Raw genomic sequence first — 115,343 nt, 5'->3', positions numbered from 1 at the left:
AAACAAGGCATCATCAGCGCCGAGGCCGCGCAGGAGATCGACGCCGGCCTGCAAACCATCATCGGTGAGATCGAAGCCGGTAACTTCCCCTTCCGCGCCGAATACGAAGACATCCATATGAATGTCGAGGCGCGATTGCGTGAGCTGATCGGGGCGACGGCGGGTCGTCTACACACGGCGCGCTCACGCAATGATCAGGTGGCGACCGACTTCCGCCTGTGGGTGCGTGACCGCGTGGACTATACGATTGCGCAATTGCGTGACCTGCAAAAGGCGCTGGTGACGCGGGCCGAAGACTATGCCGACGCCCTGATGCCGGGCTTCACCCACTTGCAACCGGCGCAGCCCGTGACCTTTGGCCACCACCTGATGGCCTATGTCGAAATGTTCGGCCGCGACGCCACGCGCTTTGAAGACGCGCGCAAGCGCATGAATGAGAATCCGCTGGGCTCCGCTGCTCTGGCCGGGTCGCCCTTCCCCATCGACCGCCACATGACCGCCGAAGCCCTGGGTTTTGACGGTCCGACCGCCAACAGCCTGGACGGCGTCTCCGACCGGGATTTCGCGCTGGAGTCTTTGAGCCACGCCGCCATCTGCGCCGGGCACCTGTCGCGTCTGGCCGAAGAAATCGTCATCTGGACGACGCCGCAGTTCGGCTTCGTCCGCCTTTCGGACGCCTTCTCAACCGGCTCTTCCATCATGCCGCAAAAGCGCAACCCCGATGCGGCCGAGCTGGTGCGCGCCAAGACGGGTCGCATCAACGGGGCGCTGATCGCACTGACCACGGTGATGAAGGGCCTGCCTCTGGCCTATTCCAAGGACATGCAGGAGGACAAGCCGCCCGTGTTTGAGGCCTTTGAATCGCTCGATCTGGCTTTGGCGGCCATGACCGGCATGGTGCGTGATCTGAGCGCCAATCGGGAGCGCATGAAGGCTGCGGCCTCATCGGGCTTTTCGACAGCGACGGACCTGGCCGATTGGCTGGTTCGCACCCTCAACATGCCGTTCCGGGACGCTCACCATGTTACCGGTGCGGCGGTCAAGCTGGCCGAAGGACAGGGTGTGGACCTTTCGCAACTGTCGCTCGCTGATCTGCAAAAACTGGAGGCGGGGATTACCGAAGACGTATATAGTGTTCTGACGCCCGAAGCCTCAGCGGCTTCGCGCCTGTCCTATGGTGGCACCTCACCTGTGCGGGTGCGCGAACAGATCCAGCGTTGGAAGGAAATTTTGGTATGACCGCTACCGTATCGCGTTCGTTTGTGAAGGCCGCTCTCGTGCTGGCCGCGATCTCTGGTCTGGGTCTGACCGCCTGTGCCAAGCAGGGTGATCTGGAACGCGCGCCGCCTCTGTGGGGCAAGCGCGCGCAGGAAGAGGTGGCCGCCAAGAAGAAGGCGCAGGCCGAAGGCAAGGCCACCGAGCGCGCCCTGCCGCGCAAGGAATTCAAGAACGAGATGCCGGACCCTTATCAGCAAAACAGCAAGGTCGCCGACGCCCCGCTCGAAGGCACGGGCAACGCCCAACGCCAGTAATCGTTTATACCTCCCCGGTTTACTGGGGTACGATGTGGCGAACGTCTAGCATTCGAAAGTGTCGGGACCATCGCGCGTAGCGGCGATGATGGTGGGGGTTCTTTCCGCCTCACAGGAACCTGTTTGTAAATGAATCATTTTGACATCCGTGACGGCGAGATGCACGCCGAGGGCGTATCGGTCCGCGAATTGGCTGAACGCGTCGGCACCCCGCTCTACGTTTATTCGTCCGCCACGTTCGAGCGGCATTTTCAGGTCTTCTCTCAGGCACTGTGGGCCCAGGACGCCCTGCAAAGCCCCAAGAACGAAGCGCCGCTGATCGCCTATGCCACCAAAGCCAACTCCAATCTGGCGGTGCTGCAAACGCTCGCCGAACAGGGGGCCGGGGCCGATACGGTGTCCGAGGGCGAAATCCGTAAGGCGCTGACCGCCGGTATTCCGCCGGAGCGTATCGTCTTTTCGGGCGTGGGCAAGACCGACGCCGAAATGGCCTTCGCGCTGAAGACCGGCATCTATCAGCTCAATGTCGAATCAAAGCCCGAACTGGAACGCCTCAGCCACGTGGCGGCGTCTCTGGGCGTCGTGGCCCCCATCGTCATCCGCATTAATCCGGGCGTCGGCGCCGGCGGTCATGCCAAGATTACTACCGGCGGGGCCAAGGACAAGTTCGGCGTATCGGCCCGCGAAGCCATCTCCCTCTATGGTCAGGCCGCCGCCGATCCCAATATCGCCCCCATGGGCATTGCCTGCCATATCGGCAGCCAGATCACGGACCTCGCCCCCATGCAGGCCGCCTTTTCCAAAATGAAGGGCTGGGTGCAGGAGTTGCGCGCCAGTGGCCTGAGCGTTGAGCGCCTCGATCTGGGCGGCGGGCTGGGCGTGCCCTATTTCAACATGCCAGAACCGCCCTCGCCCAACGATTTCGCCCAGATGGTGGCGCTAACCGTCGGAAATCTCGGGGTGCGCTATGCCTTTGAGCCGGGTCGTTTGATCGCTGCCAATGCGGGTATTCTGGTGTCGCGCGTCATCCACATTCATGAACGCGAAGACTCTGGTCAGAAGTTTCTCGTCGTCGATGCGGCAATGAACGACCTGATCCGCCCCGCCATGTACGACGCCTATCACGACATCCGCCCGGTGACGGCGGTTCAGACCAACGAAACCGCCATCTATGATGTGGTCGGCCCGGTCTGCGAAACCGGCGACACCTTTACGCGCGGCCGCGACATGCCGGCACTGAAAGCCGGTGATCTGGTCGCCTTCATGTCGGCCGGGGCCTATGGGGCGGTGATGGGCAGCGAGTATAATTCGCGCCCCCTCGCTCCTGAGGTGTTGGTGCGTGACACAAACTGGGCGGTGGTGCGTCCTCGTCCCGCCTATGAGGAGATGATGAACCGCGAGGTCTTGCCGGAATGGTTAAGACCGCATAGGGTACGGGCGGACTAAACTCGCACGTCTTTGGGGGACGGCATGAAGCTTCAACGGACAAAACCCTTATCAAAGCTGAGCCGGGCGCTGTTCTGGACGCATGTGGTGATGATCTGGGAACAGATTTTGCCCGCTGTGACGCCGTTTCTGCTACTGGCCGGGGCCATTGCTGTAGCCGCCCAATGGGGGCTGTTCGCGGGGTTAAGCCCGATGGTCCATCTGGCGGTTCTGACGGCGGGCGCAGTCGTGGCCGCCATTGCCGCCGTTCTCAACCTGCGCGGGTTTAAACAGCCAAGTTTTACCGAAATCAACACACGACTCGCCCTCGACAATGGCGTCAAGCCCGACGTGCTGATCGGTATGCGCCACAAGGTGAAGCAGCCGTCATTGAAGATCGGCAAGGCTAAGGCCGGTATGGCCAAGGGTGACCCGCTGGCCCTGCGCTATCTGATGCTCATCCTGTTTGGCTTCGGCTATCTGCTGCAAGGCCCCGTGCCCTTAAGCCAGATCGCTTCGGCCTATATGCCCCTGCACAAGGGCGCGACGGTGGTGCTGGCGCAACTGGAGGCTTCACGCTGAGGCGTTGAGCCTGTCTCAGGACATTGGCTGGACTGGCGGCTTGTTAACCCGCGCCGCCCCCATCGCCCCCCCCTCCCCGCCAGACCGGAAACCATCGCCCTCAGTGGTGAAGCGGAAGCTTTAGACGGCGACTTCCTGCGCTAGGAAAGTCTGAAGGTGCGCTTTGAAGGGGTCGATACCTTTGAATAGGATCAGTGTTGAGGGACTATTGCCCGCGGCGAAGCGGCCAGTCGTCAGCTTAAAAGGCTGGTAGCTGGGGCCGAGGTCGTTTGTGACCTACAGGGCAGAGAAGTATGGACGCATACTGGCCGATTGCGCCGTCGAAGGCCGTGTTCTGGGTGAGGCGCAGATGCAGGCGGGGCTGGCTCTGGCCTATCGCCGCTATTCTGATCTTTGTCGCTGCCCAAAAGACCTCCAAACGCACCCGCACCGGAGCCTGGGCCAATGACTTCAAGTCCCCGCAGGATTTCCGGCACAGTCAATAATCTGACCCCGAATAGGAAATAGAGCCGTCAGAGCTGTGCTTTGCGGGGAAGAAAGCGGTCTCTGGGTGCCTTATGGTTTAGGCGCCACAGATTCAACATATGAGCTCAGCGCGCTGTCGCGGATATGATCGCGATGATGTGATGCTTGAAACATCTTAATCTGTGAAATCTGTGTAGTCTGTGGTTTGACCTAAAAAGCCAACGCTGCCTTTCGCGACACCTCTGCCCGCCTAAGGCCGAAGACAATTATTTCAACTCCGGGAACCCGTGCTCACGCAAAAAGGCCTTGGTTGTTTCGGCATCCGGTCCAGTGATCAAGCCCAGTTGCATGGCCCCAAGCAGGAGCACCAGCGCCGTCAAAACCGCCGTAGCGAACTGCCACGGGCGCGCAGGATGGAAGCGCGTCGCCTTGCGAATCGACACGGGATTAACACCGTACGACCCGGTTTCCAGCGTAAAGGCCATTTCAAACCCGTCCTGAAAGCGCTCGTCCGGATTGGGAGCCAGGGCCTGAAGGATGATACTTTCCAGCCAGCCCGGCGCATCGTGGCGTTTATGGGTCAGAAGGTCCGGGCGCTTCAGGTTCGGCTTGGTGAAGGGTTCGCTTTCGCCATAGGGGAAGGTGCCGCCGGTGAACATGCGATGCAGGGTGACCCCCAGTGCGAAGATGTCCGACCGCTCATCCCCCCACTGACCGTCGAACAACTCGGGGGCCATATAATTATTAGTGCCGGGGGGCAGCACGCCGGTCTTTTCGTCGAGCGCGGGCAGGCGCGCAAAGCCCAGATCGACCAGTTTCAGCCCGCCGTCCTTGAGCAGGATCACATTATCCGGCTTGACGTCACGATGGATGACGCCCGCCCGGTGCAGCGAGCCCAGCGCCTTGGCCAGTTTTGTGGCGATGTCGATGCCTTCGCTCAGTCCGATGGCAGGCTTGCGCGACAGGCGTTTTTCGAGCGTTTCGCCCTCATAGAAGGGTTGCGCCACATAGAGGCAGGTCTGGCGCTTAGGCGGCAGTTGCAGGACCGAGCCGATCCACATGTGCTGGACGCGGCTCGCCACCCAGGTCTCGCGCACAAAAGCCTGCCGGGCCAGGGTTTCGGCCCCCAGATTGTGCGGCTTGGGGAATTTGAGCACGACGGTCGAAAGCGGTCCGGTGGCCGACAGGTCGCGGGCCTTGAACACGCGGCTGTACATACCGTCGGCCAGCAGGGTTTCCAGCTTGAAATCGTCGATAATTGCGCCCATTTCCGGCGGATCACGCATGGGCAGGCGCGAAATGGCCGCGTCCAGGTCTTTAACGGTGGCGGGCGGCAGTTCGAAGATGTCTATGATCAGCACGGTGGCGTTGTCATCGCCGCCATTACTAATGGCCATATCGACCAGCTTTTGTGCCGTATCATCTGCCGACAGGCGTTCGGACAGGATGGCGTTGATCTGGGCTTCCGGCACCTTGGCGTGCATGCCGTCCGAGCACAGCAACAGACGGTCGTGCGGGAAGATGTCGTGTATGCGATAGTCGATGCGCACCACCTCTTCGAAGCCGATAGCGCGGGTGAGATAGGGCGAATCCTCGCCGCCTTCGGGCTTGTGATCTTGGGTCATCTGCCCCAGATAGCCCTCGCGCCAGCGATAGAGACGCGTGTCGCCGACGTGGAAGGAGTGCAAGCGGTTGCCCTTGATCACCACGCCGGTGAAGGCGCAACTCATGCCGCGGACGTTTTCATCCTTCTGTCCTTGCCGGTGGAGCCAATAGTTGATGCTTTCCAGCGCCCGCCCAGCGGTTTTTTGCGGTGACAGGGCCTCGGTCTGGCTGAGATAGTCGTCGATGAAAGAACGCACGCTCAGCTCGGCCGCGACACGACCGCCCCTGCGCCCGCCGACGCCATCCGCCAGTGCCGCCACCAGCCCGTGATGCGATCCGTCATCCGCCAGACACGAGGCCGCAAAGTCCTGATTGTCATCGCGCCGGCCGATATGGCTGGCAAAGCCGACTGCGGCCTTAAGGCGGGTGGCGGTAGGCAGGGTAGCCATGCAGTGTCCTGTGCTTAGGGCGCCCTTTGCTCCCACTCACCTGCGGGCAGGCATGCCAGGCGTCCATGCTTCTGTGACAGAACGATAAAACGAAAGAACGCTGGAACGCAAAGCCAAAGCGCAGAACCGCGGCGGACAGCCCGTTGCTGTGATATTTAAACCTAATTCAGCGTCCGCTTAGACAGGGTGGCATCGAGCGAGAACAGGGGCACCTGTATGGCCAGCCACTCGCCCTCATCTGTCACGCACATATAATGCCCGCCCATGGTGCCGGAATCCGTATCGAGCGGGCAGCCTGAGGCGTAACTGTAGCTGTCGCCGGGGGCAATGCGCGGGGTTTCGCCCACCACGCCCTCGCCATCGACCGTCTGCACGCGACCCAGGGCATCGGTAATGCGCCAGTGGCGCGTTTTGAGCTGAACGGCGCGGCTGGACGCATTGGCGATGGTGATGTGATAGGTCCACAGCCATTTGTGGGCGCGGATGGCATCGTCATTACGGGGTACGAACTGCACGCGGACGCTGACAGTCACACCGTCGGTGGTTGCGGTATAGATCATGGACGCAAAATAGAGCGCTTCGCTTCCAGTGTCAGTTTTTCTTTGCGCATTGCGCATTCGCCGCTTAAATGCGCCTCCCCTGCTTTAAGAAAGTTGCGATTCCTGATGACCGTTTCCGGTATCCTGCCGCTGCAATCCATTCGTGAACTGGTTGATCAGAGCGCTATCATGAGCGCTTCCAAACTGGATGCCGATCAGATTCAGCCGGCGTCGATCGATCTGCGTCTGGGGGCGCGGGCCTGGCGTGTGCGCGCCTCCTATCTGCCGCGCGGCAAGCGGGTAATGGACCGCCTGCCCGACGTGATGATGCACGAGATGGACCTGACGCGCGGCGCGGTCTTTGAGTCGGGCTGCGTCTATATTGCCGAATTGCAGGAGTTTTTAAGCCTACCGGACGGGGTTTCGGCGCGCGCCAATCCCAAAAGCTCGACCGGTCGGGTCGATGTCTTCGTGCGCCTTTTGTCGGATTTCGGTGACCTGTTTGACGATGTGCGCGAAGGCTACAAGGGCCCTATCTATGTCGAGATCGCGCCGCAGACCTTTTCGGTGCTGGCGCGCACCGGCACGCGTCTGAACCAGTTGCGTCTCAAGACCGGCGAGGTACCCAAGCTCTATACGGCTGACTGTGGCGTGGACCTGATGACCGGCGATCTGGTCGGCTATCGCGCGCGCCGTCACGCCGGGATCATCGACCTCGATCACGTCGATGGCCACAATCCGCGCGACTTCTGGGAGCCGCTTTACCAGAACAAGGGACAGTTGCTGCTCGATCCGGGCGAATTCTACATCCTCGCGTCGCAAACCGATGTGGTCATTCCGGTGACCGAGGCTGCCGAAATGCTACCCATCGACCCCAGTGTCGGTGAATTCCGCGTCCACTATGCCGGTTTCTTCGATCCGGGCTTTGGCACCGAAGAGGCGGGCGGCATCGGTTCCAAAGGCGTGCTGGAAGTGCGCTGCCACGAGACGCCGTTCCTGCTGGAACACGGGCAAACCGTGGCGCGTCTGGTCTATGAGCCGCTGGTGGCCAAGCCGGAACAGCTCTATGGACAGGGCGGCTCGCATTATCAGAAACAGGGGTTGAAGCTCTCCAAACACTTCAAACCGTGGTAAAAGTCTTGAATTTGGCGATATAGGGCGTCGGCGTCGCTTGCCCGTATCTATATATGGGCGGCGCTAGCCTTCTGCCGTCTCATCCAAATTGAAGACTTTTACAGGCGGTGCGCGCGGCGTATCGCTTTTTTGTGCAGCGGCAGGCCTGATGGTCCTTCAGACTATGGAGGACAGTATGGGCTATATGATTGGCGATACGGTGCAGCTCAAATCCGGCGGCCCGGCGATGACCGTCAACAATGTCGATCTCGATAACTACGTCTATTGTGACTGGTTCGACGAACACGGAGACCGTCATTCAGACAAGTTCAAGGCCGACCTGCTGATTGTCGCCACGCCTGAAGCCGCACCGAACGAACCCACACCGGTGGCGTCGCCAAGCCTCTAATCCTTATACCTCCCTGCCTTTGGTGGAGAAGTATAGAGATCAGGCCGCTCGGTTTGACGGCATCGGGACTTCGACACCCTCATCGAAGTGCAGGACTTCGGGGCGGGTGTCATCCAGCGTAAAGCGCGGCTTGAGCGGCGACTTATTGCCATTATAGCCACCCGCCATCTTAACCAGACGCGCAAACACCACCTTGAACGGCTCCAGCCATCTGGGTGACGTCGCCAGAGTTGGTTTCAGGCCCAGCCAGCGCCGCAGGCAACCATTGGCGTAGATGACATTGGCGCGCCAGATGGCGGCCGGGGTCATGAACTCGATCGACAAGGACACGTTCACCGAGTCCTGATTAACGATGCGGTGCGGGGCGTTCTGTGTCCAGGTCAGCATCTGCCCAGGCACGAACTCGACTTTCATCGCCTCGGCATCCCATGCCGGATCGAACCGCAACTGTTCATCCGATTCGCGCAAGGCCACGCCTTCGAGATCATGATCGGAGACATAGGGGTCTTTGGGCGGATAGACATAGACGTGCTTGACGCCGCGTATCTGCCACAGGGTCACGAGCGGGATATCGAGGTGGTAGAAGACGTGGGCATTGGGCGAGGAGATCAGCAGGCCCAGATCTTCCTTCAGCGTGCGGACACCCGTCTGGGCGCGAATCTCGGCAAACATGGCCTCACAAAGGGCACCGATATCGGCATCCGAATGATTGACCTTGCGCAGGTTGAGCCATAACCGCCCGGCCTTCACGCCTTCCATAAGGGCCCGCCCGTCGTGCGCGCCGCGCCGGCCGAGGAACCACTGCCCCCAGTTGGTCGGGTCATAGCCCATGGTAAACACTTCCAGCTTATCGCGCGGATAGCGGTCGATAAGGGCGATCAGCGCTTCATCCGTAAACAGCGGGCTGTTGTGCAGGTTGTGGGTAAACTTGAGGTTTTCGCGGCCAAAGCCCGCCTTGTGCGCGGCGGCCCAGGTGAGAATGTCTTTCATCAGCGCCCTGCCGGATTGGGTTTCAATAAGGCCGTGCCGTAAAAGCCGATCTTGTGAAACCAGATGAGTTTGCCAAGGCCACGGGCGGCCTTGTCGAGGATACGCGCAGCGGCCTTTGAGCCCGCCGCATAAAGCACCAGCCCAGCCCCGCCAAACAGCAACGCTTGCACCAGCCCATTGAGCATCCAGTAGGCACAGGTCAGCGGCTTTTTCGGCGTGCCGGCCATGGCCGAGGTCGAAGGGCCCTGACCATAGGCAAAGGCGCGCGGGAGGGTATAGCGTAGCGTGGCGCGGCTTTCTGGCACGTCTTCCCACACAAAGGCATCGGAAGCCCACACCATGCGCGCACCCTCCTGTTTGAGAGCGTAGAACAGCTTGTCATCCTCACCTCCGCATGAGTTGCGGTTAGTGTCGAAGGGCTGCTCACCGCTCAGCAGGGCGCGGCGGATCAGCGAATTGCCACAGCCGTAATAGTCGGGGATCGGGCCGCTGTGGGCCGGTCCGAAGCGCGAAAAAAAGGCTTCGAAATAGGGCCGGAATTGGGGGGCTGCGGTTTTGAGCCGCGCCGTGACAGGGCCAAACACCACATCGGCGCCAAAGGCCTGTTGCGCGCTAAGCATCTTCGCTACCCAGTCGGACGGGGCTTCTTCATCGTCATCAAGGAAGAGGATAAAGGGATCGTGGGCGGCCTTTACCGCCGTATTGCGGGCATTGGCAACGCCGGGATTGGGTTCATGCAGATAGATCAGAGTCTGCCCCGCGCCGGGCGTCAGGCTCTCGACCATCGCACGGGCCGAGCCCTCCGGGGAATTATCGCAGACGATAATGTTCACCGCGACCTCAACGCCCGTCTGCGCAAAGACTGAGTGCAGCGCGGTCTTTAAAGCCTCCGGGCGGCGAAAGGTGGGTATGATCAGGCTGACCGGCATCTTACTAGCTCAACCGCTTGCGGGCATTGGCGAAGGCGTAGATCGTGCCGTTGACGCGCCCGCCGAGGTCGAGTTCGAGGCTGGCCAGATGGTCGAGGCGACGCCCCAAACGCCGCGTCAGATGCGACACGCCCAGCACCTTGCCGCCCCTGTCGATCAGGCGCGACAGGGATTCCGCCGTGCGGCCTTCGCCCGAAGCGGCGTAAAGGCGGCCATGATGAACAACCGAGTGGGTGTTGCAAAAGGCGTTCTTATAATGCTGCTGCCCGGTTGAGAGATCGTAATAGTTGACCCCCAGCTCACGCAGCGGCGACTGGCATCCCTGCAGGAAAATCTGCCCCGGCGAATAGGCGCTGTAGGCCGGGTCGAAGGCCGAGACCCACGGATGGACGCGATCACCCAGACGCGGACCGAAATGCCAGATGATCGGCTTTCCGCCCGCGGTGACGGTCGTCAGATGACCATAAAGCTCCATCTCGGTGTCGGCCGGGCGGGTAAACAGGTTGCGCATAAGGGCCTGCACCCACGGTGCCGACAGGAAGTCATGAATACCGGTCTGCGCCGTCTGGGCGCGTTTGATGGCCAGCATGGCCTCAAAGTGTTCAGGCGTGAAATCCGGCAGTTCAAAGCGCACCTCGCCATGTTCCTCTTCGAGGCGGCGGCGCAGGCGGTTGATGTTTTTCAGGTGCTTCTTATCGACATTATTGACCGTTTCGCCCGTCTCACCCTTTTTGGGGGTGAGGTCAATGCCGTAAGCATCTTCGGCCTCGCCCTCAAAACCGGCGAACGCGCCATAGGGGTCGATCAGGCCCGACACCTGAAAGGCGCGAATTCCGGCCAAAGCCAACATCTCACGCGCCGAAAACGCCGTGTCGGGGAAGCTGATCAGGGCCGTATAGTCGTTGAACGGCGCACCGACTGGCCTTGCAAACTGCCCCGGGCGGCGGTGATGGGGCAGGAAGGCGATGGCCTTACCTTCGCGGCGAAACACGGCCACCTTCACGTCATCGCGCACCTGCGCCACGGCGGCACAGAAGTCCCACGACAGGACAGGCGAGCCGAACGCAAAGGTCTGTTTCGCCATGTCACGCCAGGCCGCGATGTCGATTTCGCTAAGGTCGCGCGCAGAAATGAGATCGCAGGTCGTCATGCCGGTTCCGGGTAGGGCCTGTGGTGGCCCTTGTTTTTACAGGGTCTTCCTGACAGCAAAACCCTAAAGGGTCTGTATTTCAGGATAGTTACTTTTTTCAACGCGCTCAAACCTTAACGGGTTTTTTTGCGCGTGCGAAGCGGTGTTTGCAAAGGTCGGGCCATGGCAACCCCAGGCCTCACATCGGGACGGTCATGACAAGTTTCATATTCTTTTTGACAAGGACGCTTGACACGCTTCAAAAAGACAGTGTAAAGGATGCTTGTCTTTAAACGGGGAGATAAACGTGAAAAATCTGCGTTCCACCGCCAGATGGATGATGGGGGCCTTTGTCGCGATGACCCTCATCCTGGGGGGCATCATGGGATATGACATGGCTTCGGGTACGGGGCTCATTCGCAACAATCCCGGCGTGACCTACGCCATTGTCGGGTGCCTTTTGATCGCGACCATGGGCGTCAGCATATTGTGGTGGCTGTCGATAGATGAAGCGCAACGCGAGGCCCATAAGTGGGCATGGTACTGGGGCGGCTCTTTCGGGCTTCTTTTATCGGTTCTGGCCTTCGTCGTCGCGTTTGCCGGAGGTGACGAGTTGATGAGTGGCTACACGCACTTCATGGGCAGCGAGGGCCGTCTGCTGGCCCTCGGTATCATCACTGCGCAGGCCCCGGCTATGCTCGGTTATGGCATCGCCTGGGGTATCTGGTGGCTGCGGCATCGTTGATGTTTGAAGGGAAAATATCGTGTCCAAGGAAAAAAAGCTCTCGTTCGCCGGAACTCTGGCGCGTGTCATGGGGTTCAGTCTGATCGGCAGTCTGGCAGCGCTCACCTTGGTTATGGTGGTTATGCTGATCCAGCCTCAGAGCGACAAGACGCAGGTTTTGACCATTGCTGGGCTGATCTCCGGTGTACTGATTATGGGGGCCGCCATGTTGTACAGTATCCGCTGGTGGCGCGGCGTGGATGAGGCCGTCCGTCAGGCGCATAGCTGGGCCTGGTACTGGGGCGGTTCCTCCGGGTTGGCTTTCGTCGGTATATTTTACGTCGTTTCCGTTTTTACCCAAGGTGCCGCCCCGCAACGTCTGGTCGAGATATTAAACGTTGCCGGCCGCGAAGTCGAACTGGGTGTGGGAATTGCTACAATCCCCATGCTGCTCGGTTACGGCATCGCCTGGGGTATCTGGTGGCTGCGGCACCGGTAAACTCCAGATAAAGCCATGAAAAACCGTCTGAAAGTCCTGCGTGCGGAACTGAACCTGTCTCAGGCCGAGCTGGCCCAGAGGCTCGATGTTTCGCGCCAGACCGTGAACGCCATCGAAACGGAGAAGTACGATCCCTCCCTGCCGCTGGCCTTCAAGATCGCCGACGTCTTCGCCCTTAAAATCGAAGACATCTTCCAACCTTAATCTATTTGTCTCACCTTCAAAGGGGGTATCCCATGATCAATCTGAAACACACCCGTCGTGCCTTGATGGCCGGCTTTGTCTGCGTCGCCGCCCTGCTGCCGCTGGGGGCGGCTCAGGCCAGAGAGGCTGCGCCCGCCCCGAAAATGTGGGTCATCAAGGACGCTGACTCCACCATCTATCTCTATGGCTCCTTCCACCTGCTGAAGGCCGACACCCAATGGAAGACGCCCGCTTTCGACAAGGTGTTCAATAGTGCCGACACCCTCTATCTGGAGGTTGCCAATCTTGACGATCAGGCGGCGGCGGCCGCTCTGGTGCAAAAATACGGCATCGACCCGACGGGCAGCCTTTTGAAACCCTACACGCCCGAAGAACAGAAGCTCATCCGCGACACCTATGCCAAGTACGGTCTCAATATCGACCAGTTGGTCATGCTGAAGCCGTGGCTGGCCAGCCTGATGCTGGTCATGAAGCAAATGCAGACCGAAGGCTTCGATCCGAACGCCGGGGTAGACAAGACCCTGCTGACGGCGGCGCGCGCCAAGAACCTTCCGGTCAAGGGCATGGAAACGCTGGAAGATCAGATGAAGGTCATCTCCAGCGATGTGTTCGGGGAAGAGTCGAAGGCGCTGCTCGATACGGTCAAGGAAGACGCCAACGTCAAGGCCACGTTCGAAAAGATGCTGACGGCATGGAAGACCGGAGACATCAAGGGCCTTGAGGCGCTGCTGGTCGATGAAATGAAGGTCAAGACGCCGAAGATGTACGAGTCGGTCATGGTCAACCGTAACCGCAACTGGGTTCAGCCGATCAAGGACGTGCTGGCCGGTTCCGGCACGCAACTGATCGTCGTCGGCGCCGGACACCTCGCCGGTCCGGACAGCGTGCAGGCCCTGCTGAAAAAAGAAGGCATCAAGGTCGAACTGTACGACTATCAGTCGGCGAAATAATAACTGATGATCTGGCCCCCGTGTGTTCACACACGGGGGTTCTTGTTGACATCAGGCCCGTTTTTATACACAAGGCGCGCCTAAGCCCCTTAAAGCTTAGAATTACCGATCCCCCTGGTCATTTACGACTTTGGGGATGCTTCTTTTTTAAGGGATTCACAAAGATGAACACCACGCCTGAGACTGCCCCCGACGATCACCTGTTCGGCGTTTACAACCGCGCCGCCATGGAGGTTGAACGCGGCGAAGGCGTGCGACTTTACGCCCGTGACGGGCGCGTGTTCATCGACCTGGTACAGGGCGTGGCGACCAATGGCCTCGGCCACTGCGCCCCGAAGCTGATCGAAGCGGTCAAGGCTCAGTCCGAAAAGTTGTGGCACGTGTCCAACATCTTCCGCATCCCGGACCAGCAGACGCTGGCGACCCGGCTGTGCGAAGATTCGTTTGCCGATCAGGTCTTCTTCACCAATTCGGGCACCGAGGCCGTCGAATGTGCGCTGAAGCTGGCGCGTAAATATCACGACGCCAAGGGACATCCTGAGCGCATCGACATCATTACCTTCACCGGGGCCTTCCACGGCCGTTCCTATGGCGCGGTCAATGCCGGGGGCAATGACGCCTATCTGGCCGGGTTCGGCCCGAAGCTGCCGGGCTATGTCCACCTGCCCTTCGGCGACCATGAGGCGCTGAAAGCCGCCGCGGCCGCCCCCACGGCAGCGGCCATTCTGGTCGAGCCGGTGCAGGGCGAAGGCGGCACCCGTCAGGTGCCGGAACAGTGCCTGCGGGGCTTACGTGATCTGTGCGATCAGTACGGCCTGCTTTTGATGTTTGACGAAATCCAGTGCGGCATGGGCCGTTCGGGCAAGCTGTGGGCGCACCAGTGGTCGGGCGTCGAACCCGATGTCATGATGACGGCCAAGGCGCTGGGAGGCGGCTTCCCCATCGGCGCCTGTCTGGCCACCAAAGAGGCGGCGTCTGGCATGGTCTTCGGCAGCCACGGCTCGACCTTCGGCGGCAATCCGCTGGCCATGGCGGTCGGTCTGGTCGCCTATAGCGAGCTGTCGAGCCCCGAAATGCTCGATCACGTCAATCAGGTGTCGGGCTTCCTGCGTCAGCAGCTTCAGGGCCTGAAGGCCGCCTATCCGGACGTGATCGACGAAATCCGCGGCAAGGGCCTGCTGATCGGCATCAAGGTCAGACCGTCCAACCGCGACGTGATGGGGCTGGCGCGCGACAACGGTCTGCTGATCGCCGGAGGGTCGGACAACTGCATCCGTCTGCTGCCCCCGCTCAACCTGACCATCGACGAAGCGCGTGAGGCGCTGGCCCTGTTCGAAAAGACCTGTCAGGCGGCGCGGGAGACCCTGCTCGTTGAGGAGAAGGCGTAATGGTGAAGCATTTTCTGGATATTTCCGACCTGAGTGCCGCCGAACTGCGCGCCATCCTCGATGACGCTCATGCGCGCAAGAAAGCGCGTCTGGGCTGGCCCAAGGGGCGCGTCGATGCCGATGCCCCGGCTCAGGACCGCGTACTGGCCATGATCTTCGAAAAGAACTCGACGCGCACGCGATTCTCGTTCGATGCGGCCATTCGGCAACTGGGCGGCGATGCCATCATCTCGACGGCGACCGACATGCAGCTCGGTCGCGGCGAGACCATCGAAGACACGGCCAAGGTCCTGTCGCGCATGGTCGATGCCATCATGATCCGTGCCAACCGCCATGAGGATGTCGAGCGTCTGGCGCGCGCCGCCAGCGTGCCGGTGATCAATGGCCTGACCAACAAGAGCCACCCGTGCCAGATCCTCGCCGATCTTCAGACGATCGAAGAACATCGCGGCGACATCAAGGGCAAGACCCTGGCCTGGGTCGGTGACGGCAACAATGTTTGCGCCTCGTTCATTCACGCGGCGGCGCGCTTCGACTTCACGCTGAATATCGCCTGCCCGGCCAAGTACAAACCGTCGAACGCCGACATGGTGTTTGCGGCGGAATCGCGCGCCCGTGTGACGGTGACGCAGGACCCGGAAGCCGCCGTGCGTGGCGCCGATGTCGTGATGGCCGATACCTGGGTGTCGATGGGCGACCTCGATCACGAGGAACGCCTTGAAGCCTTTGAACCCTATCAGGTCAATGAGGCGCTGATGAAGCTGGCCAAACCGGACGCCCTGTTCCTGCACTGCCTGCCTGCCCACCGCGGTGAAGAGGTGACGGACGGCGTTATCGACGGCCCGCAATCGCAGGTCTGGGACGAGGCGGAAAACCGCATCCACGCCCAGAAGGCCGTGCTGGCCTGGTGCTTCAGCTAGAGCGATATGTCGAAGCGCAACGGTTTTCGACAAAAATATTGTGATAACAAAAATTTAGAACGCAATCCGATGCGACACCACGCATCGCAAACCGTTTCCCAAGCAAAAACTCAAGGCATCAGGCCTCCCTGTCCTGCGACCGGGAGGCCTTCCTGTATCAGCCCGCGAACTCACCCAAAGCCGCGAGGACGCCTTCGTTTTCGTGATCCTTGCCAATGGTCACGCGCAGGCAGTGCGGCAGACCGTAATTGGCGACATGACGCACGATAAAGCCCTTACGCATCAAGTGCTCATTGGCGCGCACGGCCTGCGCTTCATCGGCAAAATGGATCAGGACGAAGTTGCCCTGACTGACGTCGATGCGATAACCCATCGCCCGCACGGCCTGATAAAAGCGCGGCCGCCATTGCAACACCTGCGCGCGCGAGGCATCCAGATGCGCCTGATCGGCCAGAGAGGCGACGGCGGCGTACTGCGCCGGCAGATTGATATTGAACGGCATCCGAATGCGATCCAGTGCTTCGATCACCCGCACCGGGGCGTAGCCGAAGCCGACGCGCAACCCGGCCAGTCCGTGAATCTTCGAGAAGGTGCGCGTCACGATCATGTTGTCGCAATTGCGCGCCAGCCCAAAGGCGCTCTGATAGGTCGGCTCATCGGCAAATTCCGCATAGGCTTCGTCGATGACCAGCAGGATGTGCGGGGCCAGACGGCTGCGCAGATCGGCGATCTCTTCCGGCGTGTTCCAGGTGCCGGTCGGATTGGCCGGGTTGGAGATATAGACGATCTTGGTGCGCGCATCGACCAACTCCAGCAGACGCTCGATGTGTACGCGCTGGGCCGGTTCGGGGGCCAGACGCACCTCGGCCTGACAGGCCTCGGCGCTGATACGATAGGCGAGGAAGCCGTGTTCGCCAGTGACAATATTGTCCCCGGCCTCCAGCCAGGCCTGATTGAGCACACCGAACACCTCGTCCGAGCCATTGCCAAAGATCAGGCGGTCCGGCTCAAGGCCGTGATAGGCCGCCACAGCCTCCCGCAGCGGAGCGGCATGGCCATCGGGATAGCGGAACAGCTTGGCGCGCGCGGCTTCGAAGGCTTCGATGGCCTTCAGCGAACTGCCCAGCGCGTTTTCATTGGACGACAGCTTGATCGGTTCGGCCACGCCCTCAATCTTCGACTTGCCCCCGACATAGGCGGCAATCTCCCAGATACCGGATTTTGGTTCAGGCTGGGAAGCGGGAGGCGAAACGGTATCCATCGGGGATGTTCCTGCGCGTGCGAATTTTTACTGGGTGCTGGTTAGCACCACGGGGCAGCCGGTTCAATGCGAGGAATCAAATCCGCGGGGAGGTTCCAATCACGCCGGATAGCGACCCCAGCGCCTTTTCGGCCTTGGGGTCGAGGCGGCTGTCGTCTTCCTGCACAAAACCGGACAGGCCAAACAGCTTCATCCCGCCGGTCGAGCCCAGCCATTCGGCGGCCAGCCCGCACTGCCCCAGAAGCTCGGTCAGGGCGGCTTCGGACAGGCGGCTGTCCGTGACCCAGTAGCTGACGTCATCGCCCGTCGGTTCGGGTTTCAGGGCGGCAATGGCAAAGCCCTTCGGGCGCTCCGGTGTGCGCTCCGGCAGGGCGCAGATGACCCGCACCTGTGGCTCGGCCAGCAGGCGCGCCCACCACGCCCCGGCGCGCGGATCAAGGCTCAGGATACCGATATGGCGGGGGTCGCGGGCGGCGGCGATGACCTGCACCGGCTCGGCCAGACCGGCCTCAGAGGGCGCGGCCCCGAAGCGTTCGCGGCTCCATTTGACCAGTTGCCCCGACGCGTCACCCGCCCAAAAATCAAGGTGAAGACCGCCCTGATCTTCACCTTGAATGCGCAGCGATTCCGAGATCAGTTCGCGCCAGATAGCGACCACGGCCGCATCCGAAGCGGCCACGCGCGGCTTACCCGTCAGCTTGCGTAGCAGCATGGCCTCGCGGTCAGGGCGCAGCAGGCAGGCGTTGGCGTCACCACCTTCGCGCGCCTTGGCCGCCGCAATGTCGCGCGCCAGTGATGAGCGCTCATCGACCAGACGCAGAAGCTCGGCGTCAATCGCGTCAATCCGCAGTCGCAATTCAGTCAGCGACAGGGGTGACGGTGGGGTCTGCGCGCGGGCATTGAGGGCCAAGCTCGGTCTCCGTGACCCGGTGACGGCATTGCCGGTGGGGTCTTTTCAAAACTATACACAGCCGTCCCTTTGGTTTCCAAAGATACCAAAGTGTAGCTCTGCCAATTACAGTACAAAATGACGGGTTTTACAATATAGATAACTTATCTAGCGAATAACCGGTGCTGACGCCACGCGCAGCGGCCCGACATAGGCCCCGCCCTCACGGAAGACGAAATCGAGCTTCACCGGCTTGTCAGCCGTCATTTTTGTGCCGACAAAGGCGCGCGCCAGCGGTTCGTATTCTGCCGAAATCAACCCCGCCCCCAGCAGGAAGGCAAACGGGTCGCCCGTGCCCTTGACCTCCAGCCCCAAAGGCCCATTGAGCGCCAGATTGGGGTCAAGCAACAGGGCCTCAGAGCGGCCAAACACCTCAAGCTCCCCCACATGCAGAGAGGCCTGTACCTGACGCACGGCCCCGCCGGCCTCGCGCCAGCCGTTCAGATCGCCACGGAATTTGGAGGCCTGTGCCATCTGACCCTGGAAGGCCATATCGAAATTCTGACCCTGCCCCAGCCGCCCCAGCAGGCTTTGCGGGTGGGCCTGAGCCCCCGACGCGCGCCAGATGAAATCGACCGTATCCACCCCGTCCCTGGTCGGCGTCACGCGGCCCTCGAGGCGCTGGGCGCTTTGCAGGACGAAGGGGTGTTCGGGCTTCGACGGCGTGAAGGTGGCGTTCAGCCCTTCGAGGCCGATGGTCTGTAAGGGTTGCGTCCAGCCGGAGACGCTGACGCGCAGGGCGTCACCGGTGACGGCTACCTGCCCCAGATCGCTCTGGTCTGAGCCCTTGCCGCGATAGAGCGTCAGGCCTTTGGTGGCGACAAACATCCATTTGTCGAGCGCGAAGGCCGAGGCCTCGGCCTCCAGCGCGGGAACGGCCAGCCCCTTGCCGTTGGGCGCGATCAGCCGCACGTCTTTTAACTCAATAAACATGCGGAAGGGATAGCCCTGCACCCGAAATGGGGCGTGGGCGACCTGATAGCCTTTTGACGTCAGGGTCTTCGCCTGCTCGGCCAGCCGGGTTTCAATCTGGTGCGCCGTATAAAACCAGTAGCCGCTCCACAGCAGCGCCGCGATCAGGAACAACCCGATGGGCAGGAACAGACCCAGCCGCGAATGTGTCTTTTTGGGGGTCGTGAGCGCGGGGACGTCGGTCATTCAGGGCTCCGTTCCCCCCTCCCCCAACAGGGGAGAGGGCGGGGTAAGGGGTAGTTAACCCACCCTACAACGCATTCGCCGCCGATAAAATAGCCTTGACCGAGGCCGTGGCGCTATCGACATCCATACCGACACCAAACACCTTGCGATCATCGGCGGTGCGGCATTCGACATAGGCCACAGCCCTGGCGTCCGTCCCCCGGCTCAGCGCGTGTTCGTGATAGTCGAGCACCTCGATCCCCAGCGCATAGGCGGCATTCAGCGCATCGACGGCGGCGGCCATCAGGCCATTGCCGCGCCCGGTAACCGGGGTTTCGATGCCATCATGGATGATGCGCCCGGCAAACAGGCGATCGACGCCCGCCCGGCGCGCCCCGGAATCTATATATTCGACCAGCTCGTATTTCGGCGTGCCCTTGAGGTAATAGGCGTCCTCAAAGGCGTGCCAGATGTCGGCGGCCTGCATCTCCTTGCCCGTCGCATCGGCGATTTCCTGCACCTTGCGCGAAAAATCGACCTGAAGGCGACGCGGCAGTTTCAGCCCCTTGTCCTGCTCCAGAATCCAGGCGATGCCGCCCTTGCCCGACTGTGAGTTGACGCGGATGACCGCCTCATAGCTTTCGCCCAGATCGGCCGGGTCGATGGGCAGATAGGGCATTTCCCACACGCCGTCATTGCGCGTCTCATGCACCGCAAAGCCCTTCTTGATGGCGTCCTGATGCGAGCCGGAAAAGGCGGTGAAGACCAGTTCGCCCGCATAGGGATGGCGCGGGTGCACGGGGATATTGTTGCAGTGGATGACCGTATTGACCACCGACCGGATGTCCGAAAAATCAAGCTCCGGGCTCACCCCTTGCGTATAGAGATTGAGCGCCAGCGTCACCAGATCGACATTGCCCGTGCGCTCGCCATTGCCGAACAGGCAACCTTCGATGCGGTCGGCCCCGGCCAGAATCCCCAGCTCCGCCGCCGCAATGCCCGTGCCCCGGTCATTGTGCGGGTGCAGCGAGATGATGGCCGACGAGCGGCGGGTCAACTGACGGCAGAACCATTCGATCTGATCGGCATAGATGTTGGGCGACGACACTTCGACCGTGGCCGGCAGGTTGAGGATGACCGGCTTTTCGGGCGAGGCGTCCCACACATCCATCACCCGCTCACACACCTCGACCGCAAAGTCGGGCTCGGTGGCCGAGAAGGTTTCCGGCGAATATTCAAACGACCATTCGGTGTCTGGCTGTTTCGCCGCGCAGTCCTTGATCAGTTGCGCCGCCTTGACGGCCAGAGCCAGCACATCGGACTTTTCCAGCCCGAACACCACGCGGCGGAACAAGGGCGAGGTGGCGTTATAGAAGTGGATACAGGCCTTTTTGGCGCCTTTCAGCGACTCAAAGGTGCGCAGGATCAGGTCTTCGCGCGCCTGCACCAGCACCTGAATGGTCACATCGTCGGGGACGTGATCTTCCTCGATCAGCTTGCGCACAAAGTCGAATTCGATCTGCGACGCCGACGGGAAGCCGACCTCGACCTCCTTGACGCCGATCTGCATAAGCGTCTTCCAGAAGCGCATCTTCTTTTCGACGTCCATCGGATCGGCCAGCGCCTGATTGCCGTCGCGCAGATCGGTCGATAGCCAGCGCGGCGCCTTTTCGATGGTCTTCGACGGCCAGGTCCGGTCGGACATGTCGAAGGGGAAGACGAAGGGGCGATACTTGCTGGCGGGATTTTTGAGCATCATGTCAGGTTACTCTGCACGGCGATTTTGCGCGCACTCTTAGGCCGTGCGGGACGGGGGGTCAATGACTAACCCCCCTCTCCCCCATTGGGGAGAGGGTTGGGGTGAGGGGGCGAAACACCGAGCTTATTACTTCCCCCTCACCCGGTCCTTCGGACCACCCTCTCCCCAGAGGGGCGAGGGAGATTTCACTCCCTCGGCAGGAAGCCCTCAATCGCCGTGACGGCTTCGGCCAAGGTACAGCGCTGCACAACCACCCCGTCGGGCAAGGACGCAAATAACCGCGTGGGGGCCGCCGAATCGAGCATCACAAACACGCCCCGATCATCGGCGCGGCGGATCAGCCGCCCGAAGGCCTGCGCCAACTTGGCGCGCACCAGCGCGTCGTCATAGAGTTTGGCCCCGAAATGCGCCCGCCGCGCCTTGTGCAGGGCGTCCGGGCGCGGCCACGGAATGCGGTCAAAGGCGATCAGGCGCAGGGCCTGACCCGGCACATCGACCCCGTCGCGCACCGCATCGGTCCCCAACAGGCACGAATGGCGTTCGGAGCGAAACACGCTGATCAGGTCAGAGACATCCAGTGGATCGACGTGCTGGGCATAGAGCGAAATCCCCGCCTCACCCAACGGCCGGAACAATTGCTCATAGACGGCCTTGAGGCGGCGAATGGCGGTAAACAGGCCAAGCCCCCCGCCCCCGGCCGCCAGAAACAGTGCCTTCATGGCGGTGGCCACGGCGCGCGGATCATCACGCGGCACGTCGGTGACGACGAACAGTCGCGCCTGCGCCTCGTAATCAAACGGCGAGGCGATGCGCAACGACTTGGCCCCCATTGACAGGTGCGCCGCGCCGGTGCGTTGCCGCGCCAGAGCGAAGGGGTCTTCGTCGGGCTGCTCCGCCAAAGCCTTGTCCGCCAAACCTTTATCTGAAAGGGTGGCCGAGGCCATCAACACCCCGTGCGCCGGTTTCAGCACATAGTCAGCCAGCGGCACGGACGGATCGACAAAGTGGCGGTGCAGCCCCACATCGACCAGCCGTCCGCCGTGCGTGATGGTGGCGAACCAATCGACATAGGGTGAGGGTTGCGTCGGGTCTTCGTCTTCGGCATAGGCCAGTTTCTGCAACAGGCTGCGCCACGCCGGCAGCGTCATGCGCGCCCGCCGCTCCAGCCCACGCAGGGCCCCATCAAGCCGCGTGCGTTCGGCCAGATCAATCTCTTCCTCGCCGGTCAGAATGTCCTCAATGGCGCGCACCAGAGCCAGCAACGGCGCTTCGATGGCTTGCAACGCCTTGGCCGCCGCCGAGGCCGCCTCGGACACTTCGGGCAGGCAGGGATGGGCTTCACATTCGGCATTATCGGCTTCGGGGCGATAGCGGCTCTTGCTAGCGCTTTCCTGCCCCCTCACCTCGATCTGTTTCAGGGCGGCGGCCAGCAGGGTCTCGATCGGGCCAAGCGGGGCCATCATCTCCCCCGACTGGGTGCGCGTGGTCAGGCGCTGCGACCAGCCTTCGGAGGGCAGCAGGTGCGCGGCGCGGATCAGGTCTTTCAGAGCATTTTGCGCCACTTCGCGCGTCGCCAGAAGGTCGCCCAGCCTTTGTTCCAGCCCGCGTGAGCGCCGCCCGCGCCCCTCATTGCCGCGTATCCAGCGGCGCAGCTCATAGGCCTCAAAGCCCGATAGCTCCGACGAAAAGGCCCCGTCGGCGGCTTCGAACACATGGTGGCCTTCGTCGAAGACCAGCCGCGACAGGCCGGGCGCTTCGGGCTCTACCGTCACCTCGCCCTGTTCGGCTTTGGCGGCCTCGCGCACATCATAAGCCGCCTGCGCCATGACCAGCGCGTGATTGGCGATGATGATCTGCGCCGACTTGGCCTTGCGGATCGACTTTTCGACGAAACAGGTGCGGTAGTGGGCGCAGGCGCTGTAGATACATTCGCCGCGCCGATCGACCAGATTGGCCGGGTTCAACGCCCCGAACATGGCCGCGGCCGAGCCTGCGGGCAGAAGCGACGGCAGCCAGGTGGGAAAGTCGCCGCCGACAATATCGCCATCGCGGCTATAGACGATCCAGCGCGCCACCAGAGCGGCGACAATCGCCTCGCCCGGCCCTTGCGTCAGCGGGGCCAGCCGCTCCTGCCAGTTCAGCAGGCACAGATAGTTTTCGCGCCCCTTGCGGATGGCGACCTTGTTTTCGCGCTCACCCTCAGTGTCGAACAGGGCGCGGGTGTCATTATATATCTGCTTTTGCAGGGCCTTGGTATAGGTCGAAACCCACACCCGCCCCTGCGCCTTTTCCGCCCACAGCCGCGCGGGCGACAGGTAGCCGAGCGTCTTGCCCGTACCCGTCCCGGCCTCCAGCAGCAGCATGTTGGGCTGTTCTGAGGCCCACTTCGGCGCAAACATCTCGCGCGTTTTCAGCGCAAAGGCCTGCTGTTCGGGACGGCCTTCCTGAAGACCGGCGCGGTGCAGATTGTCCTTCAGGCCTCTCAGCACCTCGTCTTCGCCGAGGTTGACCTGACGCGCGTCACCGGCAGGGGCCTGCTCCTCCCATTCTTCGAGCAGCGACCACACCTCCAGCGGTGGCGGCGCGACATAGCCCTCCGGCACCGGCTTCTGGCTGAGTGCCGCGTCCACAAACGGGGCCCAGACCCAGCCCTGACGCTGCATGAACTCCAACGACGAGCGCGCCATCAGTCGAAAGGCCAGAGGCGCGTCGGACAGCTCCCGCGCCAACGCCAGCGCCACCTGATAGACGACAGCGGCCTGCGCCTCGGCCCCTTCCGGCTCGCCATAGCCCATGGCCAGCGCCAGCCCGGCCACGGACGGGGCGGCAAAACGTGCCGGACGCACAAAGGCAAACAGTTCCAGAAGGTCGAAATGCCTGGCTTCGCGGAAGGAACGCTGTCCGAACAGGCGCTGCCGCATCAGCGGTGCATTGACGATCAGCAGGGGTTCGCGCCCCCAGGCTTCGCGGGCTTCCGGGGCCCCGATGCGCCGCGACACGTGCCCGTCGCTGAACGCCCCGCTGGAGGGCAAAAGCGCAAAGCCCTGCTGCGGTAAATGCGCGCGCAGGGGTGCCTCCGTGTCGGCGGACGGCGTCTGATCGGCGATGTCGGGAAACTCGGGACTCACCGGCGCAATGTAGTCGTTAAAGGCGGCAATCCCAAGACCTAAATGCCACCCTACCCCCGCCGGAACAGGCGCGACGCCAGCGCGCCCATGCCCATGCTCATAAAGACGCAGGCCAGCCCATAAAGCCCGGCATGACGGTGTGCGACCGTATAGACGAAGCGCTCAAACCCGACCTTTTCCACCGTCAGCTTTTTCTCGCTATAGCCCACTGGCTGACCGTCACGGAACAGCCAGACCTCGGCCGTATAGTCGCCAATCGGTGCTTCCGAGGGCAAGGTCACTTCGGCACGAAACAGGTTCTTATCGACAAAGCGCACGCCCAGAGGATTGTCATTATAAAGCCCGGCCTTGGATTTCAGCCGGATGACCGCGCGCCGCCAGTCGAGATAGTCGTCTTCTATGCCGTTGACGACCACGTCCTTGACGCCATAGCGGGTCACCACCTTGTTTTCGCGGGACGTGTCCATGGCAATATAGTCAAGCCCCAGCCCCAGAAGCCGCCGGTGAGAAAAATCGGTAATACGATCAAGCGGCTGTGACGAGGCCGCCATGTAATAACCGGGCGCGCCTTCGAACACGACAGGCCGCGAATTGAGCCACACCGCTCCGGCCTTGACCTTACGGATCAGGCGCATTGAGGCCTGCGGCCCGCGGATGATGACCACCACGTCCGAGGGCTGGTCTTCGGGCTGAAACACGGCGCCGTAGAGAATGACCTTGGCGCCCTGAAACGAGGAAGAGACTTCGATACGGTTCTGAGTCAGGTCGGTTGACAGGAGGTCGGCCGACACGCCAGCCGCCTGTTGCGTCTCGATATAGGGCACCGGGGGTGCGGGGGCGGTGATGTCGGGGGGCAGGGAAGCGGCGACCATATCCCGCCCCTATCCGTTGGTGGGGGCAAGAATGAAAGGGTCTTCCGGCGGGACAAACAAGGTGAAGCCCATTTGCAAACCAGCCATCAGGATGATGATGGCCAGCACCACCCGCATCTGTTCGGCCCGAAAGCGCGTTGCGGCACGAATCCCCAGTTGCCCGCCGATCACCCCGCCGATCAGCAGGATAAACGCCAATACGGCATCGACGGTATGGTTGCGCACCGCCTGAAGGATCATGGTAACCAGCGTCGTAATGACGATCTGAAACAGGCTGGTGCCCACTACCGCCGAAGCCTTCATACGTAGCAGATAGATCATGGCCGGCACAATTAGGAAACCGCCGCCCACCCCCATCAACGCCGCCAGCAGACCAACGACAAAACCAATGGCTATGGGTGGGATCACCGAAATATAGAGGCCCGACACGGGAAATCGCATCTTGTAGGGCAGAGCGTAGAGCCAGCCGGGGCGTTTAACCTTTGGGCGTTCGGCAGGCAGACCATCGCGCGCCCGCAGCAAGGCTCGCAGGCTTTCATTGAGCATCATGCCGCCGATTGTGCCGAGTAGCAGCAGGTAGAGAATGGCCACCATTAGGTCGGCCTGCCCCAAAAGGCGCAGCAGGCGGAAGAGTTCGACGCCCGCAATCGCCCCGGCGATACCGCCGCCCGCCATGACCCCGCCCATGCGGTAATCCACGCTGGCCTCGCGGCCATAGCTCAGAACCGATGAGGTCGAGGTGGCCAGCACGTGCCCGGCCTGTGACGCAACGGCAATCGAAGGCGGAATGCCCAGCGCCACCAGCACGGGGGCCATCAGGAAACCGCCCCCCACGCCAAAAAGACCCGACAAAAACCCCACAATCACCCCCAGCCCAGCCATCAGCCAGACATTCACCGACATCTCGGCGATGGGCAGGTAGATTTCCACGTGACAGCCTCTTTGGTAGCCACCCTGCCCGACGGCGAACAGTCTGTCACACCGCATGGGAGGGGGCCATATCTTATTGGCCCCGCAGGGTTAACGCGTCGCTAAGCTGGTGTCGTCTGTTTTCGGTTTCAGCGGCGTGTAGGCCTGCGCTGCGGCTTGCGCCGCCGCCAATTGCTCAGGCTTCAGACGCCCGCGCAGATCCTTGAGCATGGATTCGGCCTCTCGGTCGCCATTGCGCGCAGCAATCGACAACCACTTATAGGCTTCGGGAGCGTTCTCAGGAATAGCCGTGCCCTGCATGTACATGACACCAATACCGAACTGGCCGTCGCGAACGCCATATTCGGCCGATTTGCGCAGCCAGGAGGCCGCCGCATTGTAATCGACCGGGCCGCCCTGACCATTATAGTTCATCAGGCCGAAATTATACATGGCCGACGGATGACCGCCCTGCGCGGCGCGTTCGGCCCAACGACGAGCCTGCGCCTTATCCGTTACGACCAAGCCGTCACGGCCTTCGTCGTACAGGACGCTCATCTCGTACTGCGCCGCCGGATAGCCCAAATCAGCCACTGTACGCATGGCATCAACCGCCTTCGGGTCGTTCGATTTCAGCGCCAGAGCGGCGGAATCGTACATAGCCTTGAGGCGGCCCATATCCTGCGTGGTCAGCGGCTTGGCCGCAGGCGAGGCAACGGCCGTCGCCGCCAGAACCGGCTTCTGCGGTGCCGGGGCTTCCTTTTCGCGGAACGCATAGTAGCCACCGACCGCCCCCGCCGTCACAACAACGGCGATAGAGGAAGCCTTGAAAGCGTTAAGCAAGGTCTTTCCCTTGCCTTTTTCGGTCTTGGGCAGCGCGTCACGGGTGCGCGACACACCCAGTTTCAGGCCCAGTGGCTTCCTGGTGTCTGCACCTTCGATCGAGGCGCGCACCGCCGCACGGGCCGCGGCGAGTGCATCGCGCGTGGACAGCGGCGTGGCGTCTTCATAGGCCGGAACGTCCGTCAGCGTGGCCGGTGCGACCTTGCGCGAAGCTTCGACCTCGGCAAACGGATCAAGATCAAACTCGTCTGTAAACGGATCGACCATCGGCGCAGTCTGGCGCTCGGCACGCGGCTTAAGCGGGGCCTGCATTGCCAGACCATCATCTTCAGTCAGGGCATCCTGAGCGAGAGTCTCCGCAATCAGGGCTTCGGCAAAGGGATCGGAATCCGCGGGACGGGCCGGCTCTACTAGATCCGTAAAGGGATCATCTTCGAACGGGTCAGCACCGAACTGCGTCACCGGTTCCAGCAGGCGACCGGTAATGTCGGAATCCGTAATGTCGCGCACCACCTCGGCTCGGATGGCCGTCTCTGGGGCCTTCGCAGGCGCGACAGGCGTTTGAGCAACCTCATCGTCAAAGCCATGCTCAAAGGCCGAAAACGGCTTTTGCTGTAATTCCGTCGGGGCATAAATCGGAGCCTGCGGGGCCTCGAGCTCGGCCTCGCGCAGCAGGCTCTGGGTCTGGGCCTGCCCCAGACGGCTGTCGATCTTGCTGCGCGCTTCCTCGAGCAGCTTCTGGGTGCGCTCCTCGCTCTGACGGATGCGCTCAGCGATGTCGGAATGGACGCGCTGATGGCGGGTATCCATCTCTTCGCCGACGCCTTCCAGCGCCTGCGCCGTGCGCTTTTCCGTTTCGACGATCTTGCGCGTCAGACTTTCGGAGATACGCGCGATTTCGCCGCTCAGGCGCTCCAGAGCGCGGGCATGGGTAGTGTCCGCCTCCTCAAAACGTGCATCAACGCGATCGCTGAGACGCTTCATATCCGCCGCCACATGCGCAACGGCGTCATTACCCGACCTCTGCACGGCCGCCACCTTACGGTTGAGGTTATCGGCAATCTTCAAGACGTCCTGCCCAAGCGTTTCGATGGCGCGGGCCTGACGGGACTCGGCTGCCGCCAGTCGCGCCTCAACTGCGGCAAGCGTGTCTTCGGCGGACTTTTGCTGGCTGTCTTCGAGCAGTCGAATCACTTCATAACGCGATTCTTCCACGCGACGGGTAAGGTCCGCCGTCAGACGACCCAGGGAGTGTACGGAGTCCGGATCGGTAACATCACCCTGCGCTTCGGCACGGTTCAGACGCTCATCCAGCGCCATGAAGGCCCGTTCCAGTCCGCGCATAGCGGTGGCGGTGCGCGCTTCAGCCGCCTCTAGACGCTGCGACAACTGTGTCGCGACGCGATCGACTGCAGCCTGTGCTGCGGCATCAGGATCGCGCAATTCAAGCTGGCTCAGGCGGTGGGAGAGACCAACCAGATCGCCGCGCACATCCTTAAGCGCATCGCGCGAGCGGACATCATTTTCATAAAGCTGATTGGCCAGCCGTCCCACAGCCGCTTCGACGTTTTCGAACGCGGCCTGTGGCGGATTAGCCTTCAATTCGCTTTCAAGTCGGGCGACGCGCTCGCGCTCCTCGCGCAGATGGCCGGACAGACCTTCAAGGCGCTCCGCCTGCGCATCGACCAGACGCTCAGCGGTTTCCAGACGCTCAGACAAGGCGGACCGGTCAGCCTCGCCGCGCGCCAGCCACTCACGCGAGTCGGCCACGGTATCGAGCACTTCGCGCGCCTTGTCGCTCATACGCGCTTCGGTTTCCGCCACCGTGTCCGCCAGAGCGCTTTCTGAACGCTCCAGACGATTGAGCAGGGCCTCGACCGCCTGAGATACGCCACGAACCGCCGAAGCCGAACGCATTTCGGAGTTTTCGATGCGCGAGCCGAGCGTTTCCAGCACTCTCGTCACCTTGCCAATATCCCCACCCAGACCTTGCGCAGGGGCGCCGTCATCGTAATAGGCAGGCGCCACCGGGGCGCGCCGCTGACGCTCGGCAGCCATGGAGTAGGGCGCCGGACGACGAGGAGGCGCCGCCTGAGGCGCGGGATCGCGCAACTCATAGACATCTTCCTCGAAATCATCTTCGGCATAGACGGGCTCGGAGGCACGACGGGTACGCGGCGCTGTTGAGCGAGCCGTGCGCTGGCGCTCGCGCCGGATGGCGGCATCTACGTCTTCGCCCTTGAGAATCATCTGGTTGAGCCACTCACCAAGCGTCATGCCAGAACGATGCGCCAGCTCCTTGGCCACCTCCCTTGCCTTGGCGTCGATGCCCTTTACGCTCCAAGGCGTGCCGCTCATCCGAATCCCCTATCAACCTTTGCGAAAAAGGCTAATACGCATCATCTGGGGTGTAAACCTTTTGTTAACCCCAATATCTTGGAGAACGCCATTCTTCTGTGGAAGACGCGCCGAAACGAATCGCTTTTCTGGCGAAGCCAGCCCTTGCATACCGCTTATCCACAAAAAAACGCAACACCTCTTGCGCTTCCATCGTCAACAGGCCCCATATGCCAGGCATGGAACTGTCCTTACCCCTGACCCTCACCTTGTTGACCCTGTTTGCCGCCCTGACGGTTGCTTCCGGCTGGCTGGGCGCGCAGCCGCCCGATCTGCGTAAGGAAAACCCGCGGTTAATTCCGTGGCGCTTCATCATGCTCCTGACAGCGACGGTGACCATCTTCTTGATTATCCACGCCCTTACCGTACTTGGCTTGAAGACTGAAACCCAAGCCAGATATTAATGCAAAAAGCCCCGGCTCTGACGAACCGGGGCTTTGAAGATTTCAGTCGCTTTTCCGGGTTTACAACCGATTTGGTCTTTCCTGCCGTTTATTGGACAAATCCGCCGACACCGCCATCAAACACCATCGTCGAAGAATACAAAGCCGAGGACTGCTTTGCGACTTCGCGTTGCGCCATATAGTTTTCGGTGGTGGTGAGCATCAGTATCTTGATACCGGCTCCGAACTTGCGCAGCAAGGAGCGTTCATTGCAGTCGCGGGCAGCGAGTTGCACCTTGCAGCGCACTTGGCCGCCTTCGTGCCATAGGGCTTCGCCCTTGCGGCAGTCATAGGACTTGCCTTCGCCGCCTTCCTTGTCGCGCAGCGTGTAACGCATCTTAGTCCCAGCTATGCAGCGATAGACCTCACCGGCATAGGCACCGGCGACGTCCTTGCCGCCGAAGACCTGAGAGGCCGGGTGCGGAACGCCCTTATCGTCGATACACGCCGCCTCAATGATCATGACGCGGGTCGAGCTGCGCGACGCCTGATAGGACTCCATGGCGCGCATTTCGCCACCTTCGACGTTCAGCCCCATGGTCGAAGGAATGCCCTGAGCCTGCGACCAGTTGCCATAGCCGCCTCCATAATAGGCCGCCCCCGAGCCCGCACCGTTGAAGGCACCGGGGCCCCAGGCGCGCGCATTAGCATTGGCGCTAGCATTCACGTTCACATTGACGTTGACATTACCACCGCCACCGCAATAACCGCCACCGCAGGGCATGTTAGGCTTGCCGGGATGGGTCGGGGGGCTTGGTGGCGGGGGCGGCGCGCAGCCGCTGTTGCAGCCCGCGCCGGCCAGGGCCGCGCTGGCCGTCATCATCATGCCGAGCCCAAGCAGGGCGGCAAAGGTTTTTGCAAAGCTAACGCGCATATCACGCTCCTGAATATCTGGGGCAGGCTGCCCGTTCAGGGCTGCCGCTCGATGATCTGTGGTCCGCAAGGATTTCCGGTATTGCGCCACTCTGGCACAAGGAAAACCCGTTCTGTCAGACCTAAAGCAAATTCCGTACCGTCTGGGTCAGGCCACGGATCACCAAAGTCCCTGGTATCGCAAAATCGAAGGTCGCTTCAGTCTAATACCCGGAGCCGGGCGACCTTCAAATCTAAAAACGATACGAGATACAATAGGTTCCTGGTGTCCTAGCACAACCACCTTGCCCTAATATTAAGCGTAGCCCCATCTCTGGGAACCTCTTTCCCCCTTAAGGCGGCGTGTCATCGGCTTTTTTCCAAAAAAGGTGCCTATTGCCGGGCCAAAGGCGTCCAAAGGCCGACTTTTTGCTGCGAAAGCCGCAAAGGAGGCCCCGATGGCTCACAATGACACAGGGATGTTTCTTTCCTACTGGCAGGCGCTGCGTCGCAAGGCCGGTCAAACGCCGCTGCGCAAGGCCTTCGATCCGGTGCAACTGACCTCGCTCCTGCCTTCAGTCTTCCTGCTCACGGCGCGCGACGGGTTTCGTTTTCGTCTGGTCGGTGAGCGCGTCGAACGATTACACGGTACACACCTGAAGGGCCTCCCTATTAGCCATCTGTTCGGCGAATCGCACAAGGCCCTGACCGTGGCCGCCCTGACCCTGGCGCGCCAGCGTGAGGGGGCCCTGCGTCTGAAAGTTGGCGTGCCACTCGACATGAGCGACCTTACCGCCGAACTTATACTGGTCCCGCTGCGTGGAAGCGACGGTCTAGTGGATCGCTTCGCGGGTATCTATGGCCTGCACGGCGGCTGGCCAACCCACTTCGCCGAAACCCACCCGCTCGATATCAAGGCCCCGCTGGCGGGCCCGCTAAGCCTTCACGCGGCCCAAATCGAGGACTCGCAGACCGAGGTGCTCAGCGCCCATACGCGCCTGATCGTGCTCAATGACCGCCGCGTAGCCTGAGCCCGGAGCGATAGCGACAAACTTAGTTTCAGAGTGGGATGATTTCGTTTGGAAGCATTCCGCTGAAGCGCGTCTTTTCGTCTATTGAATTTTTAGTCGTCTCAGGCGACGCTTTGTGCTTTACGCAGAGGCGCGCATGACCGACGACGAATACGAAGCCGAGCTAGCCCGCTTACAGGTGGCTCTGGTCGATGCCCAGATCTGGGCCCAGGCCGAAGGCAAGAAGATCTGCATCGTCTTTGAAGGCCGCGACAGCGCCGGTAAAGACGGCGCCATCAAGCGCATTACTGAGCATCTGTCGGTACGTCAGACGCGTATCATCGCCCTGCCTAAGCCTTCTGACCGCGAAAAGAGCCAATGGTGGTTTCAGCGCTATGCCGAACACCTGCCGGCCGCGGGGGAGTGGGTGATCTTCAATCGCTCCTGGTACAATCGCGCGGGGGTCGAAAAGGTAATGGGCTTTTCCACGCCACAGGAGCAGGAGATATTCCTGCGCGATGTGACGCCGTTCGAAACCATGCTCGATGACGCCGGTATCATACTGATCAAGCTGTGGCTGGATATCTCGAAGAAAGAACAGAAGGCCCGGTTGGACGACCGTCGCGCCGACCCGCTGAAACGCCTGAAGGTGTCACCACTCGATGCGGTGGCTCAGGAAAAGTGGGACGCCTATTCCGCTGCGCGTGACGAGATGCTGCGCCGTTCACACCATGCGGGCGGTCCCTGGACCTGCGTCAAAACCGATAAGAAGAAGGATGCCCGCCTTAACACGATCCGCCACATTCTTCACAGCCTCGGCTGTCCCGCCTACTCCCTCGACGTGCCCGCTCCCGACGCCGACATCGTGTTTGGCTATGACAAGGTCATCGCAGGGGAACGAGAGTTGTTTAAATAGACGAGTGGGTCCCCCCACCACCAATAAAAAAACGCTCCATTGAAAACCCATGGAGCGCTTTAAACATATGGGGTTTGGGGCCTGTGGCCCCAAATCTTTATCCCTTACACATTCACACCGCGGGTGGCTTCCGAGCGCTTTTTGAGCAGGGTATCAAAGGCGTCCCAAACGCCTTCGCCGCCGGTCCACGAGCCCTTGGTCGCGGCCTTGGAGTATTCGGTGGCGCGGGCTTCGAAGAAGTTGGCGTGCTCGACGCCTGACAGCAGAACCTGGAGCCACGGCAGCGGGTTTTCCTGCACGCCGAACACTTCGGGCAGTTCCAGCTGGCGCAGACGCCAGTCGGCAATGTAGCGGATATACTGCTTGATATCGTCCGGCGTCATACCCTCAACCGGGCCCATTTCGAACGACAGATCGATGAACTTGTCTTCGAGGCCGACCACGGTCTTGCAGCAATCGACGATGTCGTCGGCCACGGATTTGGTCACCGCGCCGGTTTCCTTGTTAAAGGCATGGTAGAGCTTGATGATGCCTTCGCAGTGCAGGCTTTCGTCGCGCACCGACCACGAGACGATCTGCCCCATCCCCTTCATCTTATTGAAGCGCGGGAAGTTCATCAGCATGGCGAAGGAGGCAAACAGTTGCAGGCCTTCGGTAAAGCCGCCGAACATGGCGAGCGTGCGGCAGATATCGGCATCCGTATCGACGCCAAACTTCTGCATGAAGTTGTGCTTGTCGCGCATGGCCTCGTATTCCATGAACGCGCCAAATTCGGCTTCGGGCATGCCAATGGTTTCAAGCAGCAGGGCGTAGGCGGCGATGTGCACAGTCTCCATATTGGCGAAGGCCGACAGCATCATCTTGATTTCGGTCGGCTTGAACACCCGACCGTATTTTTCCATGTAGTTGTCCTGAACCTCGATGTCCGACTGCGTGAAGAAGCGAAAGATCTGGGTCAGCAGGTTGCGCTCATTGTCGTTGAGCTTCGAGGCCCAGTCCTTGACGTCCTCACCCAGCGGCACTTCTTCGGGAAGCCAGTGCACCTGCTGCTGCTTTTGCCAGAAGTCGAAGGCCCACGGATAGCGAAAGGGCTTATAGGCAATAGAGGGGGTAAGCAGGCCCGCCTTGGGCTGGGCACCGGGGATGATGAGGCTCATGGCATGACTTCCGAATCGACACTGAACTGAGGGCCATATCACCACACTTTGTAGTTAACACCAGATGAATATCTACATCTTGTGTGGGCACAATGTCGCGTCTGGGGATAATTGGCCGCGCGGGTGAGTCGCCCAACGCGCGTGTACCATAACACAGGCGAGAGGGGACGCAGGAGTCCCATTCTGGGATTTTAACCCGCAATCCCTCTTACGGGCGCCGCGGTTTGACAGATCATCCGCCTTTAAGGCTGTTCCAGTCGCGGGCCGGGGGGGCGGAACCGGCGGGTTTCAGCGAGGCCTGAAGCCAGGCGAGGTTTTTATCCGCCACATCCGGCGGCAGGTCCTGCCGCAGCAGTTTTTCCGCCTCGGCCAGCTTGCCCTGCATGCCCAGCACCAGCGCCAGGTTCTGACGCACCTGAACGGAGGCACCGGGCAGGGTGACGGCGCGGCGCAGGATCGTTTCTGCCTGCGCCAGATCACCGTTGCCCGCCTTGTACATGGCCTGATTGGTGAGGACGGCCGGATTGTCCGGCGACAGGCTAAGCGCCTTGTCCCACATGGTCAGGGCCTCTTCGCCGCGCTTGGTCTGATCATAGGCTACCCCCAGCAGCGACCAGGCGCGCCAGTCATTGGGTTTGAGCGTTGTGGCGGTTTGCAGCGGGTCGATAGCGTAGAAGGCGTCGTTGTTAGCAATGTGGCCACGCGCCGCGGCCAGCAGGGCGTCGTAGTTTTGCGGCGCGAACAGCAGGACGCGGTGCGCCGTATCGGCGGCTTCCTTGGGGTTGCCCAGCGCGCGCTGGGCATCCGACAGGGCCAGTCCAGCCTCGACGTCGGTCGGGTCGTTGGCAAATTCCCGGTTGAAGAAGGCGGCCCGCCCCAGCGGGTCCATACGCATGGCGGCTTCGCGGTCGGCCTTGCTGGCCCTGACCGGTTTTGGCGCTGCCGGTGTGTCCACCACCTTCACCGATTTCAGGCCCGGCTTGTCCGCCGGCTTGGTGTCTTCGCCAGCGAGCGCGGGAAAGGCCAGCAAACCGCCGGCAAGCAACAGAACGGCGAGACGTGTCATGGCACACCCTGAGACGGCCGGAGGCGTTCTGGCCTCGCATAAACAAATAAGACTTTAAGCTTTGATTCAGACCCCTAAATATATGGTTAAACCTAATCTGTACTGACGAGATTATCGCGATGCCCAAACCCCTGCCCAACCCGCCCGCCGCCAAGTCTCAAAACGTTATTTTTGGCCTGTTTGAGGACGAGGTTGAGGCGGCGCTGGCGGCGCTTGAGGTCACGCAGGCAGCCTTCCTTCGAGCGCGCGGCTTTACGGGCAAGGCGGGCGCGCTGGTCGTGCTGCCGGTAACGGGCGGTCTGGCGGCGTGGTTCGGTCTGGGTGTGCGCAAGACCTATAATCCCCTGTGCTTCCGCGCTTTGCCCGGACAGTTGCCGTCCGGCGTGTGGCGGCTGAAGGCCGATGCGGGGCTGGATCGCAAGTCCATCCATGTGGCGTTTCAACTGGGTGCTTACGTCTTTGACCGCTACAAGGCGGCCAAGGCCTTACGCGACGAGGTGCGGCTGGATGCCGGCGACCTCGACGCTGAGGCGCGCGACGCCATAGCGCTGGAGGTTTCAGCACACGATCTGGTGCGCGATCTGGTCAACACGCCCGCCAATGATATGGGCCCCGCGGAGATTGAAGCGGCGGCGAGGTCGCTGGCCTTAGAGTTCAACGCGCAGATCAGCGTCATTACCGGTGATGCATTACTGCGCGAAAACTTCCCGGCGGTGCACGCTGTGGGCCGAGCGGCGGTCGAGGCCCGCGCCCCGCGCTTTATCGAAATCGACTGGACCCCGCAGGTCGAGGATATTTCCGATGTCCGCAAGCCGGTCATCGTGCTGGTGGGCAAGGGCGTGGTATTTGACACCGGCGGTCTGAACATCAAGGGCGGAGCCGGCATGGCCCTGATGAAAAAGGATATGGGCGGGGCGGCTCACGTGCTTGGTCTGGCCCGCCTGATCATGGGGGCCAATCTACGCGTGCGGTTGCATGTTTTGATCAGCGCCGTCGAAAACGCCATCTCCGGCGACGCCTTCCGGCCGGGCGACATTATTGCTTCGCGCGCGGGGCTGTCGATTGAGGTCGGAAATACCGATGCCGAAGGGCGGTTGATTCTGGCCGACGCCCTGACGCGGGCGGCGGAACTGTCGCCCGATCTGACGCTTGATTTCGCCACCCTGACCGGAGCCGCACGCGTAGCGCTGGGGCCTGAAGTCATCCCCTTTTACACCGATGACGAAGAGATAGCGCGTCGGCTGGAGGTAGCAGCCATTGCCGAACACGACCCGCTGTGGCGGATGCCGCTTTGGGCCGGGTATCGCGACTCGCTGGACTCAGACATCGCCGATCTGCGCAATGATCCGCAGGGCTGGGCGCAGGCCGGTTCGGTCACAGCCGCCCTTTTTCTGCAAAAATTCGCGCCTATGGCCGGAGCGTGGGTGCACTTCGACCTCTATGCCTGGAACCCGCGCGGGCGTCCGGGCTTCCCCGTCGGGGCCGAGGCCCAGACCCTGCGCGCTGTCTTCCGCCTGATCAGGGGGCTTTGATAATCTCCGCCCTGACGCACGTGCCATTAACTCCACATTCGCATCTTTGCGCTATGGTGTTGCTCTAAGCCTTTCTCTGTTAAGACTTTTTTACGAAGGTTAAGCAGGTGAAGAGGCATGATGGTGAGTTAGAGGCAGCAGAATGGCCCACGACGATTTCGACCCGCGCATGACGCCGTTCAAGGACGGCAAGGCCGATCAGCGCCTTCAGGGGCTGATGCGCGCCGAAACCTTTGTCGTTGGCGAAACTCTAGCCTGCGCCGCACCCGTCAGCGCCATCCGCGCCGCTCCCAGCGACAGCGCCGAGCAACTGGATCAAATTCTGTTCGGTGAGCGCTTCCGCGTCATCGAACGTTCCCGCGACTATGTGTGGGGTCAGGCCCTGCGTGACGGCTATTGCGGCTATGTGCGCGAAGCCGATCTGTCGCGCGACTGGTACGTCCCCACCCATTACGTTTCGACCCTGCGCAGCTATGTGTTTGCCGAGCCGAACCTCAAATCACCTATCGTCTGCGCGCTTAGCCGCAACGCGCTGGTGAGCGTGATCGGCGAAGACGGCAATTACGCTCAGGTCAATGATCTGGGCTGGATCTACCGCGCCCACCTCTCCGACTTTACGGACTTCGGCCACGACTATGTCAGCGTCGCCGAAACCTATCTCAATGCGCCCTATCAGTGGGGTGGCCGTGAAAGCGAAGGCCTCGACTGCTCCGGTCTGGTGCAGCAGGCGCTGTACGCGATCGGTCAGGCCTGCCCGCGCGATTCGGATATGCAGTCGCAAATGGGCGAGGCACTGGAGATCGGAAGCGACCTGAAAGGGCTCTATCGCGGCGACCTGGTGTTCTGGAAGGGCCACGTCGCCATTATGCGCGACGAAGACCACATCATCCACGCCAACGGCCACCATATGAAGACGGTCATCGAGCCGCTGCGTGAAGCGGTTGATCGTATCGAAGCGGCGGGCGTCGGACGGCCGATCGCCTTCCGCCGTCTGTAAGAAATCAAAAGTCTGATGCAAAAAAACCCGCCGTCTCCGGCGGGTTTTTCTATGTTCAGATTACTTCGCCGGGGCGGCTGCCGCAGAGGCCGAAGCCGGCCCTGTGGGCAACGGCCCCCCGGCAGTCGAACCGCTTGGCGGCGTCGCCACCGCGCCTTCTTTGGGCGCGGGCTGAGTCGGAGCGGTACCGGCGGCCGGGGCCGCGCCCGGCTGACGCGACGGATCGGGGGCGGGGATCGCCAGGGTCGAACCCTTGGAATGCAGATAGGCGATCAGGGCAATGCGTTCTTCCGGCTTCTTGATACCGGCAAAGCCCATCTTGGTACCCTTGACCCACTTCGCCGGGTTGGCGAGGAAGTGATAAAGCTGATCGTAGGTCCAGGTCGGCGCTTCGGCGGCGTGCGCCTTCATGCCATCAGAATAGGCAAAGCCCGGATGCGAGGCCGTCGCACGGCCCACGACGCCCCACAGGCCCGGCCCCGTCATATTGGCATTGGCCGGCTCGACATTGTGGCACGATACGCACTTGCCGAAGACCTTTTCACCGGCGGCCACATCGGCGGTCGGCAGCACTGTGCCCCAGTCCGGATCGACTTCAACTGCAGCAGCCCCGCCACCGGCCGGCGCTTCGGCCACTTCGACGGCGTAGCCAGGCTTTGCCGGCGGCTCGGTGTGGTAAAGCGCATCGACCCCGACGCGCGCGACAACGATAACCAGCGCGGCCGTAAGGCCCGCTGCCATGATCTTGTTAAACTGAAGATTACCGCTCATGCCGCCTCTGACGTCCCGACTCTATATCCCAGCGTTCAGCCGCCTATTTGACCGGAGGACCCAGTGGGGTCAATGCCGGGTAGCAGCCCTTTATACCTGTTCTCTGACACGAAAAGGCCTCATTAGGCAAGCCGCCTTTCGCGCGGCAAAGCGTCCTCAGGGCTTCTGTGTCAAATCGTCGCAGAGCGACCAAAGCCGCCTGCGCACCCGTTTGCCTCTAAGCCAAATCGCGCCCTATTTCCAGCGCTAGATGGAAATGACTTCAAGGTGAAGGGATATTTCGCTCTAATTTCTTGTTTCGCCGTCTGTATTTCAAAAACTGCCTTTCGCTTTTTGACATGAGGCTTTACGCCGGAACCCTTGAAAAACGGCGGAAAGACAGGCACAGACAGCGCTTTCTGTTGCTCAGGGTCTCTCTGCCATGACCGCTTCCCGAAAGATCGCCTATCAGGGCGAACCCGGCGCCTTCAGCCATCAAGCCTGCCGCCGCTGGTTCCCCGATTATACGCCGACCGCCTTCCCGACCTTTGAGGCGGCCTTTGCAGCGGTGGCGGCGGGCGAGTGCACTCTGGGCATGATCCCGGTCGAAAACGCGCTCGCCGGGCGGGTGGCCGACGTGCACCACCTCCTGCCGCATTCGGGTCTGAAGATCATCGGCGAGCGCTTCCTGCCCATCGAAATGACCCTGATGGGCACGCCCGACGCCGAACTGTCGGATATAAAGGTGGCCTTTTCGCACACCATGGCCCTGATGCAGTGCCGCAACTCTTTGAACGCTTTGGGTATCCGCCCAGAAATCTATCACGATACCGCCGGCGCGGCCCGCCGCCTCAGCGAGACGCAGGAGCGCGAGCGTGCCGCCATCGCACCGGAAATCGCAGCGGAACTTTATGGCCTGAAAATCCTGCGCCGCAATCTGGAAGACGCGCACAATAACACCACGCGCTTTCTGGTCCTCAGCGCGCAGGCCGAAGTGTCTGACCCCGCAGAGGCCGAGCGCGTCCTGACCAGCTTTGTGTTTGGTGTGCGCAACATCCCGGCGGCGCTGTATAAGGCGTTGGGTGGCTTTGCCACCAACGGGATCAATATGATCCGGCTGGAAAGCTATATCCGCGACGGCATCTTTGCCTCGACCTTCTTCTATGCCGAGGTCGAAGGCCGTCCCGGCGACCGTCTGCTGAAACTGGCCTTTGAGGAACTGGCCTTCTTCGCCGAAGAGGTGGAGCTGCTGGGCGTGTATGCCATGGACCCCTTCCGCGCCTCGCAGGGGGTGTGAGCCTGCCTATACCGCGCCGGTGATGGTAAGATACATCTCGCCTGCCTTGGGGCAGTCTCATGCGGTCCCCCTCTCCGGCATAGCCGGGGAGGTATAGTTTAAGGCAGCTTGGTCCCTTCGCTGACAGACTTATGCACCGCAGGCACGGTTTCCGGCACGATGGGGCCGGTAATCTTGTCAATAACCACGCCGTTCGCGCCGACAATAAAGGTCTCCGGCACGCCTGAAATCCCCAGATCAAGCCCCATCTGCCCGTCTTCGTCGGACAGTATGCGCGCGTAGGGGTTGCCGTGCTTTTCGATAAAGCTCAGCCCGTTGATCGGCGTGTCCTTATGATCGATGCCAATAATGATGACGCCCTTGGCCTTCAGATCCATCAGATAGGGATGCTCGGCCAGACACGGCGTACACCATGAGGCGAAGACATTGACCAGTACCGGCTTGCCCGACGCGCGCGCGATCGCCGGCAAAGAGACCAGAGACCCGTCGTAAAGATCGGTTAGTTGGCGCGCCGGCAGCGGCTTGCCGACCAGTTCCGCCGGGGCGTAGTCGGTCTTTTTATGGAAATTGTACCAGCCGAGCACGGCGAGAAGCCCCACCAGCAGGACCAGAGGCGCGGCCAGCAGAAGGCGCTTCATGCGTCCACCTTCTGGGCCTTTTCGGCAGCCAGAGTCTCCTGCAACGCTCTGAGCTTCCTCGCGCGTTCACGATGCGCGCGCACGCTCAACACGGTCAGGCTGAGCAGGGCCAGCGCCGTCACGCCGTAGCTGCCCCAGACGAAAAAGGCATATTTGCCCATATTCAGATCCATCAGGCCCCTCCTTCACGGAAGCCGAGACGCGCCCGCAGGCCGTAATATTTTCGGCTCAGGATTTCCGTGTCGATGCGGATCAGCCACAACCACACGAACAGCGCCTTATAGGCCAGCGCCATCATCAGCAGCGGCCACAGCATAGCCGGGGCGACGGTGGGGCCGCCCGGCCGGAAGACCGAGGCCCCCTGATGCAGGGTGTTCCACCAATCGACTGAAAACTTGATGATGGGCAGGTTGATCAGGCCGATCAGGGCCAGAATGGCCGTCGATCTGGCCGCCCGCTGTTCATCCTCGATCGAGGCGTGCAAGGCGATATAGCCGATATAGAAGAGGAGCAGCACCAGAACCGAGGTCATGCGCCCGTCCCATTCCCACCAGGTGCCCCACATGGGCTTGCCCCACAAGGAGCCGGTGATCAGGGCCAGTGCGGTAAACACCGCACCGATGGGGGCAGCGGCCTTGGCGGCGGCATCGGCCAGAGCGTGACGGAAGATCAGACCGAAGAAGCTCGCTACGCCCATCACAAGATAGGTAAACAGCGCCATCCACGCCGCCGGGACGTGGATATACATGATGCGCACCGTGTCGCCCTGCTGATAGTCTTCGGGCGAGACGAAGCAGAGATAAAGCCCCCACACAAACAGGACGAGGCTAAGCCCCGCCACCCACGGGCGCACGGGCGCAAACACCTTCGAGAAACGTTCCGGATTGGCCAGCCAGCTGATGATCATGAGTGTCTCACATAGGCGGTTTCACGCAGAGCGACAAGTCTGTCAATTTAACGCACTGCGTAGCGCCGCGCCCATGGCGATGGGGCCCAGCGCCAGCGCAAACAGGCCGTAGGCGCAGAGTAGGCTGAGCGCCTGGGACACGGGTGCGCCGGTCACGAAGGCCTGCATCAGGCCCGCGCCGAAAATAACCGGCGGCACATAGAAGGGCAGGACCAGCAGGGCGATCAGCACACCGCCTTTACGCGACCCCAGAGTCAGAGACGCCCCTGCCCCACCGATCAGGGCAAAGCTGAACGAACCGATCAGGGCCGCCACCAGCGCCCAACCGGCCACGCCCACGGGCGCACCCAGCAGGATCATCACCACCGGCGTCATCAGTGACAGGATCAGACCTGTGCCGAGCCATTGCGCCAGACATTTGAGAAAGGCCACCCATTCGAGCGCCAGCGGCCCGGTGCGCAACAGGTCGAACACCCCGTCTTCGTAATCGCGCTCAAACAGCCGTTCCAGCGACAGAAGCGAGGCCAGCGCCAGACACAGCCAGGTCAGGCCGGGCGCGATCTTCGACAAGGTTTGCGCCTCCGGGCCGAGGCTGAGCGGCACCATGGCCATCAGGGTCAGAAAGAATCCGGCGGCCAGCACCGGCCCACCGCCGCGCGCCAGAGACAGACCCAGATCGCGCCTCAACAGGGCAAGGGAAGAAGAGGGCGTCATCTGTTTTTCCTCCCCTGCGTAGCGGGGGAGGGAGACCCCGAAGGGATGGAGAGGGCGTCACCGATCGAATGCCCCCTCCGGCGCAGACAAGCTGTGCCACCTCCCCCGCTGCGCCCAAAGGCTTGCAAGGGAGGAGAGATAACATACTCACCCATAGACCGTCTCCATCGCCGGTGCCATCAGGCGCAGTTCCCGCACCTCAAACGGCAGCGGATCATGCACGGCGCAGACAATCAGCCCCCCCTCGCTCAGATGCGACTGCATCAGTTCGGCCAGCTTCGCCCGGTGTTCGGTGTCGAGCGGCGACATGGGCTCATCCAGCAGCCAGACGGGCCGCCTGGCCATGATCAGCCGCGCGCAGGACAGTCGCCGCTTCTGCCCCGCCGACAGCATCCGTGTTTCCAGCTCCAGCAGAGGCGACAGGTTCAGCCGCCGGATCGCCTCGGCCTGTCCCGCCGCCGTGCCCCCCAGAAAGGCGCGCTGAAAGTCCAGTTCCGCCCCGGCCAGACGCCCGGGCGACAGGGCTTCGGCGTGACCGAGATAATGCGCCTGCGCCGCCACTGACTCTTCCGGATCAACGCCGTCCACATAGCGCGCGCGGCCGCCGTCGGGGCGGATAAATCCGGCCAGTGTGCGCAGCAGCGTCGTCTTGCCCACCCCATTGGCCCCGGTGAGGGCGACGCACTCACCCGGAGCGACAAAAAACGACAAGTCATTGATCAGATGGCGGTAGCCTTTTTTCAGGCTCAGCGCGTCCACCACAAGAGAGAGGGCCATCAGGCGAAAACTTCCGAACAAATTCCCCACGGCTGGGGCTTCTTCATAGACGAGTAGCCGGAAGCGGTTTAGAAGGCAATTGACCGCGCCATCGGCCGGTAACCGTGCGACCCCGGACAGGACCCTGTGCGTCCGTCAGGGCGGAACGCGCGACGCCGGTTTCAGGCCCATTGGGGGCCGCGATGTTCCCACCCTTACGCGGTCGGAAGGAAAAGCGACCATGTCCCTCGACAGCTTTATTTCTAAGGCCGAACTCACCGTCGGCGAGCACACCTACACCTATTTTGACCTGAAGGCCGCCGAAGCCAACGGCCTGCCCAACATCTCTCGGCTGCCGGCTTCGCTGAAGGTGTTGCTGGAAAACCTGCTGCGAAACGAAGACGGCGTGTCGGTGACCAAGGCCGACATCCAGGCGCTGGCCAACTGGATCGACAACAAGGGCTCGGTCGAACACGAAATCGCCTTCCGCCCGGCGCGCGTCCTGATGCAGGACTTCACCGGCGTTCCCGCCGTCGTGGATCTGGCGGCCATGCGCGACGCCATGGTCAAGCTGGGGGCCGATCCGGCCAAGATCAATCCGCTCAACCCGGTGGACCTAGTCATCGACCATTCGGTCATGGTCGATTATTTCGGCACGGCGGATGCGGCCAAAAAGAATGTGGACCGCGAATATGAGCGCAATATGGAGCGCTATAACTTCCTGCGCTGGGGCTCGTCGGCCTTTAACAATTTTCGCGTAGTGCCGCCGGGCACCGGCATCTGCCATCAGGTCAATCTGGAATACCTGGCCCAGACTGTGTGGACCAGCGTCGCCGCAGGCGGCGACGTCGCCTATCCGGACACGGTGGTCGGCACCGATTCACACACCACCATGGTCAACGGCCTGAGTGTGCTCGGTTGGGGCGTCGGCGGCATCGAGGCCGAAGCCGCCATGCTGGGCCAGCCCATCCCCATGCTGATCCCCGAAGTTATCGGCTTCAAGCTGACCGGCAAGCTGCCGGAAGGGGCCACTGCCACCGACCTCGTCCTGACCATCACCCAGATGCTGCGCAAAAAGGGCGTCGTGGGTAAGTTCGTCGAATATTTCGGCGAGGGCCTGACCACCCTGTCGCTCGAAGACCAGGCGACCATTGCCAATATGGCTCCGGAATATGGCGCCACCTGCGGCTTCTTCCCGGTGTCGCAGGCGACCATCGACTATCTGAAGGCCACCAACCGTGAGCCCGCCCGCGTCGCCCTGGTCGAAGCCTATGCCAAACAACAAGGCCTGTGGCTCGATCCGGAAAACGATCCGGTCTTTACCGATATGCTGGAGCTTGACCTTGGTGGCGTGCTGCCGTCTCTGGCCGGTCCCAAGCGTCCGCAGGACCGCGTGCTGCTGACCGACGCGGCATCGGAATTTGCCAAGGCATTGAGCGGTGAATTCAACAAGGCGGGCGACGAAACCCGCTCCGCCGCCGTCGCCGGCACCGACTACAGCGTCAAGCACGGCGATGTGGTCATTGCCGCCATCACCTCGTGCACCAACACCTCCAACCCGTCGGTGCTGATCGCCGCCGGTCTGGTGGCGCGCAAGGCCAAGGCGCTGGGCCTCAGCGTCAAACCGTGGGTCAAGACTTCGCTGGCCCCCGGTTCTCAGGTCGTCACGGATTACCTCAATGCCGCGGGCCTGACCGCCGATCTCGATGCCCTGGGCTTCAACCTGACCGGCTATGGCTGCACCACCTGCATCGGCAATTCCGGCCCGCTTCCCGAAGCCATTTCGGCGGCCGTCAACGAAGCCGATCTCGTCGCCTGCTCGGTCCTGTCGGGCAACCGCAACTTCGAAGGCCGTGTGAACCCCGACGTGCGCGCCAACTATCTGGCCTCGCCGCCGCTGGTTGTAGCTTACGCGCTGGCCGGATCGCTCAACGTCAATCTGACGACCGATCCGCTCGGCACCGGCAGCAACGGCGAGCCGGTCTATCTCAAGGACATCTGGCCTACCAATGCCGAGATCGCCGAGATTCAGCGCGCCAACGTCACCCACGACAAGTTCAGCGCCCGCTATGCCGACGTCTTCAAGGGCGATGAACACTGGCAGGCCATCTCCGTGTCGGGCGGTCAGACCTATCAGTGGGATGCCACCTCGACCTACGTCGCCAACCCGCCCTATTTCGAGGGCATGAGCATGACGCCGGAAAAGGTCACCGACGTTGTCGAAGCGCGCGTGCTCGGCATCTTCGGCGACTCGATCACCACCGACCACATTTCGCCGGCTGGTTCGATCAAGAAGACCTCGCCCGCCGGTCAGTGGCTGACCAACCACGACGTGCCGGTGTCGGAGTTCAACTCCTACGGCGCGCGTCGCGGCCACCACGAAGTCATGATGCGCGGCACCTTCGCCAATATCCGCATCCGCAACAAGATCACGCCGGACATCGAAGGCGGGGTCACCAAACACTTCCCGTCGGGTGACGTCATGGCCATCTACGATGCCGCCATGCGCTACAAGGCCGAAGGCCGCAGCATGGTCATCTTCGCGGGTAAGGAATATGGTACGGGTTCGTCGCGCGACTGGGCGGCCAAGGGCACCAAGCTTCAGGGCGTGCGCGCCGTCATCGCCGAGTCGTTCGAGCGCATCCACCGCTCCAACCTGGTCGGCATGGGCGTCCTGCCCTTGCAGTTCAAGATCGACGGCTGGCAGAAGCTGGGCCTGACCGGCGAAGAAATCGTCACCATCCGCGGCCTCGAAAACGTACAGCCGCGCCAGGAACTGATCGTTGAGCTGTTCCGCGCCTCGGACGGCAAGGTGGCCCGCTTCCCCGTGCGCTGCCGCATCGACACCCCGACCGAGCTTGAATATTTCAAAAACGGCGGCGTCATGCCTTACGTGCTGCGCAATCTGGCCCGCGGCTAGGTCTGATAAAGCAGGCAAAGGGCTACCCCCCGCCCCCGATTCATGAGCCCCGTCGTCACTCGGCGGGGCTCTTTTTTATAGCAACCCCTCAGCTTGTAACCGCTGCTGCCACAGGTCTTTGCGGCGTTTCAGATCGTCCTTGCGCGCCATGTCGGAATAGTCCTCCGGCACGCGATCCAGCGCCTCATAGCGAAACTCTGTCTCACCATGCGCGTTCCAGGCAGCTTGCAGGCTGGCGTGGCGATGGCTGCCCAGTCGCAACGCAAACCACAGGCCGTTCTGCTGCGCCTCCAGATTGCGGCTGGCCCCCACCCACGTCTCGCCCGTGGCGTTGCAGGTCACCGCATAGACCCCGCTCACCGCCTTGCGTTCCTTGTAGGCCGCGATCGCCGCCTTCTTTTCATGGCTGTCCATGATCTTCTCCTTTGACATTGGGGCTGATAGCGCATATTTTTATCCGGGTAAAATAAATTCTGAGAACCTGATGACGTCCGAACCCCTCTATGCCGTGTTTCAGGCCGCCCGCCGCCTGACCGTTGGTCCGCCCGCTGAAGCCGCACTGGCCGCCCATAAGGCCCTTGCGGCGCAGCCCGACGCCCCCGTTATCGTCCTTGATCGCGCCACGGGTCAGGTGGTCGATCTCGACCTGCGCGGCGACGCGGCGACCGTTCAGGCGCGCTACGCCCCCGCTCCTGAAATCGCGCCTGAAACCGTCAAACGCGGACGGCCAAAGCTGGGGGTCGTATCGCGCGAAGTCACGCTTCTGCCGCGCCATTGGGAGTGGCTGGCGCAGCAGCCGGGCGGCGCGTCAGTGACCTTGCGCAAGCTGATCGACGCGGCGCGCAAAGGGGGGCCGGACCCCAGGGCGCGCCTCAATGCCGCCTATCGCGTCATGGTCACTCTGGCAGGCGATCGTGAGGGCTTTGAAGAGGCGTCGCGCGCCCTGTTTACCGGAGATCACGCCGCACTTCGTCAGCGCCTTGCCGTCTGGCCTGCCGATATTGGGCAGGAGGTTCTCGCCTGTCTCGATACTGACCCGCCCAGCGCCTGAGCCACGCATCATGGCCAAAAGCGCTATTCAGGAGTGAAAAACAAACTTCACCCATGCAAATTTCTGCGCCGTTTCACGCCCATTTTACCCCTGCGGCCTATGCAAGGCTTCGCGCCTGCGATATGCGCCAAACCAAGGACTCCATAAGTCCGTCCCCAGACCCTTTCCAAAGGTGTACCGATGCTTGAAGCCTATCGTGCCCATGTGGCCGAGCGCGCCGCGCTTGGCATTCCGCCCCTGCCGCTGACCGCGCAGCAAACCGCCGAAGTGATCGAACTGATCAAGAACCCGCCCGCCGGCGAAGCGGAATGCCTCCTCGACCTGATCACCTATCGCGTGCCACCGGGCGTCGATGATGCTGCCAAGGTCAAGGCCTCCTTCCTGTCGGCGGTGGCGCATGGCGATTTCCCGGTTGCACTGATTAGCCGCGAAAAGGCGACCGAGCTTCTGGGCACCATGGTTGGCGGTTATAACGTCAAGCCGCTGATCGACCTTCTGAGCGACGCTGTGGTTGGTAAGATCGCCGCCGAAGCGCTGAAAAAGACGCTTTTGATGTTCGACTTCTTCCACGACGTCGCGGAACTGGCCAAGGCCGGTAACGCCAACGCCAAGGACGTGATCCAGTCGTGGGCCGAAGCCGAATGGTTCACCTCGCGCCCCAAGGTCGCCGAAAAGATCACCGTCACCGTGTTCAAGGTCACGGGCGAAACCAATACGGACGACCTGTCGCCCGCGCCGGACGCCTGGTCGCGCCCGGACATCCCGCTGCACTATCTGGCCATGCTGAAGAACGCCCGCCCCGGCATCACGCCGGAAGAGGACGGCAAGCGCGGCCCGATCCAGTTCATCGAAGACCTGAAAGCCAAGGGCAACCTCGTCGCCTATGTCGGGGACGTGGTCGGCACCGGGTCGTCGCGTAAATCGGCGACCAACTCGGTCATCTGGGCGACCGGCGAAGACATCCCTTACGTGCCGAACAAGCGCTTTGGCGGCGTGACCCTCGGTGGCAAGATCGCCCCCATCTTCTTCAACACGCAGGAAGATTCCGGCGCCCTGCCCATCGAAGTCGATGTGTCGCAGATGGATATGGGCGATGTCATCGACATCTACCCCTATGAAGGCAAGGTCGAAAAGGCCGGTCAAAAGATCGCCGACTTCCAGCTCAAGTCGCACGTTATTCTGGACGAAGTGCAGGCCGGGGGCCGCATCAACCTGATCATCGGTCGCTCGCTGACCGCCAAGGCGCGTGAGTTTCTGGGCCTGCCGGCTTCGACCGCCTTCCGCCTGCCGGTTGCCCCGGTCGATTCGGGCAAGGGCTTTACGCTGGCGCAAAAGATGGTCGGCAAGGCCTGCGGTCTGGCCGAAGGTCAGGGCATCCGTCCGGGCACCTATTGCGAGCCGAAGATGACCACGGTCGGCTCTCAGGACACCACGGGCCCGATGACCCGTGACGAGCTGAAAGACTTGGCCTGCCTCGGCTTCTCCGCCGATCTGGTCATGCAGTCCTTCTGCCACACGGCGGCCTATCCGAAGCCGGTTGATGTCAAGACGCACCGCGAACTGCCGGCCTTTATCTCCAACCGCGGCGGCGTGGCCCTGCGTCCGGGCGACGGGGTCATCCACTCGTGGCTGAACCGCCTGCTGCTGCCGGACACGGTCGGCACCGGCGGCGATTCGCACACGCGCTTCCCCATCGGGATTTCCTTCCCCGCCGGTTCGGGCCTCGTGGCCTTCGGTGCGGCAACGGGCGTCATGCCGCTCGACATGCCGGAATCCATCCTTGTCCGCTTCAAGGGCCAGCTTCAGCCGGGCATCACCCTGCGTGACCTCGTCCACGCCATCCCCTACTACGCCATCAAGCAGGGCCTGCTGACCGTCGCCAAGGCCGGCAAGGTCAACGCCTTCTCCGGACGCATCCTCGAAATCGAGGGCCTGCCGGACCTGAAGGTCGAACAGGCGTTTGAACTGACCGACGCCTCGGCGGAACGGTCGGCGGCAGGCTGCACCGTGAAGCTCAACAAAGAGCCGATCATCGAATACATGACCTCGAACATCGTGCTGATGAAGAACATGATCGCCGACGGCTATCAGGACGCGCGCACGCTGCAACGCCGCATCAAGGCAATGGAAGACTGGCTGGCCAACCCGGTACTGATGGAAGCCGATGCCGATGCCGAATACGCGGCGATCATCGACATCGACCTCAATGACATCAAAGAGCCGATCCTGTGCGCCCCGAACGATCCGGACGATGCGCGCCTGCTGTCCGACGTGCAGAACACCGCCATCGACGAAGTCTTCATCGGCTCGTGCATGACCAATATCGGCCACTTCCGCGCCGCCTCCCTGCTGCTCAACGGCAAGAAGGATATCCCGACGCGCCTGTGGGTCGCCCCGCCGACCAAGATGGACGCCGCCGAACTAACCAAGGAAGGCCATTACAACGTGCTGGGCACCGCCGGGGCGCGTATGGAAATGCCGGGCTGTTCGCTGTGCATGGGCAATCAGGCTCAGGTGCGCGAAGGGGCCACCGTGGTTTCGACCTCGACCCGCAACTTCCCCAACCGTCTGGGCAAGAACACCAATGTCTTCCTCGCCTCGGCCGAACTGTCGGCCATCGCCTCGAAGCTGGGCCGCCTGCCCACCGTTGAGGAATACCTCTCCGACATGGGCGTCATCAATGCCAAGGGCGCGGAAGTCTATCGCTATATGAACTTCGACCAGATCGAAGAATATGCCGATGTGGCGTCTACGGTTGCGGCTGAATAGTCCGGGTTAAGTCTCGCAGGGGTCGCAGACCCCTGCACCCCGATACAGGGAGCCTCGCTGGAAACAGCGGGGCTATTCTTTTATGGGGTGAAGGGGTCTGTGACCCCTTCGTCTTGCTTCCCCAAAAACCTACAGCTTATAGGCCGCCTTGGGCAGGTTATAGGTCAGGTCCTTGATCGTCTCGGCGGCGTCTTCCACTTCGAGGCGGTGTTCGACCACCAGACGCGCCAGGAAGTTGGCGTCGATGCGACGGGCGACGTCGTGACGCGCCGGGATCGAAAGGAAGGCGCGCGTATCGTCGTTGAAGCCGACCGTATTGTAGAAGCCGGCGGTTTCGGTGACCTGTTCGCGGAAGCGCGTCATACCTTCGGGCGAATCGTGGAACCACCACGACGGGCCGAGTTTCAGGATCGGATAGTGCCCGGCCAGCGGGGCCAGTTCGCGCGAATAGGAGGTCTCATCCAGCGTGAAAAGGATGACCGTCAGGGTCTTTTCGTTGCCGAAAGCGTCCAGCAGCGGCTTAAGATCATTGACGTAATCGGTGGCCAGCGGGATGTCGCAGCCCTTGTCACGCCCGAAGGTTTCAAAGATCGTCTGATTGTGGTTGCGGAACGAGCCGGGGTGAATCTGCATGGTCAGCCCGTCATCGAGGCTCATGCGCGCCATTTCGGTCAGCATCTGGGCGCGGAACAGCTCGGCATCGGCAGGGGTAAATTCCCCGACGATGATGCGGTTGAACAGGGCCTCTGACTCTGCCCCCGACAGATTGGCGGTTTTCGCCGTCGGGTGGCCGTGGTCGGTTGAGGTCGCGCCCATCTCCATAAAAAAGTCACGGCGTTTGCGGTGCGCGGCCAGATAACCCTTCCAGCTATAGACGTCTTCGCCGGAAAGCTCGGCAAACACTTTCAGCTTGTCGCGGAAGTCCTCGTGTTCGGCATCAATGACCGGATCGGGGCGATAGGCGGTGACGACGCGGCCTTTCCAGCCCGACGCGCGAATTTTCTGATGGTGCTCCAGCGTGTCGGTGGGGGACTCGGTGGTGGCCAGAAGCTCGATATTGAAGCGTTCAAACAGGGCGCGCGGCTTATAGGCGTCTGACGCCAAAAGCTCACCGATGCGGTCGAAATACGCATCCGCCGTCGTTTCATCAAGGCGCTTGTCAAAGCCCATGATGTGACCGAACACGTGGTTCATCCACATGGCGGTCGGCGTGCCGCGGAACAGGTGCTGATTGGCGGCAAAGATTTTCCACGCCTTGCGCGGATCGGCGGTCGAAGGCCCAGCTTTTGAGCCCACGCCCAGATCGTTCAGGTCATAGCCCTGCGAATAGAGCATGCGGTAGATGTAGTGGTCCGGCGCCAGGAACAGCTCAGTCGCGCTGCCGAAATTGGCATTATCGGCGAACCATTGCGGGTCCGTATGACCGTGCGGCGACAGGATGGGGTAATCCTTGATCAGCGCATACAGCTCGCGGGCCAGCGCGCGCTGTGCCGGGTCTGCCGAAAACAGACGGTCTTCGTTCAAAATCAAAGGCTTGGACATGTGATAGATACCGAAACAAAGCGAAACCGTGGACCGTTCTGGATGAGTGTGATGACGGCCTTCGGGTTCATGATCTCCCGCTCAACAGGTAACCGGTGTCATGGCTTTTATCAATGTCTAATTTAGACTCGTTCGCAGAAAGCCGTTTTACGGCTTGAACGCCGGTACTGCCGGGCCGGTCGATTGCCGCACGATCAGCGTCGTGTCAAAAATAGTGCTGTCCTTGCGGTTTTCGGCGATCAGGGCGTCGGCGGCGGCCCGTCCCATGTCGCGGATAGGCGCGCGCACACTGGTCAGGCCGGGCGTGACGCGGGCGGCGATCGGCGCGTCGTCATAGCCCACCACGCTGAGGTCATCGGGGATGCTGAGCCCCTGCTCGGCGGCCGCCTTATAGACCCCCACCGCCATTTCGTCGTTTGAGCTGAAGATGGCGGTCGGGCGCGGTGACTGCGACAACAGCGCCTTGCCCGCCAGATAGCCCGACTCGAAGGTATATTCCCCCTGCACGATCAGGGCGGGATCAAGCGTCAGACCACGCCCGCTCAGCCCTTCATCGAAGCCCTGACGACGTTGGCGCGCCGAGGCGTAACCCGCCGGGCCTGAGATAAAGCCGATGCGGCTATGCCCCATATCGGCCAGATGCTCGGCCGCCGCGCGACAGCCCATGCGGTCTCTTGATACCACCTGTGTCGAGGCGATGGGCGGCGTGTTTTCTTCGCCCGGCATGGCGGTAATGCGCACATAGGGCACGTCAAGATCATCAAGCGCAGACAGCAGTTGACGGTTTTCGGCGATAGGCGGCAGGACGATCACGCCGGACAGGCGCTGCAATTCCACAAAGTCGCGGATTTCGTCAATAAAGTCCGGGCTGGTCTTGTCGCACGGGTGAACCACCAGCTCGGTACCCGAGCCGCGGATGCAGTCCAAGACGCCGTTCTGAATATTGATAACGTACTGGGCATTGGGGTTGTCATAGACAAGGCCCAGCAGGAAGGAACGGCGAAAGGCCAGGCCGCGCGCCTGCGGGTCCGGTTTGAAGCCGATGCGGGCGATGATGGCATTGACCTGATCGCGGGTTTCGGCGCGCACCGACGGCGAATGGTTGATCACCCGCGACACCGTCTTCTTCGACACCCGCGCCAGAGAGGCCACGTCATTGATCGTCGCCTTCTTGCGGCGCTTCAGGAAGTCTTCGACGGGATCTGGGGCGCCTTCTGAAAGAGCGGTGGGGGTCATGTGTGAGTTTTGCTTCCGGCCTGAATGACGAAACGGCCCCATACAAAAGTCCGTTTTATCTGTTATATTTAGCGGTAAAGCGCACTTTCGGGCAAGCACGCAGATTTTCCGTCCGTAGCTCTGTTACGCCTCTTGCCTATGTACCGCTTTCAGAGGTATGACACCGGTTACCAACCGTCAACATAAAAACAGCGTTCGCGGGCTCGGGTCAGAGCGCGACGGGCGTCAGAAAGCCAGCGATTATGCCCGACGACTCTTCCGCCTGCGCGGCCCTTGGCGCTAAGGACATCAAAGCCCCGGCTATGGTGCGCTATGTGCGCGTGCACGCCACTGACGATGTGGCGATTGCGGTCGAAGCGCTGGGCGCCGGGGAGGTGTTGGATTTTGGCGATGTGCAACTGACGCTCGGAACCGACATCCCCAAAGGGCATAAGATCGCCCTGCGTGACATCGCGGTGGACGCGCCGGTGCTGAAATTCGGCTTCCGCATCGGGCACGCCATCGCGCCGATCAAGGCGGGTGACCACGTCCACACACACAATCTGGCCACCTCTCTGACCGGGGTCGAAGACTATGACTACGCGCCCGTGACCGCCGAAGGACCGGGTTCCCATCCCGATACGCGTACCTTTATGGGCTATCGCCGCGCGGACGGGCGCGTCGGTATCCGCAATGAAATCTGGATATTATGCACAGTCGGCTGTGTGGCGCGCACCTCCGAGCGGCTGGCCAGGGTGGCGAGCGAGCGCTTCAAGGGCCGCGTCGATGGCGTCTATGCCCTGACCCATCCGCTCGGCTGCTCGCAACTCGGCGACGACCTCAACCATACGCGAAAGCTGCTCGCGGCGCTGGCGGCGCACCCCAATGCGGGCGGCGTGCTGATCGTCGGTCTGGGTTGCGAAAACAATCAGCTCAGCGCTCTGATCGGTGAGATCGAAGGCCGCACGCCCGACCGCCTCAAATATTTCGCCGCCCAGATGGTCGAGGACGAGCACGAGGCGGGCCTTGAGGCGCTGGAAGAACTCGTGAAGGTGGTCGAAAAGGATCAGCGCGAACTGTGCAACGTCTCCGACCTCGCCATCGGCGTCAAGTGCGGCGGCTCGGACGGCTTTTCAGGCCTGACCGCCAATCCGCTGGTTGGGCGGGTGGCCGACATTGTGGCGCTGGCCGGCGGTCAGTCGATCATGACCGAAATCCCGGAAGTCTTCGGGGCCGAACGCATCCTGATGGCCCGCGCCAGGGACGAAGGGGTGTTTCATCAGGTCGTCGATGTGGTCAACGACTTCAAGCAATACTTCCTCGATAACAATCAGCCGGTGTTTGAAAACCCGTCACCGGGCAACAAGGCCGGGGGCATCACCACGCTCGAAGAAAAGTCGCTGGGGGCCGTGCAAAAAGGCGGCCTCAGCCAGTTGACCGAGGTGCTGCGCTACGGCGAGCGCGCCACGCAGCCGGGGCTGTCGCTCCTCGAAGCGCCCGGCAATGACGCCGTGTCCTCAACCGCCCTGACGGCGGCCGGGGCCGTAATCGTGCTGTTCACCACGGGCCGCGGCACGCCGCTGGGCTTCCCCGCCCCGACGCTGAAAATCGCCTCGAACACCGCTCTGGCCGAAAAGAAACCGCACTGGATTGACTTCAATGCCGGTCAGGCGCTGGAGGGCAAGACGCTGGACGAAACCGCCGATGATCTGATCGATCTCATCCTGCGCGTGGCGTCGGGCGAACGGTCCAACAACGAAAAGAACGACGAGCGGGAAATCGCCATCTGGAAGAATGGCGTCACTTTGTAGGTATCATGGGGAAAGCGGCGTTTCCCCTATGCACCGCGTCCGTTATAACAGAGATAATTCCCTGGGACGGTCCATCGGAATTTTCACAGTTTAGCTAATTTCATAGCCCGAAAGAAATCGCATGACCCGCCTGTCGCTTGCCACGCTCGACGCCCTGAAGTTCGATGTCATCAAACCCGCCTATGATCCGGCAAGGGTCTCGGTCGGGATTGTCCATTTCGGTCCCGGTGCCTTTCACCGCGCCCATCAGGCGGCCTTCGTCGATGCCCTGCTGGCCACAGACCCGCGCTGGGGCATCTGCGGCGTGTCGCTGCATTCGAAGGGCGTGCGCGATGCGCTGGCCCCGCAGGACGGTCTCTACACGCTGGCTATTCTCGATGAAAAGATCGAATACCAGGTCCTCGGTTCGATGCGCGAAGTGCTGGTCGGGCCCGAAGACATCGAAGGCGTGCTGGAGCGCCTGACACGCCCCGAAGTGCAGATCGTCACTTCGACCGTGACTGAAAAAGGCTATTGTCTCGATCCCAACTGGGAACTCGATTTCGCCCATCCAGATATCGTCCACGATCTGGCCCACCCTCAGACCCCGAAATCCTATATCGGCTATGTGGCCGAAGGCCTGCGTCGTCGCTATATGGCCGGCCTGCCCCCCTTTGTGCTCATCCCGTGCGATAACCTGCCCAAGAATGGCCACCGCCTGAAGGCCGCTGTGGTCGCCTTTGTGGACAAACTCGACGCCACGCTGGCGGCGAATATCGAGGCCGATCTCGCCTGCCCTTGCACCATGGTCGACTCCATCACTCCGGCCACCGACGACGCCCTGCGTGAGCGCGTCAAGGCCGCGATCAGCCTCGAAGACGCCTGGCCGATCCAGCGCGAAGCCTTTACCCAGTGGGTGATCGAGGAACACGCCCACGACGGCGGTCCCGACTGGGCCTCAGTCGGCGTTATCCTGACCGACAATGTCCCGGCCTATGAGCGCGCCAAGCTGCGCCTGCTCAATGGGCCGCACTCGACGATCGCCTATACTGGCCTGCACAAGCGCATCGAGAGCGTGTCGGAAGCGATGAAGGACGCTGAGCTGGCCCAACTGGCGCGTGATCTGATGCTGAGCGACGTGGTGCCGCTGCTGGAAGCGCCCAAGGGCCTCGACCTGACCGCCTATTCCGAAGCGATTCTGAAACGCTTCCGCAATCCAGCCATCCGTCACCTCCTGTCGCAGATCGCCTGGGACGGCTCGCAGAAGCTGCCGATCCGCCTCTTGTCGTCGCTGTCCGAGGCGCTGGAAAAGGGTCAGGAGGTGAGCCGCTTTGGCGTGCCACTGGCTGCATGGATGCGCTTTATCCGCGCGAAGGCTGTGGCCGGTGAGACGATCACCGATCCGCTGGCCGATGAGCTGATCGCTATGGGCAAGGGGCTGAAAGACGACCTGTCGGACGTGGCGACCTTTCTCGCCTATCGCAAGGTCTTTCCGGAAGCGCTGGCGAATGACTCCCGCGTCATCGCCGCCGTCGAAGGGGCCTATCAGACGCTTCTGTCGCGTGAACAGGTGGCCGCGTAATCACATCGCCGGGAGGCATAGAAGATTGACCCCTTCCCGCCTCTTCTGTACCGCTTGCCCCATATAAAAAGGACAAGCCCATGCCAAATGCCACCCCCGCCTTGCCCGTCGAAGCCCCACTGCCGGATCGTGTGATTGCACTATCCGACGGGGCGGCCAATGCGCCGGAGGGGGCGTGGCCAGACCGTATCCATAAGCGCATCACGCGCGCAGAAATGAGCGTTTTTTTGGCTCCAGCTCCCGCGCGGGCCAGGGCCCTTGTCTATGGCGGGGGCGGTTATATCCATCTTGTTCATGACAAAGAGGGGGTAGAGGTTGCCCTGTGGCTCAATGCGCAGGGCATCGACGCCTATGTGCTGACGCACCGGATGCCCGGGCAAGCGGATGCGGACGGCGGTGTGTGGCCGTATGACATTGCGCTGACGGACGGCCTCAAGGCGCTCGATTATCTTGCAAGCCTGGCGCCTCTGCCGCTGCTGCACGTGGGCCTGTCGTCGGGCGGGCATCTGGCGGGCGTCATGGCCTGTCAGGACCATTCCCAAAAGGCCAAAGGGGCATTGATCGCCTATGCCCCGATCAATGCCAATCACCGCGACTATAAGGCGCCCGCGGGTAAACCGGACTATCCGCCTGCCGAAAAGCAGGCCTTTTACGACGCCTGGCCCATCGGCATCACCGCCGAGCCACACGGTATCCCCCGAATGCCGATATTTTTAGCCTACGCCCTGCACGATCAGGTCGTGCCGGTCGATCACGCGCTGAACCTGATCAAAGCCATGCAGCAGACGGGCAGCGAGGTCGATGCCCACATCTTCGCGCAAGCCCCGCATGGCTTTGCCCTGCGTGAGCTGGACGGCACGCACGATCAGTGGCCCTCGCTGGCGGCCCGCTGGATCGACAAGGTACTGGTGGGGTGATCCGCCCCGCAACCACCGCCGACGTCGCCGCCCTGACGCGCATCTGGGAAGAATCGGTGCGCGCCGCCTACGACTTCCTCGCCGAGGGCGATATCGACTTTTACCGCCCCTACCTGCTGGCCGGGCTGATGGATGGCGAAGTGTGGGTGGCAGAAAAGGACAGTGCCCCCGCCGGCTTCTGCGTGCTGGCGGGTCAAAACACGCTGGCCATGCTGTTTGTCGATCCGGCGCAGCAACGGCACGGTGTGGGGCGCGCCCTGATCGCCCATGCCCGCGCGCTGAAAGGGCCGCTGATCGTCGAGGTCAACGAACAGGTGACAGGCAATGTCCTCTTTTATGAAAAATGCGGATTTACGGTGACGGGGCGGTCGCAGACCGACGCGGCCGGCAATCCCTATCCGATCATCTACATGGCGCAATAGGGCGTACCTGTGGTCGGGGACGCCTTATCCGGACGCATAGCCCGTTCGAAAACGGACCTTGCCGTCTGAGCCCTTGTCCTGACCGCAATTTTCCGGCTATTCAAAGACATGCGTTCTGAACCCGCCCTGACCGACGCTTACAACCGCCACATCTCCTATGTGCGGATTTCGGTGACGGACCGCTGCGACCTGCGCTGTACCTATTGCATGTCGGAGAGACAGACGTTTCTTCCCCGCGAAAATCTGCTGAGTTTTGAAGAGCTTGATCGCCTCTGCCTGTTCCTGATCGAGCAGGGGGTAACACGCTTGCGCATCACGGGCGGGGAGCCTCTGGTGCGCAGGGGTATTCTGGACTTCCTGAAACGTCTGGGCACGCAGGTGCATAAGGGCCACCTGAAAGAGCTGACCCTGACCACCAACGGCACACTTCTGGCTGAGGCTGCGCCGCATCTGGTGGCGGCCGGCATCCGGCGGATCAATGTCTCGCTCGACAGTCTGGACGCCGACACCTTCCGCCGCATTACGCGCGGTGGAGATATCAAAAAAGTGCTGGATGGCATCGCGGCGGCGCAAAAAGTGGGCCTGAAGGTCAAGCTGAATACGGTCGCCCTGCAGCAGGACAATCGCCACTCTCTGCCGGAGATGATCCGCTTTGCCCACGCCAACGGTATGGACATCTCTCTGATCGAGACCATGCCGCTGGGTGAAGAGATTTCCGGGCGCGAAGACCAGTTCGTGTCGCTACGCGACGTGATGGCCGATTTGCATAGCTTCTGGGACATCACGCCTTTGAGCGACACCACGGGCGGACCGTCGCGCTATTACCACGTGGCCGAAACCGCCGGGCGGCTGGGCCTGATCACACCGTTGAGCCATAATTTCTGCGACACCTGCAACCGCGTGCGCATCACCTGCACGGGTCAGCTCTACATGTGTCTCGGGCAGGACGATCATGTCGACCTTCGGGCCGCGCTGCGTGAAGACACCAGCAATGCCGCCCTCAGCGCGGCCATGTCCGAGGCCCTGCGCCACAAACCGAAGGCGCACGACTTTTTCATCGGGGGGCAGGCCCCGCCAACCGCCTACACACCGCGCCGGACCATGTCCGTCACCGGAGGATAGAATGGAACTAACGGATAAAGAAAAATCCTACATCGGCGCGGGGCGCATCGACCCTGACCGTCCGTTTACGCCGGTCAATATCGCCGTCCTTACCGTTTCGGACAGTCGCACGCGCGACACCGATACCTCGGGTGATCTTCTGGGCGCGCGCATCACGGCGGCGGGTCATCATGTGGCGGCACGGGAACTGGTGCGCGACGACAAGGACCATATTCGCACCGTCATCACCAACTGGATCGACTCAGGCAATGTTGATGTCATCATCTCGACCGGCGGCACCGGCATTACCGGGCGCGACGTGACCCCCGAAGCGGTCGAGCCTCTGTTCGACAAGCGTATCGACGGCTTTTCGACCATCTTCCATATGGTCAGTTTTCAGACCGTGGGCCTGTCCACCCTGCAATCGCGGGCGCTGGCGGGGATCATCCGCGGCGTCTTCGTCTTCTGCCTGCCGGGGTCGAACGGCGCGTGCAAAGACGGCTGGGACAAGGTCATCCGCTGGCAGCTCGATTCGCGCCACGGCCCGTGCAACATGGTCGAACTGATGCCGAGGCTTCTGGAAAAATGACGCGCAAGGGTATCACCGTTGACGAGGCCGTCACCTTTATGCGCGAGGTCGCTCCGGCGCCGCAGACGCGCAAGGTTGCCTTGTCGAAGGCGCTGGGCCGTGTTCTGAGCGAGCCGGTCATCGCCACACGCGACCAGCCGCCGTTTGATGCCTCGGCCATGGACGGCTATGCCATCTGTAAGTCGCTGACCGACCCGGTGGCGCAGGGCGCACCCTTGCGCCTAATAGGTGAGAGCGCTGCGGGGCGCCGTTTCGAAGGTCGCATTGAATGGGGCGAATGTGTGCGCATCTATACCGGCGCACCGGTGCCCGACGGGGCCAAGGCCGTAGTCATTCAGGAAAATGTCCGCGTCACCGAGATGGGTGTGTTTATTGAGCCCGACGGCTGGAACGACCCCAAGACGCACATCCGCCCCCGAGGGCAGGACTTCAAGGCCGGGCACGAACTGCTCTCTGTGGGGCTGCGGCTCGATGCCTGGCGGCTGTCTCTGGCGGCGGCAGCGGGTCAAAAGACACTGAGGGTGGCGCGCCGGCCGCGCATTGCCATCCTCTCGACCGGTGATGAACTGGTCGCGCCGGGAAGCGAGCCGCGCGCGGATCAGATTTTTGAGTCCGGCTCTTTTGCGCTTTTGGCCATGTGCCGTCAGTGGGGGGCGAAGGCCAGCTTTGTCGGTGTCGAAAGCGACGATCTGGACGGTATTCACGACGCACTGAAAGACACAGAGGCCGACCTGATCGTCACCATCGGCGGGGCCAGTGTCGGCGACTATGATCTCGTCAAACCGGCGCTGGAGCGGCTGGGGCTCAGTATCGACTTTGGCAGCGTCAATATCCGGCCCGGCAAGCCGACCTGGACGGGTGCGCTCAATGACGGTCGTCGCGTGCTTGGCCTGCCCGGCAATCCGGCCTCCAGCATGGTTTGCGCGCAACTGTTCCTCAAGCCCTGGATCGAAGCCGCGTTAGGGCAAGTCAGACGCGACACGGTTTTAAGTTTGCCCGCCGCCGTCGATATTGCCGCCAACGGTCCGCGCGAAACCTGGCTCAGGGGGCGCATTGTGACGGATGACAAGGGTTGCCCGGCCCTGCGGCCCTTTGCCGATCAGGACTCGGCCCTGATCGCCGTCTTCGCCCAAAGCGACGTGCTCATCCGTCGCCTGCCGCACGCAACGGCAGCGAGAGCCGGCGATCTTCTGGCCTATGTGGCCCTGGACAGATACTGAAAACACGCGATTGACCCCGGCCATCGGCTGACCGACTATGCATCACTTTTTCACCTCTCAGGGGAGTTTTCATGTCGACCGTCGAAGCCACCACCCGTCCGCCGATCCTGGACCGCATCAGGGGCATCTTGCTGCGCCCGTCGCCAGAGTGGGAAACAATCGCCTCTGAGCCCACCAGCAAGGCCGCCCTCACCACCGGCTATGTGATGATTTTGGCGGCCATCCCGGCCATTGCCGGCTTTGTCGGCAACAGTCTGGTCGGCATGTCCTTTATGGGCATTAGTAGCAAACTGCCGGTCGTCAGCGGCATGATCATCGCGGTGCTGGGCTATGTGCTGTCGATCGTGTCGGTCTACATCGCTGCCTTTGTTATCAACGCGCTGGCCCCCAATTTTGGCGGCGTCAAAAACGATGTGCAGGCCTTCAAGGTCGCGTCCTATGCGATGACAGCGGGGTGGCTGGCGGGGATTTTTGCCCTGCTGCCGATGCTGGGGGTATTGGGTCTGCTGGGGCTTTATGGTCTCTACCTGCTGTACACCGGCTTGCCGCGCCTTATGCAGTCGCCCAAAGAAAAAAGCATGGGTTACACGGCGGTTGTCGTCGTGGTCATGATCGTCATTCAACTGATCATCGGCGGCATCACCGGAGCAATTATGGCAACTGGGATGATGGCGGGCGGGGCACCGAACCTGACCGGTCAGATGAAGGTCGACACGCCCAACGGCTCGGTGCAGGTTAATGGTAACGACCTTGAAGCGGCCGCGAAGAAGATGGAGGCCGCGGCCAAGGCCATGGAAGAGGGCAAGGCCACCCCGGCGGTGGAGCCGGCCAAGCTTGATGCCCTGCTGCCTGCCACCTTCATCGGCGCGGCCAAGAGCGAGGCGGGGGCCTCGGGCGGCGGTACGGGCAGCTATTCGGCCTCGGAGGCACACGCCGTCTATGCGCAGGGCGACAAGCGCGTTGAGCTGAAGGTGTCTGACATCGGGGCAATGGGGGCGCTGGCAGCCTTTGGCACGGCGATGAACGTCTCTTCGTCCAGCCAGAGCGGCAACAGCTACGAAAAGGTCCACTCGGACAAGGGCAAGATTATCAGCGAGAAGTGGGATGGGGATTCGCAGTCGGGGAGCTATTCGGTGGTCATTGGTGAGCGGCTGGTGATAGAGGCCAGCGGCAATGCCGATATGGCAACGTTAAAGGCCGCCGTGGCCGCAATCAACGAGGGTCAGGCGCTTAGCTTAGTGAAGTGAGCTAAGCCAGTTGTCATAAACGCCATAGATACCGGTGCGGGTGAGGGTCGAATGGCCTTCGCCCGCCATACGTTTGAAGGTCTTGGGCTGCGGGGCCAGCGCGTACAAATGCTCACCGTGCGCAAAGGGGATCATGTCGTCGCGGTCGCCGTGCACAATCAGGATCGGCATATGCACAAAGCCGATGCGGTCGCGGTTAGCAAACTTGTCCAGCATCAGCCATTGCACCGGGATGTAGGGGTAACGCTCCTGCGCCACGTCGGACGCCGCCGTGAACGGGGCTTCGAGGATCAGGCCTTTGGCGGGACGCTGGGTTGCCACGTAGGTCGCCACACCTGAGCCGAGTGAATGACCGTGAATGACGATCTGTTGCGGCTGATAGCCTGACTGTTTCAGCCAGTCGTAGGCGACCAGTCCATCCATGAACAGACCGTCTTCGGTCGGCGTTCCCGTTGAAGCCGAAAAGCCGCGATAGGCCAGAGCCAGGAAGCCGTCACCGCGTTTGTGCATTTCGACATAGCGGTGGCTTTGTTGGTCCAGCCGTCGCCCTTGTCCGCCGAAGAAAAGATAAAGGGGCCGCCCGTGCGCCGGCGGCAGATACCAGGCCTGAAGCGTCTCGCCATCGGGGGTTTTCAAGCGAATATCCCGGATGCCGGGCACTTCAGAGACGTTTGGACGAATATCGGCGTGCGGCGTGATGTAGAGCTTGTCGCGTTGCACCGCAAACAGGTAGCCACAGGCCCCGGCATAGGCGAGACCCGCCATCAGGATCAGCGCCATAAGGAACCGCCTGATCCACATCATCAGCGTTTTCATCTGTGCCCCCATCCGTCTGTCCGCGCCTATTATCATTAGGGATGGTGACAGAGAGATTACAAGGGAAGGTTAGGCGTTTTTTCGCACCTGCACAGGCGTGGCCTTGAAGGACGGGGTGCGGCTACGCGGGTCGACCGCCGTAGCGGTCAGCACATTGGCTTCGGGGTAGTAGGCCATAACCGAGCCGCGCGCCAGATCGAAGACCCGCACCCGCGCGCCGTTCATCAGGCCGTGTTCGGACTCCACCACCACGGCGTCGCCGTCTCTGAGACCAAGCCCGGCCATGTCTTCGGGGTTCATCATCACGTCCAGGCGGTCCATGCCACGATAGCTGTCGGTACGTTCATAGATGATCGAGTTGAACTGCCCTTCTGAGCGCACCGTGGTCAGAAGCAGTCCCCCCTTCACCGGAGGCAGGTCGCGCACGACAAAGTGCGCGCGCCCCGATTTGGTTTTGAACTCTGGTGCGTGCAGAATGCGTCCGCGGATATGGAATTCGCGTTTGGCGATGTCGATATCCGCCAGATCCTCCAGACCCGGCACGATGCGCGCAATGGCTTCGCGGATAGTGCGGTGCTGTTTGAAGGCCTCGAAATCGACCGGACTGTCTGGCAGGAGCCGCCGCGCCAGCTCGCACAATATCTCCGTTTCCGGCCGAACCGACTTTAGGCGGCAGATGCCGCCGTCACTTAGGCGCACGAAGTTGAACATGGATTCCTGGGTCGTCGGCTGCCACTCCTCGTCGCGCGCGGTGACTGGCAGGATCAGGGCTTCGCTGTCGTCGTGACCGTGGACGTGGCCGCGATTGAGCGTGGTGGTCAGGAACAGCTTGAAGCCGATGCGCGCAAAGGCCGCCTCGGCAAAGGCGCTGTTAGGATTGGCCTCGTACAGGTTACCGCCCATGATAAGGGCGGCGTCGATCTCTCCGCGATGCGCCGCCTCCATGCCGCGCATGGTGTCGAGGCCTTTTTCGCGCGGCAGAGCAACCCCCAGGGTCTCTTCCATGCGTGCCATCACTTCAGCCGCCAGCACGGGCTTGACACCGATAGTGCCTATGCCCTGTACATTGGAATGACCCCGTAGAGGCAGGAGTCCCGCGCCCGGCCGTCCAATCTGCCCGCGCACCAGGCACAGATTGGCGATATATTCGACATTATCGACGCCGTTCAAATGGTGCGTAATCCCCATGCCCCAGGCGATCACCGCCGACTTAGCCCGCGAATAAATACCCGCTACACGTTCAATATCCGCCTGAGTTAGACCCGTACGCGCCTCGATTTCCGCCCATGCGGTGGCCGCAATATCGGCGCGCAGGGCCGCAAAACCCTCTGTATGATCGGTTATAAAATCGTCGTCCTGCGCCCCATTCTCCAGGACCGCCTTGATCAGCCCCTTCACTACGGCAAGGTCCGACCCGATGCGGGGTTGCAGATAGTCAGAGGCGATCCAGTCGCCGCCCGATACCATCGACTTCACGCTCTTCGGCAGGGCAAAGCGCACCAGCCCGGGCTCCTTGGCCGGGTTGATGACCACGACCTCGCCGCCGCGATCGCGCACCCCTTTGAGTTTGTGGATAAAGCGCGGGTGATTGGACGACGGATTGGCCCCGATAACCAGAATGAAATCGCAGCGGTCGAGGTCTTCCATCTCCACCGTCGCCGTGCCGGTGCCGATGGTGCTGTCGAGCCCGACCCCCGTCGCCTGATGACAGTAGTAGGAGCAGTTATTGACATTGTTGGTGCCATAAAGACGCGCCAGCAGTTGCAGCACGAACCCCGCCTCGTTCGACGAACGCCCCGATGAGTAGAAGAAGCTTCGCTCGGGCTTCGTCGCGGCAAACCGCTGCACCGCCAGATCGAGCGCAAAGTCCCAGTCCACCGGCACATAGCGGTCCGAGCCGGCCGCCTTATAGATGGGAAAGGCCAGCCTCCCCAGATGCTCCAGCTCATGACCGTCCAGCTCGCGCAGGTCCGACAGGCTGTGGTCAATCACCTCTGGCGGGATACCCGGCTGAATATCGGTCGATTGCGCCTGAATGGACTTGTTGCACACTGAGGGGAATTCGCCCGCCTCATTGGTCATGCCGCCCTTCTGCCCGCCCATACCCAGCGCGCAGGCCTTGCAGGCATTCTTGGCCGTCAGGGCCTTGACCGTGTTGTCGAGGCCGATGCGCGTGGCGGTCTTCAGGGCGTAGAGCACCTTCTTGGCACCACCGCCGACAACGGGTTTGGGGGTCGGTCTGTTCATGGGGGCAGTTTACACCCGACGATGAGATATGGGAATGTACCGCCGTGGTCCTGATCCTTCCTGAGAACGGATTTAGGTTAACCTCCCCTAACGGCGAATTAACCTTCTCCCTTTAGCCTGAGCCGATGATCCCTTACCCTGCCCTGCTGCGTGCCGCAAAGCCGGCGGCGCTGACGCTGCTCGTGCTATTGTGCACGGGCACGGTGGGTGCGCAGCCTGTGCAGAAGCCCTTAAGCAAGCAGGCGCAGACCGAGTTGGACACGCTGGGGGCGGAGTTGCGCACCAACGCCCGAAAGCGCGAGCAAAAACATCAATCGGCGCGGGAGATCGCGCAGGAAATGGAACGCCTGCGGTCGCAGATGATCGACATTGCCCGCACGCAGGGCGCGTCGGAAAAGCGCGCAGCGATTTATCGGGCACGGTTAGAGACGCTGAGCTTGCTTGAGGCCGATATGACACGACGGCTGGGGACGTTGCGCAACAAGCAGGCGCGGTTGCTAAGCGCCTTACAGATCTATTCGCGCAACCCGCCACCCACGATTTTCGTTTCGACGCGCAAGGCCAATGACGCGGTGATCGCGGCCATATTGCTGAAAGAGATTACGCCGGAGCTGAAAAAGCGCGCGGCTGTCCTGTCGGAGGAAAACCGCAACCTGATCCGTGTGCGTCGTGAGGCGGCCTTGCAGAACGAGGCACTGTTTATTTCCGAAAGCGACGTGTCGGAGCAGCAAAAGCAGCTTGAAACCCTGATGGCCGATCGGGCGGCGCTAGAGGACCAGCTTCTGCGCGAAGCCGACGCCATTGAGGCGCGCAATCTGGAGCTCGAGGCCCGGCAGCGGACCCTGCTGGGCCTGCCCTCACCGCTGCGCCCGGCCCAGAGCCGCACGCTGGACTTGCAACTGCCCGTCGTCGGCGAAAAGGCCGCCAGCTATGGCGAGACGGTGGACGGTCAGACGAGCCGGGGGCTGCGGTTGAAAACCTCGCCGGGGGCACAGGTGCGCAGCCCCGGCAATGGCCGCATCGAATATGCCGGACCGCTGAACGGATATGGGCAGGTGATCATTCTGGATATCGGCAATGAGTATCGGGTCGTCATGACTGGGCTGGGGCGCGTCTATGTCGATCCCAACCGCACCGTGGCCAGGGGCGAACCCCTTGGGCGCACACCCAATCTGACCGATAAGCCGACGGTCTTCTACATGGAGCTGCGCAAGGGCGAGAACCCTGTCAACCCGGCCACCGGCTTCGATCTGAGCAAGCTGTAAAGGCCCTGTTTACGCCACATTAAAAGCCTGTAGTATGGGGAGTGAGCGTCTGTGCCACCGTCCGTTGGGCAGTGACCATTACGGAGCCAGGTGGCTCCAAAGAGGACTATATGAGAAATTACTTCCTGGGCGGCGTCGCCGCTCTGGCCCTGAGCATCGGTGCGGTGGCCTACGCCAATCAGCCGGCCTTTTCGCCCAAGTCCGATACCTATGAAATGCTTGAGCTGTTTGGCGACGTGGTGGCGCTGGTCAAGCAGAACTATGTGGTTGAGGTGGACGACAAAAAGCTGATCGAAGCCGCGCTTCAGGGGATGCTGTCCTCACTCGACCCCCATTCCAACTACCTGTCGGCGGATGATTTCACTGATCTTCAGGAACGCACGAAGGGCGCCTACGGTGGCATCGGCCTTGAGGTGCAGTCCGAAGACGGCGCGGTCAAGGTCGTCACCCCGATGGACGACACGCCGGCCATGAAGGCGGGCATCCAGTCGGGCGACTTCATTACCGCCATCAATGGCACCTCAATTCTGGGGATGCGCCTCACTGAGGCCGTATCGCAGATGAAGGGTGAGCCCAATACCGACCTGACGCTTACCATCTATCGCGAAGGCAAGGACGAGCCCTTTGACGTCAAGCTGAAGCGCGAAGTCATTAATGTGAAGTCGGTTAAGACGCGCATGGAGGGCGATTACGGCTATCTGCGCATCTCGAACTTCAACGAAAATACGGCGCGGGAATCCTATGACGCCCTGAGCGATCTGCGCAGCAAAAACCCGCAAATGAAGGGCCTTATCCTCGATCTGCGCAACAACCCAGGCGGCCTTCTCGATCAGTCGGTGGGCGTCGCTGACCTCTTCCTCGAAGGCGGCGAAGTGGTGTCGCAGCGCGGGCGCAAGCCGGACGACATTACCCGTTATCAGGCCCATAAGGGCGACATCATGAACGGCAAGCCGATCGTGGTGCTCACTAATCCGGGGACGGCCTCGGCGGCGGAAATCGTGGCGGGCGCGCTTCAGGACCACAAGCGGGCCTCGACCGTTGGCCTGACCACCTTTGGTAAGGGCTCGGTGCAGAGCGTCATAAATCTGGGCGAAAACCGCGCGGTGAAGATGACGATTGCCCGCTATTACACGCCGTCGGGACGCTCGATCCAGAAAACCGGTATCGAACCTGATCTGGAAGTAGCGCAATCGCGCGATCAGGCCAGGGTGATCGCCAACCGCGCCTATTCCTTCTCCGAAGCGGACTACAAGAACGCGCTCGATGCCGACGAAGGCAAAAAGCGTCAGGAACCGCACGTCGTGTCCGAAGTGCCGCCGGACTCCTACGATGTCAAGACGGGCGATTTCCAACTGGCACGTGCCATCGACGTGCTGAACTATGGCGGTGATGTGAAGATGGCGGCGGCCCACCCGCGCGGTCTGAAACTGGCCATGTCGGATCTGGTTGATGCGCCGACCCAGCGCTTTGCTGGAAAGACCAAGGCGGGCCCGGTCTCGCCGGCGGCTCCTGCGGCCCCGGCGGGCAGTCCATCGTCTGCATCCTCTACCCCGTCGAAACCGAAGTAAGCCTTAAGCCCCCGCCCATCGGCGGGGGTTTTTGCATCCGGCGATGGGCGGGGAGCGTATTAGAGACAAAAAGACGCCCGATGCTTTGGCACCGGGCGTCAGGATACATCTCATGGACCTCCATCCATAGGCCAGTCGCCCTACTTGCCAACGATTGTCTGAAAAGACAGGCTTGTGTGGCGGAACCTGCAATCATAATGATCCTCAATGGCTTAACGGGCGAATCAAGTTGCCGTGAGAGTTGAGCCCGCCCGCCGTGAACAATGATGACCCCCGCCCCGCCTGAGTATCTGCACAGTCTCTGTCTGCCTTACCAGACCCCCGAAACCTTTTTCGGGACTGTGCTGACATCGGATCAATGCGCGGGTTTCCTGTCCGATGGCGGAGCGCTGGGGCGCTGGTCGTGGCTATGCCTGGACCCCGATGAGACGGAGGTGTTCGCCTTCGACGACACGCGCCGACCGGAAGAGGTGCTTCGCTGCGCCTGCACGCAGGTTCTGTGCGATACAGTTATCCACGCCGACGATCCGGGAGACCGGCCGCCCTTCACTGGCGGCCTGATCGGGCTGGCCGGGTTTGAACTGGGGCCACGGCTGGAGAACCTGGCAAAGCGCGCCTTTCATCTGGGACAGCACGCGTGGCCTGAACTGGTGCTGATGCGCTTTTCTGCGGTTCTGGCGTTCGATCTGCATCAGAAACGGTGTCTGGTTCTGGGACGCGGGACGACACCGCAGGAGGCGCGCCAGCGAGCGGAGGCCCTGGCGGCGCGGATCGAGACCGCGGCCTCCGCCCCACAACCCGCCGCCCTGATGGACGCGCCACTGATCAGCGAAACGCTAGACGCAGATTTTGAGACCAAGGTGGCGATGCTGGTGGCGCAAATTCACGCCGGCGACCTGTTTCAGGCCAATCTGGCGCGAGGCTGGTGCGGGGCGTTGAAGCCCGGCCTGACCCCTGAGCAGGTTTTGCGGGCTCTGAGCCAAGCGGGTGCCAGTCCCTTCGGGGCTTTCGTGCGCTTCGGCGACCGCGCCGTCGTGTCGAACAGTCCCGAGCGCTTTATCCGGTTAGAGGCCGACGGGCGCATGGAAACGCGGCCGATCAAGGGTACGCGCCCGCGCGGTCACACACCACAGGCCGACGCGGCCCTCGGTCAGGATCTGCTGAACAGCAACAAGGACCGCGCTGAAAACCTGATGATCGTCGATCTGATGCGGCACGACCTGTCGAAAGTGGCGGTGGTCGGTTCGGTGCGGGTTGAGGCCCTGAATGCCCTGGAATCCTATCCGAACGTACACCATCTGGTGTCGGTCGTGTCGGCGCAACTGAAGGCGGGATATACGCCCGCCGATGTGCTGCTGGCCACCTTCCCGCCCGGCTCGATTTCCGGCGCTCCGAAGGTGCAGGCGATGAAGGTCATTCAGGCGCTGGAAGCGCCGCGCGGTCCCTATTGTGGGTCGCTGTTCTGGGTCGATGCATCGGGCGCGATGGATTCCAATGTGCTGATCCGCACGGCGGCTTTTGAACGCGATCCACAGGGCAAATGGCAGTTGAGAGTCAGTGCCGGCGGCGGCATTGTCGCCGATTCCGACCCGGCCGACGAACGGCGCGAAACCGAAACCAAGCTGTCCCTGTTCCGGCGCGTGCTGGAGCAAGGGCTTTAGCCCTCACTTTAGCGGGATGTACGAACCCGAACGCGGGTGGTGGAATGCCTTCTTCTTAAACGTCGTATTTACCGGCAAGAACTGTGCAATTGGAGGCGTGAAATCGTACACAACTTCTGTAATTATTAGGCTTTCTCCGACAGGCAACTGGTCGGTAGTCAACCCACTCACGTCGACGTCACCAGTCCCCTGCCAATTCCGACGCTGATCCCAGTCCTTTTTTATAATCTGCGTTACACTGTCTCGGGTGACACTTGATATTCTTATCTGAAGCTTAGTTCCAGCCGGGAACGGCTTAAGTAAGCTGCTACCCAATTCAAATATATCATTCACATTGTCGGTTGTGACACTTTCAGATTGCGCAACCAGATCACCCATCGTGGCCGTGAGATGAGCGGCTTTCCTGTTCGCAGTCATCCCAATGGCAAGGTCAGCTAAGCCCCAGTAAATGATAATCAGAAGAGGCGCGAGTATTGCAAACTCTACCGCCGCTGTCCCACGGTTTGAACGGGCATATAATCTTAAGCGTTTTTGTATTTGGATCAGCATCAGAAAGGCTCATTCCTAAAAACAACACTCGAGGTAATGACCATTTCTCCGCTGCTGAGTGCCGTAAAACCCGGTTGTAGAAACGGGCTAAAAACCTTCCATGGATAGTACGCCCTCACGAGCTGGATTTTGGTGCCATCTCCCGCCTGATAGGATGTGTTCTGAAATTGGCCGTTTACAATTATTTCGGGCGCCTGATTGACCAGTTTAAACGAGTCGAAGGTTCTAACGTCGACGCGCAGTTTCGCCGTACAATCTGACCCCAGCCAAGCCATTTCCGCGCACGTTTTGGCAATGAACTCATTCGCGCTAACAGGCTTGCTCACCAAACCCGTTCGGATTTCGCGAGAGACTTTGGCTGTAGCCAAATCAAGAGACACACCGGCAACCAGAACAATTGCAAGCTCGATGCAACCCATGACAAGGCCGAAAAATGGGAAGGCTATTAGCGCAAATTCAACGGCAGTTGCACCATCTCGATTGCGCCACAAACACGGTCGGCGACGCGGCCAACACCTTGTAGAAATGTTGCGTAGATTTCGCACCTGTTTGGTCCCATACAAGAATGTTGGGTACATTCTAGACAATGTGAGTCAACAGGCAGTTAAGTTTTTCTGCCATCAGTTGGCAGGAGCAGCCGGCGCAACAGAGGTCGCTTGCGTTGAAGACTGCATGCCTTCGGTCTGCTCAATACAGGTGCGCCCGCAGATCAGGGTCGTTGACTTCAGTCCCTTGAAGACCGTGACCCCCCCTTCGACAGGCGTGCCGACCATCACATCGGCATCGAAAATATTGCGCCCGGCACCATCGGTGACAGAAACGGAAGATCTGCCAAATCCTCGCCCTATAATATAAAGCGTGCGAGAGTCGACGACTGTAACATCGGCTATATCCGGATTACCAACAACGACAGATCCAGCGGATGCCGGCAAAACCACTCTGGCACTATGGTTTTTCTCAATCACAATCCTGCTGGCCGCGTCGGCACTTATCGGTATCAGTCCCGCTACGACGATGATCGCAATCGATAGAATTGTCTTGGTCATACCTATCTCCGCCTGAAGAGAGCGCTGGCCCTACCAAGACCTCAGCTCCATTGTTCGGCTTAGCTCAGCTCTATGAGCGTCAAGTTAGGAATGATGGTAAACAGAATGTGTTTAGAAATGATAAACACAATATTAATCAAAAAATCTGTATACATTTCAATATTAATTGTCATTTACAAAGGTTAACCTTAATTGAAGTTAACTTTAAATTTGTTTTAACTATATAAAAATTTCGTTTTTTGGTCGATGTTTACTTCATATTAATTGCGATTGCATAGTCTGTTCTCGTGTTCGGGAGCAAGTGAGACAAACAACTCACCCCCCGGTCCGAAATTGAACCTCACTTGCTCTGCATTATATTCTACTGGAGACTCTCATGACCAATCTTATCAAGAACTTCGCTAACGACGAATCGGGCGCTACTGCTATTGAATATGGCCTGATCGCCGCTCTGATTGCTGTCGCACTCGTCACCGTGCTCGGCACGTTGTCGGGCAAGATCCAAGGTACCTTCACGAAAATCTCGACTGCGATGCCGCAATAAAGATTCTGGGTTCGCCCTCAATCTACCCAGGGCCACAGGCTTCGGCCTGTGGCCTCTTTTCGTTGGAGATAGGAATGCTTAAGCTACGCGACTTTATTTCTGACGAGACCGGCGCCACAGCTGTAGAGTATGCGCTCCTAGGCGCTCTCTTGGTGATGGGGCTATTGACGGCCTTCAAAGCTTGGGGCGATAGCTTCACAGTTCTCTACACGACCATTTCCGAAAGGATCGGAAGCGTAAATTAAGGGGTATTCCTCCCTTCGCTCAAACGAGTGCAATTCAGCGCCCGTTAGAAGACAATGTTAACGGTGCTGATGCTAACCTGCAGCACAAACCATAGTTTCCGAGATATATATGCACCCTGCAGCCATTCCGATGTTGTTTGGTTTAGCCCTTCCCGCGTGCCTTATTTGGGCGGCAGCCAGTGATTTACGGACTATGACAATCCCAAACCGATTAAATCTCATCTTATTTGCGAGCTTTTTCCCTGTTGCCGTACTGTTAAGCCTAGATCCTAGCGACATTCTTGTTCACGTTGGCCTTGCCATGGCAGCACTATTCGTTGGTTTTGCAGGCTTCGCTTTTCGAGTGATCGGTGGTGGTGACGCAAAGCTCCTTGCGGCGACTACCTTGTGGTTTGGACTCGGAGGCATGGTGACGTTTCTCACATATACAGCAATAGCAGGTGGGGCGTTCACCCTTATGCTTTTACTCGCGCGCCAGTCTCTGCAAATCTACACACCCACTCTGCCTGAGTGGATACAGACGCTATTAAAACCCAAAGGCGACATCCCCTATGGTGTCGCGATCTGCGTGGGCGGCCTACTGTCGATTCCGAGCAGCGATCTTTGGCCGCTTCTAAATAAGCTAGCGATGTAGACCGATTGCTACCTAGCATTCGGACAATTTTACCCGTCTCACACCTTTCCTTAGGCTCCCGTTAACCACCGTTAAGCCAAGATTCATGGCAATTGCCAATTGACTGGCTTTCCGCGCGCGCCAGAACGCCGCCGGGGCATTGAAGGGACTCTCCATGAAGGCGTCACGTTTTGTCGTAGTCGGCATCGCCGCGATTGCGGCGATACTTCTGGCACTGGTCGTGCGCGGTATGATCGGCGGCAGCAACTCTGCTGACGCGAATGCCCCACAAAAAGTCACCGCCGACGCACCAACGGTCAAGGTGCTGGTCGCGGCGCGTCATCTGAAAGTCGGTGAACGCATCGCTGAAGCCGATCTGAGTTGGAAGACGTGGCCGCAGGACGGTATCAGCGAGGGATATTTTACTGACAAGCCCGTGACGCCTGTCGCCCCCATCGAAGCCAAGTCTTCTGAAGACAAGGCGCTCGAAAAAAATGTCCAGGCAGGCGCGGCAAAGGTGGCCGAGGCCGCCGATAAGGCGCTGAACCCGACGCGTGGTATGGATGCCGTTCTGGGCGGGGTTGTCCGCGAAGAGATGCTTGCCAACGAACCGATCGTCGCGCGCAAGGTCGTGCGCGCTGACGCTGGAGGCTTTATGGCTGTCATGCTGGCGCCCGGCATGCGCGCCATGGCCGTGCCGGTCACCGTCGAAAGCACGGCGGGTGGCTTTATCCTACCTGGCGACCGCGTCGATATAGTGGTTTCGACAGAAGTTCAAACCAACGGTCAGACGTCTCACGTGGCCAAACCGGTTCTGCGAAACGTTAAGGTTTTGGCCGTCGACCAGACGGTCGAAGCCAAGTCTGACCAGCCATCGGTCATCGGTGCAACCGCCACTTTGGAGGTCCGCCCGGATGAGGGAGAGGCTTTGGCGCAGGCCAAGGCGCAGGGGCCGCTATCACTGATGTTGCGTTCCTATGCCGATGCTGGAGGGCCGTCCGGCCGCGCGGGGACAGCTTCAGGCGCAGGTAACAAAGTTGTCGTCTATCGCAACGGCCAGGGCACGGATGTGCCGGTAACCCGATGAGAGTTTCGATGAAGAGGCATTTTAACATGGCCCGGCCCCGTCCCGCCCTCACCGCTTTTGCCGCCGGCTTGCTGATCAGCACTCTGGCGGCGACCGGCGTTCAGGCCGCACCGAAGCCTTACAGCGCCGTTGGCGGCGGCATGTCGGTCCAGACCCAGACTTCCGGCCTGCGCACGCAGGTGCTTAATCTGGCCAAGGGGCGCTCAGCGGTCATCGACCTGCCGGTGGATGCCGCCGATGTCTTCGTGTCCAATCCCGCGGTTGCCGATGCCGTTCTGCGCACGCCTCGCCGCATCTTTGTGCTGGGCGTCGCGGCCGGTCAGTCGGACGCCATCTTCTTTGATTCCGCCGGTCGCCAGATTCTCAACCTTCAGGTCCGGGTAGGCGTCTCGACCGATCAGTTGTCCGATACCGTGCGCAAGCTCTATCCGCAGTCGGATGTCGAGGTGCAGAGCGTTAATGGCTACGTCATCCTGTCGGGTGTAGTGTCGAGCGCCAGCGAATCCGAGGCTATTCAGCGCTTGTCCGTAGCCTTTGCGGAAAAGCCAGAAAACATCATTAACATGCTGGCCATTGCCGGTAAGGATCAGGTCAGCCTTAAGGTGCGCATTGTCGAGATCGAGAAATCCTCGATCAAGCAACTGGGGTTCAACTTCAACGGCCTGTCCGGTCAAACCGGTGAAGTCCAATACGGCATTGAAAACACTCCGACCTATGGCACCAATGGCAAATCCCTAGGCGGCATGCAGATTGGGTATAAAGACAAGCTTTTGTCGGCCTCGCTTCAGGCCTTCGAGCGCGTCGGTCTGGTCAGAACACTGGCAGAGCCTAATCTCACCGCCGTTTCCGGCGAATCAGCCAAGTTTCTGGCCGGGGGGGAGTTCCCCGTTCCAGTTGCCAAGGATGCGCAAGGCCGCATCACCGTAGAATTTAAGACCTACGGCGTCGGTCTGGGCTTTACCCCTGTGGTCCTCTCGAATGGCACGATTTCGCTGAAACTTTCGACCGAAGTCTCGGAAGTCGTCAACACGGGGGCCTTCTCGCTTGATAACACCTTCACTATTCCCGGACTGTCGGTGCGCCGTGCTGAAACGACAGTCGAACTACCTTCCGGCGGCGCGCTGATGATTGCCGGCCTGTTGCAATCGAAATATAAGCAAAGCGTGGACTCTTTGCCGGGTATGACCACGATTCCGGTGCTGGGGGCACTGTTCCGTTCGCGCGACTTCCTTGATCAGCAGACGGAAATGGTCGTCATCGTTACCCCCTACATTGTCTCGGCCAAATCTCCGGATACCTTCCAGACGCCCGCCGACAACTTCCAGGTCGCCTCGGACCTCGAATCCGTCTTCCTCGGCCGCCTGAATAAATCCGTACGCGCCAAGCGCGGAGAAGTTGCCGAGGCGCCGCCACCGGCCGGAAGCTACAAGGCCCCCATTGGCTATGTGATCGAATAGGAACCCGCGACATGCTCATGAACCGCCCGGCCCCCTTGCGACTCACCGCCCTGCTCCTTGGTGCGGCCCTGATTTCGGGGTGCGCCACCGACGCACCTCCGACGCCGCAATCTCAGGCCGTAACGCCGCTCGACCAATATCCGATGACGGCGGAGTCACGCAGTGACGCTCTGCATTTCAAGATTCACCCCCAAAGTGGCCTGTCCGACAATCAGCGACGCGCACTTGAGCAACTGGCGCATAAAGCCAGCTGGAACGGTGGCGGAGCGATGGACATCACCATTCTGACTGCCAATACGCCCGATGCCCTGCGCGCCGGATCAGCCATTCGCGCCTATCTCAACGACCATCAGGTCAGCCCCAATGTCGTGACCCAAACAACCGCCGACAATCAGCCCGCCGATGTGGTCAGCCTGATCACGCATGAATACCGGGCTTCGGTGACGGCATGTAATCTCGAGTGGGAAAACCTGACGGCCACCCGACATAACGCTATGCCGCAGAATATGGGTTGCGCCATTAATGCCAATTTGGCCGCGCAGATCGACGATCCACGCGACATCGCGGGTCCTCAACCGGCGGTTCCGGGCGATGCCGGGCGCCGCAGCGTCATCATCGACAAGTATCGCAAGGGTGAAGTCACTTCGGCGGCAAAAGATGAAGCCGCCAAGAGCGATATCGCCCAGGCCCTCAAGTGAGATCGTCCATGTCCTCTCAAGCCAGACAGCCTGATCCATTCGAAGATTTCGACGATGCCGACGACAGCTTCACACAGAACTATGAAGCAGCAGATGCTATTGACCTCAGCGATCCCTTTGAAGATCTGCCAGATGATGACCTGCAACCGCTAACACCTCCCGCAGGCCTCACGCGTCAGGCCTTGACTACTGCGGGGTTCTCGGGTGCAGAAGTGGGTGTGTCCGAACTTATGGGCGACGAACTGGGCGCGGTGTCGATCCCGCGCATTGGCATTCACTTCTTCCCTGAAAATGACACGACGCTCCAGGCCTGCGATACCGCGGCACTGGACCGTCGCATGGCACGTGCCCAATCCCTCGTGCGTCGCGGCGGCATCGAAGAAGCCATCGCCGCCTATCAGCATGAACCCACGCCTTCGCTCCTGATCGTGGAGTCCAGCCAGACGGCCCACGGCCTGCTGGAGCAGCTCGGCCGTCTGGCCGAAGTGTGCGACACCAACACCAAGGTGGTGGTCATCGGGGCGCACAACGACATTTCTTTGTACCGCGAACTGATCCGTCAGGGTGTGTCGGAATATATGGTGGCACCGGTCAAACCGCTGCAACTGATCAAGTCAATTGCCACCCTGTTCAACGATCCGGAAACGCCTTTCGTAGGTCGTGCCATCGCCTTCATCGGCGCACGCGGCGGGGCGGGTTCATCGGTGTTGGCGCATAATTTCGCGCACAGCCTGTCGGAAGTCATGCAGGCTAATACGGTCATCGCTGATTATGACCTACCCTTTGGCACCGCCGGCCTCGACTTCAATCAGGACCCGCTGCAAGGCATGGCGGACGCGCTCAATGAGCCGGAACGCCTTGATCCGGTACTGCTCGATCGGATGCTGACGCGTTGCACCGAGCGTTTGTCATTGTTCTCCGCTCCGGCTTCGCTCGACCAGGACTATCTAGCAGACGAGCAAGCCTTTGAAGAGGTGACGCGCAAGGTGCGCTCAGTTGCACCGTTTATCGTGATGGATCTGCCTCACATATGGACGCCGTGGCTCAAAAAATGCCTGATCGCCGCCGACGAGGTGGTGATTGTCGCGACGCCCGATCTGGCATCACTGCGCAATGCCAAGAACCTGATCGAACTACTCAAGTCTTTCCGGCCGAATGACAATCCGCCGCGCGTTGTCCTTAACCAAGTCGATATGCCAGGCCGCCCGGAAATACCGGTTAAGGATTTCACGGCGGCTCTGGGCGTCGCCCCGGTCTGCACCATCGCCTTCGATGCCAAGACCTTCGGCCAGGCGGCCAATAATGGTCAGATGATCGCTGAATGCGCCCCCGCCTCCAAGGCCCACGAGGCGCTTTTGACCTTGACGGCCACCATTACGGGACGGGCACCGGAAACGAAGAAGAAGGCCGCCTCTTCCTCTTTGATCGGGAAATTTTTCCCGAAGAAGAAGTGAGGCCATTAGGTGTTCGGAAAGCGCCCCACGGACTCATCGGGTACGCCCGCAGGCTTCGGTGCCGCACCGCGCGCGACCGCACCTTCGCCGGGCGCACAGGCTGCCGCGCAGATGCGCCCGCAGGCCTTGAGCGGAGCGAGTGCGTCCGCGGAAAAGGCTAAGGACATCAAGGGCGCGCCGCCCCCTGCCAAGCCGGGCGGCGATATTGCCACACGGCCGCAGGGTGTAGCGGATGCGCCGCGCGCAAACGAAGATCGCCGCAGTACCGACAAGCCTGCCGCCAAGGGAGGCAAACTGGCTGCCGGGCTTGATCAGATGCACAAGGCGCAGGCGGTTACCGAGATTGTCCGTGAGCAGTCCGATTATTACCACGCCACCAAAACGGCAATATTCAACGCGCTTCTGAATACAATCGATCTATCGCAACTCGCGCAACTGGATCAGAAGGCGGCGGCGGAGGAAATCCGCGATATCGTCTCCGAACTGGTGACGATCAAGAACGTCTCCATGTCCATAGTCGAGCAGGACGCGCTCGTTCAGGACATCATCAATGACGTTCTGGGCTACGGGCCACTTGAGCCGCTGCTGGCGCGCGATGATATTGCGGATATCATGGTCAACGGCGCGGGCCGCGTCTTCATCGAAGTCTCCGGCAAGGTACAACTGACCAACGTGCGCTTCCGCGACAACGCGCAACTGATGAATATCTGTCAGCGCATCGTGTCTCAGGTCGGCCGCCGTGTTGATGAAAGCTCGCCCATCTGCGACGCCCGCCTGCCGGACGGGTCGCGCGTCAACGTCATCGCGCCGCCATTGGCGCTGGATGGCCCGACGCTTACCATCCGGAAGTTCAAAAAGGACAAGCTGACCATGCGCAACCTGGTGGAGTTCGGCTCCATCAGCCCGGAAGGCGCGCGGGTGCTGGGCGTTATCGGGGCGTCTCGCTGTAACGTGTTGATCTCCGGCGGTACCGGTTCGGGCAAGACGACGCTGCTCAACACAATGACCGCATTCATCGACCCCACCGAGCGCGTCATTACCTGCGAAGACGCCGCCGAACTGCAACTTCAGCAGCCGCATGTAGTGCGTCTGGAAACCCGTCCGCCGAATTTGGAAGGTCAGGGCGCGATCACTATGCGTGATCTGGTCAAAAACTGTCTGCGGATGCGTCCCGAACGCATCATCGTCGGCGAAGTGCGTGGCCCGGAGGCCTTCGACCTCCTGCAGGCCATGAACACCGGTCACGACGGTTCGATGGGAACCCTGCACGCCAATACCCCTCGCGAAGCCATTTCGCGTCTGGAATCCATGATTACTATGGGCGGCTACGGCCTGCCCTCGAGAACTATCCGCGAAATGATCGTGGGGTCGGTGGACATCATCGTTCAAGCCGCCCGTCTGCGCGACGGTTCACGCCGCATCACCCACATTACCGAAGTGCTCGGCCTGGAAGGCGATGTAATCATCACCCAGGACCTGTTCCTGTATGAGATCGAGGGCGAAAACAAGGAAGGCAAGATCATTGGTCGCCACCGTTCGACTGGTATCGGTCGTCCGCGCTTCTGGGATCGCGCCCGCTATTATGGTCTGGAGCGCGAACTGGCGGAGGCTCTCGATGCCGCAGAATAGCGCTCACCTTAACACATCGGGCTCGGGTAAACGCCCATGATGATCTTCCTGATCGCCTTCTTGAGCTTTGTGGTTCTGGCCTCGGTAGGCTTTGTCCTGACCGGCGGCGGCGGCACTGAGGTCGCGGCCAAACGCGCCCAGGCTATCGCTGTAGGGGCAGGCACTGCTGCCCGTCGCAAGGGCCAGCGCGGCGCCGTAAGCAAGACGCCTGAAGAGCGGCGCAAGCAGATCATGCTGCAACTGAAAGAGTCCGAGCAGCGGGAGCGCAAGGCCCGTCTGTCTCTTACCGCTCGTCTGCAACATGCGGGTTTAGCCCCAAATGTCAAAACCTTTTGGATTTGGTCAATCGCATTAGGCTTGGTCGCATCGATTGCCGTCTTGATTTTTAGCCGCATGCCTTTAGCCGCGCTCGGCGCTGGGTTCGCCTTTGGTTACGGTGCTCCACGTTGGTGGCTCTCGTTTTTAGCAAAACGACGGACGACAAAATTTACGGCCAGTTTTGCTGACGCTATCGACATTCTCGTGCGCGGCATAAAGTCGGGCTTACCTGTTTATGATGGCTTGAAGGTGATCGCCAAAGAACTTCCGGCGCCGCTGGGTCCAGAGTTCCAGCGCTTAAACGAAAATATTTCCATAGGAATGGGATTGGATTTGTCGTTGGAAAAGATGTGTGAGCGAATGCCGACGCCGGAACTGCGCTTTTTCACCATCGTCATCGCCATTCAGCAAAAAACCGGGGGTAATCTGGCCGAAGCGCTGGGCAACCTCTCTAACGTCCTACGTTCAAGACGCATGATGCGGGAGAAGGTAAAAGCTTTGTCCGGCGAAGCCATAGCTTCTGCGAGCATTATTGGGGTACTTCCACCCGGCGTGGGGTTGATGATTTACCTAACGAACCCCGTTTACATGTCAACTCTGCTGACAGACCCCAGGGGCAATATTATGCTGCTGGGCGGTGCAGTTTGGATGCTTTGCGGCATCCTGATGATGCGCAAGATGATTAATTTCAAGATTTAGGCGAAATGATTTTTCCATGAAAACTCAGACACGCCCCGCCAAAAAAAGTGAGTCTTTCATGGTGATAACATCATGAAAGAGCTTGCCTACACTCTGATGCAACCGGCCAACTTGATTGCAGTCTTGGTCGCCGTTCTATCTTTTCTTGCAGTGCTCACACTCCTACGCTCCTCCGTCTCCGGTGAGCAACTCGACAAACGCATGAAAGCCGTCGCGCAACGCCGTGAAGAACTGCGACGTCAGGCACGTCAGACCCTAGCTCAGCCGGGCCAGAACAGCGGCCTGCGCCAGACCGACGAGAGCCTTTATAAGCGCATCGTAGACCGCCTAAATCTGAAGACCCTGCTCGAAGACCCTAAGGTAGTCGATAATCTAGCTATGGCCGGTTTTCGTGGCCCCAAGCCGGTGACAACCTTTTACTTCTTCCGATTCCTGATGCCCTTCGTCATGGGGGCGTTTGCGACCTTTTATATCTATGTGGTCAACGATTTCGGTCAGCCGCCTAATATTAAGATCCTGATCTGCGTCGCCATGTTCGTCGCGGGCTATTATGCGCCCAACATTTACATCAGCAACGCCGCGTCTAAGCGCCGCGCCTCCATCGTCACCGCTTTTCCCGATGCACTCGACCTGCTGCTAATCTGCGTCGAAGCCGGTATGTCGATCGAAGCCGCCCTGCAAAAGGTGTCGCAGGAAATCGGCTCAGCCTCGATCGAGCTGGCCGAAGAGCTGTCGCTGCTGGTGGCGGAACTTTCGTATCTGCCCGAACGTCGCATGGCCTATGAAGGGCTGGCGCGCCGCACCAACTATCCGGGCATCAAATCAGTCTGTACCGCCATGATTCAGGCCGAAAAATACGGCACGCCGCTGGGCACCGCTCTGCGCGTTATGGCCAAGGAAAACCGCGAACTGCGCCTGTCGGCCGCAGAAAAGAAGGCCGCAGCCCTGCCAGCGCAGTTGACCGTGCCGATGATCGTCTTTTTCTTGCCCGTTCTTTTTGTCGTCATTCTGGGTCCGGCGATATTGAACGTCATGGATATGATGCACAAGAAGTAGGCATTGCCCCTCGAGGCTTGCGCCGCACGACGGGAACATATAAGGAACGTGACAGCGCCTTCAGAGGTCAATCATGTCGCGTTTTCCCGTTCTGCCCCCGACCTATTACCACGCCCATTTCAGCGAAATGCTGGCCTTTGTGCGGGAGGTCTATGCGACGGTGCTGGGCGAAAGCGAGCACGCCTTTATTGCCGCCTTTGAGGGGCTAACCCTTGAAGCCCAGTGCCTGTTTATCCGTATGTCGAACCGCAAGCGGCCGGTCTTCAGCGTTGCCGACCTGGTCTATGCGGAAATTAGCGAGATCGAATGGCGGCTGGAGGAGTTGGCGGAGTCTGGCTTCGCGCGTCACGCGTCCGCCGCGGATTATCGGGCCTGGCTCGACACCCTGACGCGCCCCATGCTGGAGCAGATAGCGCGCGACCACGATATCGCTGTGTCGCGCCAATGGTCGAAGGCGCAGGTGGCGCGAGCCGTCGAAGCGGGTCTGCCGTTTGACGATTTTTCCGCCGCTTTTTCGCACACGACGTGGGTGCCGGGGCACCGCGATACCGTCGCCTTTCTGCTCTACCTCTATTTCGGCAAGCTAAGCGACAATCTGACCGCCTTTACCCTGCGTGATCTCGGCGTTGTGTCGGTGCGGGGACAGGCCGCCTATCAGGCGCGCTTCATCAGCCGCGAGGAAGCGCTGGGCGGCCATGCCTACACGCAGGCCCTGAAGTCTCTGAAAAGTGCGACGCCGGAGGATTATCAGCGACTGGCCGAACAGGCGGGCCTTTTGCCAGAAGCGACGACGCCCTTCGTCGAAGGGCTGCGCGACCGGCTGATGCACGATCTAGGGCGTTTCTTTGAGCGGCAGAAGGACACGGATCAGGCCATTGGCTTTTACGCGCAATCGGGCCTGTTCGAGAGTCAGGAACGCACCATCCGGTTGCTGCACGGGCGGGGCGAGACAGAGCGCGTGCTGGCCCTGCTGGAGTCCATGCTCGACGCCCCGGCGCACGATGAGGCCTTCCTGTTCGCCGACGACTTTTACCGCCGCAAGTTCGGCAGGAAGCGCACCAGTGCGTTTACCGACCTGCTTCGCGACGGCGAAGAGATCAGCGCCGACGACCTCTATCGCGGCCTGCCGGAACTGGCGGCCATCCGCCATTACGAAGCACAGGGCTGGACGGCCTACCACGTCGAAAACGGCCTGTGGCCCGCCCTGTTCGGTCTGCTGTTCTGGGACGAACTGTTCGAGCAGCCCGGATCACTGGCCTCGGAATTCGACTGGATGCCACAGGCCTTGAAAGACAATCGCTTCGCCGCCCTGTTCCCGCACGTCGTGGCCGAGCGTCTGGCCGCGCTGGAAACAGGCCGCAGCTGGCCGCTGATCGCGGCCACCCTCGCCCGCTGTGAAGGCCGTGAAAATGGTGTCTTCGGCTGGTGGCCGGGCTTGGGTGATTTGATGCACGACTTTCTGAACGTTGCGCCGTCCAAAGCGGTGCGCGACATCATTGCCGGCTTGTGCAGCGATTTTCAAAGCTTACGTGACGGCTTTCCCGACCTGCTGCTGATTGGTCCCGACAGCGTCCGATTTATAGAGGTCAAGGCCGAAGGCGATCAGGTGCGCCGACATCAACTGGCGCGGCTCAACCTTTTGCGTCAGGCCGGGTTTGAAGCGGGGATAGTGCGCGTCGCCTTCCGACCCGACCCGGATCAGGTCTATACGGTGGTCGATATCGAAACCACCGGGGGACAGGCGGCCTATGAGCGCGTCACCGAGATCGGCGCGGTGAAAATCCGCAATGGCGAGATTATCGACACCTGGCAGAGCCTCATCAATCCCGAACGCCGCATCCCCGCCTTTATTACCGAACTGACCGGTATCAGCAATGAGATGGTCAGGGACGCGCCACGCTTTGTCGACATCGCCGACGCCTTCGACGCCTTTCTGAAAGGTACGGTCTTCGTCGCCCACAATGTCAATTTCGACTACGGCTTCCTGTCGGCCGAATACCGGCGGCTGGAACGACCTTTCCGCTATCCCAAACTGTGCACCGTCGCCTCAATGCGACGGCACTTTCCGGGGCTGGCGGCCTACGGTCTCGCACCGCTATCGCGTGAATTTGGCATTGAACTAAAAAATCACCATCGCGCCCTGTCGGACGCGATGGCGGCAGCGGAATTGCTGAAAATGGTCAATGTGAAACGGCTGTCTGCCGTTACGGCTTCCTGAATTTCAGCGTCATGCGGTCGGATTCCCCAATTGCGTCAAATTCGGCGCGTTGTGCAGGCGTCAGGGCGGCATCGCCTTGGCCGCTGTTGCGGATCGGCTTCAGCGTCCACACCCCAAACGGGTGGTCATGGTCGTCCTTCGGATTGGCATTGATCTCGCTCTTGCCCACCAGCACGAAGCCTGCCTTTTTTGCGGCGTCGATGACGTAGCTTTCCGGCACATAGCCCGTCCCGGCCTTAGGGTCTGAGCCTTCTGGCGCGCGATGCTGCTCAACCGCCAGAATGCCTCCGGGCTTCAGCGCCTTGAACGCGGCTTCAAGATGCCGTTCGGTCGCCGCGTCCTGACGGGCCCAGTTGTGGAAGGCGCGCGCGATCAGCACCAGATCGGCCTTACCCGCCGGCAGCGCGTCGAGCGTGGAGGCACTGACCTCACCATAGATCGACTTGTCAGCTACCTCCGCCCAGAAGGCGGCATCATTGGTGTTGTTCATCACGCCCGTGTAGCGCCCCTTGGTCTTATGGGCATAAGGCGCAAGGATTTCCGTCCACCAGCCCTTGGCACCGGGATAGAATTCGACAATATCGGCGCCGGGCTTGAGACCCCAGAAGGCCAGCGCCTCCGCCGGGTGGCGGTACTGATCGCGCGCCTTGTTTTCTGGCGTGCGCCACGCGCCGTCGATGGCGGCTTTCAGCGCCGCATCCGGGGCCTTGGCGTGGGCTTCGTGATGGTCGTGGCCTTCGTGGGCGAAGGCCTGAACCGACAGGCTTACGGTGAGGGCGGCAGCGGCGGCCAACAGTAAGGGGCGAGCAGACATGGGGCATCTCCTTGAATGTGAGCGCAAGGGTGCGGCGAATTGTGGCCTTTTTGCGGCAGCGGCCACGCGGCTGTTAACGCTATCGTTTGCAGATCGGTTGCCCCGCGAGAGCGCTGCGCCTATAGGTGAACGGCATCTGTTCCGGAGTCACGCCCATGACCGAAATCTTTGGCACCGCCCCCGCCCGCTTCGCCGCTGTCAAGGACCGCTTTGCCCGGAATTTTGCCGAAGGACCGGACGGCCTCAGTGAAAAAGGCGCGCGTTTTACGGTAGTGCAGGCGGATGAGGTCATTCTCGACCTTTGGGGCGGGGTGAAAAACCGCGAAGGCACTGAGCCCTTTACGGACACCACCCTGACGCCGATCTTTTCGTCGACCAAGGCTGTGACCGCCCTGATGATCGCGCGGCTGGTCGATCAGGGGAAGCTCGACTACGCCTATAAGGTTTCGGTGCTGTGGCCGGAGTTTGGCCGTAAGGGCAAGGAGAACATCACGCTGGGGCAACTGATCTCGCATCAGGGCGGCCTATCGGGGTTCAGCCCGCCGATTGACCCCACCACCTGGTTCGATATTACAGCCCTGCTTGAGGCCTTGTGCGATCAGGCCCCGTTATGGACGCCGGGCGAAGGCTCGGGCTATCATCCCATTACCATCGGCTATCTGCTGGGGGAAATCTTCCGTCGCGCCGACGGGCGCACGCTGGGGACGGCGCTGCGCGAAGACATCGCCACGCCGTTCGGGCTTGACCTGATGATCGGCACGCCGGACGGCGAATTTTCTCGTATTTCGGAAATGTGGAAACCCACGCGCGCCCCGGACCTCGGCCCGCTTGATGCGATCAAACAGGCGGCTTTCCTGGATAAAGGCTCCTCACCGGCCGGGCGCGGCTCCGCCGACTGGCGGCGCATGGAAATTCCGTCGGCCAATGGTCACGCCACGGCGGAGGCTCTGGCCCTGCTGATGCAGGTGGTGGCCAATGGCGGCACGCTCATGGGTCAGGCGCTGCTGTCGGAAAAAACGCTGAACGACGCCACCAAGGAGCGTGTTTTCGGCCGCGACCGCGTCCTGCCGTTTGACCTGTCGTGGGGCGCGGGTTTCCTGCGCAATCGTGGCATCGGCATCTATGGCCCCAATGCCCGCGCCGTCGGTCATTCAGGCTGGGGCGGCTCGTGCGTGATGGCCGACCCGGACAAGCGTCTGAGCATCGCCTATGTGATGAACCGTCAGTCGCACTACCTGATCGGCGATCCCCGTCCTGTCGGGCTGATCAATGAGGTTTATGCGGCACTGTAATCCTCCTCCCTGTCGCTAAGCAAAAGGGGAAGGTGGCTACCCCACCCGCATCTGTCTGGCGCGACGCCACGCTCCAAAGGCAAACACGCCCGCACCAAACCAGATGAAGGCGAACGACAGCGCCCGCAACGGCGTGAACGGCTCGCCCTGAAACAGGCCGATCATGAAGGCGATGGTCGGGGCCATGAACTGTATAAAGCCCATGGTCGAAAGCGGCAGACGACGCGCCACGTAGGAAAATAGAAACAGCGGCAGCACCGTCACCGGCCCGGTCAGGGCGAACCAGAAGGCGTGCGATAGGCCGCCGAAGAAGTGCCCCTGCCCCGTCCCTTCGAACCACACCAGATAGAGGATCGAAGGCACAAACAGGAAAACGCATTCGACAAACAGCCCGGCCAGAGCCGACACGGCCAGTTGCTTGCGGATGATGCCGTAGGTGGCAAAGGACAGGGCCAGAGTGAGCGCGATGTAGGGAATATGACCCAGAGCCAGAGCCTGAATGCCTACCCCGACAATGGCCAGACCGATGGCCGCCTTGCCCCAGTTATCGAGGCGCTCCTTGAACAGGATCGCCCCTGCCGCCATGTTCAGCAGCGGGTTGAGATAGTAGCCCAGCGCCGACTCGATGGTGTGGTGGTTGGTCACCGCCCACACAAAGACGCCCCAGTTAATGGCGATCATCAGAGCGGCCACCAGCAGCGTCAGGGCCACCTTCGGCGTCCGGAAGATGGTCAGCACTTCCGGAAACTGTCGGGTGATCATCACCAGTCCGCCCGACCAGATCAGCGCCCATACCGATCGGTGCGCCATGATCTCTAAAGCGCCCGCACCAAAGTCTTTCATCGGCAGATAGACGAGCGGCGCAAAGCCCCAAACGGCATAGCACAGTATAGCCAGACCGATAGGCGAAGCAAAAAACGAAGGCGAGGGGGCCGCGGGTTGAGCGGTGGACATGACATATCCGATCAAAAAGATGTTTCGTGCGAAACAGGACAGGGAATAGAGACGACAGGGCGTGTCAGCAACGAAAAAACCGGCGGAACCCTGGGGGTCCGCCGGTCTAAAGGATCACTTTGCGTTAGTGATCTTTAGGCTGTGACTGGCGTGATAACCCCGCGTTCGTCGAGAAGCTGTGCGATCTGCACGGCATTCAGCGCCGCACCTTTGCGCAGATTGTCCGAGACGCACCAGAAGGCGAGACCGTTCGGCACGGACGGATCGTTGCGCAGGCGCGAAATGAAGGTGTCAAATTCCCCGACACACTCCTTCGGCGTCACGTAACCACCGTTTTCGCGCTTATCGACCACGGCGATGCCGGGGGCTTCGCGCAGGATTTCACGGGCCTCGGCCTCATCCAGCGGGTTTTCGAACTCGACATTGATCGATTCGGAGTGACCAACAAACACCGGCACGCGAACGCAGGTGGCGAAGACTTCGATATCGGGGTCGAGGATCTTTTTCGTCTCGACCTTCATCTTCCACTCTTCCTTGGTCTGACCGTCTTCCATGAAGACGTCGATATGCGGAATGACGTTGAAGGCGATGGGCTTGGTGAACTTCTTAGGCTCGGTTTCACCCAGGCCATAGACGGCCTTGGTCTGATCCCACAGCTCATCCATACCGGCCTTACCGGCCCCGGCCACCGACTGATAGGTCGAGACGACGACGCGTTTGATACGCGCGGCATCGTGCAACGGCTTCAGCGCCACCACCATCTGAATGGTCGAGCAGTTGGGGTTGGCGATGATGTTCTTCTTCTTGCAGTCCCAGACGGCGTCCGGATTCACTTCTGGCACGATCAGCGGCACATCCGGGTCCATGCGCCAGGCCGACGAATTGTCGATAACGATCGGACCTTGCTTGCCGATCTTTTCCGACCACGCCTTCGATACATCGCCGCCGGCCGACATCAGCACGATATCGACCTTGGAGAAATCGAACTGCTCCAGGTCTTCGCAACGCAGGGTGCGGTTGGCAAAGCTCACCTCAACGCCTAACGATTTGCGCGACGCTACGGCGTAGATGTCCTTGATCGGAAAATCCACCTCTTCGAGGATGGCAAGCATCTCACGGCCAACAGCGCCGGTGGCGCCGACAACGGCGACACGATAGGTCATCGGAAAACTCCAAAACTGAGTGAGGCTGGCGCAAATAAACAAAAAGGCATCGCGCCGGTGGCGCGTGCCTTATCAGAGAAAGCCAGAAGGGAAAACGTCTTTTTTTCTGTGCCCTCAACTCAGTCAGACTTATGTGAAGCCTGACTGATTTGCTGGTTTCTTTTGAGATTATTTCAGGCGTGCGCCGCCATGCCGCCCGGATAACAGGGCGCTTTTGGCATATGACGGATACGGTCCAGCGCCGACAGAAGGGCCTCGGGCGTGAACGGCTTGGCCAGCACGCCGTCACCGCCGACGGTCTGCCCGGCCTCTCGGACCTGACTGTGTGGATGGCCAGTAAGGAACAGTATCGGCGTCGGGTTCAGGTTGTGCCCCTGTTCAATCTGACGGATTTCGCGCACCGCTTCTATGCCGGACAAGACCGGCAGTTCGATATCCATGAGGATGGCGTCGTATTCGGACTCTTCGTAAGCCTCGACCGCCTCGCGTCCATTGGCGGCGAAGTCCACATCCATGCCGCTCGACGTCAGGAGGGTATCGAGCATCCGGCAGACGGTGGAATTGTCATCTACGCATAGAAGTCTCATAGCGGTTCCTCATAATTTCGGGACAGGTTTAGCGATGCCTCACGAAAGATGTCCCATTGTTACACACCCTGTATATGGGGGCGGTCGGCGCTTTGGCCAATCGTGTAATTTTCCTGCAAGGCGCTTGCCATCCGGATAGCGGAGCGGTTTATGGAACCATGTCCGATCCTGCCACGTCCCCTGCCTCCTCCCTGCCCGCGCTCATTATCGGTGGCGGCCCGGCAGGCTGCGCCTGCGCCTTGTGGCTGCACAAGCTGGGGGTGAACAGCTTGCTGATCGAGGCCTCAGACCGGCTGGGCGGGCTGCAAAGACTGAGCCCTTATGAAAACCTTTGGATCCCAGGGGTGCAGGGCCGCACCGGCGAAGCGGTCGCCGCCGCGCTTCACGCCCATATCGTGGCAGGAGGGGTGCCGCATCGGCTGAACACCGCCGTTACCCGCGTTGAAACGGCGGACGGGTTCACGGTCATCACCAAAGACCAGAGCTTCCGCGCCCGTCATCTGGTGCTGGCGACCGGTACCCGACCCGCCGCCGGTCCCTTCCGCCCGTCCCCGAATGTCGCCATCGGTCCGGGGCATCCGATGGAAGCGCTCAGGGTCGAGGGTCAGCGCATCGCCATTCTGGGCGGCGGGGACAATGCCTTGGATCAGGCGCGCTTTGTTCTGCAACGCGGCGCGGCGAAGGTGACGATCTTCAGTCGCTCGCGCTTACGCGCCCAGCCTCTGTTGCAACAGATGATCCCGCAGGCCGACATCCGCATCGGGCCCTATGCGGCAGATCAGGACCGACTGAGCGTCAATGGTGAACCTTTCGACGCCTTCGGGGTGATGTACGGCTTTGAGGCCCATGTGCCGCCCGGTCTGTCGGTGTGCAACGCCAAAGGCTATGTCGAGGTCGATCGCCACGGCGAAACGGCGACCCCCGGCCTGTGGGCCTGCGGCGAAGTCACAGACTACTGGCATCCCTGCGTCACCACCTCTGCTGCGCACGGCATACAGGTCGCCAAACAGATTTCGTTGCGCCTTCAATAACGCGGTTGCAGCATTTTTTAATCGCCCGATCACGCTTCTCTGCTAAGTTGGCGAAAAATCCTCGAAGCCAGCCCTCAGTCATTCATGCCCGGTGCCGTCAAATCCGCCTATAGAAACCTGGTGAAATCACACCAGATTACCGCCGATCCGGGTCAGGCCGAGGCGGTAGAGGCTCTGGCGCGGCTGGAACGCACCTTGCGCGACAGCACCGGCTTCTGGCAGGGCCTGTTTGGCGGGGCGCATTGTTATGGCCTGTACCTGTGGGGGCAGCCGGGACGCGGCAAGTCCATGCTGATGGACCTCTTCTACGAGCACGTGGCCTTTGAGCCCAAACGCCGCATCCACTTCCACGCCTTCATGGCCAAGGTGCACGAACTGGTGCAGGTCTGGCGTCAGGGCGATGCGAAGGAACGTCAGTCGGTCTTCGGCACATCGAAGGGCGATGACCCGGTCGCACCGGTGGCCCGACTGATCGCCAGAGAGTCGAAGCTGCTGTGTTTCGATGAGCTTCAGGTCACCGATATTGCCGACGCCATGATTCTGGGGCGGCTGTTTGAGGCCCTGTTCGCGCAGAAGGTGACCATCGTCATCACGTCCAACCGCGCCCCGGAAGCCCTGTACAAGAACGGCCTCAACCGCGACCTGTTCGTGCCCTTCATCGACATGATCCGCACCAAAATGACCGTGCACGAAGTCAGGGGCCCAAAGGACTTCCGTCTGGATCGCCTCAGAGGGGCGCGCGTCTATTTCACGCCGGACGATGCGGCGTCCGAAGCGGCCTATGATGCCTTGTGGCGCGACATGGTCGGACCGGGCAAGGCGGTCGCCACCACGCTGAGCGTCAATGAACGCAAGCTGACGATGAAACGCACCTGTGGCCCGCTGCTGCGCGCCAGCTTTGCCGAACTGTGCGCCGAAAATAACGGACCGGCGGACTATCTGGCCATTGCCGAGCGCTTCACCACCGTCTTTATCGACCACATTCCGCAACTGGGGCCGGAAAAGCGCAATGAAGCGCGCCGCTTCGTCACCCTGATCGACGCGCTTTACGAAGCCAATACCAAGCTGGTCGTTCTGGCCGCTGCCGAACCGGCCGCGCTCTATCCGGCCGGCGATGGCGCGTTCGAATTCGAGCGCACCGTGTCGCGCCTCGAAGAAATGCGCTCGGAAACCTATCTGGAAAAGGTGGCCGACTGACGCCCCCTGAACTTAGAGCGTTTTCGCTCAAGTGGATGCCGGTAAAGCGTGAAAAAACGCGATAAAACAGAAATTTAGAGCGACATTTCGATTCAGAATGAACGAAATGCGCTCAAGGTCAGAGAACGACCTTTTTTCTGTCACCTGACTGTCATCTGCGCCCGCTAGAGGCTAATTTATTATCGGTCCGTCCGCCCGTGGAGGGGCCGTCGCTTTCAGGGGCCTCCGCCATGTCCGTCCGCGTCCTCAGCCTGCTTTTCGCTACGCTTAGCCTGCCGCTTTCCGCTATCGCGCAAACCGCGCCTTCGACCCTGCCAGCCACGCGCGACCTGACGCAGGACGCGGGCTTCAAAGCGCAGAAGGCCGCCATCGAGGCCGCCGCCGCCCAAATGCCAAATACGGGCCGCGCCAAAAACGTCATCCTGTTTATCGGTGACGGCATGGGCATCAATTCAGTCACCGCTGGACGCATCATGGCCGGGCAGGTGCGGGGTCAGGACGGGGCCAGCTACGTGCTGTCGTTCGAAGCCCTTCCCTATACGGCCTTCTCCAAGACCTTTTCTGCGAACAATCTGGTCACCGACTCCGCCAACGGTATCTCGGCCATCACCACCGGCGTCAAGACGATCAACGGTGCGATTGGCGTAAATGCGGATGTGAAAAGCAAAAGCTGCGACGGCGTCGAAGCGGCCCGCGTCCTGACTATCGCCGAACAGGCCAAACTGTCGGGCCGCTCTGCCGGTGCCGTCACCACTTCCGGCATTACGGACGCAACCCCGGTCGGCACCTATGGCCACACCTCGACGCGCAACTGGCGCTCGGACGCCGACCTGCCGCCCGAAGCCGTGGCCGCGGGCTGCACCGATCTGGCGCGGCAACTGGTGCAGGCCCCGGCGGCGCTGCGCCTCGACGTCGCCATGGGTGGCGATCTCGAAGACTTCCTGCCCGTGACCGCCGGCGGCGTACGCAAGGACGGCCGCGACCTTACCGCCGAATGGAAGGCGCAAAAAAACGCCGCCGTCCTGACCGGCAAGGCGCAGCTTGAGGCGCTGAACACCAAAACCGCCGGTCCGGTTCTGGGCCTGTTCAGCAAGGGCGACCTGCCCTCGCCGCTCGATAAGCCGCAGGACGTGCCGGGTCTCGATGAGATGACCGCAAAGGCCATCGACCTCCTGTCGCGCAATGACAAGGGCTATTTCCTGCTGGTCGAATCCGCCTCGATCGACAAGTGGCATCACAAGAATGACGCCCACCGCGCCCTGCACGATGTCGATGAACTGGCCAAGGCGGTGAGCGTTGCCCTGGCCAAGACCGACCCCAGGGACACGCTGATCCTGATTACCGCCGACCACAGCCACGGCCTGACCCTGTCTGGCTATGCACCGCGCGACGGGCGCATCGACGGCGTGTCGGGTCAGGGCGACAAGGCCTATCCGCTGCTCAGCTACGCCACCGGCCCCGGCGGCGAGCACCCGCACACGGGCGGCTATACGGCTGAGGAGACCGAGGCGCTGGGCTTCACCAATCCAGCCCTGTTCGGCATGTCGAGCGCGGCGCACGGCGGCGAGGACGTACCGGTCTATGCGCGCGGCCCGCAGGCCTATCTGGTGCGTTCGACCGTGGACTCGACCTATCTCTATCAGGTCATGGCCCGCGCCCTGTTCGGGGCGGAGACGCCTAAGGCAAAGCCGTAGCCGCCAACCACCGCTGCGCCGTGGCGAGGTGCATCCGCTCGACCATCTCGCCATTGACCGACACTACGCCCCGGTCAGCATTCTCAGGCTGCGCAAAGGCCGCCACCACGGCGCGGGCCCAGTCAAGCTGATCCGCCGTCGCCGCAAATACCGCATTGGCGACGGCGACCTGCGCCGGATGGATCAGCGTCTTGCCATCAAAGCCCAGCGCGCGGCCATTTTCGCATTCGCGCCACAGTCCCTCCTGATCGCGGAAGGCATTATAGACGCCGTCGATAACGCTGAGGCCGAAGGCGCGGCCATGCAGCACGATGTGGGACAGGGCCAGTTGCAACTCGGTGCGTTCAGGCGTTGCCGAGACGCGCAGATCGGCGCGCAGATCATTCGGCCCGGCGATCAGGCCCTGAAGGCCCGGTGCCGTACAGATCTCTCGCAGGTTCAACACGCCCTTCGCCGTCTCGATCATCGCCCAGACCGGCGCGTCATAGCCATGCAGATGCACCGGCAAACCCACCTTAGGCACGGCATAGCCGTGCAGCCCGTGCCCGACAAAACGCGTCAGGGCCTGCAAAATCGGCGTCTTTAGCTCCGGATCGACGCGCACCAGAACCACCGGCGCAACAAATCCACCGGCCTCAAGCGCGCGAACCACGCGCTTCAGCGCCTCGGCCTTCTCCGCCCCACCGGCCGAGTCCTCCAGATCGAGGATCAGGGCGTCGGCCGCCAGCGTCGCCACTTTTGACATCGCCTTGTCATTGGCGGCGGGGACAAACAGGACGGAACGGAGCGGCAAATGCATCATGGTTTTATTTTACCTCCATACGGCCAAGTCTCCAACACGGGAAAACCACAAACCTTTGCAAGACTGTGTGAAGGGTTGCGGACCAACTAAATCGGTTGCACGCGGCTCAGGGGGCGCACGCCTCCCTTGTCAGACTGTGGTTTTAGGACCATATTAAGGGCTAAGCGAAAGGCTTTTCCACAGGGAATACCATGCAATTCGAAGATACCTACTCGGTTTCGACCCCCTCCGCCAGCGATATGGCGAGGGACCAGGGCCTCAAAAAGTTTCTGCTCGGCATCTACCAGAAGATGGCGCTCGGCCTCGTCGTAACGGCGGCCATTGCCTATGCCGTGGCCAATACGCCCGCCATCCTCCAACTGCTGTACAAGACCGATGGCCAGTACATCACCGGCTACACCGTGCTCGGTTACGTGTTCCTGTTTGCACCGCTTGGCCTGAGCCTCATCTCCGGCGTGTTCATGCGGGAACTGAACGCCGCCAAGGCGGGGGGCTTCTACTGGTTGTTCGTGGCCGTCATGGGCGTGTCGCTCTCGTCCATCGCCATCCTCTATACCGGCACCTCGATCGCGCAGATGTTCCTGATCACGGCTATCGCCTTCGGCGGCCTGTCGCTGATCGGTTACACCACAAAGGTCAATATGACCGGCTGGGGCACCTTCCTGTATATGGCGGTGCTGGGCATGATCGGGGTGAGCCTGCTCAACGTCTTCCTGTTCAAGTCGCCCATGATGGAAGTGGTCATCTCGGCCATTGGCGTTCTCGTCTTCTCTGGCCTGATCGCCTTCCAGACTCAGTCGCTCAAGCTAATGTATTATGACATGGGCGGCGCTTCGCAGAACCGTCTGGCGGCCATGACCTATATCGGCGCTCTGGGCCTTTACATCAACTTCATCAACCTGTTCCTCAGCCTGCTGCGCCTGTTTGGCAACCGCAACTAAATGAGGCTCAGGCCTGAACCTGAAACCCCGTCGGAGCATTCCGGCGGGGTTTTTAACTACCCGATCACATCCAGCTTCGTCTTATCGAGCACGCTCAACACCGGCTCCAGTTCGCGCCCGCGTTTGAGCACCATGCCGTTCTGATTAAAGACCGCAAACGCCCCCTGTTTGCGCGCCAGTGACGGGCGCTTTTCGATGCGATAGACGGGGGCCTCACCGCTACGACGGAAGATGTTGAAAGCCACCACATCGGGCAGACTATCAATGCTATAGTCGCGCCAGTCGCCCGACGCCACCTTACGCCCATACAGTCTGAGAATCAGCTCCAGTTCGCGCCGTTCAAAGAAGACCGGCCCTTTCGGCGCGGCGACAAACCCAGTGCCCTGATCCTGAAAGCTCATGCGGCGAACCTCTCGTCAATCCCGGTTCATACTCGCCTGATCCGGTGAAAAGACAAGAGGCTTGGCGCCTGTCGTCACAACCGGCCCATGCAAACGGTGGCATCAAGATCACGTTTCCCAAAGAAATGAACCTACCCCAAAATGACCTCATTTCAGCCGTTTAGGCGCCTATATTGGCCTATACAAGATGAGTGTCGGCCGGATCGGTTCGTTGGGTCCACCCCCTGAACAGCCCCCCAGCCCAGGACCTGACCGCCAGTCAATGGCAGCTCCCCTCCGGCCGACATGCCATCTTTGTCCCCCCCCGAAGATGAAGCAAAAACGCACCGCCCCCTCCCCGGCCGGTGCGTTTTTTTATGCTGTCTTACGTTTCTACAGAAGTCCGGCGGCCTTTGCCGCCTCGTCCAGACTGTCGCCGATAAGGGCGAGATTTTGAATGGCCGACAGTCCCCATTGCGCCGTGCCATTTGTCGAGAGTGTGGGGTCTTCGTCCAGCGGACGCAGGACAGCCGGACCTTCGATGCGTTGGGTGCGGCGGTTCAGACCACCATCAGATTCGCGCCCTTCATTGCCGAAGAACTCGCTCCATGCCCGCAGCGCCAGTGTCTTGTCCTTTTCGTGGAAAGCGGCAAAAGCCGTCAGGCGCGAGTGGGCATCGCGCAGATTGCGCCCGCCCGGCTCCTTGCCCAGAAGCGCCACGATCTCGGCCTTCGGCGCATTGTAGTAGCGGCAATATTCCAGCCACGCCTTGCGATAAGCGGGCACATCGACCAGCTCCCACAGCTCGGACGTCATTTCGACCACACCGAAGACGGCATTGAGGTGCGAGACGCTGATGTAATCGCCGTCGCCGAGGAACTTACCGGTCTTCAGGTCATAGGGCGCTTCGCCGGCGAACCAGCGTCGTTTAAGGCCAGCAATGGTGTTCATGCCGTTGACGATACGGTCGCGCCAGCGGGTATCCTGCGTGCGCTCCCATTCGGTCAGCCATGCGCCCAGAAACGCCCCCCATGACGTCCCGAAGCCGGAAGCCACAACACCCTTCGGACGCTCCCGCCCCGGTGCGGGCGGAAGCTTGCGCGAAATGTCGACATTTTCCAGCGCATAGTCTGAATCGACCAGATCACGCATAAGGTCACCGACGCGCTCATCGGCCGTGAGGTAATAGTAGATGCGGCGATAGGCGACGTTGGACACGCGTGGCTGCTTGGACGAATCCGACCACGGCTGCACGCCATGGCGCGTGCCAAAGCCCTTGAAGCGGCCGAGGTGATAGACATCGACCTCACCCGTCTGCCGCGTCATGGCCTCGGCGAATTTGAACACGTCGGCGCGACCCGTGCGCAGATAGGTGTACCACACCCACAGATCGGTCGAGAGTTCGGAATTATCCCAGGCATAACCGCCGATGTCATAGCGCCACATGTGACGCTCCGCATCGTAGGTGTGCATCACATCGCCATAGGTCCAGAAGCCGTACCAGCGGCGCTGATCGACCTCCTTCATGTAGTAGTCGATCTGATAGGTCAGGCGGTCTTCGAGGATTTTGCGCGCCGGCGTCGATGAATTGGCCACGTCCCAGTCGCCAAAGACACCGCATTGGTGGATACGTTCCGGTGACAGGACCAGACGCGCCGGATTGGCGACCTGCTCCGCCATGTCCGAGAACACCTGATGCGAGGGCGTTGACCCGAGCACCCACAGGTTCAGCTCCGAAGTCCGCGCCACGCCGGTCGCCGTGTCCCAGCCCTTTTCGTAGTCCTCATAGGTGATGTTAAGGCCTTCAATTTCTTCCGGATGGGTGTCCATGCCATCGGCCGAGCGGTAGGGGCGCACATCCATGGCCGGGGCTTCCGGCGACCACAGCCACGCCGTGATCTCGGCCATTTCCGTATGGGCATTGCGCACATCAAGTTGCGTAGGCGAGCGCTGCCAGAAATCCTTGAAGCCAAGCGCCACGCCGCCGCTCGCGCCACCAACATAGGCGAGGCCCTTGCTGCGCGTTCCGGCATTGGAATCGATCCAGGCGTGACCCGCTCGCGTGCGCTTTTTGATCGTGTAACCATCGGGCGTCAGTTGCGACAGCGTGAAATCGCCCCATTCCGGTATCCATTTCAGCCCGTCCTGCACCGGCTTGGCCATGTCGGCGACGGCCACGGCCTTGCCTTCGACCTGAGCGACGCCCAGCCCCTTGCCCACAGGGCGGCGCAGACCGGTCAGTGGCCGCACCGCCTCACCCCACACACCCACACCGTCGCCGGTCAGGCGGATATGGCGGTTGTGCGTCTCTTCGGTCATCGGGGTTTTGGCGGTGACGCCCAGACCGCGGATGAAGTCCTTGAACGGGTCACCGTCATAGATGAAGGCGTGCACGATGCGCACGCTTTCGGAACCAGCGTAGAAATAGAGCCGCACCGAGAAGGGCAGCCAGTCACGGCCATTTCCGGAATGCACGCCCTCGATCTTGAGCACCGCGCGCACGGGACCGGTTTGCTCGACCGTGACCTTGCTGATCTTGCTGGCGAAGCTCTGCTGGCTGACGCTGCCCGTGGCGTCGAGATCGGGCGCATTCTGCCACAAAGCGACCAGTTTCATCTCCTTGAGCGTCAGGCGACCCGCACGCGTGGCGCTGGCGATCAGATGCTCACCGGAGGTCGGCACCACCCACACCAGATCACCGGAAGTCACCGTAACAGCGGCGGCCTCTTGTTTGACGCTGACGGCCTTGGCGGGCGTGGTGGCCTTGCCCGGCGCGAGCGATAGGCCTGCAGGTTTGGTTCCGGCGGGGACGGCGTGCGCTGTCCATTTCAGCGACCCGTCGGGCCAGTAGGCCAGCGGCCACGACTGTACCGGCACCTCGCCCAGCTTGAAGTCCAGCACCTTGCCCCTGGCAGGCTTTACCGTACCGCGCGGCCACGGTACCCCCAGCGTCGCCCCTTCAAAAACCGCCGGCGTCCCGTCCAGCCATCTGAGATCGGTCGAAGCCACCGGCGTGGCCTTGGCCGATACAGCGGCCTGCGCCACCGCAGGCAGGGCGCTCAGGGCCGACAAAGCTACGGCGGATTGCAGAAGATGGCGGCGCGAGAGAGAGGTCATGGTTCCCAGCCTTTAAATAAAGTCAACGACTTGAACGCTGACGGCGGTCGTTTCCGGCGCAATATCGCTCAATTTTGTCCAAAATTGATCACGCAACACGGTCCGTCAATAAAAAACCGCCGCCCGGAACCCCGGACGGCGGTCAGTTGTAACTCTACTCAGACGTATTATTGCATACGGTATGTGATACCGAACATGGTGCGGACACCACCGTAAGCGATCTTCCATAGATTTTCGGTGCCACCGGCAAATCCGTTGTAGTCCCCGCCCGAAAGGGTAGATGCCTGCTTGGTCAGGTTGCGGCCTTCCCAGTAGAGTTCGAGGCCCGGACGAACCTTATATGTAACCTTGGCGTCGAGGTACTGAGTCTCGTCGTTAAAGCGCGGGCTACCCGGATTGTAGGGGATAGGACGCGGTTGGGTGACGCCCCATGCACCAGGATAGTTGTTGACCGTGTTGGCCGTGCCGCAAGGCGAGATACAACTGAAGGATTCCGCGCGCTTCTGATAAGAGACGCGACCGTTCAGTTTGCCATCGTCATACCAGATCGAGAGGTTCGCATAGTATTCCGATTCACCCGGAGGACGCATCTTGTCACCCGTATTTGGGTCAACAATGTTGACATTCGAGGTGCCTTCAAGCGTCGAGATATTGAAGTCAGCCCCGGTGTAACGCAGATACCACGGCAGGAAGGTGAAGGCCGTCTTAGACGAGAACTCCCAACCCGTACGACCGTAACCGGAGTCATTTACCCACTGGCTGTAGGTGAACTCGGTATTGTCAATCGATTGACCTGTTTGCGGATCAACCAGACCGGTGCCCGCAAACAGTTTGCCATCGCTCTGGGTAACCGCGACAGGTCCACCGATGCGCACATCGAGCTTGTGATAAGCCAGCGAGAACATGGTATCCTTGTTCGGGTACCATTCCAAAGTCATCTGCTGGTTCTTCGCGGTGTAGGGCTTCAGATTCGGGTTACCAATGGTGCCCGAACAGGTCATATCGGTTTCGGAACCATCCGACTCCAGCGTGCCGGTATTGCGTTCGTCATTGGTACAGTTCCCCGCCGGAATGAGGCGGTTGATCGGCGGGCGTGCCACGGTCTTTGCCGTCGAATAACGCAGAACAAGCTGATCGGGAACGACCCACAGATTGGCATTATAGCTGGGGAGCCAGTCGCGCGTCGTCTTGGTCATGGTGAAGGGACTGCGGAAGGTGTAGGTGGTCACCCCTGCCGCTGCCGTTGGGTTCGCCGGGTTGAAGTTGGCGTTCTTGCGGATCGAGTTCAATTGCAACACGCCCGTACCGCCGACCTGAGATTCGACCACACGCAGGCCGACGTTACCGTCGAACACCATGCCGAGCGGCAGGTTTTGCTCAAACTCCATCATGAAGTAGGCGGCTTTGATGTCTTCCTGAGAGCGCGTGACCGGCTGCTCATACATATTGCCATCATTGGCCCTACAAACCTTGATGCAGTCGTAGTTGGCGTTCTGCGCCGAAGCCACCTGAGACCACAACTTGTTGATGTCGAGGCCATTCCAGTTAGAAATGTTACCCGCACCCGGATAGCCGTCAAAGAAGACCGAATCCGGTTCAACGAAGATGCTACCGATCAGGGCCTGGAGTTGCGAAGGCGTAAAAGTCGTAACGCCGGTCAGTTTGGTCGAAAGATTCGTATTGGCTACATAGCCATAGTTACAAGACAGAGCGCCGGCAGGAGCTGCCGTACCCGTCGCACCGTATTTGGTGTCATCGCAGGCCCGGAACGAACCCCGCAGGTTCAGAGTAGGCACTACGATCGGGGCCTGATAACCGGCCTGGCCGAACGTGCCCACGGCTTCCTTAACCGTGTAACCGCCTGGACCCCAGTACTGGGTTTCCGTCTTGCGGTTCGAATAGCCCGTCTTGAATTGGGTGAAGAAGGGGATCTTGCCTTCGGTGCGATAGGTCAGGTCGAGCTTGATATTGTCTTCGCTGTTTTCTTGCAGACGCGGCTGGAAGGTAATAGCGAAGCTCGGGGTAACCCAAGGCTGCTGCGCGATTGTGTATGCCGGTGAAGCCGGGTTGTTCACAGACGCCGCAGCCGCCGTTATATTCGCCGTAGGTGCCGTGGTCACGACGTAATTGGCCGGGTTGGTCTGATCGAATCCGGCAGGCAGGGTATAGGACCAAAGCCCGCTCGGCTGCACAGCAAGCGTGGCGGCCCCGTAAGGCGCGCTGATGCTGGTCCGACGGTCGTCGCGTGAGTACTTGCTTTCGCCGCGGTTCCAGACAAAGGTCAGCTTTACCGGGCCGTTTTTGTACTCGCCGCCGAACTGCATATAGGTGCTGTCGGAAATGATGCTCGTCGAAATCTGATCGATACTTACGGCACCATCAGTGATCGTCATTTGCGTCACGTGGTGGTTAGCATCAACTTTTACGCTATTTGGATCAACGTTGACCGTCTGGCCCAGCGTCGGGAACGCGAAGTTGGTAACGTTCGAGTTGCCCGTGCCCGCATTCGGGTTAATGTCGATCGAGATCGGCGTCGTGAGATAACCGCCATTATAGAGATAATAGCCCGAACCCGCTACCGGCGTACGATAGTTGATGCTATTCGACGGGTAGAAGGTACCATTCGTTCCGCCGTTCAGCGAATCGACGAAGCGCCCGGCGGTATTGATGTTCACGCCACCTAGGTTACGGTTACGGTACTGATCATCGACATGGCGATTAGCAACGCTGTACTTTGCATAGACTGACAGGTGATCGTTGACTTTGAAGTCGAACCTCAGATCTGCCGCCAGTCGGTCATCGTCGTTCGAGTTTTGGAAGTTACGAATCAGAGACGGGTGATAGTCGTTCCACTGGTTCAGGCAGGTAATACGCTCATACATGCGCTGGTTCTGGGCCGCAACACGATTGGCGTTGCTGGTGCCCGCCGCGATACCGGCCAGCTCGGCATCGCTGAGCAGTGGAAACAGCGTATTACACTGATCTTTGCTTTGCGCCTGAGCCGAGAGAGTAACAACTTCAAGCGGCGTCTTGGAAAAGACCGTACCTGTACCCGCCGAATTTGCCCAAGAGGCCAGAGGGGTGTTGGCCCCGTCACCGGTCACCGTGGACGGATTGAAAGTGAAGGTCTTGTTGGGCGAATTATCCCAGTCGATGGATCGCGCATAACCCGCGTTATCCGATGTCACGACCGACATGTTGTGGCCGTTATTTTGAATCTTGCTGGTCGTCACACTGAACAGGACGCCCAGGCGGCCTTCGAGGAATTTACGCGAAGCGACAATATTGATGTCCGGGCGATACTCCTTGCCCAGTGAGTTGCGGGTCGTGCCGACGCGCATTGAGAAGTAAGGCTTCTTGAAATCGAGACCCGTACGAGTCTGGATCGAGATCGAGCCCCCCAGGCCGCCTTCAGTCATATCGGCGGTCGTACCCTTGATCACATCGACGCTCTTGATCAGGTCGGACGGCAGTTCGCGCATGTCCGCGCCGCGACCCGCAGAGTCGCCCACACCGATGGCCAGACCGCCAGAATTCTGAACACCAATACCGTCCAGTTCGACGCGCGTGAGGTCGGGGCCGTTGCCGCGGATAGTGACCCCCTCGCCCTCACCGTATTGGTTGCGCTCGATCGCCGCCCCGGCGATACGCGAAATGGCTTCGTTCAGGTTGCGGTCCGGAAACGCGCCGACATCATCGGCGACGATAGAGTCGGTCGGTGTCTTGGCACGTTTCTTACGCTCGTTCGACGACTGCTGCGCGGCACGCGCGCCGACCACAACGACGGTTTCGATATCTTCGGCACCCGCGTTAACGGTGGCTTCCTGCGCATAGGCCGCACCGGAGACGGCCAGCATGGCCAGGCCCGAACCGGCCATCAGATATTTCGCGAAAGACGATCTGGGTGACTTTGAGGGTGATTTCTGCATTTATTCCTCCGATATGCCGCCGAAACGACATGCCCCTTAAGAACTGTGTTGGTCCCTAGACTGCACGGGGGGAATAAACAGGCAGACACGCAAGACGGCACGCCGCTTTCACAGAAAACGAATCCAGATGACAGAACGGGCCCCGCCCTTAGCTAAGGCGCAGGCACACACACATATCCGTCAGTTCGGAAAACGCCTTCCGGCTTTTCACTCCCCTGCCAGGACCCTTTGTTTTTGTGCGGGCCTCTGACGCAACAACCTGTTGGATAACCCTGATCCTCATTGATCGAAGCTGATAAGTCAAGCCACAATGTGATCATAATTGGCCTTAGGTCGGACAATTAGCGCACATTGCCGGTCAAAAGTAACACAAATGTCACACAATTCACCCCATTCCGCCAGATTATTCATATTTCGCAAAGGGTTATAAACTTTGCCCGCCGAACGCGCGTGGTCTTCGCGCGGGGCCCGGCTTCAACTTTAACGCTTTTCTTTCAATATATTACATATTTTTTAGGTTTCCTCCCAAGCGCTTGGGCATTGAACAGCGAAACCCCCAGAGGCCTGCGTCATGACACGAAGCAAAAGATCATTTTCGATCAATTTCGATTGGAATAAGGCAGATTTGTGCTAACGCTGGCGACAGGTCCGCCCGACTGGCGCGTAGAAGTTCCCGAAAGCGGCGGCAACAGGTGAAAAGCCACGCCTCGGAGGAACACATATGATAATCCCGACATTCAAGACCTCTCTTCTGATCAGTGCGGCCCTGACCTTGGGGGCGGCGCACGCCCTGGCTGCCGAGGCACCGAGAGCCAGGGTCGAATACCTCGATCGCGGTGCCGTCGCCGTGACCGCGGACACAGGTGTGCTGGTCAGCTGGCGCGCGCTCGTGACCGATGCTCCCGGACTGGGCTTCAACATCTATCGTGACGGCCGCAAGCTGAACGCCAGACCGATCACCCGCACGACCAGCTTCAAGGATGAGAGCGGGACCAACACCGCCAGCTATGAGGTGCGCGAAGTCGCGGGGGGTAAGGAAGGCCCGGCCTCCAAAGCCCTGCGCATTGACGGCTATCTGTCGATACCGCTCAACAAACCAGCTGACGGCACCACACCCGACGGTCAGGCCTATAGCTACACGGCCAATGACGCCTCGGTAGGCGATCTGGACGGCGATGGCCGCTATGAGATCATCCTCAAGTGGGACCCGACCAATGCCAAGGACAACAGTCAGGGCGGCTATACGGGGCCGGTGCTGCTCGATGCCTATACGCTGGACGGCAAGCAATTGTGGCGCATCAATCTGGGGCGTAACATCCGCGCGGGGGCGCACTATACGCAGTTTCAGGTGGCGGACTATGACGGCGACGGCAAGGCGGAGCTGATCGTCAAGACGGCAGACGGCACCACCGACGCGCAGGGTAAGGTGATCGGTGACGCCACTGCCGACTGGGTCACGCCGGCCGGTGAGATCGAGAACAAGGATCGGACCGGCTCGCGTCAGACTGAGGACGGCAAGCTGATGGCGCGTCTGACCGGACGCATTCTCAAAGGGCCGGAATATCTCAGCGTCTTCGAAGGTGCGACGGGCAAGGTGGTCGATACCATCCCCTATCCGTCGCCGCGCGGCCCGAACGGCGACAACCCGACCGATGCCGAAGCGACGGCCCGCTGGGGCGATGCCTACGGCAACCGCAGCGATCGCTTTCTGGCCGGGACGGCATGGCTTGACGGTGAACACCCCAGCGCCATCTTCGCGCGCGGCTACTATGCCCGCACCACCATTGCCGCCATTGATTACAAGGGCGGCAAGCTGATCAAGCGCTGGTATTTCGACTCCGAAGCGGCGGGCGTGCCGCCGGGCTATTCCGGGCAGGGCAACCATCAGTTCAGCGTGGCGGATGTCGATGGCGACGGTAAGCAGGAAATCCTCTACGGAGCCATGGCCATCAATGACGATGGCCAGCCTTTGTGGACGACCGGCATGGGCCACGGCGACGCCATGCACGTGTCCGACCTCGATCCGAACCGTCCGGGCCTCGAAAAATGGGGCGTACATGAAAATATGAAGATGTCCGGTAACACGGGCGCGGCCCTGCTCGACGCACGTACCGGCGAAGTCATCTTCAAGGTACCCGCCGACAAGGACACCGGGCGCGGCGTGGCGGGCGACATCGACCCGCGCCATCCGGGGGCGGAGTTCTGGGCCTCAAATAGTCCCAATCTCTACGACGTCAAGGGCAATGTCATATCGGACAAGCACCCGCGTCAGGTGAACTTCATGGTGTGGTGGGACGGCGATCTGCTGCGCGAGCTGCTTGACGGCACCAAGGTTTATAAGTGGGACTGGAACACATCCGAATCGAAGGTGATCCTCGACGCTCAGGGCACGGCGTCAAACAATGGCACCAAATCGACCCCGGCCTTGTCGGCGGACCTGTTCGGTGACTGGCGCGAAGAAGTGGTGTTACGCAGCGAGGATAATCTATCGCTGCGCATCTATTCGACCCATATCCCAACCCCCTACAAGTTCACTACGCTCATGCAGGACCCGCAATATCGGGCGGCCATCGCCTGGCAGAACACCGCCTATAATCAGCCGCCGTGGCCGTCCTACTTTATCGGCGAAGGCATGAAGGCCCCGCCCAAGGCGAAGGTCACCGTCGTGAAAGCCCAATAGAATTCCTATATCACCTGTGTATAGGCTCAGAGCCCCGGCCATTGCGTCGGGGCTTTTTCGCGATGTGAGAATGAGATTGAGACGCTATATAGGTAATAAAAACAATCAAATTTATGTGCTTTCTGTTTGCGTTTAAATCTCTGTAAGGTTGTGCGGGCGTATATGTAACAGGTTCATGGGATTGCAAAAGCCACTCATGGGAATAGTTCAGGCGTACTATGGGGCCAAGGTACGCGACGAAGAGTAAGCGGTATAACCTTCCATTCAGGCACGGAGCCCAACATGCAAAAATATCAAATAAGGAGCATGACCGAAATGGACCCGGCGGAGGAATTCAAGGACTTCGCCTACATCGTTTCACACGATCTGGCTGGACCGGTACGGTCCCTTGTGGAATTTTCCCGTCTGCTGGTGGAACAGGCCCCGGTGCCCGAAACGGATGACGCCCGTACCAACCTGTCCATGGTTCTGGAAAGCGGCGAAAAACTTCAGGAAATCTTGCACGGCCTGTTGCAGTTTTCGCGTCTCAACACCGTGCCGCGTCTGGATCAGAAGGTCGATCTGGAAGAGATCGTGGCACGCGTGCACATGAACCGTCAGACCGATCTCGACATGATCCGTGGCACGCTGAACCCCGGCAATCTGCCGGAGGTCAGTGGCGACCCCAATCGCCTCTATCAGCTTTTTTACATGCTGATCGACAATGCCATCAAATTCCGTCGCCGCAACCAGCCTCTGGTCATCGACATCGGCTGCGAGGAAACCGAACAGGCTTACTGGATTTCGCTTACCGACAATGGCATCGGCATCGACCCGATGTTCCACGACGACGTGTTCCGCCCTTTACGCAAGCTGCATAATGACGACGTCTATGACGGGGCCGGCATGGGCCTCACCCTGGCGCGCAAGATCGTCCTGATGCATGGCGGGCAAATCGGCATCGGTTCATCGGACGACGGCACGGCCATCTCCTTCAGCCTGCCCAAGGCCTGAACCCCGTTTGTTAAAAACGGTGTGGCAGGCCGCCGGGGAAGCGAAAATGCGCACATTCACCCTTGGCGGCCTGCGCTGAAAACTGCGCCAGAGCCTGAGCCAGAGCATCAAAGGCGGCGGGGCTGTCGGGCTTTTCGATATGCCCGTCCGAGCCGCAGCGCTCGCCTTCAGCCACGTGCTCCGCCGTCACCAGCCCGGACATCAGCACCACGCGAATCCCTTTAAGGGCCGGATCGGTGCGCACTTTTTCCAGCACCTGAAAACCGCTCAGTCGCGGCAGGCGGCAATCGAGCAGCACCAGTGTCGGCAGGGGGTGCCCGCTGAACGGTCCTTCGCCCAGAAGGCGCTGCAAGGCCTCTTCGCCCGAAGCCGCCGCGTCGATAACGGCGGCGCTCAGAACCGCACTGAGGGCACGGGTCAGCAACACCGCGTCGCCGCGATTGTCATCGACAATCAGAATGTGAAGCTCAGGCGGCATGATCCGACGGGGTCCTGAGAGGCGTTTCAGCCTCGCAATATGCTGTTATTTGGCGGCCAAGGCAAACCCATTCCATTTTCAGCCCCTGCGGCCGCTTGACAGGGGCAAGCCGTCCGCACAGGCTTACTCCATGCGTCTGCCCGATCCTTCTGCCGCCGATCCCGCCCTCTTCGATCCGTTGGGGGCTGAATTCACTCGCAATCCCTACCCGGCCTATGCGCGCCTGCGGGCCCTGAATGCGCCCTATTACTTCGCGCCCTTTGACATCTGGCTGTTCTCGCGCTTTGCGGATGTGCAGACCGCCGCCCTCAATCCCCTGTCACTTCGCTCGCTCGATCATCGTCTGAGCGCCGAAGAGATCGAAGCCGATCGCCGCACCCAGAACTGGCACAACATGCCCTACCATGCGCGCTTCGTACAGTTTTCGATGCTCAATTCCGATGGTGACGTGCATCAGCGCCTGCGCCGGCTGGTGTTCGGTGAATTCACCCCGTCTCAGGTCGAGCGGCTGAAAGCCGGGGTTGAGGCCTATGTGTCGGAACTGTTCGACGCGGTGGGCTCAGAGTTCGACTTTATCAACGATCTGGCCGTGCATGTACCGGGGCGGGTCATCGGCCGCTTTCTGGGCGTACCGGATACAGACTGTGCGCAGTTGCGCGTGTGGTCCGAAGACATCGTGCAGTATTTCGATATCGACCGCACCGACGCCCGCAAAGCCCTGGCCGAACGCACCACCAAAACCTTCTATGACTACCTGATCGACCTGTCTCATGAGCGGCGCAAACGCCCGCAGGATGACCTGATCTCGCGGCTGTTGAGACGCTGGGACGCGGGCGAACTGAGCGAGGATGAATATATCTCGACCTGTATGCTGATCCTGATGGCCGGGCACGGCTCGACTATCGACGCCATGGGCAACGGCCTGACGGCGCTGCTGAGCCACCCGGATCAGCTTCAGCGTCTGCGCAGCGATCCCACCCTGATGCCGACGGCCATTCAGGAGATGTTCCGTTATGACGCGCCGCTGCCCTTCTTCCATCGTCTTGCCGCAGAAGACATGCAAGTCAATGGCTGGGAGATACCCAAGGGCAGGAAGATCGGCCTACTGTACGCCTCTGCCAACCGCGACCCGGAGGCCTTTGCCGACGCCGACCGCTTCGACATTGGGCGGACGCCCAACCGCCATCTGGCCTTTGCCGCCGGGCCCCACTTCTGCCTAGGTAACCACCTGTCGCGCATGAATATGGAAGCGACCTTCGCGGCGCTTCTGTCGCGGTTTCACAGCATCGCATTGAGCGCCGAGCCACAGTTCAAACCCAGCCTGTCGCTGCGCGGGCCGAAAGCCCTGCCCTTGCGGGTCGGTTAACCCGGCATTAACCCTGATCGTTCACGGTTTGTGCAGGGAGTGCGTCCATGCGTAAATCGAAGTTTTCAGGCCTTAAGCTCTATGACCGCGCGCTGGTCGAAATCGTCGGACAGGTGCGCCCGCAGACGGCGCAGCGCGATGAAACTCAGGCCGGCATTTATCGCATCGGAGGCTTTGCCTATCTCGAAAACGGTACGCCCCTGCCCTCGACACCGCCGGCCCCGTCCCTGCTGCTGGTCTATTCCGCCGGGTGCACGCTGGTCCGGGGGTAGGCACCTTGACAAAGAGGCCTGCGGAACCCACGTACTCCTCATGACCATGCGCGCCGTGCTCAATCTCACCGCTTCGCTCAAGGGACATCCCGTCACGGGATCGTAGCCCGAAGCCCGGCCCTGCGCGCCGTTCGGGTTTCGGGGCCTATCGAACCGCTAAGATGATCTCAGCCGTTCCCCATAATCCGGCGCTCTTTTCCCATTTCCCATCTACCGTCGCGTGTCCCGCACAAACCCGAGGCCGCGCGCTTTGGCACAGGTTTACCCCATGACGACTCACACCGAACCCATCATCCTGCCCGAGATACTCATAGGCGAAGACGACTTTCAGCTTTTGAAGAAAAAGGCCGAACAGGCGGGTGGCTTTCTGGCCGAAGCCGGAGAGCAACTGCTTGAGGAGTTGTCGCGCGCCACCCGGCGCCCACAGGCAGACCTGCCTGACGATACCGTGCGTCTCAATGACCGGGTGACGTTCCGCACGGCGCGCGGGACGCGACGCCTGAAGCTGGTCCTGCCCGACGATGCCGATATTGCCAAGGGCAGGCTGTCGGTCCTGACCCCGGTTGGGGCCGCCCTGATCGGCCTGTCCAGCGGACAATCCATCGCCTTCAAAACGCCCTCCGGCGAGATTGAACAACTCAGTGTCACGGCGGTGGAGCGCTAATAAAAAGGGCCCCGAATCACCGGAGCCCTTCTTTTAAGCCTTGGCCACCTGCACCGCATAGACGTGGATAGGACCGTGCATATTGGAGCGGAAGACGATCCATTTGCCGTCCGGCGTGAATTGCAGGTTCGGTTCGGTGTTATAGTTATGCGCCTTGAGATTCACCAGTTTCGTGGCGCGCAGCACCCCCGGCCGCACCAGCTCTGCCGCATTGGGGGCCGAGACGCCGAGGTCGTCGATAATCTCCGGCTGGAACAGATAGAGCCATTTGCCGTCCAGCGCACGTGCGACCATGTCGGCATCGCCGCCGTCACCAGCAAACAGCTTACCGTCGCGGCTGATCTGGAAGTGCACAGACCATTCGTTACGCTCCATATGATACCAGATGCGCTTGTGCGTTTTGAGGTCATAGCTGGCCAGCCAGAAGTCCTCACCGCGCGGTGTTTGCAGGTCATACAGGATTCGCTCACCATCGAACGCAAAGAATTCGTGTCCGGCGATTTCCATATTCATCATGCGCTTATGGACGTTTTCCTTGCCCGTGCCGTCGGTCCTGATCGTCCAGATGCGATCGACGCTATGCCACGGTCCTTCATGGCAATACATCAGACGCTGCGGATCAGTGGGCGAAAACTGTACGTGGTTGAGCCAGTCGGTCGAGGCGGTGACCACCTTGCGTTCGCCGGTCTGGATGTCCAGCGTGAAAATCTCCATCGGGATGTTCTGCGCCAGCCGCTCGGCCATGCGCACCTCCTTGGCCGCCTGAAAGCTGAGCGGCTTGCCGTCCGGGCCAATGGCATTATAGCCGCCATCCGTATTGGCGACCTTCGGCCCCGGTTGAAGCTGATATTCGCGCTCTGCCCAGGTGCCGGCCAGCAGGGTATCGTCGGCATTGACCGTCGTCACATAGCCCTTGATGTCCTTGGCGATAGTGCGGATCTTGCCCGTATCCATGTCGATGGCGACGATCTCGATACCGTCACGGCCCTTGTCATCGGCGCTCTTCTTTTCACCGCCGGGGAATTTGCGCGCGTAGCAGATATTCTTCGTGCGCGAGACCATCAGGCTGCCATAGCCTTTCGGCGTCAATTGACGCAGTTTGCGCGTCGCCAGTTCGACCATCTGGATGCCGGAGGGGCTGTCGAAAATCATCCACTTGCCATCCGCCGTGAAGGCATTGTCATGGAAGTACAGGGATTTGGAATTATCCGCGTCCGACAAGCGCACAATGCGGTGGCCGGTGTCGGCGTCTATCCATTCGCGCGGGATGTCGGTTTTCGCCGCAGGGGGTTGCGCCAGCGCAGGGGCCGCAAAGGCCGCCGCTGCGGCACCTAGAAGAAAGTCTCGCTTATGCACGTCCAAAGCTCCCTGAAATCCGTATGGTCTGTTTAGGGCCATACTATGATAGTCATGGCCGAACTCAATGTCAGAACTTAGCATCTTCACGCAACTGTGCGCAAAATCCGTCGCAAAGGCTCCGCATGATCCTCAATAAACGCCGGCTGCTGGGCGGCCTCGTGATCGGCAGTGGTCTGGGCCTGCTGCTATCAGGCTGTTCGACCCTGTCGGCCTTCAACACCCTGACGCCCAAGGATGGCGGATCGCGCCGCGTGGCGCAGGATGTCGCCTATGGCGATAAGGCGCGCCAAAGCTACGACGTCTACGCCCCGACTTCCGGAACGAAGCCGCCGAAGGGCTGGCCCGTTCTGGTCTTCTTCTACGGCGGTAACTGGGATTCGGGCAGCAAGACCGATTACGCGTGGATGGGCCGCTCTCTGGCCTCGCTCGGTTATCTGGTGGTCGTGGCCGATTATCGCCTCTATCCCGAAGTCGTCTTCCCTGACTTTATGCACGACGCCGCATCAGCCGTGCGCCATGTTCAGTCCAGCGCAACGAAGTGGGGCGGGGATGCGGCGCGTCTGGGCGTCATGGGCCATTCCGCCGGCGCCTACATTGCCATCATGCTGGCGCTGGATGAGCAGTTTCTCAGATTCGATCCGCTGGCCTCCAATCCCATCCGGGTGGCCATCGGCGTGTCTGGCCCTTACGACTTCTACCCGTTCGACGTGGACGCCACCCGCAACAGCTTCGGTACCTTTCCGCGCCCGCTGGAAACGCAGCCCATCCAGCACGCCACCAAAAGCACGACCCGCTTCCTGCTTCAGCACAGCCGGGCCGACACAGTGTGCCGCCTGAGCAATTCGGCCAATCTCGATGCCGCGCTGACAAAGGTCGGCACGTCGTCGCAACTGATCGTCTATGAGGGCCTGAGCCATTCGGACTGCGCCGCGGCCTATTCCATTCCGTTTCGTGGCAAGGGCCCGCTGCGCGCTGACTGTGCCGCATTTCTGAAAACGAATTTCTGATCCACATTCCTCACGCCGTCTGTAACCGGGTTACAAAATGTGTGGGCCATGGTCTTTTCACAGGAAAAAAGGCGTGGCACAATGGAATATGGAAAAGCAAAGAAAAGCGGCTCGTGGCGCCGAAAGCCACCGTTTCGAAAATCTGACCGCCGCCGAGGCCGTCGCCCGTCTGAAAGACATCTACATCTCCGCCGTTAAGGCGCTGCAAACCGATCTTCAGGCCTATCTTACCGACCGTACCAAACCGTCGAGGACCGCCCGCGAACAGGGCCGGTACTGTTATCCGCGTCTGATCGTGGTGTGGAAGGGCGTCGATGAAGACGACGACGACACCCCGCTGCACCACCGCCACCCGGTCGTCAATCGCGCCTTTGCCCGCTTCTCGCGGCCCGGTACCTATTCCTCCTCGATCACCCGCCCGGACCTGTTTGGCGAAGAAATCGAAACTCAGCTTGAGCTGCTGCAAACCGACTATAATGCCGTTATCAGCGTCGGCGTGTCGGATCAGGAAATCCCCTATCCCTACGTGCTGGATGGCGCGGGTCTCGACCTTAACAGCGTCTCAGCCTTCGATCTGGCGCGCCACTTCCCGACCACCGAACTGGCTCTGATCGGCAACGAAGTCGCTGACGGCATGGATCTGCTGGATGTTGACGGGCACCGCCCGCTGGCCCTGTTCGATGGCCTGCGCACCGATTTTTCGCTGGCCCGCCTGAAACACTATACGGGCACGCCGGCCGAGCATATCCAGTCCTACATCCTGATGACCAACTATCATCGCTATGTCGATGTGTTCGTCACCTACGCGCTGGAGCAGCTTAAGCGCCCGGACAGCCCCTATACGGCCCTGTCCTGCTGCGGCGGCATAGTCATCACCAAGGACACGCCCAACCCGCTGGAGCTGATCGCCAATTCGCCCTGGCGTAAATTCCAGATGCCGTCCTATCACCTGCTGTCGCCCGACCGTCAGGGCATCTCTCTGGTCAATATCGGCGTTGGCCCGGCCAATGCCAAGAACATCACTGACCACCTTGCCGTTATGCGCCCGCATGTGTGGCTGATGATCGGTCACTGCGGCGGCCTGCGCCCGTCGCAAAGCATCGGTGACTACGTGCTGGCCCACGCTTACCTACGCGACGATCACGTGATGGATAATGTGCTGCCGCGCGAAATCCCCATCCCGCCCATCGCTGAAGTGCAGGTCGCCCTGCAACAGGCGGCGGTCAACATCACCGGTCAGGACGGCGACGCCCTCAAAAAGCGCCTGCGCACCGGCACGGTGGTTACCACCGACGACCGCAACTGGGAGCTTCGCTATTCGTCGTCGGCGCTTTTGTTCTCACAAAGCCGCGCCGTAGCCATCGACATGGAATCGGCGACGCTGGCCGCTCAGGGCTATCGTTTCCGCGTGCCCTACGGGACGCTGCTCTGCGTGTCGGATAAGCCGCTGCACGGCGAACTGAAACTGCCGGGTCAGGCCAACCACTTCTATGAACGCGCCATAGCCGAGCATATCGACATCGGTTTTGAGACGATCAACCTGCTGCGTCAGGCCGGCTCAAAGCTGCACTCGCGCAAGCTCCGCGCCTTCGATGAGCCGCCGTTTAGGTAAGGCCGATGCGGTAATAATTCTTACCGCTCGTTAGGCTTTGTTAACCGCCGTTAGCGCATATTAACCCTGTCCGCCTTGGGTGCGGGCAGGGTTTTTAGTGCTTCCCGAAAAGTGGACACCGGTTTTCGGATCCAAGAAGCGCGACAAAAATTTGGGTCACACACGCTCCATGTTCGCCAAACCAAAGCTCCCGTCCCTGTCCAATTCGCCGCTGTTCCGCAAGGACGGCGGGCTGGTGAGCCGCGTCAAGGGCTTAGGGCCCGCCGCGCTCGACGTCCTGAAAAAGCCCTATACCGCGCCGCTGATGGCGCTGGGGCTGTTTATCGGCGGCGGGGCGCTGTTTTTGAGCCTGTCCGATCCGGAAGCCGGCAACCCGACCATTCAGATCGCGGCGGCGACCACCGCAGCCCCCAAGGCCGACGCCCACGCGTCCGCCACGGCCACCGCCGATGACGCGGCCTCCGGGCTTCAGGCCTTCACGCTCGATTCGCTGGGCCTGTTCAAGGACGCCTCCGCCGATCAGTTCAACGCCAATGGCGAGGCCGGGCCCGCCGACGGTACGGCGGTCATCACCCTGCCTAATGACGGCGCGCCGGTAACGGTCGGCAGCGCCAATAAACTGCCCGCCTCGCCGCTCGCTCCCGCCCCGATTGCCGGTCTGTCGCAAAATGGACCCAACGGTCCGCTGCCCGCCATCGCGTCGGACGGTCGCGTTCCGGCCTCGGCCTATGCCCGCCCGTTCAAGTCGAATGGCAAGCCCACCGTGTCGCTGATCGTCGGCGGGCTGGGGCTCAACCCGACCACCACCAAGGCCGCCATCGAGCAACTGCCCGCCGAGGTCACCCTGTCCTTCGTGCCGCACGCCGAAGGGCTGCAAGGCTGGATCGACGCCGCCCGCGCGCAGGGCCATGAGGTGCTGATCGAAATTCCGATGCAGCCGACCAACTATCCCGACACCGATCCCGGCCCGCGCACGCTTTTGGTCGGACAGCGCCCGGACGATATGAACGCCAGCCTCAACTGGCTGATGGGGCGCGCCACCGGCTATTTCGGCGTCATGAACTATCAGGGCAGCGCCTATTTGCGCGACAAAGGCTCGATGACGGCCTTCCTCAATGTGATGAAGGCGCGCGGCGTGGCCTTTATTGACGACGGTCAGGCGCGCGATGTCGGCGGCGGCTGGACGCGCGCTTCGGCCGATCGGGTGATCGACGCCCAGATCAATTCGCAGAGTATCAATGCGCAACTGGCGGCCATCGAAGCGCAGGCCAAGGCGCGCGGCCGCGCCCTGGGGTCCGGCTTTGCCTATCCGGTGACCCTCGCTGTGGCGATCAAATGGACGCAGAGCCTTGAACAAAAAGGGCTTCAACTGGCCCCCGCTTCCGCTATTATGAGGCGATGAGCAAGGATTTATCTGAGTACCGCCCCAATGTGGGCATCGTCGTCCTCAATGCGCAGGACAAGGTGTGGATCGGCCACCGTTTCGGCATGAGCGGCGACTATGCCTGGCAATTTCCGCAAGGCGGCGTCGATGCCGGTGAAGACCTTGAAGCCGCCGCCCGGCGCGAGCTTTATGAGGAAACCGGCCTGAGCACCATCGACATTTTGGGCTGCACCTCCGACTGGATCGTCTATGACTTCCCGCCCGAAGTGCTGGCGCAAAAGAAGATCGGTCGCAATTTCAAGGGCCAGAAGCAGATCTGGTACTTTGTGCGCTTTAATGGCCCCGACAGCGAAGTGAACCTTCAGGCGCACGGCGAGCAGGAGTTTGACCGCTGGGAATGGTGCGACCTCGATCAGGTGATCGAGCGCGTGGTGCATTTCAAACGCGACTCCTACCGCAGCGTTATTGCCGAACTGAAAACCCTGCTGGGAAAGGCCTGAGCATGTCCTATGTCGATGGATTCCTGATCCCGGTGCCGAAAGAAAACCGCGCCGCCTATAAGAAGATGGCCGAAACCGCTGCCGAAGTGTTCAAGGAATACGGCGCGCTTCAGGTGGTGGAATGCTGGGGCGACGACCTGCCCGAAGGCGATGAAGGCGTTTCCTTCCGCAACGCGGCGCGCGGCAAGCTGTCGGACAGCGTGGTCTTTTCGTGGGTGATGTGGCCGTCGAAAGAGGCGCGCGACGAAGCCAATGAAAAGATCATGGACGACCCGCGGATGCAGCCCAGCGAGAACATGCCGTTTGACGGGGCGAAGCTGGTCTATGGCGGGTTTCAGGTGCTGGTCGAAAAATAGACCCATTGGCATTTTATCCACAGGGCCGTAGGCTGGTGGCTCCCAACAGAGGAGACGCCCTCCATGTCTGAAGCCCCAACCACCTATGTCGATGGCTTTGTCTGTCCGGTCAAAGTCGAAAACCGCGATGCCTATCTGAAATCCGCACAGGTCACCGCCACCCTGTTCAAGGAACTGGGCGCGCTGGCCGTGGTCGAAAACTGGGGCGATGACGTGCCCGAAGGCAAGCTGACCTCGCTGCCCATGGCCGTAAAGCTGGAAGCGGGCGAGGTCGTGGTCTTTTCGTGGGTCGTCTGGCCATCAAAAGAGGTCCGCAATATCGCCTGGGAAAAGGCGGAAGCCGATCCGCGCATGGCCGAGATGGATATGCCCTTTGATGGCAAGCGCCTGATCTATGGCGGCTTTCAGACGATCTTTACGGCTTGATTTTACCAACGGCCGAAGATGCTGATCGCATCCGGCCGTTGAAGAAACGAGACTGTCTCATATGTCTCAGCGACATGAGACAGTCTCGAATGAAAGACCAAGAGTCATTTTCAATGACTCTTGGTCTTAACCGTTAAGATATTCTGCCACACGCTCGACCTCTTCGGCCGAGCCCAGCACCACGCCTGTGCGCTGATGCAGGCCGGTCGGCTGAAGGTCGAGGATACGGGTGGTGCCGTTGGTGGCCTTGCCGCCCGCCTGCTCGATCAGGAAGCCGATGGGGTTGGCTTCGTACATCAGGCGCAGCTTGCCCTCGGCGCGCTTGGTGTCGCCCGGATACATGAAAATCCCCCCGCGCGTGAGAATACGGTGGACGTCACCGACCATAGACGCCAGCCAGCGCATGTTGAAATCGGCGCCGCGCGGGCCGTCCTTACCCGCCACGCATTCGTCGATATAGCGCTGAATACCAGGGAACCAGTGGCGGTGATTGGACATGTTGATGGCGAATTCGCGCGTCGCAGCCGGCACCGTCATCGCTGTTTTGGTCTGTATCCACACACCATTGGTATCCGGTGTAAAGGCCACGACGCCCTTACCCAAGGTAAGGACGAGGATGGTCTGCGGGCCATACGCAGCGTAACCGGCCGCCACCTGATCGCGGCCCGGACGCAGGAAGTCGCTTAAGCTCAGATCGCCCTTCGGCGCGGGCAGAACGGAGAAGATGGTGCCGACCACGCCGTTGACATCGACATTGCTCGAGCCGTCTATGGGGTCGAAGAACAGCAGATAGTCACCTCTATCAAACGCCACATAGTCGTCCATCTCTTCAGAGGCGAGACCATGCACCACGCCCTTCCAGCGCGCCTCTTCGAGCATGATGTCGTTAGCAATGACATCGAGTTGCTTCTGCACCTCGCCCTGCACGTTTTCCTGTTCCAGTGCGCCCTGAAGATCGTTGACGGCGCTGAGGTTCACCGTGCGACCGATCAAGGCGCAGGTGTCGGCCATGGCGGCGATCAGGGTTTTGAGGCTTTGCGGCAGATCGCTCTGGCCTTCGAGGAAGGCGGTCAATGTCATTGGCATTAGAAAATCGCTTTATTGTAATTTTGGGATGCCGCAGGACTAGCCTTCCACACGTCCGGCGTCAACGCGGTCTTAAGCGTGGCGTGCCATGATCGGCCTTCCTTCAGAACGAGGGCCCCATGCCTGCGCCGAAACTGCCCGAAATCTCACCTGACCGGCTGAAACTGTCGGAACTGATCAGCGCCTTTTCCTATGCGCTCGACATTACCGAAGGGCAGCCGGAAGGGCACTGCGTGCGCTGCTGCTATATCGGTATGCACATTGCCGATGAGCTGGGCTTTTCGGCGGATCAGAAGTGGGAGCTTTATTATGTACTGCTGCTCAAGGATCTGGGCTGTTCATCCAATGCGGCGCGCATCTGTCAGCTTTATCTGACCGACGACCGGACCTTTAAGCGCGACTTCAAGGATATCGACACCGGCCTCTCGGACGTGCTGGGCTTTGTCATGGCGCATACGGGGCTGAAGGCCGATCTGGCCGAACGCTTCCGCGCCGTGGTCAATATTTTCAAGAATGGCGGCGAGATTTCGCGCGAACTGATCGAGACGCGCTGCACGCGCGGCGCTGACATTGCGCGGCAACTGCGCTTCCCGGAGGCCGTCGCCATCGGTATCCGCGATCTGGATGAGCACTGGGACGGGCGCGGTCAGCCGCAGGGTCTGCGGCGTCAGGCCATATCCCCCTATGCCCGCATCGCGCTTCTGTGTCAGTGCGTCGATGTGTTTTTCAAAAGCCGGGGCATGGCGGCCGCCTTGCGTGAAATCCTCAACCGCGCCGGGACCTGGTTTGAGCCGGAAGCCGCCGATGCCTTCTTTGAGGTGGCGTCGCGCAATGGCTTCTGGGAGGGGCTGTGCGCACCCGATCTGGTGCAGCGTATTCAGTCGATGGAACCGGCGCACCACGAAGTCGCGCTGGATGAAGACTATCTCGACGACATCGCCATTGCTTTTGGTCAGGTGGTCGATTCCAAAAGCCCCTATACGGCGGGTCATTCGTCGCGGGTCGCCCTCTATACCGATATGATGGCCGAGGTGATGGGGCTCGACGCCCGCGCGCGGCGCTGGCTGAAACGCGCCGCCCTGCTGCACGATGTGGGTAAGCTGGGCGTATCGAACACCATTCTCGACAAGCCGGGGCGGCTGGATGGCGAAGAGTGGGCGCAGATGCAGGCCCACGCCCTCTATACGGAAACCATCTTGTCGCGCATCGGGGCCTTTTCGGAACTGGCGCGCATTGCGGGGGCGCACCATGAGCGCCTGGATGGCAAGGGCTATCCGCACGGCCTCGGTGCCGACGAGATCAGTCTGGAAACGCGCATCATTTCGACGGCGGACTTTTTTGACGCCCTGACCGCCGACCGCCCCTATCGCCCGGCCCTGCCGATCTGGAAGGCGCTGGAGATCATCGGGCAAAGCGTCGGCGATGCCATCGACCCGACCTGTTTTGAGGCGTTGAAACAGGCCATCGACCGTATCGAGACCGACGCAAAGGCGGGCACGGTCAGCTTCGATGCCACTGAACGCCCGATGCAGAAGGTGGCTTAGAGCCTCTTCTGCCAGAAGAGGGCGCGGCCCATTTCCGG

Annotated in this window: 102 protein-coding genes (2 of these 102 only partly in view); 60 read left to right on the top strand and 42 right to left on the bottom strand. The window is 60.8% G+C overall.

What is annotated here, in order from left to right:
• From argH to AACH73_RS01790, 5 genes are all read left to right on the top strand, one after another.
• Positions 1 to 1,239, top strand: the 3' portion of a protein-coding gene (gene argH, locus AACH73_RS01810) for an argininosuccinate lyase (protein WP_272740022.1). 171 nt of this gene lie to the left of the window's left edge; 1,239 of the gene's 1,410 nt are visible here — the last part of the coding sequence; its start codon lies off the left edge, out of view; its stop codon occupies positions 1,237 to 1,239.
• Positions 1,236 to 1,532, top strand: coding sequence for a hypothetical protein (locus AACH73_RS01805; protein WP_272740021.1), 297 nt, complete (start codon positions 1,236 to 1,238; stop codon positions 1,530 to 1,532). Before argH ends, AACH73_RS01805 begins: the two co-directional genes overlap by 4 nt.
• A gap of 129 nt (positions 1,533 to 1,661) precedes the next feature.
• Complete coding sequence (gene lysA / locus AACH73_RS01800; protein WP_272740020.1) at positions 1,662 to 2,978, top strand: diaminopimelate decarboxylase; 1,317 nt, start codon at positions 1,662 to 1,664, stop codon at positions 2,976 to 2,978.
• Positions 2,979 to 3,002: 24 nt separating this feature from the next.
• Positions 3,003 to 3,539 (top strand): DUF4175 family protein, encoded by a 537-nt coding sequence (locus AACH73_RS01795; protein ID WP_272740019.1) that lies wholly within the window; start codon positions 3,003 to 3,005, stop codon positions 3,537 to 3,539.
• A 271-nt stretch (positions 3,540 to 3,810) separates the two neighbouring features.
• Positions 3,811 to 3,987, top strand: a complete 177-nt coding sequence (locus AACH73_RS01790; RefSeq protein WP_338735236.1) for a hypothetical protein — start codon at positions 3,811 to 3,813, stop codon at positions 3,985 to 3,987.
• 283 nt (positions 3,988 to 4,270) lie between these two features.
• On the opposite strand, the gene AACH73_RS01785 is transcribed toward AACH73_RS01790, so the two are convergent.
• Together AACH73_RS01785 and apaG are read right to left on the bottom strand one after the other, a co-directional pair.
• Positions 4,271 to 6,058, bottom strand: coding sequence for a bifunctional protein-serine/threonine kinase/phosphatase (locus tag AACH73_RS01785; protein WP_272740017.1), 1,788 nt, complete (start codon positions 6,056 to 6,058; stop codon positions 4,271 to 4,273).
• Between the two features lie 161 nt (positions 6,059 to 6,219).
• Positions 6,220 to 6,618, bottom strand: a complete 399-nt coding sequence (gene apaG, locus AACH73_RS01780) for a Co2+/Mg2+ efflux protein ApaG (protein ID WP_272740016.1) — start codon at positions 6,616 to 6,618, stop codon at positions 6,220 to 6,222.
• Between the two features lie 105 nt (positions 6,619 to 6,723).
• Here apaG and AACH73_RS01775 point away from each other — a divergent pair, with 105 nt between their 5' ends.
• Both AACH73_RS01775 and AACH73_RS01770 read left to right on the top strand, forming a co-directional pair.
• Entirely contained in the window at positions 6,724 to 7,731 is a 1,008-nt protein-coding gene (locus AACH73_RS01775; protein WP_272740015.1) for a 2'-deoxycytidine 5'-triphosphate deaminase, read from the top strand.
• Between the two features lie 175 nt (positions 7,732 to 7,906).
• Complete coding sequence (locus tag AACH73_RS01770; protein WP_013478040.1) at positions 7,907 to 8,119, top strand: DUF2158 domain-containing protein; 213 nt, start codon at positions 7,907 to 7,909, stop codon at positions 8,117 to 8,119.
• 39 nt (positions 8,120 to 8,158) lie between these two features.
• On the opposite strand, the gene AACH73_RS01765 is transcribed toward AACH73_RS01770, so the two are convergent.
• Genes AACH73_RS01765 through AACH73_RS01755 form a run of 3 tightly spaced genes read right to left on the bottom strand, consistent with a single transcriptional unit; the run spans position 8,159 to position 11,188 of the window.
• The gene (locus AACH73_RS01765; RefSeq protein ID WP_272740014.1) at positions 8,159 to 9,109 is read right to left on the bottom strand and encodes a hypothetical protein; all 951 of its coding nucleotides are present in this window, start codon (positions 9,107 to 9,109) and stop codon (positions 8,159 to 8,161) included.
• Positions 9,109 to 10,038, bottom strand: a complete 930-nt coding sequence (locus tag AACH73_RS01760; RefSeq protein ID WP_272740013.1) for a glycosyltransferase family 2 protein — start codon at positions 10,036 to 10,038, stop codon at positions 9,109 to 9,111. The genes AACH73_RS01765 and AACH73_RS01760 overlap by 1 nt, the downstream gene beginning before the upstream one ends.
• Before the next feature lie 4 nt (positions 10,039 to 10,042).
• Complete coding sequence (locus tag AACH73_RS01755) at positions 10,043 to 11,188, bottom strand: GNAT family N-acetyltransferase (RefSeq protein WP_272740012.1); 1,146 nt, start codon at positions 11,186 to 11,188, stop codon at positions 10,043 to 10,045.
• 286 nt (positions 11,189 to 11,474) lie between these two features.
• On the opposite strand from AACH73_RS01755, the gene AACH73_RS01750 reads away from it, so the two are divergent.
• The 6 genes from AACH73_RS01750 to argF all read left to right on the top strand — a co-directional run bounded on the left by AACH73_RS01750 (position 11,475) and on the right by argF (position 15,852).
• On the top strand, positions 11,475 to 11,912 hold the full coding sequence (locus AACH73_RS01750; RefSeq protein WP_272740011.1) for a hypothetical protein: 438 nt from the start codon (positions 11,475 to 11,477) through the stop codon (positions 11,910 to 11,912).
• A 19-nt stretch (positions 11,913 to 11,931) separates the two neighbouring features.
• The gene (locus tag AACH73_RS01745; RefSeq protein WP_272740010.1) at positions 11,932 to 12,390 is read left to right on the top strand and encodes a hypothetical protein; all 459 of its coding nucleotides are present in this window, start codon (positions 11,932 to 11,934) and stop codon (positions 12,388 to 12,390) included.
• Between the two features lie 15 nt (positions 12,391 to 12,405).
• Complete coding sequence (locus AACH73_RS01740; protein ID WP_338735235.1) at positions 12,406 to 12,594, top strand: helix-turn-helix transcriptional regulator; 189 nt, start codon at positions 12,406 to 12,408, stop codon at positions 12,592 to 12,594.
• 32 nt (positions 12,595 to 12,626) lie between these two features.
• Entirely contained in the window at positions 12,627 to 13,544 is a 918-nt protein-coding gene (locus tag AACH73_RS01735) for a TraB/GumN family protein (protein WP_272740008.1), read from the top strand.
• Positions 13,545 to 13,708: 164 nt separating this feature from the next.
• Positions 13,709 to 14,932, top strand: a complete 1,224-nt coding sequence (locus AACH73_RS01730; RefSeq protein ID WP_272740007.1) for an aspartate aminotransferase family protein — start codon at positions 13,709 to 13,711, stop codon at positions 14,930 to 14,932.
• A complete protein-coding gene (gene argF / locus AACH73_RS01725; protein WP_272740006.1) occupies positions 14,932 to 15,852 on the top strand; it encodes an ornithine carbamoyltransferase in 921 nt (306 codons plus the stop codon). Before AACH73_RS01730 ends, argF begins: the two co-directional genes overlap by 1 nt.
• Before the next feature lie 157 nt (positions 15,853 to 16,009).
• Here argF and hisC read toward each other — a convergent pair whose 3' ends face one another.
• From hisC to AACH73_RS01685, 8 genes are all read right to left on the bottom strand, one after another.
• Positions 16,010 to 17,113 (bottom strand): histidinol-phosphate transaminase, encoded by a 1,104-nt coding sequence (gene hisC / locus AACH73_RS01720; RefSeq protein WP_338735234.1) that lies wholly within the window; start codon positions 17,111 to 17,113, stop codon positions 16,010 to 16,012.
• A gap of 76 nt (positions 17,114 to 17,189) precedes the next feature.
• Positions 17,190 to 18,023, bottom strand: coding sequence for a chorismate mutase (locus tag AACH73_RS01715; RefSeq protein WP_338735233.1), 834 nt, complete (start codon positions 18,021 to 18,023; stop codon positions 17,190 to 17,192).
• A gap of 147 nt (positions 18,024 to 18,170) precedes the next feature.
• Positions 18,171 to 19,220, bottom strand: a complete 1,050-nt coding sequence (locus AACH73_RS01710) for a DUF2125 domain-containing protein (protein ID WP_272740003.1) — start codon at positions 19,218 to 19,220, stop codon at positions 18,171 to 18,173.
• 64 nt (positions 19,221 to 19,284) lie between these two features.
• Positions 19,285 to 20,958: a 2-isopropylmalate synthase gene (gene leuA / locus AACH73_RS01705; protein ID WP_272740002.1), complete on the bottom strand. Its 1,674-nt coding sequence runs from the start codon at positions 20,956 to 20,958 to the stop codon at positions 19,285 to 19,287.
• Positions 20,959 to 21,143: 185 nt separating this feature from the next.
• Positions 21,144 to 24,086 carry an ATP-dependent DNA helicase gene (locus AACH73_RS01700; RefSeq protein WP_272740001.1) on the bottom strand — a complete coding sequence of 981 codons (2,943 nt, stop codon included), beginning with the start codon at positions 24,084 to 24,086 and terminating at the stop codon, positions 21,144 to 21,146.
• Between the two features lie 50 nt (positions 24,087 to 24,136).
• Positions 24,137 to 24,958 (bottom strand): TIGR02186 family protein, encoded by an 822-nt coding sequence (locus tag AACH73_RS01695; RefSeq protein ID WP_338735232.1) that lies wholly within the window; start codon positions 24,956 to 24,958, stop codon positions 24,137 to 24,139.
• 9 nt (positions 24,959 to 24,967) lie between these two features.
• A complete protein-coding gene (locus tag AACH73_RS01690; RefSeq protein WP_272739999.1) occupies positions 24,968 to 25,888 on the bottom strand; it encodes a sulfite exporter TauE/SafE family protein in 921 nt (306 codons plus the stop codon).
• Between the two features lie 90 nt (positions 25,889 to 25,978).
• Positions 25,979 to 29,068, bottom strand: a complete 3,090-nt coding sequence (locus AACH73_RS01685) for a hypothetical protein (protein ID WP_338735231.1) — start codon at positions 29,066 to 29,068, stop codon at positions 25,979 to 25,981.
• A gap of 98 nt (positions 29,069 to 29,166) precedes the next feature.
• Here AACH73_RS01685 and AACH73_RS01680 point away from each other — a divergent pair, with 98 nt between their 5' ends.
• Positions 29,167 to 29,511, top strand: a complete 345-nt coding sequence (locus tag AACH73_RS01680) for a hypothetical protein (RefSeq protein WP_272739997.1) — start codon at positions 29,167 to 29,169, stop codon at positions 29,509 to 29,511.
• Between the two features lie 88 nt (positions 29,512 to 29,599).
• Here AACH73_RS01680 and AACH73_RS01675 read toward each other — a convergent pair whose 3' ends face one another.
• A complete protein-coding gene (locus tag AACH73_RS01675) occupies positions 29,600 to 30,424 on the bottom strand; it encodes a hypothetical protein (RefSeq protein WP_338735230.1) in 825 nt (274 codons plus the stop codon).
• Positions 30,425 to 30,860: 436 nt separating this feature from the next.
• Here AACH73_RS01675 and AACH73_RS01670 point away from each other — a divergent pair, with 436 nt between their 5' ends.
• The gene (locus tag AACH73_RS01670) at positions 30,861 to 31,433 is read left to right on the top strand and encodes a PAS domain-containing protein (RefSeq protein ID WP_272739995.1); all 573 of its coding nucleotides are present in this window, start codon (positions 30,861 to 30,863) and stop codon (positions 31,431 to 31,433) included.
• A 136-nt stretch (positions 31,434 to 31,569) separates the two neighbouring features.
• On the top strand, positions 31,570 to 32,328 hold the full coding sequence (gene ppk2 / locus AACH73_RS01665) for a polyphosphate kinase 2 (RefSeq protein WP_338735229.1): 759 nt from the start codon (positions 31,570 to 31,572) through the stop codon (positions 32,326 to 32,328).
• A gap of 104 nt (positions 32,329 to 32,432) precedes the next feature.
• Here ppk2 and AACH73_RS01660 read toward each other — a convergent pair whose 3' ends face one another.
• A complete protein-coding gene (locus tag AACH73_RS01660) occupies positions 32,433 to 33,485 on the bottom strand; it encodes a ribonucleotide-diphosphate reductase subunit beta (RefSeq protein ID WP_272739993.1) in 1,053 nt (350 codons plus the stop codon).
• Positions 33,486 to 33,717: 232 nt separating this feature from the next.
• Positions 33,718 to 34,551: a tetratricopeptide repeat protein gene (locus tag AACH73_RS01655; protein ID WP_272739992.1), complete on the bottom strand. Its 834-nt coding sequence runs from the start codon at positions 34,549 to 34,551 to the stop codon at positions 33,718 to 33,720.
• 119 nt (positions 34,552 to 34,670) lie between these two features.
• On the opposite strand from AACH73_RS01655, the gene AACH73_RS01650 reads away from it, so the two are divergent.
• Positions 34,671 to 36,083: a leucyl aminopeptidase family protein gene (locus AACH73_RS01650; RefSeq protein WP_338735228.1), complete on the top strand. Its 1,413-nt coding sequence runs from the start codon at positions 34,671 to 34,673 to the stop codon at positions 36,081 to 36,083.
• Between the two features lie 142 nt (positions 36,084 to 36,225).
• On the top strand, positions 36,226 to 37,080 hold the full coding sequence (locus AACH73_RS01645; protein WP_338735227.1) for an SH3 domain-containing protein: 855 nt from the start codon (positions 36,226 to 36,228) through the stop codon (positions 37,078 to 37,080).
• A 60-nt stretch (positions 37,081 to 37,140) separates the two neighbouring features.
• Here AACH73_RS01645 and AACH73_RS01640 read toward each other — a convergent pair whose 3' ends face one another.
• Positions 37,141 to 37,851 carry a cytochrome c family protein gene (locus AACH73_RS01640; protein WP_338735226.1) on the bottom strand — a complete coding sequence of 237 codons (711 nt, stop codon included), beginning with the start codon at positions 37,849 to 37,851 and terminating at the stop codon, positions 37,141 to 37,143.
• Between the two features lie 421 nt (positions 37,852 to 38,272).
• Here AACH73_RS01640 and AACH73_RS01635 point away from each other — a divergent pair, with 421 nt between their 5' ends.
• A complete protein-coding gene (locus AACH73_RS01635; protein WP_272739988.1) occupies positions 38,273 to 39,127 on the top strand; it encodes a prephenate dehydratase in 855 nt (284 codons plus the stop codon).
• Positions 39,128 to 39,225: 98 nt separating this feature from the next.
• Here the strand turns inward: AACH73_RS01635 and AACH73_RS01630 are convergent, their stop codons facing one another.
• The 5 genes from AACH73_RS01630 to ccmA form a co-directional block, all read right to left on the bottom strand.
• On the bottom strand, positions 39,226 to 39,765 hold the full coding sequence (locus AACH73_RS01630) for a DsbE family thiol:disulfide interchange protein (RefSeq protein ID WP_272739987.1): 540 nt from the start codon (positions 39,763 to 39,765) through the stop codon (positions 39,226 to 39,228).
• Positions 39,762 to 39,938 (bottom strand): heme exporter protein CcmD, encoded by a 177-nt coding sequence (gene ccmD, locus AACH73_RS01625; protein WP_272739986.1) that lies wholly within the window; start codon positions 39,936 to 39,938, stop codon positions 39,762 to 39,764. The genes AACH73_RS01630 and ccmD overlap by 4 nt, the downstream gene beginning before the upstream one ends.
• Entirely contained in the window at positions 39,938 to 40,672 is a 735-nt protein-coding gene (locus AACH73_RS01620) for a heme ABC transporter permease (protein ID WP_338735225.1), read from the bottom strand. The genes ccmD and AACH73_RS01620 overlap by 1 nt, the downstream gene beginning before the upstream one ends.
• A 42-nt stretch (positions 40,673 to 40,714) precedes the next feature.
• Complete coding sequence (gene ccmB / locus AACH73_RS01615; protein ID WP_272739984.1) at positions 40,715 to 41,386, bottom strand: heme exporter protein CcmB; 672 nt, start codon at positions 41,384 to 41,386, stop codon at positions 40,715 to 40,717.
• A gap of 147 nt (positions 41,387 to 41,533) precedes the next feature.
• A complete protein-coding gene (ccmA, locus tag AACH73_RS01610) occupies positions 41,534 to 42,163 on the bottom strand; it encodes a heme ABC exporter ATP-binding protein CcmA (RefSeq protein WP_272739983.1) in 630 nt (209 codons plus the stop codon).
• A 220-nt stretch (positions 42,164 to 42,383) separates the two neighbouring features.
• Between ccmA and acnA the strand changes: the two genes are divergently transcribed.
• Positions 42,384 to 45,062 (top strand): aconitate hydratase AcnA, encoded by a 2,679-nt coding sequence (gene acnA / locus AACH73_RS01605; protein WP_338735224.1) that lies wholly within the window; start codon positions 42,384 to 42,386, stop codon positions 45,060 to 45,062.
• A 75-nt stretch (positions 45,063 to 45,137) separates the two neighbouring features.
• Here the strand turns inward: acnA and AACH73_RS01600 are convergent, their stop codons facing one another.
• Positions 45,138 to 45,476 carry a GIY-YIG nuclease family protein gene (locus AACH73_RS01600; RefSeq protein WP_338735223.1) on the bottom strand — a complete coding sequence of 113 codons (339 nt, stop codon included), beginning with the start codon at positions 45,474 to 45,476 and terminating at the stop codon, positions 45,138 to 45,140.
• Between the two features lie 70 nt (positions 45,477 to 45,546).
• Between AACH73_RS01600 and AACH73_RS01595 the strand changes: the two genes are divergently transcribed.
• Together AACH73_RS01595 and acnB are read left to right on the top strand one after the other, a co-directional pair.
• Positions 45,547 to 46,113 carry a DUF2239 family protein gene (locus AACH73_RS01595; RefSeq protein ID WP_338735222.1) on the top strand — a complete coding sequence of 189 codons (567 nt, stop codon included), beginning with the start codon at positions 45,547 to 45,549 and terminating at the stop codon, positions 46,111 to 46,113.
• Between the two features lie 180 nt (positions 46,114 to 46,293).
• On the top strand, positions 46,294 to 48,882 hold the full coding sequence (acnB, locus tag AACH73_RS01590; RefSeq protein ID WP_338735220.1) for a bifunctional aconitate hydratase 2/2-methylisocitrate dehydratase: 2,589 nt from the start codon (positions 46,294 to 46,296) through the stop codon (positions 48,880 to 48,882).
• Between the two features lie 129 nt (positions 48,883 to 49,011).
• Here acnB and uxaC read toward each other — a convergent pair whose 3' ends face one another.
• Together uxaC and AACH73_RS01580 are read right to left on the bottom strand one after the other, a co-directional pair.
• The gene (gene uxaC, locus AACH73_RS01585) at positions 49,012 to 50,424 is read right to left on the bottom strand and encodes a glucuronate isomerase (RefSeq protein ID WP_338735219.1); all 1,413 of its coding nucleotides are present in this window, start codon (positions 50,422 to 50,424) and stop codon (positions 49,012 to 49,014) included.
• Between the two features lie 147 nt (positions 50,425 to 50,571).
• On the bottom strand, positions 50,572 to 51,660 hold the full coding sequence (locus AACH73_RS01580; protein ID WP_338735218.1) for a LacI family DNA-binding transcriptional regulator: 1,089 nt from the start codon (positions 51,658 to 51,660) through the stop codon (positions 50,572 to 50,574).
• 302 nt (positions 51,661 to 51,962) lie between these two features.
• Between AACH73_RS01580 and AACH73_RS01575 the strand changes: the two genes are divergently transcribed.
• From AACH73_RS01575 to AACH73_RS01540, 8 genes are all read left to right on the top strand, one after another.
• A complete protein-coding gene (locus tag AACH73_RS01575; protein WP_338735737.1) occupies positions 51,963 to 53,450 on the top strand; it encodes an altronate dehydratase family protein in 1,488 nt (495 codons plus the stop codon).
• 121 nt (positions 53,451 to 53,571) lie between these two features.
• Complete coding sequence (locus tag AACH73_RS01570) at positions 53,572 to 55,011, top strand: mannitol dehydrogenase family protein (RefSeq protein ID WP_338735217.1); 1,440 nt, start codon at positions 53,572 to 53,574, stop codon at positions 55,009 to 55,011.
• 80 nt (positions 55,012 to 55,091) lie between these two features.
• Positions 55,092 to 55,928: a prolyl oligopeptidase family serine peptidase gene (locus AACH73_RS01565; RefSeq protein ID WP_338735215.1), complete on the top strand. Its 837-nt coding sequence runs from the start codon at positions 55,092 to 55,094 to the stop codon at positions 55,926 to 55,928.
• Positions 55,925 to 56,350 (top strand): GNAT family N-acetyltransferase, encoded by a 426-nt coding sequence (locus AACH73_RS01560; protein ID WP_338735214.1) that lies wholly within the window; start codon positions 55,925 to 55,927, stop codon positions 56,348 to 56,350. Before AACH73_RS01565 ends, AACH73_RS01560 begins: the two co-directional genes overlap by 4 nt.
• A 108-nt stretch (positions 56,351 to 56,458) precedes the next feature.
• A complete protein-coding gene (gene moaA, locus AACH73_RS01555; protein WP_338735213.1) occupies positions 56,459 to 57,472 on the top strand; it encodes a GTP 3',8-cyclase MoaA in 1,014 nt (337 codons plus the stop codon).
• A gap of 1 nt (position 57,473) precedes the next feature.
• On the top strand, positions 57,474 to 58,040 hold the full coding sequence (gene moaB / locus AACH73_RS01550) for a molybdenum cofactor biosynthesis protein B (protein ID WP_338735212.1): 567 nt from the start codon (positions 57,474 to 57,476) through the stop codon (positions 58,038 to 58,040).
• On the top strand, positions 58,037 to 59,260 hold the full coding sequence (gene glp / locus AACH73_RS01545) for a gephyrin-like molybdotransferase Glp (protein ID WP_338735211.1): 1,224 nt from the start codon (positions 58,037 to 58,039) through the stop codon (positions 59,258 to 59,260). Before moaB ends, glp begins: the two co-directional genes overlap by 4 nt.
• A gap of 71 nt (positions 59,261 to 59,331) precedes the next feature.
• Positions 59,332 to 60,507, top strand: coding sequence for a Yip1 family protein (locus AACH73_RS01540; protein WP_338735210.1), 1,176 nt, complete (start codon positions 59,332 to 59,334; stop codon positions 60,505 to 60,507).
• Here the strand turns inward: AACH73_RS01540 and AACH73_RS01535 are convergent.
• Positions 60,496 to 61,323: an alpha/beta hydrolase gene (locus AACH73_RS01535; protein WP_338735209.1), complete on the bottom strand. Its 828-nt coding sequence runs from the start codon at positions 61,321 to 61,323 to the stop codon at positions 60,496 to 60,498. The genes AACH73_RS01540 and AACH73_RS01535 overlap by 12 nt on opposite strands.
• 69 nt (positions 61,324 to 61,392) lie before the next feature.
• Positions 61,393 to 63,570 (bottom strand): FdhF/YdeP family oxidoreductase, encoded by a 2,178-nt coding sequence (locus tag AACH73_RS01530; protein ID WP_338735207.1) that lies wholly within the window; start codon positions 63,568 to 63,570, stop codon positions 61,393 to 61,395.
• Between the two features lie 125 nt (positions 63,571 to 63,695).
• Between AACH73_RS01530 and AACH73_RS01525 the strand changes: the two genes are divergently transcribed.
• The 3 genes from AACH73_RS01525 (at position 63,696) to AACH73_RS01515 (ending at position 68,064) form a co-directional block, all read left to right on the top strand.
• On the top strand, positions 63,696 to 64,835 hold the full coding sequence (locus AACH73_RS01525) for a peptidoglycan DD-metalloendopeptidase family protein (RefSeq protein ID WP_272739967.1): 1,140 nt from the start codon (positions 63,696 to 63,698) through the stop codon (positions 64,833 to 64,835).
• Between the two features lie 110 nt (positions 64,836 to 64,945).
• Positions 64,946 to 66,403, top strand: coding sequence for a S41 family peptidase (locus tag AACH73_RS01520; RefSeq protein WP_338735206.1), 1,458 nt, complete (start codon positions 64,946 to 64,948; stop codon positions 66,401 to 66,403).
• 263 nt (positions 66,404 to 66,666) lie between these two features.
• Positions 66,667 to 68,064 (top strand): anthranilate synthase component I family protein, encoded by a 1,398-nt coding sequence (locus tag AACH73_RS01515; RefSeq protein WP_338735204.1) that lies wholly within the window; start codon positions 66,667 to 66,669, stop codon positions 68,062 to 68,064.
• 3 nt (positions 68,065 to 68,067) lie between these two features.
• Here the strand turns inward: AACH73_RS01515 and AACH73_RS01510 are convergent, their stop codons facing one another.
• The 3 genes from AACH73_RS01510 to AACH73_RS01500 form a co-directional block, all read right to left on the bottom strand.
• Positions 68,068 to 68,613: a TadE/TadG family type IV pilus assembly protein gene (locus tag AACH73_RS01510; protein ID WP_338735203.1), complete on the bottom strand. Its 546-nt coding sequence runs from the start codon at positions 68,611 to 68,613 to the stop codon at positions 68,068 to 68,070.
• Positions 68,613 to 69,104 carry a TadE/TadG family type IV pilus assembly protein gene (locus AACH73_RS01505; RefSeq protein ID WP_338735202.1) on the bottom strand — a complete coding sequence of 164 codons (492 nt, stop codon included), beginning with the start codon at positions 69,102 to 69,104 and terminating at the stop codon, positions 68,613 to 68,615. Before AACH73_RS01505 ends, AACH73_RS01510 begins: the two co-directional genes overlap by 1 nt.
• A gap of 129 nt (positions 69,105 to 69,233) precedes the next feature.
• Positions 69,234 to 69,659 (bottom strand): pilus assembly protein N-terminal domain-containing protein, encoded by a 426-nt coding sequence (locus tag AACH73_RS01500; protein WP_338735201.1) that lies wholly within the window; start codon positions 69,657 to 69,659, stop codon positions 69,234 to 69,236.
• A gap of 376 nt (positions 69,660 to 70,035) precedes the next feature.
• Here AACH73_RS01500 and AACH73_RS01495 point away from each other — a divergent pair, with 376 nt between their 5' ends.
• The 10 genes from AACH73_RS01495 to AACH73_RS01450 all read left to right on the top strand — a co-directional run bounded on the left by AACH73_RS01495 (position 70,036) and on the right by AACH73_RS01450 (position 81,677).
• On the top strand, positions 70,036 to 70,203 hold the full coding sequence (locus AACH73_RS01495; protein WP_338735200.1) for a Flp family type IVb pilin: 168 nt from the start codon (positions 70,036 to 70,038) through the stop codon (positions 70,201 to 70,203).
• A gap of 354 nt (positions 70,204 to 70,557) precedes the next feature.
• A complete protein-coding gene (locus tag AACH73_RS01490) occupies positions 70,558 to 71,082 on the top strand; it encodes a prepilin peptidase (RefSeq protein WP_338735199.1) in 525 nt (174 codons plus the stop codon).
• 154 nt (positions 71,083 to 71,236) lie between these two features.
• Positions 71,237 to 72,148: a Flp pilus assembly protein CpaB gene (gene cpaB, locus AACH73_RS01485; protein WP_338735198.1), complete on the top strand. Its 912-nt coding sequence runs from the start codon at positions 71,237 to 71,239 to the stop codon at positions 72,146 to 72,148.
• 26 nt (positions 72,149 to 72,174) lie between these two features.
• Positions 72,175 to 73,605, top strand: coding sequence for a type II and III secretion system protein family protein (locus AACH73_RS01480; RefSeq protein WP_338735197.1), 1,431 nt, complete (start codon positions 72,175 to 72,177; stop codon positions 73,603 to 73,605).
• Positions 73,606 to 73,616: 11 nt separating this feature from the next.
• Entirely contained in the window at positions 73,617 to 74,303 is a 687-nt protein-coding gene (locus AACH73_RS01475) for a CpaD family pilus assembly protein (protein WP_338735195.1), read from the top strand.
• Between the two features lie 8 nt (positions 74,304 to 74,311).
• Positions 74,312 to 75,757: a pilus assembly protein CpaE gene (locus AACH73_RS01470; RefSeq protein WP_338735194.1), complete on the top strand. Its 1,446-nt coding sequence runs from the start codon at positions 74,312 to 74,314 to the stop codon at positions 75,755 to 75,757.
• A 9-nt stretch (positions 75,758 to 75,766) separates the two neighbouring features.
• A complete protein-coding gene (locus AACH73_RS01465) occupies positions 75,767 to 77,386 on the top strand; it encodes an ATPase, T2SS/T4P/T4SS family (RefSeq protein ID WP_272739956.1) in 1,620 nt (539 codons plus the stop codon).
• Between the two features lie 36 nt (positions 77,387 to 77,422).
• Complete coding sequence (locus AACH73_RS01460) at positions 77,423 to 78,403, top strand: type II secretion system F family protein (protein WP_338735191.1); 981 nt, start codon at positions 77,423 to 77,425, stop codon at positions 78,401 to 78,403.
• A gap of 72 nt (positions 78,404 to 78,475) precedes the next feature.
• Entirely contained in the window at positions 78,476 to 79,459 is a 984-nt protein-coding gene (locus AACH73_RS01455) for a type II secretion system F family protein (protein ID WP_272739954.1), read from the top strand.
• A gap of 73 nt (positions 79,460 to 79,532) precedes the next feature.
• Positions 79,533 to 81,677, top strand: coding sequence for an exonuclease domain-containing protein (locus tag AACH73_RS01450; RefSeq protein ID WP_338735190.1), 2,145 nt, complete (start codon positions 79,533 to 79,535; stop codon positions 81,675 to 81,677).
• Here the strand turns inward: AACH73_RS01450 and AACH73_RS01445 are convergent.
• Positions 81,664 to 82,491, bottom strand: a complete 828-nt coding sequence (locus tag AACH73_RS01445) for a methyltransferase domain-containing protein (RefSeq protein WP_338735189.1) — start codon at positions 82,489 to 82,491, stop codon at positions 81,664 to 81,666. The two genes, AACH73_RS01450 and AACH73_RS01445, sit on opposite strands and share 14 nt — an antisense overlap.
• 155 nt (positions 82,492 to 82,646) lie before the next feature.
• On the opposite strand from AACH73_RS01445, the gene AACH73_RS01440 reads away from it, so the two are divergent.
• The gene (locus AACH73_RS01440; protein WP_338735188.1) at positions 82,647 to 83,783 is read left to right on the top strand and encodes a serine hydrolase domain-containing protein; all 1,137 of its coding nucleotides are present in this window, start codon (positions 82,647 to 82,649) and stop codon (positions 83,781 to 83,783) included.
• A gap of 36 nt (positions 83,784 to 83,819) precedes the next feature.
• Here AACH73_RS01440 and rarD read toward each other — a convergent pair whose 3' ends face one another.
• The 3 genes from rarD to AACH73_RS01425 all read right to left on the bottom strand — a co-directional run bounded on the left by rarD (position 83,820) and on the right by AACH73_RS01425 (position 86,487).
• Positions 83,820 to 84,737, bottom strand: coding sequence for an EamA family transporter RarD (rarD, locus tag AACH73_RS01435; protein ID WP_338735186.1), 918 nt, complete (start codon positions 84,735 to 84,737; stop codon positions 83,820 to 83,822).
• A 134-nt stretch (positions 84,738 to 84,871) separates the two neighbouring features.
• Positions 84,872 to 85,900 (bottom strand): aspartate-semialdehyde dehydrogenase, encoded by a 1,029-nt coding sequence (locus AACH73_RS01430; RefSeq protein WP_272739949.1) that lies wholly within the window; start codon positions 85,898 to 85,900, stop codon positions 84,872 to 84,874.
• A gap of 173 nt (positions 85,901 to 86,073) precedes the next feature.
• Positions 86,074 to 86,487: a response regulator gene (locus AACH73_RS01425; RefSeq protein WP_338735182.1), complete on the bottom strand. Its 414-nt coding sequence runs from the start codon at positions 86,485 to 86,487 to the stop codon at positions 86,074 to 86,076.
• Between the two features lie 158 nt (positions 86,488 to 86,645).
• Here AACH73_RS01425 and AACH73_RS01420 point away from each other — a divergent pair, with 158 nt between their 5' ends.
• The 3 genes from AACH73_RS01420 (at position 86,646) to AACH73_RS01410 (ending at position 90,409) form a co-directional block, all read left to right on the top strand.
• Positions 86,646 to 87,518, top strand: coding sequence for an NAD(P)/FAD-dependent oxidoreductase (locus AACH73_RS01420; RefSeq protein ID WP_338735180.1), 873 nt, complete (start codon positions 86,646 to 86,648; stop codon positions 87,516 to 87,518).
• Positions 87,519 to 87,602: 84 nt separating this feature from the next.
• Entirely contained in the window at positions 87,603 to 88,715 is a 1,113-nt protein-coding gene (zapE, locus tag AACH73_RS01415) for a cell division protein ZapE (protein ID WP_338735179.1), read from the top strand.
• 230 nt (positions 88,716 to 88,945) lie between these two features.
• Positions 88,946 to 90,409 (top strand): alkaline phosphatase, encoded by a 1,464-nt coding sequence (locus AACH73_RS01410; protein WP_338735177.1) that lies wholly within the window; start codon positions 88,946 to 88,948, stop codon positions 90,407 to 90,409.
• Here AACH73_RS01410 and AACH73_RS01405 read toward each other — a convergent pair.
• Positions 90,393 to 91,211: a CoA ester lyase gene (locus AACH73_RS01405; RefSeq protein ID WP_338735176.1), complete on the bottom strand. Its 819-nt coding sequence runs from the start codon at positions 91,209 to 91,211 to the stop codon at positions 90,393 to 90,395. The two genes, AACH73_RS01410 and AACH73_RS01405, sit on opposite strands and share 17 nt — an antisense overlap.
• A 191-nt stretch (positions 91,212 to 91,402) precedes the next feature.
• Here AACH73_RS01405 and AACH73_RS01400 point away from each other — a divergent pair, with 191 nt between their 5' ends.
• Positions 91,403 to 92,152, top strand: coding sequence for a Bax inhibitor-1/YccA family protein (locus AACH73_RS01400; RefSeq protein ID WP_338735175.1), 750 nt, complete (start codon positions 91,403 to 91,405; stop codon positions 92,150 to 92,152).
• A 56-nt stretch (positions 92,153 to 92,208) separates the two neighbouring features.
• Here AACH73_RS01400 and AACH73_RS01395 read toward each other — a convergent pair whose 3' ends face one another.
• The 3 genes from AACH73_RS01395 to AACH73_RS01385 all read right to left on the bottom strand — a co-directional run bounded on the left by AACH73_RS01395 (position 92,209) and on the right by AACH73_RS01385 (position 99,578).
• The gene (locus tag AACH73_RS01395; RefSeq protein WP_338735174.1) at positions 92,209 to 92,553 is read right to left on the bottom strand and encodes a DUF2794 domain-containing protein; all 345 of its coding nucleotides are present in this window, start codon (positions 92,551 to 92,553) and stop codon (positions 92,209 to 92,211) included.
• A 372-nt stretch (positions 92,554 to 92,925) separates the two neighbouring features.
• Positions 92,926 to 95,649 (bottom strand): Tat pathway signal sequence domain protein, encoded by a 2,724-nt coding sequence (locus AACH73_RS01390; protein ID WP_338735173.1) that lies wholly within the window; start codon positions 95,647 to 95,649, stop codon positions 92,926 to 92,928.
• 167 nt (positions 95,650 to 95,816) lie between these two features.
• Positions 95,817 to 99,578, bottom strand: a complete 3,762-nt coding sequence (locus AACH73_RS01385) for a TonB-dependent receptor (RefSeq protein WP_338735172.1) — start codon at positions 99,576 to 99,578, stop codon at positions 95,817 to 95,819.
• Positions 99,579 to 100,299: 721 nt separating this feature from the next.
• On the opposite strand from AACH73_RS01385, the gene AACH73_RS01380 reads away from it, so the two are divergent.
• On the top strand, positions 100,300 to 102,258 hold the full coding sequence (locus AACH73_RS01380) for a rhamnogalacturonan lyase (protein WP_338735171.1): 1,959 nt from the start codon (positions 100,300 to 100,302) through the stop codon (positions 102,256 to 102,258).
• Positions 102,259 to 102,540: 282 nt separating this feature from the next.
• Positions 102,541 to 103,251, top strand: a complete 711-nt coding sequence (locus AACH73_RS01375; RefSeq protein ID WP_338735170.1) for an ATP-binding protein — start codon at positions 102,541 to 102,543, stop codon at positions 103,249 to 103,251.
• A 10-nt stretch (positions 103,252 to 103,261) separates the two neighbouring features.
• Here AACH73_RS01375 and AACH73_RS01370 read toward each other — a convergent pair whose 3' ends face one another.
• Positions 103,262 to 103,729 (bottom strand): response regulator, encoded by a 468-nt coding sequence (locus AACH73_RS01370; protein WP_338735169.1) that lies wholly within the window; start codon positions 103,727 to 103,729, stop codon positions 103,262 to 103,264.
• Positions 103,730 to 103,859: 130 nt separating this feature from the next.
• On the opposite strand from AACH73_RS01370, the gene AACH73_RS01365 reads away from it, so the two are divergent.
• From AACH73_RS01365 to AACH73_RS01355, 3 genes are all read left to right on the top strand, one after another.
• The gene (locus AACH73_RS01365) at positions 103,860 to 105,095 is read left to right on the top strand and encodes a cytochrome P450 (protein WP_338735168.1); all 1,236 of its coding nucleotides are present in this window, start codon (positions 103,860 to 103,862) and stop codon (positions 105,093 to 105,095) included.
• Between the two features lie 47 nt (positions 105,096 to 105,142).
• Complete coding sequence (locus AACH73_RS01360) at positions 105,143 to 105,367, top strand: hypothetical protein (protein ID WP_338735167.1); 225 nt, start codon at positions 105,143 to 105,145, stop codon at positions 105,365 to 105,367.
• Between the two features lie 268 nt (positions 105,368 to 105,635).
• Positions 105,636 to 106,031 (top strand): GreA/GreB family elongation factor, encoded by a 396-nt coding sequence (locus AACH73_RS01355; protein ID WP_338735166.1) that lies wholly within the window; start codon positions 105,636 to 105,638, stop codon positions 106,029 to 106,031.
• A gap of 33 nt (positions 106,032 to 106,064) precedes the next feature.
• On the opposite strand, the gene AACH73_RS01350 is transcribed toward AACH73_RS01355, so the two are convergent.
• Entirely contained in the window at positions 106,065 to 107,387 is a 1,323-nt protein-coding gene (locus AACH73_RS01350; RefSeq protein ID WP_338735165.1) for an oligogalacturonate lyase family protein, read from the bottom strand.
• 125 nt (positions 107,388 to 107,512) lie between these two features.
• Here AACH73_RS01350 and AACH73_RS01345 point away from each other — a divergent pair, with 125 nt between their 5' ends.
• The 6 genes from AACH73_RS01345 (at position 107,513) to AACH73_RS01320 (ending at position 112,675) form a co-directional block, all read left to right on the top strand.
• Entirely contained in the window at positions 107,513 to 108,397 is an 885-nt protein-coding gene (locus AACH73_RS01345) for an alpha/beta hydrolase (RefSeq protein WP_272739932.1), read from the top strand.
• Positions 108,398 to 108,485: 88 nt separating this feature from the next.
• On the top strand, positions 108,486 to 110,009 hold the full coding sequence (locus tag AACH73_RS01340) for an AMP nucleosidase (protein WP_272740056.1): 1,524 nt from the start codon (positions 108,486 to 108,488) through the stop codon (positions 110,007 to 110,009).
• 169 nt (positions 110,010 to 110,178) lie between these two features.
• Complete coding sequence (locus tag AACH73_RS01335) at positions 110,179 to 111,411, top strand: divergent polysaccharide deacetylase family protein (protein WP_272739931.1); 1,233 nt, start codon at positions 110,179 to 110,181, stop codon at positions 111,409 to 111,411.
• Positions 111,408 to 111,893 (top strand): RNA pyrophosphohydrolase, encoded by a 486-nt coding sequence (locus tag AACH73_RS01330; RefSeq protein WP_126421820.1) that lies wholly within the window; start codon positions 111,408 to 111,410, stop codon positions 111,891 to 111,893. The genes AACH73_RS01335 and AACH73_RS01330 overlap by 4 nt, the downstream gene beginning before the upstream one ends.
• A gap of 2 nt (positions 111,894 to 111,895) precedes the next feature.
• On the top strand, positions 111,896 to 112,249 hold the full coding sequence (locus tag AACH73_RS01325; protein WP_272739930.1) for a DUF1428 domain-containing protein: 354 nt from the start codon (positions 111,896 to 111,898) through the stop codon (positions 112,247 to 112,249).
• 63 nt (positions 112,250 to 112,312) lie between these two features.
• Positions 112,313 to 112,675: a DUF1428 domain-containing protein gene (locus AACH73_RS01320; protein WP_272739929.1), complete on the top strand. Its 363-nt coding sequence runs from the start codon at positions 112,313 to 112,315 to the stop codon at positions 112,673 to 112,675.
• 126 nt (positions 112,676 to 112,801) lie between these two features.
• Here AACH73_RS01320 and AACH73_RS01315 read toward each other — a convergent pair whose 3' ends face one another.
• The gene (locus tag AACH73_RS01315; RefSeq protein WP_272739928.1) at positions 112,802 to 113,761 is read right to left on the bottom strand and encodes a class 1 fructose-bisphosphatase; all 960 of its coding nucleotides are present in this window, start codon (positions 113,759 to 113,761) and stop codon (positions 112,802 to 112,804) included.
• Between the two features lie 119 nt (positions 113,762 to 113,880).
• Here AACH73_RS01315 and AACH73_RS01310 point away from each other — a divergent pair, with 119 nt between their 5' ends.
• Complete coding sequence (locus AACH73_RS01310) at positions 113,881 to 115,305, top strand: HD-GYP domain-containing protein (RefSeq protein ID WP_272739927.1); 1,425 nt, start codon at positions 113,881 to 113,883, stop codon at positions 115,303 to 115,305.
• Here the strand turns inward: AACH73_RS01310 and AACH73_RS01305 are convergent.
• Positions 115,302 to 115,343, bottom strand: partial view of a GNAT family N-acetyltransferase gene (locus AACH73_RS01305; RefSeq protein ID WP_272739926.1) — the final stretch only. It continues 438 nt past the right edge of the window; 42 of the gene's 480 nt are visible here — the last part of the coding sequence; its start codon lies off the right edge, out of view; it ends in the stop codon at positions 115,302 to 115,304. The two genes, AACH73_RS01310 and AACH73_RS01305, sit on opposite strands and share 4 nt — an antisense overlap.

This window comes from Asticcacaulis sp. DW145 (assembly GCF_037101385.1).
GTDB lineage: Bacteria > Pseudomonadota > Alphaproteobacteria > Caulobacterales > Caulobacteraceae > Asticcacaulis > Asticcacaulis currens.
Note: the sequence above shows the minus strand (reverse complement) of the source record. Positions and strands in the feature narration are given on the sequence as shown.

Bases quoted from the DNA above. Each gene is read 5' to 3' on its own strand.
- AACH73_RS01805 (WP_272740021.1), top strand. From the start codon at position 1,236: ATGACCGCTACCGTATCGCGTTCGTTTGTGAAGGCCGCTCTCGTGCTG.
- lysA (WP_272740020.1), top strand. From the start codon at position 1,662: ATGAATCATTTTGACATCCGTGACGGCGAGATGCACGCCGAGGGCGTA.
- AACH73_RS01795 (WP_272740019.1), top strand. From the start codon at position 3,003: ATGAAGCTTCAACGGACAAAACCCTTATCAAAGCTGAGCCGGGCGCTG.
- AACH73_RS01785 (WP_272740017.1), bottom strand. From the start codon at position 6,058: ATGGCTACCCTGCCTACCGCCACCCGCCTTAAGGCCGCAGTCGGCTTT.
- apaG (WP_272740016.1), bottom strand. From the start codon at position 6,618: ATGATCTATACCGCAACCACCGACGGTGTGACTGTCAGCGTCCGCGTG.
- AACH73_RS01775 (WP_272740015.1), top strand. From the start codon at position 6,724: ATGACCGTTTCCGGTATCCTGCCGCTGCAATCCATTCGTGAACTGGTT.
- AACH73_RS01770 (WP_013478040.1), top strand. From the start codon at position 7,907: ATGGGCTATATGATTGGCGATACGGTGCAGCTCAAATCCGGCGGCCCG.
- AACH73_RS01765 (WP_272740014.1), bottom strand. From the start codon at position 9,109: ATGAAAGACATTCTCACCTGGGCCGCCGCGCACAAGGCGGGCTTTGGC.
- AACH73_RS01760 (WP_272740013.1), bottom strand. From the start codon at position 10,038: ATGCCGGTCAGCCTGATCATACCCACCTTTCGCCGCCCGGAGGCTTTA.
- AACH73_RS01755 (WP_272740012.1), bottom strand. From the start codon at position 11,188: ATGACGACCTGCGATCTCATTTCTGCGCGCGACCTTAGCGAAATCGAC.
- AACH73_RS01740 (WP_338735235.1), top strand. From the start codon at position 12,406: ATGAAAAACCGTCTGAAAGTCCTGCGTGCGGAACTGAACCTGTCTCAG.
- AACH73_RS01735 (WP_272740008.1), top strand. From the start codon at position 12,627: ATGATCAATCTGAAACACACCCGTCGTGCCTTGATGGCCGGCTTTGTC.
- AACH73_RS01730 (WP_272740007.1), top strand. From the start codon at position 13,709: ATGAACACCACGCCTGAGACTGCCCCCGACGATCACCTGTTCGGCGTT.
- argF (WP_272740006.1), top strand. From the start codon at position 14,932: ATGGTGAAGCATTTTCTGGATATTTCCGACCTGAGTGCCGCCGAACTG.
- hisC (WP_338735234.1), bottom strand. From the start codon at position 17,113: ATGGATACCGTTTCGCCTCCCGCTTCCCAGCCTGAACCAAAATCCGGT.
- AACH73_RS01710 (WP_272740003.1), bottom strand. From the start codon at position 19,220: ATGACCGACGTCCCCGCGCTCACGACCCCCAAAAAGACACATTCGCGG.
- leuA (WP_272740002.1), bottom strand. From the start codon at position 20,958: ATGATGCTCAAAAATCCCGCCAGCAAGTATCGCCCCTTCGTCTTCCCC.
- AACH73_RS01695 (WP_338735232.1), bottom strand. From the start codon at position 24,958: ATGGTCGCCGCTTCCCTGCCCCCCGACATCACCGCCCCCGCACCCCCG.
- AACH73_RS01685 (WP_338735231.1), bottom strand. From the start codon at position 29,068: ATGAGCGGCACGCCTTGGAGCGTAAAGGGCATCGACGCCAAGGCAAGG.
- AACH73_RS01675 (WP_338735230.1), bottom strand. From the start codon at position 30,424: ATGCGCGTTAGCTTTGCAAAAACCTTTGCCGCCCTGCTTGGGCTCGGC.
- AACH73_RS01670 (WP_272739995.1), top strand. From the start codon at position 30,861: ATGGCTCACAATGACACAGGGATGTTTCTTTCCTACTGGCAGGCGCTG.
- ppk2 (WP_338735229.1), top strand. From the start codon at position 31,570: ATGACCGACGACGAATACGAAGCCGAGCTAGCCCGCTTACAGGTGGCT.
- AACH73_RS01660 (WP_272739993.1), bottom strand. From the start codon at position 33,485: ATGAGCCTCATCATCCCCGGTGCCCAGCCCAAGGCGGGCCTGCTTACC.
- AACH73_RS01655 (WP_272739992.1), bottom strand. From the start codon at position 34,551: ATGACACGTCTCGCCGTTCTGTTGCTTGCCGGCGGTTTGCTGGCCTTT.
- AACH73_RS01650 (WP_338735228.1), top strand. From the start codon at position 34,671: ATGCCCAAACCCCTGCCCAACCCGCCCGCCGCCAAGTCTCAAAACGTT.
- AACH73_RS01645 (WP_338735227.1), top strand. From the start codon at position 36,226: ATGGCCCACGACGATTTCGACCCGCGCATGACGCCGTTCAAGGACGGC.
- AACH73_RS01640 (WP_338735226.1), bottom strand. From the start codon at position 37,851: ATGAGCGGTAATCTTCAGTTTAACAAGATCATGGCAGCGGGCCTTACG.
- AACH73_RS01635 (WP_272739988.1), top strand. From the start codon at position 38,273: ATGACCGCTTCCCGAAAGATCGCCTATCAGGGCGAACCCGGCGCCTTC.
- AACH73_RS01630 (WP_272739987.1), bottom strand. From the start codon at position 39,765: ATGAAGCGCCTTCTGCTGGCCGCGCCTCTGGTCCTGCTGGTGGGGCTT.
- ccmD (WP_272739986.1), bottom strand. From the start codon at position 39,938: ATGGATCTGAATATGGGCAAATATGCCTTTTTCGTCTGGGGCAGCTAC.
- AACH73_RS01620 (WP_338735225.1), bottom strand. From the start codon at position 40,672: ATGATCATCAGCTGGCTGGCCAATCCGGAACGTTTCTCGAAGGTGTTT.
- ccmB (WP_272739984.1), bottom strand. From the start codon at position 41,386: ATGACGCCCTCTTCTTCCCTTGCCCTGTTGAGGCGCGATCTGGGTCTG.
- ccmA (WP_272739983.1), bottom strand. From the start codon at position 42,163: ATGGCCCTCTCTCTTGTGGTGGACGCGCTGAGCCTGAAAAAAGGCTAC.
- acnA (WP_338735224.1), top strand. From the start codon at position 42,384: ATGTCCCTCGACAGCTTTATTTCTAAGGCCGAACTCACCGTCGGCGAG.
- AACH73_RS01600 (WP_338735223.1), bottom strand. From the start codon at position 45,476: ATGGACAGCCATGAAAAGAAGGCGGCGATCGCGGCCTACAAGGAACGC.
- AACH73_RS01595 (WP_338735222.1), top strand. From the start codon at position 45,547: ATGACGTCCGAACCCCTCTATGCCGTGTTTCAGGCCGCCCGCCGCCTG.
- acnB (WP_338735220.1), top strand. From the start codon at position 46,294: ATGCTTGAAGCCTATCGTGCCCATGTGGCCGAGCGCGCCGCGCTTGGC.
- uxaC (WP_338735219.1), bottom strand. From the start codon at position 50,424: ATGTCCAAGCCTTTGATTTTGAACGAAGACCGTCTGTTTTCGGCAGAC.
- AACH73_RS01580 (WP_338735218.1), bottom strand. From the start codon at position 51,660: ATGACCCCCACCGCTCTTTCAGAAGGCGCCCCAGATCCCGTCGAAGAC.
- AACH73_RS01575 (WP_338735737.1), top strand. From the start codon at position 51,963: ATGGTGCGCTATGTGCGCGTGCACGCCACTGACGATGTGGCGATTGCG.
- AACH73_RS01570 (WP_338735217.1), top strand. From the start codon at position 53,572: ATGACCCGCCTGTCGCTTGCCACGCTCGACGCCCTGAAGTTCGATGTC.
- AACH73_RS01565 (WP_338735215.1), top strand. From the start codon at position 55,092: ATGCCAAATGCCACCCCCGCCTTGCCCGTCGAAGCCCCACTGCCGGAT.
- moaA (WP_338735213.1), top strand. From the start codon at position 56,459: ATGCGTTCTGAACCCGCCCTGACCGACGCTTACAACCGCCACATCTCC.
- moaB (WP_338735212.1), top strand. From the start codon at position 57,474: ATGGAACTAACGGATAAAGAAAAATCCTACATCGGCGCGGGGCGCATC.
- glp (WP_338735211.1), top strand. From the start codon at position 58,037: ATGACGCGCAAGGGTATCACCGTTGACGAGGCCGTCACCTTTATGCGC.
- AACH73_RS01540 (WP_338735210.1), top strand. From the start codon at position 59,332: ATGTCGACCGTCGAAGCCACCACCCGTCCGCCGATCCTGGACCGCATC.
- AACH73_RS01535 (WP_338735209.1), bottom strand. From the start codon at position 61,323: ATGAAAACGCTGATGATGTGGATCAGGCGGTTCCTTATGGCGCTGATC.
- AACH73_RS01530 (WP_338735207.1), bottom strand. From the start codon at position 63,570: ATGAACAGACCGACCCCCAAACCCGTTGTCGGCGGTGGTGCCAAGAAG.
- AACH73_RS01525 (WP_272739967.1), top strand. From the start codon at position 63,696: ATGATCCCTTACCCTGCCCTGCTGCGTGCCGCAAAGCCGGCGGCGCTG.
- AACH73_RS01520 (WP_338735206.1), top strand. From the start codon at position 64,946: ATGAGAAATTACTTCCTGGGCGGCGTCGCCGCTCTGGCCCTGAGCATC.
- AACH73_RS01515 (WP_338735204.1), top strand. From the start codon at position 66,667: ATGATGACCCCCGCCCCGCCTGAGTATCTGCACAGTCTCTGTCTGCCT.
- AACH73_RS01510 (WP_338735203.1), bottom strand. From the start codon at position 68,613: ATGCTGATCCAAATACAAAAACGCTTAAGATTATATGCCCGTTCAAAC.
- AACH73_RS01500 (WP_338735201.1), bottom strand. From the start codon at position 69,659: ATGACCAAGACAATTCTATCGATTGCGATCATCGTCGTAGCGGGACTG.
- AACH73_RS01495 (WP_338735200.1), top strand. From the start codon at position 70,036: ATGACCAATCTTATCAAGAACTTCGCTAACGACGAATCGGGCGCTACT.
- AACH73_RS01490 (WP_338735199.1), top strand. From the start codon at position 70,558: ATGCACCCTGCAGCCATTCCGATGTTGTTTGGTTTAGCCCTTCCCGCG.
- cpaB (WP_338735198.1), top strand. From the start codon at position 71,237: ATGAAGGCGTCACGTTTTGTCGTAGTCGGCATCGCCGCGATTGCGGCG.
- AACH73_RS01480 (WP_338735197.1), top strand. From the start codon at position 72,175: ATGGCCCGGCCCCGTCCCGCCCTCACCGCTTTTGCCGCCGGCTTGCTG.
- AACH73_RS01475 (WP_338735195.1), top strand. From the start codon at position 73,617: ATGCTCATGAACCGCCCGGCCCCCTTGCGACTCACCGCCCTGCTCCTT.
- AACH73_RS01470 (WP_338735194.1), top strand. From the start codon at position 74,312: ATGTCCTCTCAAGCCAGACAGCCTGATCCATTCGAAGATTTCGACGAT.
- AACH73_RS01460 (WP_338735191.1), top strand. From the start codon at position 77,423: ATGATGATCTTCCTGATCGCCTTCTTGAGCTTTGTGGTTCTGGCCTCG.
- AACH73_RS01455 (WP_272739954.1), top strand. From the start codon at position 78,476: ATGAAAGAGCTTGCCTACACTCTGATGCAACCGGCCAACTTGATTGCA.
- AACH73_RS01450 (WP_338735190.1), top strand. From the start codon at position 79,533: ATGTCGCGTTTTCCCGTTCTGCCCCCGACCTATTACCACGCCCATTTC.
- AACH73_RS01445 (WP_338735189.1), bottom strand. From the start codon at position 82,491: ATGTCTGCTCGCCCCTTACTGTTGGCCGCCGCTGCCGCCCTCACCGTA.
- AACH73_RS01440 (WP_338735188.1), top strand. From the start codon at position 82,647: ATGACCGAAATCTTTGGCACCGCCCCCGCCCGCTTCGCCGCTGTCAAG.
- rarD (WP_338735186.1), bottom strand. From the start codon at position 84,737: ATGTCCACCGCTCAACCCGCGGCCCCCTCGCCTTCGTTTTTTGCTTCG.
- AACH73_RS01430 (WP_272739949.1), bottom strand. From the start codon at position 85,900: ATGACCTATCGTGTCGCCGTTGTCGGCGCCACCGGCGCTGTTGGCCGT.
- AACH73_RS01425 (WP_338735182.1), bottom strand. From the start codon at position 86,487: ATGAGACTTCTATGCGTAGATGACAATTCCACCGTCTGCCGGATGCTC.
- AACH73_RS01420 (WP_338735180.1), top strand. From the start codon at position 86,646: ATGTCCGATCCTGCCACGTCCCCTGCCTCCTCCCTGCCCGCGCTCATT.
- zapE (WP_338735179.1), top strand. From the start codon at position 87,603: ATGCCCGGTGCCGTCAAATCCGCCTATAGAAACCTGGTGAAATCACAC.
- AACH73_RS01410 (WP_338735177.1), top strand. From the start codon at position 88,946: ATGTCCGTCCGCGTCCTCAGCCTGCTTTTCGCTACGCTTAGCCTGCCG.
- AACH73_RS01405 (WP_338735176.1), bottom strand. From the start codon at position 91,211: ATGATGCATTTGCCGCTCCGTTCCGTCCTGTTTGTCCCCGCCGCCAAT.
- AACH73_RS01400 (WP_338735175.1), top strand. From the start codon at position 91,403: ATGCAATTCGAAGATACCTACTCGGTTTCGACCCCCTCCGCCAGCGAT.
- AACH73_RS01395 (WP_338735174.1), bottom strand. From the start codon at position 92,553: ATGAGCTTTCAGGATCAGGGCACTGGGTTTGTCGCCGCGCCGAAAGGG.
- AACH73_RS01390 (WP_338735173.1), bottom strand. From the start codon at position 95,649: ATGACCTCTCTCTCGCGCCGCCATCTTCTGCAATCCGCCGTAGCTTTG.
- AACH73_RS01385 (WP_338735172.1), bottom strand. From the start codon at position 99,578: ATGCAGAAATCACCCTCAAAGTCACCCAGATCGTCTTTCGCGAAATAT.
- AACH73_RS01380 (WP_338735171.1), top strand. From the start codon at position 100,300: ATGATAATCCCGACATTCAAGACCTCTCTTCTGATCAGTGCGGCCCTG.
- AACH73_RS01375 (WP_338735170.1), top strand. From the start codon at position 102,541: ATGCAAAAATATCAAATAAGGAGCATGACCGAAATGGACCCGGCGGAG.
- AACH73_RS01370 (WP_338735169.1), bottom strand. From the start codon at position 103,729: ATGCCGCCTGAGCTTCACATTCTGATTGTCGATGACAATCGCGGCGAC.
- AACH73_RS01365 (WP_338735168.1), top strand. From the start codon at position 103,860: ATGCGTCTGCCCGATCCTTCTGCCGCCGATCCCGCCCTCTTCGATCCG.
- AACH73_RS01360 (WP_338735167.1), top strand. From the start codon at position 105,143: ATGCGTAAATCGAAGTTTTCAGGCCTTAAGCTCTATGACCGCGCGCTG.
- AACH73_RS01355 (WP_338735166.1), top strand. From the start codon at position 105,636: ATGACGACTCACACCGAACCCATCATCCTGCCCGAGATACTCATAGGC.
- AACH73_RS01345 (WP_272739932.1), top strand. From the start codon at position 107,513: ATGATCCTCAATAAACGCCGGCTGCTGGGCGGCCTCGTGATCGGCAGT.
- AACH73_RS01340 (WP_272740056.1), top strand. From the start codon at position 108,486: ATGGAAAAGCAAAGAAAAGCGGCTCGTGGCGCCGAAAGCCACCGTTTC.
- AACH73_RS01335 (WP_272739931.1), top strand. From the start codon at position 110,179: ATGTTCGCCAAACCAAAGCTCCCGTCCCTGTCCAATTCGCCGCTGTTC.
- AACH73_RS01330 (WP_126421820.1), top strand. From the start codon at position 111,408: ATGAGCAAGGATTTATCTGAGTACCGCCCCAATGTGGGCATCGTCGTC.
- AACH73_RS01325 (WP_272739930.1), top strand. From the start codon at position 111,896: ATGTCCTATGTCGATGGATTCCTGATCCCGGTGCCGAAAGAAAACCGC.
- AACH73_RS01320 (WP_272739929.1), top strand. From the start codon at position 112,313: ATGTCTGAAGCCCCAACCACCTATGTCGATGGCTTTGTCTGTCCGGTC.
- AACH73_RS01315 (WP_272739928.1), bottom strand. From the start codon at position 113,761: ATGCCAATGACATTGACCGCCTTCCTCGAAGGCCAGAGCGATCTGCCG.
- AACH73_RS01310 (WP_272739927.1), top strand. From the start codon at position 113,881: ATGCCTGCGCCGAAACTGCCCGAAATCTCACCTGACCGGCTGAAACTG.